The organism is Musicola keenii (genome assembly GCF_014855505.1).
GTDB lineage: Bacteria > Pseudomonadota > Gammaproteobacteria > Enterobacterales > Enterobacteriaceae > Musicola > Musicola paradisiaca.
Map to the genome: position 1 here is coordinate 1 of NZ_JAAWVW010000012.1, position 115,343 is coordinate 115,343.

At 54.8% G+C, this 115,343-nt stretch carries 97 protein-coding genes and 1 tRNA gene (1 of these 98 running past the window's edge); 55 read left to right on the forward strand and 43 right to left on the reverse strand.

What is annotated here, in order from left to right; translation table 11 throughout:
* Nucleotides 1-386: 386 nt before the first annotated feature.
* On the reverse strand, nt 387-908 hold the full coding sequence (mobB, locus tag HEP82_RS13245) for a molybdopterin-guanine dinucleotide biosynthesis protein MobB (protein WP_192458517.1): 522 nt from the start codon (nt 906-908) through the stop codon (nt 387-389).
* Nucleotides 901-1,479 (reverse strand): molybdenum cofactor guanylyltransferase MobA, encoded by a 579-nt coding sequence (gene mobA, locus HEP82_RS13250; RefSeq protein WP_192458518.1) that lies wholly within the window; start codon nt 1,477-1,479, stop codon nt 901-903. The genes mobB and mobA overlap by 8 nt, the downstream gene beginning before the upstream one ends.
* A 110-nt stretch (nt 1,480-1,589) precedes the next feature.
* Here mobA and HEP82_RS13255 point away from each other — a divergent pair, with 110 nt between their 5' ends.
* The 4 genes from HEP82_RS13255 (at nt 1,590) to polA (ending at nt 6,718) form a co-directional block, all read left to right on the forward strand.
* Complete coding sequence (locus HEP82_RS13255) at nt 1,590-1,859, forward strand: YihD family protein (RefSeq protein WP_015855615.1); 270 nt, start codon at nt 1,590-1,592, stop codon at nt 1,857-1,859.
* 53 nt (nt 1,860-1,912) lie between these two features.
* A complete protein-coding gene (locus HEP82_RS13260; protein WP_192458601.1) occupies nt 1,913-2,899 on the forward strand; it encodes a serine/threonine protein kinase in 987 nt (328 codons plus the stop codon).
* A 21-nt stretch (nt 2,900-2,920) separates the two neighbouring features.
* Nucleotides 2,921-3,544, forward strand: a complete 624-nt coding sequence (gene dsbA, locus HEP82_RS13265; protein ID WP_192458519.1) for a thiol:disulfide interchange protein DsbA — start codon at nt 2,921-2,923, stop codon at nt 3,542-3,544.
* 378 nt (nt 3,545-3,922) lie between these two features.
* Entirely contained in the window at nt 3,923-6,718 is a 2,796-nt protein-coding gene (polA, locus tag HEP82_RS13270; RefSeq protein ID WP_192458520.1) for a DNA polymerase I, read from the forward strand.
* Between the two features lie 497 nt (nt 6,719-7,215).
* Here polA and yihA read toward each other — a convergent pair whose 3' ends face one another.
* On the reverse strand, nt 7,216-7,878 hold the full coding sequence (gene yihA / locus HEP82_RS13275) for a ribosome biogenesis GTP-binding protein YihA/YsxC (RefSeq protein WP_192458521.1): 663 nt from the start codon (nt 7,876-7,878) through the stop codon (nt 7,216-7,218).
* 191 nt (nt 7,879-8,069) lie between these two features.
* Here yihA and yihI point away from each other — a divergent pair, with 191 nt between their 5' ends.
* Both yihI and hemN read left to right on the forward strand, forming a co-directional pair.
* Nucleotides 8,070-8,600 carry a Der GTPase-activating protein YihI gene (gene yihI, locus HEP82_RS13280; protein WP_192458602.1) on the forward strand — a complete coding sequence of 177 codons (531 nt, stop codon included), beginning with the start codon at nt 8,070-8,072 and terminating at the stop codon, nt 8,598-8,600.
* Nucleotides 8,601-8,781: 181 nt separating this feature from the next.
* A complete protein-coding gene (gene hemN / locus HEP82_RS13285) occupies nt 8,782-10,155 on the forward strand; it encodes an oxygen-independent coproporphyrinogen III oxidase (RefSeq protein ID WP_192458522.1) in 1,374 nt (457 codons plus the stop codon).
* Nucleotides 10,156-10,232: 77 nt separating this feature from the next.
* On the opposite strand, the gene HEP82_RS13290 is transcribed toward hemN, so the two are convergent.
* The 4 genes from HEP82_RS13290 to glnA all read right to left on the reverse strand — a co-directional run bounded on the left by HEP82_RS13290 (nt 10,233) and on the right by glnA (nt 14,586).
* Nucleotides 10,233-10,355, reverse strand: a complete 123-nt coding sequence (locus tag HEP82_RS13290) for a YshB family small membrane protein (protein WP_015855608.1) — start codon at nt 10,353-10,355, stop codon at nt 10,233-10,235.
* A 147-nt stretch (nt 10,356-10,502) separates the two neighbouring features.
* The gene (gene glnG / locus HEP82_RS13295; RefSeq protein ID WP_015855607.1) at nt 10,503-11,915 is read right to left on the reverse strand and encodes a nitrogen regulation protein NR(I); all 1,413 of its coding nucleotides are present in this window, start codon (nt 11,913-11,915) and stop codon (nt 10,503-10,505) included.
* A gap of 8 nt (nt 11,916-11,923) precedes the next feature.
* Nucleotides 11,924-12,973, reverse strand: coding sequence for a nitrogen regulation protein NR(II) (gene glnL, locus HEP82_RS13300; protein WP_015855606.1), 1,050 nt, complete (start codon nt 12,971-12,973; stop codon nt 11,924-11,926).
* Between the two features lie 203 nt (nt 12,974-13,176).
* Nucleotides 13,177-14,586 carry a glutamate--ammonia ligase gene (gene glnA / locus HEP82_RS13305; protein WP_015855604.1) on the reverse strand — a complete coding sequence of 470 codons (1,410 nt, stop codon included), beginning with the start codon at nt 14,584-14,586 and terminating at the stop codon, nt 13,177-13,179.
* A gap of 381 nt (nt 14,587-14,967) precedes the next feature.
* On the opposite strand from glnA, the gene typA reads away from it, so the two are divergent.
* From typA to fabY, 4 genes are all read left to right on the forward strand, one after another.
* The gene (typA, locus tag HEP82_RS13310; RefSeq protein WP_192458523.1) at nt 14,968-16,791 is read left to right on the forward strand and encodes a ribosome-dependent GTPase TypA; all 1,824 of its coding nucleotides are present in this window, start codon (nt 14,968-14,970) and stop codon (nt 16,789-16,791) included.
* 181 nt (nt 16,792-16,972) lie between these two features.
* On the forward strand, nt 16,973-17,569 hold the full coding sequence (gene yihX, locus HEP82_RS13315) for a glucose-1-phosphatase (RefSeq protein WP_192458524.1): 597 nt from the start codon (nt 16,973-16,975) through the stop codon (nt 17,567-17,569).
* 22 nt (nt 17,570-17,591) lie between these two features.
* A complete protein-coding gene (gene dtd / locus HEP82_RS13320) occupies nt 17,592-18,029 on the forward strand; it encodes a D-aminoacyl-tRNA deacylase (protein WP_192458525.1) in 438 nt (145 codons plus the stop codon).
* A gap of 32 nt (nt 18,030-18,061) precedes the next feature.
* Nucleotides 18,062-19,003, forward strand: coding sequence for a fatty acid biosynthesis protein FabY (fabY, locus tag HEP82_RS13325; protein WP_192458526.1), 942 nt, complete (start codon nt 18,062-18,064; stop codon nt 19,001-19,003).
* A 106-nt stretch (nt 19,004-19,109) separates the two neighbouring features.
* On the opposite strand, the gene HEP82_RS13330 is transcribed toward fabY, so the two are convergent.
* The 7 genes from HEP82_RS13330 to gmk form a co-directional block, all read right to left on the reverse strand.
* Nucleotides 19,110-20,846 carry an AsmA family protein gene (locus HEP82_RS13330; RefSeq protein WP_192458527.1) on the reverse strand — a complete coding sequence of 579 codons (1,737 nt, stop codon included), beginning with the start codon at nt 20,844-20,846 and terminating at the stop codon, nt 19,110-19,112.
* Between the two features lie 157 nt (nt 20,847-21,003).
* Complete coding sequence (locus HEP82_RS13335; RefSeq protein ID WP_192458528.1) at nt 21,004-22,392, reverse strand: nucleobase:cation symporter-2 family protein; 1,389 nt, start codon at nt 22,390-22,392, stop codon at nt 21,004-21,006.
* Between the two features lie 318 nt (nt 22,393-22,710).
* Nucleotides 22,711-24,792, reverse strand: coding sequence for an ATP-dependent DNA helicase RecG (gene recG, locus HEP82_RS13340; RefSeq protein ID WP_192458603.1), 2,082 nt, complete (start codon nt 24,790-24,792; stop codon nt 22,711-22,713).
* Nucleotides 24,792-25,484 carry a tRNA (guanosine(18)-2'-O)-methyltransferase TrmH gene (gene trmH, locus HEP82_RS13345; protein WP_192458529.1) on the reverse strand — a complete coding sequence of 231 codons (693 nt, stop codon included), beginning with the start codon at nt 25,482-25,484 and terminating at the stop codon, nt 24,792-24,794. The genes recG and trmH overlap by 1 nt, the downstream gene beginning before the upstream one ends.
* 6 nt (nt 25,485-25,490) lie before the next feature.
* Nucleotides 25,491-27,593, reverse strand: a complete 2,103-nt coding sequence (gene spoT / locus HEP82_RS13350) for a bifunctional GTP diphosphokinase/guanosine-3',5'-bis pyrophosphate 3'-pyrophosphohydrolase (RefSeq protein WP_192458530.1) — start codon at nt 27,591-27,593, stop codon at nt 25,491-25,493.
* A gap of 18 nt (nt 27,594-27,611) precedes the next feature.
* On the reverse strand, nt 27,612-27,887 hold the full coding sequence (gene rpoZ / locus HEP82_RS13355; protein ID WP_015855594.1) for a DNA-directed RNA polymerase subunit omega: 276 nt from the start codon (nt 27,885-27,887) through the stop codon (nt 27,612-27,614).
* Between the two features lie 55 nt (nt 27,888-27,942).
* Nucleotides 27,943-28,566, reverse strand: a complete 624-nt coding sequence (gene gmk, locus HEP82_RS13360) for a guanylate kinase (protein ID WP_015855593.1) — start codon at nt 28,564-28,566, stop codon at nt 27,943-27,945.
* A 290-nt stretch (nt 28,567-28,856) separates the two neighbouring features.
* Between gmk and ligB the strand changes: the two genes are divergently transcribed.
* Together ligB and HEP82_RS13370 are read left to right on the forward strand one after the other, a co-directional pair.
* Nucleotides 28,857-30,584, forward strand: coding sequence for an NAD-dependent DNA ligase LigB (gene ligB, locus HEP82_RS13365; protein ID WP_192458531.1), 1,728 nt, complete (start codon nt 28,857-28,859; stop codon nt 30,582-30,584).
* Nucleotides 30,585-30,787: 203 nt separating this feature from the next.
* A tRNA-Pro gene (locus HEP82_RS13370) sits at nt 30,788-30,864 on the forward strand.
* Between the two features lies 1 nt (nt 30,865).
* Here HEP82_RS13370 and HEP82_RS13375 read toward each other — a convergent pair.
* The 6 genes from HEP82_RS13375 to HEP82_RS13400 form a co-directional block, all read right to left on the reverse strand.
* On the reverse strand, nt 30,866-31,117 hold the full coding sequence (locus HEP82_RS13375; protein ID WP_192458532.1) for a hypothetical protein: 252 nt from the start codon (nt 31,115-31,117) through the stop codon (nt 30,866-30,868).
* Between the two features lie 112 nt (nt 31,118-31,229).
* A complete protein-coding gene (locus HEP82_RS13380; RefSeq protein ID WP_192458533.1) occupies nt 31,230-31,865 on the reverse strand; it encodes a tetratricopeptide repeat protein in 636 nt (211 codons plus the stop codon).
* Between the two features lie 9 nt (nt 31,866-31,874).
* Nucleotides 31,875-32,669, reverse strand: coding sequence for an SDR family oxidoreductase (locus HEP82_RS13385; protein WP_192458534.1), 795 nt, complete (start codon nt 32,667-32,669; stop codon nt 31,875-31,877).
* A gap of 2 nt (nt 32,670-32,671) precedes the next feature.
* Complete coding sequence (locus HEP82_RS13390; RefSeq protein WP_192458535.1) at nt 32,672-33,322, reverse strand: TenA family transcriptional regulator; 651 nt, start codon at nt 33,320-33,322, stop codon at nt 32,672-32,674.
* Nucleotides 33,323-33,325: 3 nt separating this feature from the next.
* On the reverse strand, nt 33,326-34,753 hold the full coding sequence (locus tag HEP82_RS13395; RefSeq protein WP_192458536.1) for an AMP-binding protein: 1,428 nt from the start codon (nt 34,751-34,753) through the stop codon (nt 33,326-33,328).
* Nucleotides 34,731-35,384, reverse strand: a complete 654-nt coding sequence (locus HEP82_RS13400; protein ID WP_192458537.1) for a thermostable hemolysin — start codon at nt 35,382-35,384, stop codon at nt 34,731-34,733. The genes HEP82_RS13395 and HEP82_RS13400 overlap by 23 nt, the downstream gene beginning before the upstream one ends.
* A gap of 313 nt (nt 35,385-35,697) precedes the next feature.
* Between HEP82_RS13400 and HEP82_RS13405 the strand changes: the two genes are divergently transcribed.
* The 3 genes from HEP82_RS13405 to HEP82_RS13415 all read left to right on the forward strand — a co-directional run bounded on the left by HEP82_RS13405 (nt 35,698) and on the right by HEP82_RS13415 (nt 39,082).
* Nucleotides 35,698-36,876 carry an MFS transporter gene (locus tag HEP82_RS13405; protein ID WP_225622466.1) on the forward strand — a complete coding sequence of 393 codons (1,179 nt, stop codon included), beginning with the start codon at nt 35,698-35,700 and terminating at the stop codon, nt 36,874-36,876.
* 12 nt (nt 36,877-36,888) lie between these two features.
* Complete coding sequence (locus HEP82_RS13410) at nt 36,889-37,776, forward strand: LysR family transcriptional regulator (RefSeq protein ID WP_192458538.1); 888 nt, start codon at nt 36,889-36,891, stop codon at nt 37,774-37,776.
* A 133-nt stretch (nt 37,777-37,909) separates the two neighbouring features.
* The gene (locus HEP82_RS13415; protein ID WP_192458539.1) at nt 37,910-39,082 is read left to right on the forward strand and encodes an MFS transporter; all 1,173 of its coding nucleotides are present in this window, start codon (nt 37,910-37,912) and stop codon (nt 39,080-39,082) included.
* Nucleotides 39,083-39,142: 60 nt separating this feature from the next.
* Here HEP82_RS13415 and HEP82_RS13420 read toward each other — a convergent pair whose 3' ends face one another.
* Nucleotides 39,143-40,420: a histidine-type phosphatase gene (locus HEP82_RS13420; RefSeq protein ID WP_192458540.1), complete on the reverse strand. Its 1,278-nt coding sequence runs from the start codon at nt 40,418-40,420 to the stop codon at nt 39,143-39,145.
* Nucleotides 40,421-40,692: 272 nt separating this feature from the next.
* Here HEP82_RS13420 and HEP82_RS13425 point away from each other — a divergent pair, with 272 nt between their 5' ends.
* Together HEP82_RS13425 and HEP82_RS13430 are read left to right on the forward strand one after the other, a co-directional pair.
* Nucleotides 40,693-41,664 (forward strand): bile acid:sodium symporter, encoded by a 972-nt coding sequence (locus tag HEP82_RS13425; RefSeq protein ID WP_192458541.1) that lies wholly within the window; start codon nt 40,693-40,695, stop codon nt 41,662-41,664.
* Nucleotides 41,665-41,686: 22 nt separating this feature from the next.
* The gene (locus HEP82_RS13430) at nt 41,687-42,739 is read left to right on the forward strand and encodes a zinc ribbon domain-containing protein (protein ID WP_192458542.1); all 1,053 of its coding nucleotides are present in this window, start codon (nt 41,687-41,689) and stop codon (nt 42,737-42,739) included.
* Nucleotides 42,740-42,829: 90 nt separating this feature from the next.
* Here HEP82_RS13430 and HEP82_RS13435 read toward each other — a convergent pair whose 3' ends face one another.
* A complete protein-coding gene (locus tag HEP82_RS13435; protein WP_192458543.1) occupies nt 42,830-43,306 on the reverse strand; it encodes a GNAT family N-acetyltransferase in 477 nt (158 codons plus the stop codon).
* A 2-nt stretch (nt 43,307-43,308) separates the two neighbouring features.
* Nucleotides 43,309-44,664, reverse strand: a complete 1,356-nt coding sequence (gene dsdA / locus HEP82_RS13440; protein ID WP_192458544.1) for a D-serine ammonia-lyase — start codon at nt 44,662-44,664, stop codon at nt 43,309-43,311.
* Between the two features lie 864 nt (nt 44,665-45,528).
* On the opposite strand from dsdA, the gene HEP82_RS19995 reads away from it, so the two are divergent.
* Nucleotides 45,529-45,741, forward strand: coding sequence for a hypothetical protein (locus HEP82_RS19995; protein WP_225622467.1), 213 nt, complete (start codon nt 45,529-45,531; stop codon nt 45,739-45,741).
* A 290-nt stretch (nt 45,742-46,031) separates the two neighbouring features.
* Nucleotides 46,032-48,617, forward strand: a complete 2,586-nt coding sequence (dosP, locus tag HEP82_RS13445; RefSeq protein WP_192458545.1) for an oxygen-sensing cyclic-di-GMP phosphodiesterase DosP — start codon at nt 46,032-46,034, stop codon at nt 48,615-48,617.
* Here dosP and HEP82_RS13450 read toward each other — a convergent pair.
* A complete protein-coding gene (locus HEP82_RS13450) occupies nt 48,614-49,831 on the reverse strand; it encodes a BaiN/RdsA family NAD(P)/FAD-dependent oxidoreductase (RefSeq protein ID WP_192458546.1) in 1,218 nt (405 codons plus the stop codon). The two genes, dosP and HEP82_RS13450, sit on opposite strands and share 4 nt — an antisense overlap.
* Nucleotides 49,832-50,149: 318 nt before the next feature.
* Here HEP82_RS13450 and pitA point away from each other — a divergent pair, with 318 nt between their 5' ends.
* On the forward strand, nt 50,150-51,664 hold the full coding sequence (gene pitA, locus HEP82_RS13455; protein ID WP_192458547.1) for an inorganic phosphate transporter PitA: 1,515 nt from the start codon (nt 50,150-50,152) through the stop codon (nt 51,662-51,664).
* A 130-nt stretch (nt 51,665-51,794) separates the two neighbouring features.
* Here the strand turns inward: pitA and uspB are convergent, their stop codons facing one another.
* A complete protein-coding gene (uspB, locus tag HEP82_RS13460; RefSeq protein WP_023638531.1) occupies nt 51,795-52,130 on the reverse strand; it encodes a universal stress protein UspB in 336 nt (111 codons plus the stop codon).
* Nucleotides 52,131-52,766: 636 nt separating this feature from the next.
* Here uspB and uspA point away from each other — a divergent pair.
* A complete protein-coding gene (gene uspA / locus HEP82_RS13465) occupies nt 52,767-53,201 on the forward strand; it encodes a universal stress protein UspA (RefSeq protein WP_015855572.1) in 435 nt (144 codons plus the stop codon).
* Between the two features lie 163 nt (nt 53,202-53,364).
* Here uspA and HEP82_RS13470 read toward each other — a convergent pair whose 3' ends face one another.
* On the reverse strand, nt 53,365-55,362 hold the full coding sequence (locus tag HEP82_RS13470; protein ID WP_192458548.1) for a methyl-accepting chemotaxis protein: 1,998 nt from the start codon (nt 55,360-55,362) through the stop codon (nt 53,365-53,367).
* 231 nt (nt 55,363-55,593) lie between these two features.
* Here HEP82_RS13470 and yidA point away from each other — a divergent pair, with 231 nt between their 5' ends.
* Nucleotides 55,594-56,412 (forward strand): sugar-phosphatase, encoded by an 819-nt coding sequence (gene yidA / locus HEP82_RS13475; RefSeq protein WP_192458549.1) that lies wholly within the window; start codon nt 55,594-55,596, stop codon nt 56,410-56,412.
* Nucleotides 56,413-56,565: 153 nt separating this feature from the next.
* Here the strand turns inward: yidA and bhsA are convergent, their stop codons facing one another.
* Complete coding sequence (gene bhsA, locus HEP82_RS13480) at nt 56,566-56,823, reverse strand: multiple stress resistance protein BhsA (RefSeq protein ID WP_015855569.1); 258 nt, start codon at nt 56,821-56,823, stop codon at nt 56,566-56,568.
* A gap of 238 nt (nt 56,824-57,061) precedes the next feature.
* On the opposite strand from bhsA, the gene HEP82_RS13485 reads away from it, so the two are divergent.
* The gene (locus HEP82_RS13485; RefSeq protein WP_192458550.1) at nt 57,062-58,345 is read left to right on the forward strand and encodes a DUF3748 domain-containing protein; all 1,284 of its coding nucleotides are present in this window, start codon (nt 57,062-57,064) and stop codon (nt 58,343-58,345) included.
* Between the two features lie 29 nt (nt 58,346-58,374).
* Here the strand turns inward: HEP82_RS13485 and HEP82_RS20135 are convergent, their stop codons facing one another.
* On the reverse strand, nt 58,375-58,503 hold the full coding sequence (locus HEP82_RS20135) for a hypothetical protein (RefSeq protein WP_269150428.1): 129 nt from the start codon (nt 58,501-58,503) through the stop codon (nt 58,375-58,377).
* A 91-nt stretch (nt 58,504-58,594) separates the two neighbouring features.
* Between HEP82_RS20135 and HEP82_RS13490 the strand changes: the two genes are divergently transcribed.
* The 6 genes from HEP82_RS13490 to HEP82_RS13515 all read left to right on the forward strand — a co-directional run bounded on the left by HEP82_RS13490 (nt 58,595) and on the right by HEP82_RS13515 (nt 66,495).
* Nucleotides 58,595-60,181 (forward strand): FGGY-family carbohydrate kinase, encoded by a 1,587-nt coding sequence (locus HEP82_RS13490; RefSeq protein WP_192458551.1) that lies wholly within the window; start codon nt 58,595-58,597, stop codon nt 60,179-60,181.
* Nucleotides 60,182-60,229: 48 nt separating this feature from the next.
* The gene (locus tag HEP82_RS13495; protein ID WP_192458552.1) at nt 60,230-61,882 is read left to right on the forward strand and encodes a signal transduction protein; all 1,653 of its coding nucleotides are present in this window, start codon (nt 60,230-60,232) and stop codon (nt 61,880-61,882) included.
* Between the two features lie 3 nt (nt 61,883-61,885).
* The gene (locus HEP82_RS13500; RefSeq protein ID WP_192458553.1) at nt 61,886-62,830 is read left to right on the forward strand and encodes a dihydrodipicolinate synthase family protein; all 945 of its coding nucleotides are present in this window, start codon (nt 61,886-61,888) and stop codon (nt 62,828-62,830) included.
* A 12-nt stretch (nt 62,831-62,842) separates the two neighbouring features.
* On the forward strand, nt 62,843-63,895 hold the full coding sequence (locus HEP82_RS13505) for a sialidase family protein (protein ID WP_192458554.1): 1,053 nt from the start codon (nt 62,843-62,845) through the stop codon (nt 63,893-63,895).
* 154 nt (nt 63,896-64,049) lie between these two features.
* Nucleotides 64,050-65,390, forward strand: coding sequence for an MFS transporter (locus HEP82_RS13510; protein ID WP_192458555.1), 1,341 nt, complete (start codon nt 64,050-64,052; stop codon nt 65,388-65,390).
* Between the two features lie 100 nt (nt 65,391-65,490).
* Complete coding sequence (locus tag HEP82_RS13515) at nt 65,491-66,495, forward strand: LacI family DNA-binding transcriptional regulator (RefSeq protein WP_192458556.1); 1,005 nt, start codon at nt 65,491-65,493, stop codon at nt 66,493-66,495.
* On the opposite strand, the gene HEP82_RS13520 is transcribed toward HEP82_RS13515, so the two are convergent.
* Complete coding sequence (locus HEP82_RS13520) at nt 66,489-66,860, reverse strand: YceK/YidQ family lipoprotein (protein WP_192458557.1); 372 nt, start codon at nt 66,858-66,860, stop codon at nt 66,489-66,491. The two genes, HEP82_RS13515 and HEP82_RS13520, sit on opposite strands and share 7 nt — an antisense overlap.
* A gap of 270 nt (nt 66,861-67,130) precedes the next feature.
* Between HEP82_RS13520 and ibpA the strand changes: the two genes are divergently transcribed.
* Together ibpA and ibpB are read left to right on the forward strand one after the other, a co-directional pair.
* A complete protein-coding gene (gene ibpA / locus HEP82_RS13525; protein WP_192458558.1) occupies nt 67,131-67,544 on the forward strand; it encodes a small heat shock chaperone IbpA in 414 nt (137 codons plus the stop codon).
* 110 nt (nt 67,545-67,654) lie between these two features.
* Nucleotides 67,655-68,104 (forward strand): small heat shock chaperone IbpB, encoded by a 450-nt coding sequence (ibpB, locus tag HEP82_RS13530; RefSeq protein ID WP_192458559.1) that lies wholly within the window; start codon nt 67,655-67,657, stop codon nt 68,102-68,104.
* Between the two features lie 90 nt (nt 68,105-68,194).
* Here the strand turns inward: ibpB and HEP82_RS13535 are convergent, their stop codons facing one another.
* On the reverse strand, nt 68,195-69,646 hold the full coding sequence (locus HEP82_RS13535; RefSeq protein WP_192458560.1) for an anion permease: 1,452 nt from the start codon (nt 69,644-69,646) through the stop codon (nt 68,195-68,197).
* 627 nt (nt 69,647-70,273) lie between these two features.
* Between HEP82_RS13535 and HEP82_RS13540 the strand changes: the two genes are divergently transcribed.
* Entirely contained in the window at nt 70,274-71,887 is a 1,614-nt protein-coding gene (locus tag HEP82_RS13540) for a sensor histidine kinase (RefSeq protein WP_192458561.1), read from the forward strand.
* Nucleotides 71,880-72,602 (forward strand): two-component system response regulator DcuR, encoded by a 723-nt coding sequence (gene dcuR, locus HEP82_RS13545; protein ID WP_192458562.1) that lies wholly within the window; start codon nt 71,880-71,882, stop codon nt 72,600-72,602. The genes HEP82_RS13540 and dcuR overlap by 8 nt, the downstream gene beginning before the upstream one ends.
* Nucleotides 72,603-73,059: 457 nt before the next feature.
* Here dcuR and HEP82_RS13550 read toward each other — a convergent pair whose 3' ends face one another.
* Nucleotides 73,060-74,364: a 2-hydroxycarboxylate transporter family protein gene (locus HEP82_RS13550; protein ID WP_407938290.1), complete on the reverse strand. Its 1,305-nt coding sequence runs from the start codon at nt 74,362-74,364 to the stop codon at nt 73,060-73,062.
* Between the two features lie 1,393 nt (nt 74,365-75,757).
* Here HEP82_RS13550 and dppA point away from each other — a divergent pair.
* The 5 genes from dppA to dppF all read left to right on the forward strand — a co-directional run bounded on the left by dppA (nt 75,758) and on the right by dppF (nt 81,557).
* Complete coding sequence (dppA, locus tag HEP82_RS13555; protein ID WP_192458564.1) at nt 75,758-77,365, forward strand: dipeptide ABC transporter periplasmic-binding protein DppA; 1,608 nt, start codon at nt 75,758-75,760, stop codon at nt 77,363-77,365.
* A gap of 248 nt (nt 77,366-77,613) precedes the next feature.
* Entirely contained in the window at nt 77,614-78,633 is a 1,020-nt protein-coding gene (gene dppB, locus HEP82_RS13560; protein WP_192458565.1) for a dipeptide ABC transporter permease DppB, read from the forward strand.
* Between the two features lie 14 nt (nt 78,634-78,647).
* A complete protein-coding gene (gene dppC / locus HEP82_RS13565) occupies nt 78,648-79,547 on the forward strand; it encodes a dipeptide ABC transporter permease DppC (RefSeq protein ID WP_192458566.1) in 900 nt (299 codons plus the stop codon).
* Nucleotides 79,548-79,560: 13 nt separating this feature from the next.
* Nucleotides 79,561-80,541 carry a dipeptide ABC transporter ATP-binding protein gene (gene dppD / locus HEP82_RS13570; RefSeq protein WP_192458567.1) on the forward strand — a complete coding sequence of 327 codons (981 nt, stop codon included), beginning with the start codon at nt 79,561-79,563 and terminating at the stop codon, nt 80,539-80,541.
* A gap of 8 nt (nt 80,542-80,549) precedes the next feature.
* A complete protein-coding gene (gene dppF, locus HEP82_RS13575; protein ID WP_192458605.1) occupies nt 80,550-81,557 on the forward strand; it encodes a dipeptide ABC transporter ATP-binding subunit DppF in 1,008 nt (335 codons plus the stop codon).
* 159 nt (nt 81,558-81,716) lie between these two features.
* Here dppF and HEP82_RS13580 read toward each other — a convergent pair whose 3' ends face one another.
* The 3 genes from HEP82_RS13580 to HEP82_RS13590 all read right to left on the reverse strand — a co-directional run bounded on the left by HEP82_RS13580 (nt 81,717) and on the right by HEP82_RS13590 (nt 84,415).
* The gene (locus HEP82_RS13580) at nt 81,717-83,120 is read right to left on the reverse strand and encodes an aminotransferase-like domain-containing protein (protein ID WP_192458568.1); all 1,404 of its coding nucleotides are present in this window, start codon (nt 83,118-83,120) and stop codon (nt 81,717-81,719) included.
* Between the two features lie 117 nt (nt 83,121-83,237).
* On the reverse strand, nt 83,238-83,606 hold the full coding sequence (locus HEP82_RS13585) for a VOC family protein (protein ID WP_192458569.1): 369 nt from the start codon (nt 83,604-83,606) through the stop codon (nt 83,238-83,240).
* Between the two features lie 116 nt (nt 83,607-83,722).
* Nucleotides 83,723-84,415 (reverse strand): helix-turn-helix transcriptional regulator, encoded by a 693-nt coding sequence (locus HEP82_RS13590; protein ID WP_192458570.1) that lies wholly within the window; start codon nt 84,413-84,415, stop codon nt 83,723-83,725.
* Between the two features lie 204 nt (nt 84,416-84,619).
* Here HEP82_RS13590 and HEP82_RS13595 point away from each other — a divergent pair, with 204 nt between their 5' ends.
* From HEP82_RS13595 to HEP82_RS13640, 10 genes are all read left to right on the forward strand, one after another.
* On the forward strand, nt 84,620-85,522 hold the full coding sequence (locus tag HEP82_RS13595; protein WP_192458571.1) for an EamA family transporter: 903 nt from the start codon (nt 84,620-84,622) through the stop codon (nt 85,520-85,522).
* Between the two features lie 431 nt (nt 85,523-85,953).
* Nucleotides 85,954-86,562: a cellulose biosynthesis protein BcsO gene (gene bcsO / locus HEP82_RS13600; RefSeq protein WP_192458572.1), complete on the forward strand. Its 609-nt coding sequence runs from the start codon at nt 85,954-85,956 to the stop codon at nt 86,560-86,562.
* Nucleotides 86,553-87,350: a cellulose biosynthesis protein BcsQ gene (gene bcsQ / locus HEP82_RS13605; protein ID WP_192458573.1), complete on the forward strand. Its 798-nt coding sequence runs from the start codon at nt 86,553-86,555 to the stop codon at nt 87,348-87,350. The genes bcsO and bcsQ overlap by 10 nt, the downstream gene beginning before the upstream one ends.
* Before the next feature lie 88 nt (nt 87,351-87,438).
* Nucleotides 87,439-89,547: a UDP-forming cellulose synthase catalytic subunit gene (bcsA, locus tag HEP82_RS13610; protein ID WP_192458574.1), complete on the forward strand. Its 2,109-nt coding sequence runs from the start codon at nt 87,439-87,441 to the stop codon at nt 89,545-89,547.
* The gene (bcsB, locus tag HEP82_RS13615; RefSeq protein WP_192458575.1) at nt 89,544-92,099 is read left to right on the forward strand and encodes a cellulose biosynthesis cyclic di-GMP-binding regulatory protein BcsB; all 2,556 of its coding nucleotides are present in this window, start codon (nt 89,544-89,546) and stop codon (nt 92,097-92,099) included. Before bcsA ends, bcsB begins: the two co-directional genes overlap by 4 nt.
* 11 nt (nt 92,100-92,110) lie before the next feature.
* Nucleotides 92,111-96,112, forward strand: coding sequence for a cellulose biosynthesis protein BcsC (locus tag HEP82_RS13620; protein ID WP_192458576.1), 4,002 nt, complete (start codon nt 92,111-92,113; stop codon nt 96,110-96,112).
* 2 nt (nt 96,113-96,114) lie between these two features.
* Nucleotides 96,115-96,600, forward strand: a complete 486-nt coding sequence (gene bcsD, locus HEP82_RS13625) for a cellulose biosynthesis protein BcsD (RefSeq protein WP_192458577.1) — start codon at nt 96,115-96,117, stop codon at nt 96,598-96,600.
* Nucleotides 96,597-97,595 (forward strand): glycosyl hydrolase family 8, encoded by a 999-nt coding sequence (locus HEP82_RS13630; RefSeq protein ID WP_192458578.1) that lies wholly within the window; start codon nt 96,597-96,599, stop codon nt 97,593-97,595. The genes bcsD and HEP82_RS13630 overlap by 4 nt, the downstream gene beginning before the upstream one ends.
* A 499-nt stretch (nt 97,596-98,094) precedes the next feature.
* Complete coding sequence (locus tag HEP82_RS13635) at nt 98,095-99,387, forward strand: dicarboxylate/amino acid:cation symporter (protein ID WP_192458579.1); 1,293 nt, start codon at nt 98,095-98,097, stop codon at nt 99,385-99,387.
* A gap of 272 nt (nt 99,388-99,659) precedes the next feature.
* Entirely contained in the window at nt 99,660-101,141 is a 1,482-nt protein-coding gene (locus HEP82_RS13640) for a M16 family metallopeptidase (RefSeq protein WP_192458580.1), read from the forward strand.
* Nucleotides 101,142-101,338: 197 nt separating this feature from the next.
* Here the strand turns inward: HEP82_RS13640 and HEP82_RS13645 are convergent, their stop codons facing one another.
* The 3 genes from HEP82_RS13645 to yhjD form a co-directional block, all read right to left on the reverse strand.
* Nucleotides 101,339-102,076, reverse strand: a complete 738-nt coding sequence (locus tag HEP82_RS13645; protein WP_192458581.1) for an alanine--tRNA ligase-related protein — start codon at nt 102,074-102,076, stop codon at nt 101,339-101,341.
* Between the two features lie 480 nt (nt 102,077-102,556).
* A complete protein-coding gene (gene kdgK / locus HEP82_RS13650; protein ID WP_192458582.1) occupies nt 102,557-103,489 on the reverse strand; it encodes a 2-dehydro-3-deoxygluconokinase in 933 nt (310 codons plus the stop codon).
* 184 nt (nt 103,490-103,673) lie between these two features.
* On the reverse strand, nt 103,674-104,672 hold the full coding sequence (yhjD, locus tag HEP82_RS13655; RefSeq protein WP_192458583.1) for an inner membrane protein YhjD: 999 nt from the start codon (nt 104,670-104,672) through the stop codon (nt 103,674-103,676).
* 262 nt (nt 104,673-104,934) lie between these two features.
* Here yhjD and HEP82_RS13660 point away from each other — a divergent pair, with 262 nt between their 5' ends.
* Complete coding sequence (locus HEP82_RS13660; RefSeq protein ID WP_192458584.1) at nt 104,935-106,143, forward strand: MFS transporter; 1,209 nt, start codon at nt 104,935-104,937, stop codon at nt 106,141-106,143.
* A gap of 68 nt (nt 106,144-106,211) precedes the next feature.
* Here HEP82_RS13660 and HEP82_RS13665 read toward each other — a convergent pair whose 3' ends face one another.
* Nucleotides 106,212-106,784 (reverse strand): DcrB family lipoprotein, encoded by a 573-nt coding sequence (locus tag HEP82_RS13665; protein WP_192458585.1) that lies wholly within the window; start codon nt 106,782-106,784, stop codon nt 106,212-106,214.
* A 191-nt stretch (nt 106,785-106,975) separates the two neighbouring features.
* Nucleotides 106,976-107,647 carry a 7-cyano-7-deazaguanine/7-aminomethyl-7-deazaguanine transporter gene (locus HEP82_RS13670; protein WP_015855528.1) on the reverse strand — a complete coding sequence of 224 codons (672 nt, stop codon included), beginning with the start codon at nt 107,645-107,647 and terminating at the stop codon, nt 106,976-106,978.
* Between the two features lie 263 nt (nt 107,648-107,910).
* Here HEP82_RS13670 and tusA point away from each other — a divergent pair, with 263 nt between their 5' ends.
* Nucleotides 107,911-108,156: a sulfurtransferase TusA gene (gene tusA / locus HEP82_RS13675; RefSeq protein ID WP_015855527.1), complete on the forward strand. Its 246-nt coding sequence runs from the start codon at nt 107,911-107,913 to the stop codon at nt 108,154-108,156.
* A gap of 56 nt (nt 108,157-108,212) precedes the next feature.
* Here tusA and HEP82_RS13680 read toward each other — a convergent pair whose 3' ends face one another.
* Complete coding sequence (locus HEP82_RS13680; RefSeq protein ID WP_192458586.1) at nt 108,213-108,842, reverse strand: lysoplasmalogenase; 630 nt, start codon at nt 108,840-108,842, stop codon at nt 108,213-108,215.
* A gap of 146 nt (nt 108,843-108,988) precedes the next feature.
* Between HEP82_RS13680 and HEP82_RS13685 the strand changes: the two genes are divergently transcribed.
* Nucleotides 108,989-109,315: a DUF1820 family protein gene (locus HEP82_RS13685; RefSeq protein ID WP_192458587.1), complete on the forward strand. Its 327-nt coding sequence runs from the start codon at nt 108,989-108,991 to the stop codon at nt 109,313-109,315.
* 50 nt (nt 109,316-109,365) lie between these two features.
* On the opposite strand, the gene HEP82_RS13690 is transcribed toward HEP82_RS13685, so the two are convergent.
* The 3 genes from HEP82_RS13690 to HEP82_RS13700 form a co-directional block, all read right to left on the reverse strand.
* The gene (locus tag HEP82_RS13690; RefSeq protein ID WP_015855524.1) at nt 109,366-109,656 is read right to left on the reverse strand and encodes a DUF1145 family protein; all 291 of its coding nucleotides are present in this window, start codon (nt 109,654-109,656) and stop codon (nt 109,366-109,368) included.
* Entirely contained in the window at nt 109,656-110,255 is a 600-nt protein-coding gene (gene rsmD / locus HEP82_RS13695) for a 16S rRNA (guanine(966)-N(2))-methyltransferase (RefSeq protein WP_192458588.1), read from the reverse strand. Before rsmD ends, HEP82_RS13690 begins: the two co-directional genes overlap by 1 nt.
* 195 nt (nt 110,256-110,450) lie before the next feature.
* Entirely contained in the window at nt 110,451-111,383 is a 933-nt protein-coding gene (locus HEP82_RS13700) for a sensor domain-containing diguanylate cyclase (protein WP_192458589.1), read from the reverse strand.
* 438 nt (nt 111,384-111,821) lie between these two features.
* Between HEP82_RS13700 and ftsY the strand changes: the two genes are divergently transcribed.
* The 4 genes from ftsY to rpoH all read left to right on the forward strand — a co-directional run.
* Nucleotides 111,822-113,120, forward strand: a complete 1,299-nt coding sequence (gene ftsY, locus HEP82_RS13705; RefSeq protein ID WP_192458590.1) for a signal recognition particle-docking protein FtsY — start codon at nt 111,822-111,824, stop codon at nt 113,118-113,120.
* A 5-nt stretch (nt 113,121-113,125) separates the two neighbouring features.
* Nucleotides 113,126-113,797, forward strand: coding sequence for a cell division ATP-binding protein FtsE (gene ftsE, locus HEP82_RS13710; RefSeq protein WP_192458591.1), 672 nt, complete (start codon nt 113,126-113,128; stop codon nt 113,795-113,797).
* Nucleotides 113,784-114,755 carry a permease-like cell division protein FtsX gene (gene ftsX / locus HEP82_RS13715; RefSeq protein ID WP_192458606.1) on the forward strand — a complete coding sequence of 324 codons (972 nt, stop codon included), beginning with the start codon at nt 113,784-113,786 and terminating at the stop codon, nt 114,753-114,755. Before ftsE ends, ftsX begins: the two co-directional genes overlap by 14 nt.
* Nucleotides 114,756-115,056: 301 nt before the next feature.
* Nucleotides 115,057-115,343 carry the beginning of an RNA polymerase sigma factor RpoH gene (rpoH, locus tag HEP82_RS13720; RefSeq protein ID WP_015855519.1) on the forward strand. The gene runs 571 nt beyond the window's last position, so 287 of the gene's 858 nt are visible here — the first part of the coding sequence; the start codon lies at nt 115,057-115,059; its stop codon lies off the right edge, out of view.

Genomic DNA, 115,343 nt, shown 5'->3' on the forward strand with positions numbered 1-115,343 from the left:
CCCGTTAATGCCTGACCAGACTGGAGGGCTTTAAGCGCTTTATCGAAATCGAAGGGCTGGGACATATGTCATTCCTTTTTGATTATATACTACTGGAATGACACAGAATTTCTAACACTCCCGTGTCGAGGCGTACCGACTAGCATGGACTCGTTCCTGACTTAAATCTGGAGAACGTGATGATGACTGAGTTCAAATGCACCGAACATGATTACCCTAATCCTTTAGTGCATTGCACGGGTTATTACCTACTCCCTCCACATATCCTTTTAGTTTTTCAGCGAACAGACCTCGCTGTCCCGGGAAGGGTTCTGTGTTGCTGCCGGCACTGACATTGCGCACGGCCTCCTGCTTCTGGCTTTGTTACTGCATCAGAACTTCTGGTATTACCTCGTGACGAGGCTTTCAAGCCATTGTTGAATGAATGAACATATTTCGTCGGGACTATTGATATCTAACAGGGGGACTTCAACCTGTAGAGGTGTATCACTGGCGACTGCCAGAGTGAAACGATCAATCTGTTTTTCTGTGAAAGATGGGCCGTATCCCTGTCGAATCAGAACAATTTTGGCTATTTTTTCGTACTTAAAACCTTCAACGAGAATGAGATCCAACGTGGAGGCGTCCATTCTGCCAGCCAAAAACTGTAGGTTTGGTTCTTGTTTGTCTGGTGTTTCCGTCATTAGTGCCCATCGTGTATTACTGGCCACCAGCGTTTGATCGGCACCGGATTTACGCAATTCATAACTATCTTTTCCTGGTTTATCAACATCCATATCATGATGCGTGTGTTTGATAACCCCGACCCGTATTCCCATGTTCTTCAATCGGGGAATAATTTGCTTCAGCAACGTGGTTTTCCCCGTACCACTATGAGCGGCAATGGCCAGTAATGGAATATCAGGCATGGTGGATATCCTCGCGCCATGATTGCAGATCTTCCGGTGTATTGAGATTCCTGAATGCCTGGGGTTGGTCAGAGAAATCAACCGGCACCGCCCCGATGTTATTCAGAAACAGCATTAACTTGCGATCACCGTTTTGCAGATATATCTCGAGCGGTTTTATTTGGCTGGTATGTATCAGCAGCAATGTTGGATGCGGGCGTTTGCCGTCAGTAGCATATGCCGCTGGGCTTTTATCTACTGATAGCCGGAGTTTGGCGACTAAATTATTGGGCAATGCAGGTACGTCGCACGGAGCAAATACGGCCCAGTCAGAATGAACGGACTTTAGCCCGGTAAATATACCCGCCAGAGGGCCGGCAAAGTCCCGGTTAATATCACCGATTACCGGATAACCGCTTTGTTGATAGCGCTCTAGGTGCCGGTTAGCATTGATCAGTATCTCGTCGACCTGAGGTCGTAATCGCTCAAGCACATACTGGTAGATGGGTTTTCCCTTCAACTCAATCAAGCCCTTATCATTGCCACCCATACGGGAGGATTTGCCTCCGGCTAAAATAATTCCGGTAATCATAGTGTTCAAATCCATCATTATTTGATGCGTTATTGTCGGAAAACTGTAGCGCGACGCCAAGCGCTTTCCTCATACTAGCAATATGGTTATTGATCTATGAGGAAACGATTATGAAATGTCATCGTCTGAATGAATTGATTGAGTTGTTGCAACCTGCCTGGCAGAAAGAGCCGGATCTGAATCTAGTGCAATTTTTACAAAAACTTGCACAGGAGGCCGGGTTTGAGGGGGCGCTTAGTGATTTGACTGATGATATCCTTATCTACCATTTGAAGATGCGTGACTCCGATAGAGCGCAGCCGATACCTGGCTTGCAGAAAGATTATGAAGAAGATTTCAAAACAGCGCTGTTGCGAGCCCGAGGGGTCATCAAAGACTGAAATCAGCGCACAAGTAATGTGTCTGACTTACCGAAAAGTTGGGGTGAGCCGTGGTGTGTGATGCTGTATTTAATTTTCATACGCTCTCTCCTGACGTCATTATGGATGCTCTTTGGTCTACGGGTATTCGGGTGGATTCTGGGTTAACGGCGCTCAACAGTTACGAAAACCGGGTCTATCAGTTCAGCGACGAAGATCGTAAACGATATGTTGCGAAGTTCTATCGGCCTCAACGTTGGAGTGCGGAACAAATCGCTGAAGAGCATGCTTTTGCCTGCGAGCTGTCTGAAGATGAGGTTCCTGTCGTTGCACCATTGGTTCTGCAGGAGAAAACCCTTCATGAGTATGATGGGTTTTTCTTTGCTGTTTTCCCTAGTGCAGGGGGGCGGCAGTTTGAGATGGATAACGATGAACAGCTTGAGGGTGTTGGCCGTTATCTGGGGCGTATTCATCAAACTGGTAGTAAGCGTCTGTTTGTGTCTCGTCCGACGATAGGCGTGGTTGCTTATCTGGACGAGTCTTTTACGACGTTATCTCAATGTGAGTTGATACCTGTTGGATCTCGGGATGCATTTCTGCAAGCCGTCGACCATCTGAGTCATGAAGTGAAACTCATGTGGCATCAACAATGCGCTATGCGACGTCTGCATGGCGATTGCCATCCAGGTAATATTTTGTGGCGTGACGGGCCTTTGTTCGTCGATTTGGATGATGCTCGTAATGGCCCTGCTGTTCAGGATCTCTGGATGCTGCTGCATGGTGAACGTCATGAACAGCGTATTCAATTGGATATATTGCTAGAAGCCTACAGCGAATTTTCTTCATTTGATGAATCGGAACTCGTACTGATTGAACCGCTCAGGGCTATGCGCATGGTTCATTATTTGGCCTGGGTGGTTCGACGCTGGGAAGATCCTGCTTTTCCCCGTAGTTTTCCATGGGTGCAGGATGCAGATTTTTGGATAAAACAGATAGTGATCTTTACTGAGCAGGCGAAGTTGTTGCAGGAACCACCTTTGACGCTAACGCCAATGTATTGATGTTAATGGAGATATAGTGCTATGAAGAAAATATGGCTTGCGCTGGTCGGTATGGTGTTGGCGTTTAGCGCGTCAGCAGCTGACTTTTCCAACGGTAAGCAGTTTGTCACGCTGGATAAACCTGCTCAGCAGGAACCTCAGGTTCTGGAATTCTTTTCCTTCTATTGTCCGCATTGCTATCAGTTTTCTCAGGTTTTTCATGTTACTGACGCTATCGAGAAGTCTCTGCCAGCCGGAACGAAACTGACTAAATATCATGTTGATTTTCTTGGGCCATTAGGGGCTGAATTAACCAAAGCATGGGCTGTGGCGATCGCTTTGGGCGTTGAAGATAAAGTTAGCCCTCTGATGTTTGATGCAGTGCAGAAAACGCAGACTGTTCAACGGGTTGAAGATATTCGCAACGTCTTTGTGGCAGCAGGGGTTAAGCCTGAAGATTATGATAATGCGTTGAACAGTTTTGTGGTGAAATCGCTGGTTGCGCAGCAGGAAAAGGCGGCCGCCGATCTACAACTGCGTGGTGTGCCTGCCGTCTTTGTTAATGGCAAATATATGGTGAAAAGTGACGGCCTGGATACCAGTTCTATGGATGCCTATGTCAAGCAGTACACTGACGTTGTGAACTTCCTGCTGTCCCAAAAGTAATCTTGCATCATCATATGACCCCACATATTGCAATGTATGTGGGGTTTTTTGTTTTGAATCAATTCTATTACTTAATGATATTTTCATGCTTTTCGGTTTTCTTGATATTACACCTATCCACATTATCCTCGGCGTAACAGCGTTACTGATAAGCTTGGTGTTTTTTTATAATGAAATGATTTTTATTGATTTTTAATTAAAGCTCATACTGATTTTCTTATGATGGAACCTCGCTTGTTTTTTTGTTCACAAAGTTATCCACAGACTGTTTTGCGTGGCGTTATGCAAAAAGCGGTATGACCGCGCGTTAGCATTCGTCTCTTCCAACCAGCTATGGCATGCTGTCCCTATTGTTGAAAACAACGATCGCGAAAAATTATGGTTCAAATTGCAGATAATCCTCTTATTTTGGTCGACGGTTCCTCTTACCTGTACCGTGCCTACCACGCATTTCCACCATTAACGAACAGCGTCGGTGAGCCCACCGGTGCGATGTATGGTGTGCTTAACATGCTGCGCAGTCTGATTCTTCAGTATCACCCCAGCCATGTCGCCGTGGTGTTCGACGCGAAGGGCAAAACGTTTCGTGATGAATTGTTTGAAGATTACAAGTCACATCGGCCCCCGATGCCGGATGATTTGCGTGCGCAGATCGAGCCTTTGCACAATATGGTTAAAGCGATGGGTTTCCCGTTGTTGGTTGTGCCGGGGGTAGAAGCTGACGATGTGATTGGCACGTTGGCGCAGCAGGCCGCAAGCGAAGGAAAGCCGGTGTTGATCAGTACCGGTGATAAGGATATGGCGCAGTTGGTGACGCCGGATATCACCCTGATCAATACCATGAATAACACCATTCTTGGCCCGGATGAAGTCTGCGCTAAATATGGTATTCCGCCCGAACTGATTATCGATTTTCTGGCGTTGATGGGTGACTCTTCGGATAACATTCCCGGCGTGCCGGGTGTCGGGGAAAAAACAGCTCAGGCCTTATTACAAGGGCTGGGCGGCTTGGATGTTCTTTTTGCCAACCTCGACAAAATTGCCGGGTTGAGCTTCCGTGGCGCCAAGACAATGGCCGCCAAACTGGAGCAGCATAAGGATGTAGCCTACCTCTCTTATAAACTGGCGACGATAAAAACGGACGTTGAACTGGTGCTGAACAGCGAACAACTGACGCTTATTGAACCGGATACAGATGTCCTGAAGGAGATGTTTACCCGTTATGAATTCAAGCGATGGCTGGCGGATGTGGAGTCGGGGCAATGGTTAAACGGCTCGGGACGTAAGCATGTGCAGCCAGCGCAACCCTTTGTTAAGCCAAGGGTTGATGATGAGCCTAAAGTTGCAGCCAGTGTGTTGTCTCAGGAAGGGTATATCACCATTCTTGATGAACAAACGCTGATAGCATGGCTCGATCGCATCAAAACTAAAGGTATTTTTGCATTCGATACCGAGACCGACAGTCTGGATACCATCAGTACAACGTTGGTCGGGATATCTTTTGCTATCAATGCGGGCGAAGCAGCCTATTTGCCGTTAGGACATGATTATCTGGATGCGCCTGAACAGCTTGATCGCGATAAGGTGCTGGCTCTGCTGAAGCCTGTACTGGAAGATGCCAGTGTGTTGAAAATCGGGCAAAACCTGAAATTCGATAAAGGAGTGATGGCGCGATATGGCATCACGCTACGGGGGATTGCCTTTGATACCATGCTCGAATCCTACGTGCTTGATAGCGTCGCCGGCCGGCATGATATGGATAGTTTGTCAGAGCGTTATCTGAATCATAAGACCATTACATTCGAGGAAATTGCTGGCAAAGGTAAGAGTCAACTGACGTTCAACCAGATACCACTGGAACAAGCGGCTGTTTATGCTGCCGAAGACGCGGATGTTACGCTTCGTCTGCATCAGGCACTCTCGGAAAAATTGAATAAAGAACCATCGCTGTTCCAGGTTTTCCGGGATATTGATATGCCGTTGGTGCCGATTTTGTCTCGTATGGAACGCCAGGGTGTACTGATCGATACCGCTATTCTGGCGGAGCATTCTAAAGAGTTGACGCAGCGGCTGGCGGAGTTGGAAGTTCGGGCACATGAGCTGGCCGGTGAAGTTTTCAATCTTTCGTCCACTAAGCAGTTGCAAGCCATCCTGTATGAAAAACTGCAGTTGCCTGTTACCAAGAAAACGCCAAAGGGCGCACCGTCTACCAATGAGGAAGTGTTGGCTGAACTGGCGCTGGATTACCCGCTACCGAAGGTGATTCTGGAGTACCGGGGGTTGGCAAAGCTGAAATCGACGTATACCGATAAGCTACCGATGATGATTAACCCGTTGACTAAACGGGTGCATACCTCCTATCACCAGGCGGTAACGGCTACAGGTCGTCTCTCTTCCAGTGATCCCAACCTGCAGAATATTCCTGTGCGTAATGAAGAAGGTCGGCGTATCCGCCAGGCATTCATTGCTCCTGAAGGATATTGCATTGTTGCTGCTGACTATTCGCAGATTGAATTGCGCATTATGGCGCATTTATCCTGTGACGCTGGTTTGCTGAAAGCGTTTTCCGATGGTTTGGATATTCACCGAGCTACCGCCGCAGAGGTTTTTGGCCTGCCGATCGATAAAGTGACAGCCGAGCAGCGGCGCAGCGCGAAAGCGATCAACTTTGGTTTGATTTATGGGATGAGCGCCTTTGGTCTGTCGCGGCAGTTGGGAATTGGACGTAATGAAGCGCAGAAATACATGAATCTGTACTTTGAGCGCTATCCCGGGGTTCAGCATTATATGGAGCAAACCCGCCAACAGGCCGCCGAAAAAGGCTATGTGGCTACGCTGGATGGTCGTCGTCTCTATTTACCGGATATCCATTCTCGTAACGCCATTAGCCGTAAGGCTGCCGAGCGTGCGGCAATTAACGCGCCGATGCAGGGAACAGCGGCGGATATTATTAAGAAAGCTATGGCATCTATCGATGCTTGGCTGCTGTCTCAGGAAGAACCACTAATCAACATGATTATGCAGGTTCATGATGAACTGGTCTTCGAGGTTCATGAATCGGTGCTGGAAGGAGCCAAAGCAAAAATCAAGGCGCTGATGGAAGGTTGTATGCAGTTGAATGTGCCGCTTCAGGTTGATGTGGGGTCAGGAAAGAACTGGGATGAGGCGCATTGATTCCAGTTGTTGATAGCGTGCATGGTCGGTGAGTCATGATTGGAAAAGTTTTGTTTTTGATGATTTCCTTGTTTTTCTAACTACATCTGAGAATTTCTGTAATTAAGCTACAGTATTTTGTGACCTAGTTTGGCTTTGTTTAATTGCTCACCAGTTTTTATGAAATTAAACAACAAAAAATCCTTTTTTCCAGAAAAGAAATAGAGTAGAGTTAAACACGTAGGGTACAGAGGTAAGATGTTCTATCTTTCAGACCTTTTACTTCACGTAATCGGATTTGGCTTAATATTAGCCGCCCCGGTCAGTTTTCTGACCGGGGCGTTTTTTATTGTATTGATTGAGATTATCGTCATTACGTTTAAAACAGGCGTGGAACACACATCGTTGTGGGGATGCCGGAAATGTTGCTGAGTTTGTGAGTTAAATCAGTAATAGGTGAAATCGGGTAATGGACGTGACGGGAATGCCCATTACTCCGTAGATAAAGAGAATCGGCGTTATTCCGGATGATCTTCAGACATCTCCGGCGGCATGCTGAACCAGGTATCCAGTTTTTGACGTAATTTATCTACACCGGTTTTTTTTAACGATGAGAACGTCTCGACCTGTATGTCACCCATAAAAGGCAATACTGCTTCACGCACCATATTCAATTGTGCTTTGCGGGCGCCTTGAGCCAATTTATCCGCTTTAGTGAGCAGTACCAGCACCGGTAGCCCAACGTCCACTGACCATTCCAGCATTTGCTGATCCAAATCTTTCAGCGGGTGGCGAATATCCATCAGGATAACCAGTCCTTTGAGGCAGTGACGTTTTTGTAAATATTCCCCCAGCGCTTTCTGCCATTTGCGCTTCATTTCTTCAGGAACCTCGGCATAGCCGTAACCGGGAAGGTCGACCAGACGTATACCCTCAGTAACCTCGAACAAGTTAATAAGCTGGGTTCGTCCCGGTGTCTTACTGGTGCGGGCAAGGCTTTTCTGATTAGTTAATGTATTGAGTGCGCTTGATTTTCCAGCATTTGAGCGACCAGCAAAAGCGACTTCAATACCGCTGTCGGCAGGAAGATGACGAATATCCGGAGCGCTGGTGACAAAATGGGTCACATGATAGTTGTATTGATAGGTCACAATATGGTCTCTGTTTGGATCATAATTCATCGCACGATTATACCTGTAACTGACCAAATACGGTGCTTTATCTGTCTGCGGAAGCTGATCCAATTGGGTCACAGCCGGAAAGAAATAAAAGCTTGCCGGGGTCGGTGGAGCACTTTTTTATTGGGGCGCTTTCTGCTAGATTCCGCCGCAATTCTCCCTACATTCGTATGCAAGAATCAGAGATTGATACCATGAAACAACCTATCAAAGGGAAGGGAGGCAACGCCTCCAAACCCAGAGTCAAAAAGAAGAGCCGTGAAGAGCTGGATCTTGAAGCTCGCGCGCGGAAACGTCAGAAAAAACATCGAGGCAATGTAGCTGGAAGCCGCATGCAGCCAAGCGGCGACGGTAAACAGAATACATCGGAGGCCAAAACGAAAGATCCACGAATTGGCAGCAAAAAGCCGGTTCTTCTGGTATCTGACAACGCATCGGCGATAAAACCGGTAGCGGTTCAACAGAACAACATGTATCGGATGTCTCCTGAAGAAGAGTTGGAGATGCTGGAAAACGATCCACGTCTGGACGAACTGCTGGATCGGCTGGAAAGAGGCGAGGCTTTGCCGGCAAAAGATCAATCATGGGTTGATGAAAAGCTGGATCGCATTGATATGCTTATGGAGCAACTCGGTATCGCACTGGATGACGATGAGGATGAAGATAAGCCGGAAGAGGATATGCTTCAGTTGCTTAAACGAAATAATCCCAAAGACGGTTACTAATGATAAAAGCGGCGGTTCTGCTGATAGGAATTTTAGGTGCCTGTTTTTTGCTAAGTCTGCTGATTAAATTGCGACGTATATCGAAGCGAAAGGAAAAATTGCAGCGTGTCGCCTTTTCCCATCAGCGGTCGTTTCCATTTGGGCGGGCGACCAATAAACGTTACCGGAAGGAGTGAGCGGTATGTCGGATCAAGATATAGACTGGGACCTGGCCCTGATACAGAAATACAACTATTCTGGGCCACGTTACACGTCCTATCCCACTGCACTCGAATTTAGCGACAGTTATGATCAGACAGCTTTCCTGCAAGCCGTTGCTCGTTATCCTGAACGACCGCTCTCTCTTTATCTTCATATCCCTTTCTGTCACCGATTGTGCTATTTCTGCGGCTGCAACAAGCTGGTGACACGTCAGCTACATAAGGCTGACGAGTATCTGGATGTTCTTGAACAGGAGATTCGTCAGCGAGCGCCTCTGTTTGCAGGGCGCCTCGTGACGCAAATGCATTGGGGCGGTGGAACGCCAACGTTCCTTGATGCCAGTCAAATCAGCCGGTTGATGGCTATTCTGCGTGAGAATTTCAATCTGTCTCCTTCGGCGGAAATGTCTCTGGAAATCGACCCCAGAGAGATTGAGCTGGATATTCTGGATCATCTGCGTGCTGAAGGATTCAATCGTCTGAGCATGGGAGTGCAAGATTTCAATAAGGAAGTTCAGCGGTTGGTTAACCGTGAACAGGATGAGTCTTTTATCTTTGCATTGATTGCACGGGCTAAAGCGCTGGGATTCGCTTCAACCAATATCGATTTGATTTATGGTTTGCCGAAGCAAACACCGGAAAGCTTCGCGTTTACGCTGCAACGTGTTGCGGAGCTACAGCCGCATCGGTTGAGCGTGTTTAATTATGCGCATTTGCCAAACTTGTTCGCTGCGCAGCGTAAAATCAGGCAGGAAGATTTACCGAGCGCGGATCAGAAGCTGAATATTTTACAGCAGACTATCCAGATGCTGACTCAGGCTGGTTATCAGTTTATTGGTATGGATCATTTTGCCCGGCCGGATGATGAATTGGCGATAGCACAGCGTCATGGCGCATTACACCGCAATTTCCAGGGGTATACCACTCAGGGAAATACGGATCTCTTGGGCATGGGCGTTTCGGCGATTAGCATGATTGGCGACAGTTATGCCCAGAATCAGAAGGAATTGAAACAATATTATGCTGCAGTGAAAGCGCATGGGCATGCACTGTGGCGAGGTCTAAGTTTGACGCTTGACGATTGTATTCGGCGTGACGTCATTAAGATGCTGATTTGTCATTTCCGGCTGGATTATGCGGCGATTGAAGAAGCATATGACATCCGCTTTAGCGCGTATTTTCAGGAAGATCTGGCGATGCTTGCGCCGATGGCGGAAGACGGGCTGGTAGTTGTTGATACAAACGCTATTCGCGTGACGCCCAAAGGCCGTTTGCTGATTCGCAATATTTGTATGTGCTTCGACGTCTATCTGCGTAACAAAATGCGGGAGCGGCAGTTTTCTCGGGTTATTTGACGTGAGCCTCACTGTGAAAAAGACAACGGCCAGTCATATATTGACTGGCCGTTTGTTATTTCTGTTCGCTAAGTGTGTTAGCTGAAGAAATTGATCAATGCAGCACACAACACCGCGGCGATGGCAGTCTGCGATGTGTGTCCCACCGCATTACTGAGTTCCGCGCCGTGTGTCACTGCGGAAATAAGTGATTCCAGCATGATTACCCTCTTAAGTCAGCGACATGATCATACTGCTGGCGTCGATCATGTAAAGTATAAAATTGCGACAATTCTGTGCTCCATATTGTACTTTTTATCGCCAGTCTGAAACCTGCGGTACGTTATCGAATATGGTGACGAGAGTCGTTATTCCATACCCAGCTCCTTGAGCTTGCGCGTGAGCGTATTGCGGCCCCATCCCAGTAAACGTGCGGCTTCTTGCTTATGTCCCTGCGTGTGCCGCAAGGCCGTGGTCAATAAAGTACGCTCCATCTCTGGTTGTGCTTCGGCCAGCAGGTTCTGATGACCGGAACGCAGCGCGCGATCGGCCCACTGAGCCAGCAAGGTAGCCCAACTGTCCGGCATGACGTGAACCGTAGCGTCTGGCGCCGTGGTTTCGAACAGCTCAGGCGGTAAATCCTGAATCAGAACTTCCTGGCCGGCTGCCATCACCGTGAGCCAGCGACAGGTATTTTCCAATTGGCGCACGTTGCCCGGCCACGGTAAACGGGTCAACGCCGCTTCAGTTTCCGGATGCAGGTTCTTGGGTTCAACGCCCAGCTCTTTAGCCGTGGCTTGCAGGAAATACCTGGCCAGACGAGGAATGTCTTCCCGGCGCTCGCGTAGTGGCGGCAGATGAACTCGAATCACATTCAGACGATGGAACAGGTCTTCGCGAAACTTACCTTCCTGCACCCGCAGTTCCAGGTTCTGGTGGGTGGCGGCGATGATGCGCACGTCCACTTTCACTGCCGCATAGCCGCCGACGCGATAGAACTGGCCGTCAGCCAGCACACGCAACAGGCGGGTCTGCACATCCAGCGGCATATCCCCGATTTCATCTAAAAACAGAGTGCCGCCGTCAGCCTGTTCGAAACGACCCTGACGAATCTGGTTAGCGCCGGTAAATGCGCCTTTTTCATGGCCGAACAGTTCTGATTCAATCAGATCCTTGGGAATAGCCGCCATATTCAGCGCAATAAACGGCGCCTTGGCGCGCGGGCTATGGCGATGCAGCGCATGGGCCACCAGTTCTTTCCCGGTACCTGATTCACCGTTGATCAGGACGCTGATGGATGAGCGGGACAACCGGCCGATTATCCGGAACACGTCCTGCATGGCGGGCGCTTCACCGATAATGTCCGTAGTCGGCCCGCTGATGGGCTGGCTGCGGACCGGTTGTTGTTGTTCCATATAGTGGCTGATGGCACGCTCGACCAACGCGACGGCTTCATCAATATCAAACGGTTTTGGCAGGTAATCAAACGCGCCCTGTTGATAAGCGCTGACGGCTGCGTCCAAATCGGAATGCGCTGTCATAATGATGACCGGCAGCATCGGATGGCGTTGTTTGATCTGTTGCAGTAATGCCAACCCATCCATACCAGGCATACGGATATCGGATAACAGAACGTCTGGCGTTTGTGTCGCCAGTGCATTCAGCGCCTGGGTTCCGTTATCAAAAGTTGCACAGGTTAAACCCGCCCCTGTAAGTGCGCGTTCAAGCACCCAACGGATGGAGCTATCGTCGTCGACAATCCAGACTATCCCTCGTTGCATTATGAACCTCACTGGCGAATGGGCAGATAAACCGAAAATTCGGTATGACCTGGCCAACTATTAAATTCAATTTTTCCAGAGTGCTGATCGATAAGGTTTCGGGCTATCGACAAGCCCAGCCCGGTTCCTCCTTCGCGACCACTCACCATCGGGTAGAACAGCGTATCCTGCAAATGAGCGGGAACGCCGGGGCCATCGTCTTCGATATCGATACGGGCGACCAGCCGATAGCGCACGCCATGCAGCGTCAGCTGAAAAGCGGTACGAGTTCGTATCGTGATGGTGCCGCCTTCTGCCCCTAGAGCCTGCAGAGCATTGCGGGTGATATTCAGCAGAACTTGCTCTATCTGATCCGGGTCATGCATGAGTTCCGGCAGGCTGGGGTCATAGTCCCGAACCAGAGTAACGTTATCGGCCTTTTCCAGCGAAACCAGCTGGAAAACCCGTTCCGCCACCTGATGAATGCTTTGCGTAACGTGCAAACCGGGTTGTTGCGGGCCGAGTAACCTGTCGACCAGATTGCGCAGGCGATCGGCCTGCTCAATGATGACCTTGGTGTATTCCATCAGCGCGGGATCGGGCAGCGCTTTGGAGAGCAATTGCGCCGCGCCGCGCAGTCCGCCCAGAGGATTTTTGATTTCGTGCGCCAACCCGCGTACCAAATCCCGGGCTGCTTGCTGTTGGGCATGTTGCAGTTGTTCCTGGCTGAGCCGACGCTGGTTATCCATTGGCGCCATTTCCATCAGGATGAAGTCATTCTGTATACGCTGAGCGGTGATGGACATGATATGCGCCTTGCCGTCCACCACGAGGGTGACTTCGTTATCGGTAAAGCCTTGCCCTGAGTCGAGGCTTTCTCGCATCAGATCCAGATTCAGCGAAAAATAGCCCAGCAGTTCCGGTAGCGGTGTTCCTGACAGCTTGCGCGAGCTTTGCGCCAGAAGTTGCTGCGCCGCCGGGTTGGAGTAGTGAATAGCCAGATCTTTATCCAGTAATAAAATACTGTTTATTAAAGAATTTAGGATCTGCCCAGCATCGGGCAGCGTGCCTGTTGCCATAACGCAGACTCCCGCACCATTGTAGTGCACACTATTCTGGATTGTAGTTTAAGTAGCAACCGTAAGATGTTGAGTGGAGAAAAAAGCCCATCCGAAGATGGGCTGAAAAGTTTCCACGGCAACAAAAATAAACATAAAGAAAAAACGTTTTGCGGACGGCAGCATTGGCATCATTTTCTTTTCCTGCCGTCCAGGCGCGGGTGTTACACGCTGTAGTACAGTTCGAACTCAACCGGGTGCGGAGTCATGCGAACACGGTCGTTTTCAGCGCGACGCAGTTCGATGTAAGCATCGATAGTATCGTCGGTGAATACGCCGCCGCGGGTCAGGAACTCGCGGTCTGCATCCAGCGCATTCAGCGCTTCTTCCAGAGAGCCGGCAACCTGCGGGATTGCGCTGGCTTCTTCAGCCGGCAGATCGTACAGGTTCTTGTCCATGGCATCGCCCGGGTGGATTTTGTTGATGATGCCGTCCAAACCAGCCATCAGCAGTGCAGAGAAGCACAGGTACGGGTTGGCAGCCGGATCCGGGAAACGCACTTCGATGCGGCGCGCTTTCGGACTTGCAACCACTGGAATACGGATGGAGGCAGAACGGTTACGGGCGGAGTAAGCCAGCATAACCGGTGCTTCGTAACCCGGAACCAGACGCTTGTAAGAGTTGGTGGTCGGGTTGGCCAGTGCGTTGATGGCTTTAGCATGTTTGATAACGCCGCCGATGTAGTACAGCGCCGTTTCGGACAAGCCGCCGTATTTGTCGCCGGAGAACAGGTTAGCGCCGTCTTTAGCCAGAGACATATGGCAGTGCATACCGGAACCGTTATCGCCGAACATTGGTTTCGGCATAAATGTCGCAGTCTTACCGAATGCATGGGCAACGTTGTGCACGACATACTTGTAGATCTGAATTTCGTCGGCTTTTTTGGTCAACGTGTTGAAGCGGGTAGCCACTTCGTTCTGACCGGCAGTCGCCACTTCGTGGTGGTGAGCTTCGACGACCAGGCCCATCTGTTCCATGGTCAGACACATGGTGGAACGCAGATCCTGTGACGAATCTACCGGCGGAACCGGGAAGTAGCCGCCTTTTACTGCCGGACGGTGGCCTTTGTTGCCGCCTTCGTATTTGGTGCTGGAGTTCCAGGCGCCTTCGATGTCGTCGATAGCAACGTGAGAACCGGAGATGCTGCTGCCGAAACGCACGTCGTCAAACAGGAAGAATTCTGGTTCAGGCCCAAACAGTACGGTGTCTGCGATGCCGGAAGAACGCAGGAAATCTTCAGCACGCTTGGCGATGGAACGCGGGTCGCGATCATAGCCCTGCATGGTGCCTGGTTCCAGGATGTCACAACGGATGATCAGAGTAGATTCTTCGTAGAACGGATCCAGAACAGCAGTAGTGGCGTCTGGCATTAACACCATGTCGGATTCGTTGATGCCTTTCCAGCCGCCAATCGAGGAGCCATCAAACATTTTGCCGTCTTCGAAGAAGTCAGCGTCAACTTGATGAGCTGGAATAGTGACGTGCTGCTCCTTACCTTTGGTGTCCGTGAAGCGAAGATCGACGAACTTCACCTCATGTTCTTTCAGCATCGTCAAAACGTGTTCTACTGACATACTTAAGCTCTCCCGATTGTGTCATTTATATCGTCGTGGAACGAATATCGTTGCGGAATGAATGATGTTGTTACCGTGATTAAGTTATAGCTAAAACTGTGCCAACTTTGTCTATATACCGCTGAAGTGCGTTCCTGCTGGTTTTTGTGTCATCGATAGCTGCACCATGAAAACTATAAGCACCAAAATGGTGCTCCGTTTTGGTGTTATTGATTCATTTTGGTGCATTAAGGTAAGCCGGGTGCACGATTTTTGCACCGTGAAGGGGATCACAGCGCAGAGGGTTGCAGGTTGTTTTGGATAGATGATTGTGATCTTGTTCTGTCGCTCGATTAATACGTGTACAATAGCGCGCTATTTCTAAATGCCTGAGGCAAAGCTGTGATCGAAAATTTGCGTAACATCGCTATTATTGCGCACGTTGACCATGGAAAAACCACCCTGGTTGACAAACTGCTGCAACAATCCGGAACGCTGGGTGAGCGTACAGAACTTACCGAACGTGTGATGGACTCCAATGACCTTGAGAAAGAACGCGGGATTACCATCCTCGCGAAAAACACCGCCATTAACTGGAATGGCTATCGCATCAATATCGTAGACACCCCAGGACACGCCGACTTTGGCGGTGAGGTGGAGCGTGTGATGTCCATGGTGGATTCCGTATTACTGCTGGTGGATGCGATGGACGGCCCGATGCCGCAGACGCGCTTCGTGACCCAGAAAGCCTTTGCCTACGGATTGAAGCCCATCGTGGTCATCAACAAGGTTGACCGCCCCGGCGCCCGCCCGGACTGGGTTGTGGATCAGGTTTTCGACTTGTTCGTCAATCTGGGCGCCACCGACGAGCAACTGGACTTCCCGATTGTTTACGCTTCCGCATTGAACGGTATTGCCGGTCTGGATCATAACGACATGGCGGAAGACATGACGCCGCTGTTTGAAGCGATCGTAAAACATGTTGAAGCGCCAAATGTGGATCTCAACGGCCCATTCCAGATGCAGATCTCCCAGTTGGATTACAACAACTACGTGGGTGTCATCGGTATTGGTCGTATCAAGCGCGGCGTGGTGAAGCCGAATCAGCAGGTCAGCATCATCGACAGCACTGGTAAAGTGCGTAATGGCAAAGTCGGCCAAGTGCTGGGCCATCTGGGGCTGCAACGTATCGAGAGCGACAAGGCGGAAGCAGGCGACATCATTGCGCTTACCGGCCTTGGCGATCTGAACATCTCCGATACCGTGTGCGACACCGCGAATGTGGAAGCGCTGCCGGCTCTGTCTGTGGATGAACCGACAGTAACCATGTTCTTCTGCGTTAATACCTCGCCTTTCTGCGGTAAAGAAGGCAAGTTCGTGACTTCTCGCCAGATTCTGGATCGTTTGCGTAAGGAATTGGTGCATAACGTCGCACTGCGCGTAGAAGAAACCGAAGACCCGGATGCTTTCCGTGTGTCCGGTCGTGGTGAGCTGCACCTGTCTGTTCTGATTGAAAACATGCGTCGTGAAGGTTTCGAACTGGCGGTTTCCCGACCGAAAGTTATCTTCCGTACCATCGACGGTCGCCGCCAGGAACCGTTTGAACAAGTTACTGTTGATATCGAAGAACAGCACCAGGGTTCCGTCATGGAAGCGCTGGGTCTGCGTAAAGGCGAAATGCGCGACATGATCCCGGATGGCAAGGGACGTGTTCGCTTGGATTACGTCATCCCGAGCCGTGGTTTGATCGGCTTCCGTACCGATTTTATGACCATGACGTCCGGTACCGGTCTGCTGTATTCCACGTTCAGTCACTACGATGACATCCGTCCAGGTGAAATCGGCCAGCGTCAGAACGGCGTACTGATCTCCAACGGTCAGGGTAAAGCAGTCGCCTATGCGCTGTTCAGCCTGCAGGATCGCGGCAAACTGTTCCTGGGTCACGGCGCCGAAGTGTATGAAGGCCAAATTATTGGTATCCATACTCGTTCCAACGACCTGACGGTAAACTGCCTGACCGGTAAAAAGCTGACCAACATGCGTGCCTCCGGTACGGATGAGGCCACCGTGCTGGTTCCGCCGGTGAAAATGTCGCTGGAGCAGGCGCTGGAGTTTATTGACGATGACGAGCTGGTGGAAGTTACCCCTCAGTCGATTCGTCTGCGCAAGCGCCACCTGACGGAAAACGATCGCCGTCGCGCCAATCGTTCCAGCAAGGAAGAGTGATTTTTTTCGCTGAACTGAAATAAGGCCCCATTTTGGGGCCTTTTGCTTTTTATACCGGCTTAAGCCGGAGAACGTCCGTAAACTGCACTATTTTAGCGCCTGTTATTATCCTTTCTCCTCCCTATCCAGTATGGTTTTTTCCCGTTACAGTGAAACTCCGGGGCGAATCTCAGGAGGCCGCATGTTGTATATCTTTGATTTGGGCAATGTGGTGATTGATATTGATTTCAATCGCGTATTGGGCGTCTGGAGCACTCTGAGCGGTGCGCCGTTGGCGACTCTGCGTGAGCGCTTTGTTATGGGGCCAACGTTTCAACAGCACGAACGCGGCGAAATCAGCGATGAAACATTTGCCTCGCAGCTTTGCCATGAAATGGGGATTACGCTCAGTTATGAACAGTTTGCCATGGGATGGCAGGCTATCTTTATCGGCTTACGCCGGGAAGTTGTGGACATTATGCACCGCCTGCGGCATGACGGGCATCGGGTGGTCATTCTCTCCAATACCAATCGTTTGCACTGTGACTTCTGGCCTACGGAATACCCGGAGGTTGTTGCGGCTGCCGACCGGATGTACTTGTCGCAGGATCTCGGGTTGCGTAAGCCCGAGGCGGATATCTATCGCCATGTACTGCGGGAAGAAGGGGTGAGCGCGGGTGAGGTGTTGTTCTTCGACGATAATGAAGCGAACGTCGTCGCGGCACGGGCACTCGGCATTCAGGCTGTTCAGGTTCATGATCGACAGGTTGTGCCTGATTTTTTTGCCCGACAGGAATGAAGGCTGGAGGTATATCCTTTTTATGATTGCATTGATTCAACGGGTGTCCGGCGCCAGCGTGACAGTGGATGGCGATGTGGTTGGTGAAATCGGCGCCGGGTTGCTGGTTTTGCTGGGAGTGGAACAGGGTGACGACGAACAGAAAGCATCCCGGTTATGTGAGCGAGTGACGGGGTATCGGATTTTCAGCGATGAGCACGGCAAAATGAACCTGAATGTTCAGCAGGCTGGCGGTAGCCTGTTGGTGGTATCGCAGTTTACTCTGGCGGCGGATACACAGAAGGGTATGCGCCCTAGTTTTTCCCGCGGAGCCGCGCCGGATGAGGCCGAACGTTTATATCAGTATTTCATTGGTCAATGCCGTGAGCGCGGCCTGACGACGGAAACCGGTCGTTTCGCCGCAGATATGAAAGTGGCGTTGGTGAATGACGGGCCGGTGACTTTCTGGTTGCAGGTTTGAATCCCCTGAATGATGTGTTGAGTGAGGCGAGTATGTACTACCTGAAAGTACCGGAAAGCGCGGAAGATTTGGATGCCTACTATTACTTTCGTTGGGAAATGCTGCGTAAACCCTTGCATCAGCCATTAGGGTCGGAACGAGATGCCTACGATGCGTTGGCGCATCATCAGACGCTGGTCGATGAACAGGGGAATCTGATGGCAGTAGGGCGTCTTTCTATCAATGCCGACAATGAAGCATCCATCCGTTTTCTGGCTGTACGCCCTGATGTGAGGCGCAAAGGATTAGGGGCCATGATTGCCATGGCGCTGGAGTCCGTGGCGCGTCAGGAGGGGGTGAAGCGCGTAGTATGTAGCGCCCGCGAGGATGCGGTGGATTTCTTCGCCCGACTGGGTTTTGTCAATCAAGGGGAAATCACCACGCCGTTGACTACGCCGGTGCGCCATTTCCTGATGATAAAACCGGTTGCCTCGCTGGATGACATTTTGCACCGGCCTGAGTGGTGCGCTCAACTGCAGCAAGCCTGGCACAATCATATTCCCCTCAGCGACAAGATGGGGGTTCGCATCAGCCAGTACACGGGGCAAAAATTCATCACCACCATGCCGGAAGCTGGAAATCAGAATCCGCATCACACGCTGTTCGCTGGCAGTCTGTTTTCGCTGGCAACGCTGACGGGGTGGGGGCTTATCTGGTTATCGTTACGTGAAAAGCAGCTGGACGGAACCATTATTCTGGCGGATGCGAATATTCGTTACATTGCGCCAGTGGCTGGTCGGCCCAGCGCGGTAGCGGATCTCGGATCGATAAACGACGATTTGGCACGTCTGGCCAGAGGGCGAAAAGCCCGCATTCGGCTACAGGTGGAACTGTTTGGCGACGAGAAGAGCGGGGCGCTGTTTGAAGGGGTGTATCTGGTATTGCCGCTGGCGTCGGATGATGTAAAGCCTTCCGACGAATTTACCATTCGTTAATTGTTCGGCCCGCAGAGCGCCGATCATACTGCCATAACCCATCGCCACAGTTATGTGGCGATTTTTATTCTGGGATCAGGGTTTTCAACGGCGAGGCACTACGCCGTTACGACGGGTTGACGGGCGACGATGGTGCCGGTGGCGCGGCAGGCGTGCTTTCAACGACGTTACCCTGACGTATTTGCTGATTAATACTGTGCCCCGCGCTGTCGATACCCTGCAATGACCCATTAAGGCTGGGTTTCAACGGGGATGATGCATCCAGTCGACCGGTTAGGTGCAGTTGTATGTTGGTGTTCCCGGTCGGCGCGGTCGCTGATGTTGTTGGCCAGCCCCAGCGGATGAAATTATCGAAGGTGACAGCTTTTCCGTTGAGTTCCAGAGAGAATGCACGGGTCGGCTGTTGGTCGATAACCGCTTTGGCTTCCAGCAGGCCGGTTTTGGTGAAAGCGCTCAATTCGGTAATGTTGATTTGCTGATCGCCGGCGTTCAATACCAGCGAAGGCCGCCGGACATCAACCTTGTTGAATGTGGCGTCACTGGCGTTAAGCGTCAGCGCACCCTGCCAAATACCCCATTGATGATTTTTGGCCAGCAGCAAATTGGCACCGACGCCGTCCAGCGCAGTGAGCTGGAACGGGAAATCAGGTGTGATATCAATCAGCAGGTTATGATTGGCGGCAAACTTCTTCAGCATCACTTCCGCCAGCCAGTCCGGCAGCGTTTGCAGCCAACGCTGCCGCCAGTCGCCAGGTAATGTATATTCCAGGCCGGCCACCACGACATCATCCAGCGTCAGGCGGTGCGTATCCCGACGCCAGTTACCGCTGGTACGTAACAGACCGCCTTCCCAGCGCGTCGAAAACTGCTTGATGTCGACCCCTTGTTTGGACAAATTCAGCGTTACGATCGGATCGACGAAGTGCATGGGGCCGTTAACGATATCGGTCGCGTTGAACGACAGCGAGCCGTCTTCGCTTTGCCAGTCGTCCTGTTTGAAGGTGACATTTTGCAGCGTGACGTCCAGATCGCTAAATGCCCAGTCCGGCCCTTCGATACGCGCATCGATCAGGTCAAAACGATTAATGGTGACGGAAGGGATATGCGTAACGGGCTTGAGAAAGTCAGCCATCGTCTGCTTGGTCTGCAACCGGACATTGCTCAGCCGTAGCGTGTTGACGAGCCAACTGCCGTCTTTCGAACGTACTGCATTTCCGGTTAATTCCCCGCGAGCCACATCCGCGCCGAAATTCTCCAGTGTTAGCTGTTTGTTGTCGAACGTCCCTTGGATCAGCACCTTGCTGGCAGGCAACTCATTGAGCTGCAAAGCACTGGCGCTAAGCTGGAATGCGGCTTTCCTGCCGAGCAGGTACCCGGTTTCCGGTTTCCAGGGGGTAATGCCGCCGGTGACTTGTTGCCCCTGCAAACGCCAGTCGCCGTCCTGGGCCTGTAGCGCCATATTTTTCAATTGCAGGATATCGGCGTCGAGCGGCAGGGTGAACCCGGTTTGTTCGAGATTCAACGCGCCGCCTTCTAACTCAATGCTGGCAAAATGGCGCGGGGTGGTGAACTGACGGAAGCTGAAACCCAGATCGATCTGTCTGGCGGATAAAGTGACCGGCTGGTCTCTATGACCGAAAGTGACGTCCTGCAATTGCAGATGGCTGGGTGTGGACCAGTCATGGGCTACTTTGTTGAGCGACAAACGGTATTCGGTGTGTTGATTCACCCAATCGCTGATCCGGCCGGCGCCCCATGCAGTTTGCAGCAGGACGTAGAGAATCACCAACGTTAGCAACATTAGCAAAAATAGGGTGAGAAGAACTTTCCCGATAAATTTCATTGTGTGAATCCGCGCCAGTCGTCAGGGATAACCGTTTTATGCCGTAATTAGCCTGTTGTCTCAACAGGTAATCATGTTACAGACAATAAATAAGGGCCGATGTTACACCATCGGCCCTTAATTTCACGTCAGACGAAAATTTTCTGGAAGCGGTCGCTTATTCTTTCTCGTGGGGGAACACCAGATTTAACACGATAGCTGTGATGCCGCCCGCAGCAATACCGGAAGAGAGCAGGGTTTTCAGCCAATCGGGCGCAAACTGCAGAATTAGCGGTTGCTGTGAGACACCCAGACCAACGGCCAGCGACAGCGCGATAATCATGATGGCGCGGCGGTTCAGCGGTTCGCGGGAGACGATGCGCACACCGGAGGCGGCGATGGTGCCGAACATCACGATGGTCGCACCGCCCAACACCGGCTCGGGAATATGCTGCACAAACCCGCTCACCGCCGGAAAGAGCCCCAGCACAATCAGCATCAGCGCTACCACAAAGCCCACATAGCGGCTGGCGACGCCGGTCAGCTGGATGACGCCGTTATTCTGGCCGAAGCAGGAGTTCGGGAAAGTGTTGAAGATGGCGGATACGCAGGAGTTCAGGCCGTTGGCCAGCACTCCGCCTTTCAGCCGCTTCATGTACAGCGGCCCACTGACAGGCTGCTCGGAAACATCGGAGGTGGCGGTGATGTCGCCGATGGTTTCCAACGATGTCACCATGAAAACCAGCATCAACGGCACCAGCAGATTCCAATCGAAGCCAAGGCCGTAATACATCGGCGTCGGCACCATCATCAGGGCCGAGGCCGATGACGGAGCGTTACCCGGCAGCATGCCCATCAGCCAGGCCGCCAGATAGCCTACCGCCATGGCGATCACCAGCGACGCCACGCGCAGGTAAGGGTTGCGCTGACGATTCAGGAGAATGATGACGGCCAGCACGATCCCGGCCAGCAACAGGTTTTTCGGCGCGCCGAAGGTGTGGTTGCCCATGGCAGCGAAACCGCCGCCGATAGAGGTCAACCCGACCTGAATCAGCGACAGGCCGATGATCATTACCACAATACCGGATACCAGCGGAGTGATGATGCGGCGCGCCAGATGCAGCACGCGGGACAGCAACATTTCGGTGCAGGAGGCGACCATCAGGGTGCCGAACAGCGCCGCCATCATGGTGGGAACATCGGCGCCACCGTTTTTCAGCGCCATACCGCCCATGATCAACGGCGTCACGAAGTTGAAGCTGGTGCCTTGAATCGAAAGCAGGCCAGACCCGACCGGCCCCCAAGTTTTGATTTGCAGAATAGACGCCACGCCGGAGGCGAACAACGACATGCTGATGATGTGCTGGGTATCCTGCGCCGGCAGGCCGAGCGCCTGGCAAATCAGCAACGCCGGGGTAATCACGGCGACAAACATCGCCAGCAAATGCTGGCAGGCGGCAAATAGGGTTTGTGGTAGTGGAGGCCTGTCCTCCAGACGGTAAATCAGTTCGCTGCGCGCCGTGGTTTCGGGGCTGGACTGAGGTATCTCGGTGGCGGAAATACTCATGGTGGTTGGCACTCCTGAATAAAAATGCGCATTTTAATCTTCTGCTTTGTAAAAGCAATCGGTTGCGGTAAGCGATTGCAGACGCTGCTGTCGACGGTGAGGAATTAAAGGTGAGAAATGTGCGTCGGTGAGGTGTGTCCGGCAATGACTCTGTCGTCGATGCTAACTTAACGCCGTGATGAGGGTGTCGCTAATGCTTTGAATAGCCGCGCCCTGAAGAGATGGCGGTTTTTGGGCTGCATCGTCGGGTTACGTGGCCCCGCAGTCATATGAACGGGCCGCCGACCGTCGTTTCAATCATTGTGGGATGTCGCCCGGTTAAGCGTTGGTATAACGGGCGCTTTCCGGCAGCCAGCGTTCGATCAGCGCTCGGGCATGCTCGGGATAGTGCGCGTGGATATGGCGGGCAACCCGTTGCACTTGCGGGATAAGCGCCTGATCGCGCAGCAGGTCGGCCACTTTGAATTCGGCGTTGCCGGTTTGGCGGGTGCCGAGCAGTTCACCGGGGCCGCGAATTTCCAGATCGCGTTGTGCGATCACAAAGCCGTCGTTACTGTCCCGCAGTACCTGCAATCGCATCTGGGCGGTCTTGCTGAGCGGCGATTTATACAACAGCACGCAATGGGAAGCCACCGCGCCTCGGCCGACACGCCCGCGCAACTGGTGCAACTGCGCCAGCCCCAGGCGTTCCGGGTTTTCGATAATCATCAGGCTGGCATTGGGAACATCGACGCCCACTTCAATCACCGTGGTCGCTACCAGCAAATGCAGTCGGCCGGTTTTGAACGCCTCCATGACTGTCTGTTTTTCCTGGGTTTTCATGCGGCCATGCACCAGCCCAATCGTTAAATCCGACAACGCGGCCTGCAGTTCTTGCAACGTGGCTTCGGCGGCCTGCGCCTCCAGCAGATCGGATTCTTCGATCAAGGTGCAGACCCAGTAAGCCTGCCGTTCTTCTTGCAGACAAGCATGCCTGACGCGCTGGATAACATCGGCGCGCCGGGTGTCGGGAATGGCGACGGTGGTGACTGGCGTTCTGCCGGGCGGCAGTTCGTCAATCACCGAGGTATCCAGATCGGCGTAGGCGGTCATCGCCAGCGTGCGCGGAATCGGCGTGGCGGTCATGATCAGCTGGTGAGGATGGAAGCCCTGTTCTTCCCCTTTTTCCCACAGCGCCAGCCGCTGGTGGACGCCAAACCGGTGCTGCTCGTCGATAATCACCAGCGCCAGACCGTTGAACTGTACCTGTTGCTGAAAAATGGCGTGCGTTCCCACCACCATGGAAACTGCGCCGCTGGCAATCGCATCCTGCTGAGCCTGTCTGGCTTTCCCTTTCTGTTTCCCGGCCAGCCAGCCAACGTTGATTCCCAGCGGTGCGAACCAGTTGCGGAAGTTGATGGCGTGTTGCTCGGCCAGCAGTTCGGTCGGCGCCATCAGCGCGACCTGCTTGCCGTGCGTGATCGCGCGCAGTGCAGCCAGCGCCGCCACCAGCGTTTTCCCCGATCCGACATCCCCTTGCACCAGCCGCATCATCGGAAACGGCTGGCTCATATCCTGTTCGATTTCCGCCACCACCCGCTGCTGGGCGGCGGTGGGAGAAAACGGCAAGGCGGCCAGCAGACGCTGTTTCAGTCGTTCGTCCGGGGCCAGCGGCTGAGCGTGATAACGCTGTGCGCCTGCGCGAACCGCCAGCATGCTGAGGTTGTGCGCCAGCAGTTCCTCCATAATCAGCCGCTGTTGCGCCGGATGTTTACCCTGTTCCAACTCTTCCAGCCTGACGTCCGGCGGTGGCCGGTGCAGGGTGCGCAGTGCGTCCGGCAGACTGATCAACCCGTGGCGCATCTCCTGCGGCAGTAGTTCGTCGATAGGATGGGTATCGAGCAATTGCAGCGCCTGGTCGGTCAGTTTGCGCAGGGTCGCCTGGCGGATGCCTTCGGTGGTCGGATAAACCGGCGTCAGCGTTTCCTGTAGTTCAAGTGGCGCGGTTTCTCCCTGTAGGCGGTATTCCGGGTGGATGATTTCCGCACCGAGCTTGCCGCGCCGGATTTCGCCATATGCCAATATCCGCTGGCCGGGCGACAGGCTGTTTTTCATCCCGGCATTGAAATTGAAAAATCTCAGCGTCAGCATGCCGCTGCCGTCGCTAATCTGGCAGGTCAGCATACGGCGGCGGCCAAAAGAGATATCGCTACGCAGCACTTCGCCTTCGACGGTGGCGTAGATGCCCGGCAGTAAATCGTTGATCGGGTAGAGGTGGGTTCGGTCTTCATAACGCAATGGCAGATGCAGCAGCAAATCTTCCACGGTTTCCAGGCCGATGCGGGCAAGTTTGGTCGCCTGGCTGGCCCCCACGCCGGCAAGGGTGCTCAACGGTTGGGTATTCAGCAGGCGGCCTTGCATCATTGCTCCGTGGATTGCATGGCGGCCCACCAGGGCGCGTCGGCAATGACCTGCCCGGCATGATCGATGACGGGACGCGACAGGCCCTTACGTTTAGCGACGCGGGCAAGCACCGGGTAGCCGCCTTCAAACAGCAGGCGCTGTTGTTCTTCTTCATCCAGTGGACTGATTTCCCGCTGGTACATACCCGCAAGCTGACGTTGGCGTTGCGCTTCGTACAGAATCAGCGCCGATGCCACCGAGACATTCAGTGATTGCACCATGCCTATCATCGGAATAATGATGTCCTGATCCGCCAGTGCCAACGCTTCGGCGGAGATGCCGGTTTTTTCTTGCCCCAGCAGGATGCAAGTGGGACGGGTGTAATCCACGTCGCGGAAATCCACCGCACTGGCGGACAGATTGGTCGCCAGAACCTGCATCCCCTGGGATTTCAGATGGCTGACCGCGTCGTGGATCGAACGATGGGTTTTGACCTGTACCCAGCTGTTGCTGCCTGCGGCGGTGGAAACCAGTGTTTTCATCCGGTTAGTCGGCCAGACGGCGTGCACCTGATGGACGCCGACAGCATCTGCTGTACGGATAACGGCGGAAACGTTGTGGGGTTTGTGCACCTGTTCCATGCATACCGTCAGATCCGGTTGGCGGTTGTTGAGCATGTCGCGGATGCGGGCATAACGTTGTGGGGTCATAACAGGTCAGTTTCGATTACGGTTAACTTTAATCACATCCGGCATCACGCGGATTTTACGCATAATGTTCGCCAGGTGAACACGATCGCGCGTGGTGAGGCGGATAAAGGCGCTGTATACCCTGCCGTCCTTTTCCTCGGTATTGATGCTCTGAATATTGGAGTTGGATGCGCTGATCGCCGCCGTCAGATTGGCCAGCGCGCCCTGATGGTTGAGCATATCCACCTTGATTTCAGCGATGAATTCCTGTTCGGTAACTTCATCCCATTCTACCGCCATGAATTTTTCAGGTTCTTTCTGATAGCCGCGAATATTGCGACAGGATTCATGATGGATAACCAGCCCTTTGCCTGGGCTGACGTGGGCGATAATCGGATCGCCGGGAATCGGACGGCAGCACTTGGCGAAAGTAATCAGTACGCCATCGGCACCCTTGATAGGCAATTTGCGGATACCGGCATCGGTGAGTTCGGTATTTTCTTCCAACAGATTGCGAGCCACGACGACGCTCATGGCGTTGCCAAGACCGATTTCCGCCAGTAAATCGTCCAGCGCCGGCAGTTTCATGCGCTCCAGCTCGCGCTGAATATTCTTCTCGGGGATATCGGACAGCTTGCGCCCGTTGCCCAACGCATGGTTCAGCAGACGGCGCCCCAGGCTGACGGAATCGTCACGCTTGAGGTTTTTCAACATCTGGCGAATTTTGGCGCGAGCCCTGGAACTGACGACAAAATTGAGCCAGGCTGCGTTTGGACGAGCGCCTGGAGCCGTGATGATCTCCACGGTCTGACCGCTGGAAAGCGCCTGCGATAATGGATAAGGCTGCCTGTCGACACGAGCGCCGACGCAAGCATGGCCGATATCGGTATGCACGGCATAGGCGAAGTCCACCGGCGTGGCGCCGGCCGGCAACTGTACGATACGGCCTTCCGGGGTAAACACGTAAATCTCGTCCGGAAACAGATCGGATTTCACGCTTTCGATAAATTCGAAGGAACTGCCCGCACTCTGTTGCAGTTCCAGCAGGCTTTGCATCCAACGCTGGGCGCGAACCTGCGCCGTAGTGCTGCTGCTTTCGCCTTCTTTATAGGCCCAGTGCGCCGCCACGCCCATTTCCGCCATCTGATCCATGTCTTCGGTACGGATTTGCACTTCGACCGGCACGCCATGCGGCCCGATCAACGAGGTATGCAGCGACTGATAACCGTTGGCTTTGGGGATGGCGATGTAATCTTTTACCCGGGCCGGGCGAGGTTTGTACAGGCTATGTACCTGGCCCAGCACCCGGTAGCAGGTATCCACTTCCTTGACGATCACCCGAAATGCGTAGATATCCATGATGGAGTGAAAACGCTGTTCTTTCAGGTGCATTTTGCAGTAGATGGAGTAGAGGTGTTTTTCCCGACCGCTGACACGACAGGAAATCCCGGCTTCTTTTAATCGTCCCTCTATTTCGGAGAGGATTTTCTGGATCATCTCTTTGCGGTTGCCGCGGGCAGCTTTCACCACTTCTTTGATGACACGATAACGATTGGGATAGAGTGCTTCGAAGCCCAGTTCTTCCAGCTCGGTTTTCAGATGGTGAATACCGAGGCGATGTGCCAGCGGGCTATAGATTTCCAGTGTTTCACGGGCGATACGACGGCGTTTGTCCGGTCGTAGCGACCCGAGGGTGCGCATGTTGTGGGTACGATCCGCCAGTTTGATCAGGATGACGCGGATGTCCTGCACCATCGCCATGATCATCTTGCGGAAGTTCTCTGCCTGCGCCTCTTTCTTGTCGCGAAATTTCAGCTTGTCGAGTTTGGATACGCCTTCCACCAGCTCGGCTACGCTTTTGCCGAACAAGCGCTCGATATCTTGGTAGGTTGCCGGCGTATCTTCAATAACATCATGCAGCAACGCCGCCATTAGCGTTTCATAGTCGAGACGCATTTCCGCCAGAATACAGGCGACGGCGACCGGGTGCGTGATGTAGGGCTCGCCGCTGGAGCGTGCCTGCCCCTCGTGGGCATCACGTGCAACGATATAGGCCTGCTTGAGACACTGTATCTGGTCTTCCGGCAGATACCGCTGAATCAGCAGATTGAGGCTTTCAAACAGATACAAGGGGGACTCGTGACCTGATTAACGACGACCTTCGGCAATGGCAGTCACCGCTTGAATTTCCGCGGCTTCCTGCTCCTGTTGTTCCTGACGTTCACGCACGTCCAGAATCTGGCCGTTGATCAGGTTTTCTTCAATTTCGCGCAGCGCGATAACGGTGTACTTATCGTTTTCTTCCGGCACCAGCGGCTCTTTTCCGCCAACCTGCATCTGGCGGGCGCGACGGGCAGCGACCAATACCAGGTCAAAACGGTTACCAATTTTCTCTACAGCGTCCTGAACAGTTACGCGTGCCATAGTGTGCTACTCCAGTGGGGAAATAAAATGACTGGGCATCATACTGAAAGTGCCGTCAGTCTGCCAATAGTTTGGTGATTAAAGCGTCATGTCGAATCTTCTGGCGGCTGAGGCGCAGACGTTCGGCGCGAATAATGGTTTTCAGATCGTGTAATGCCAAATCGAAATCGTCATTCACGATCAGGTAATCGTATTCGGCATAGTGGCTCATTTCAGCTACGGCCTGCGTCATCCTGCGGGCGATAACCTCTTCACTGTCCTGTCCGCGACCGCGCAGACGACGCCCCAGTTCTTCTTTTGAAGGCGGAAGAATGAAGATGCTGCGGGCCAGGGGCATTTTTTCTCGAATCTGGCGCGCGCCCTGCCAGTCGATATCCAGAAAGACATCCACGCCGGTCGCCAATACCTGTTCGATGGTGGCGCGTGACGTACCGTAATAATTGCCGAAGACCTCAGCGTATTCCAAAAAATCATCCTCGTCGATCATGCGTTTAAACTCGTCGACGGAAACGAAGAAATAATGTTCGCCATGAACTTCGCCCGGCCTGACGACACGGGTAGTGTGTGAAACTGACACTTGGGTGTCATACAGCGGTTGGGTTTTCAGCAGCGCCTGAATCAGGCTGGATTTCCCGGCCCCGCTGGGAGCGGAAACAATATATAACGTGCCTTGAGCCATAGTGATTTCTGAAGTTGACAATGATTGGAACGGGATGCGGCGGGACGCCTGTATATGTTGCGCATTATACACATCGTTGTATGGTCAGTCGCTGGAGATATGCCCGGTCTATTGCGGCATAGAGGACGCCTTGGTTCGGATTCGCTGCGGGAGGTGCCGCAATAGCAATTGATGACGACAGCCATTGCGTCGATTCCCTGCATGCGGCTTCGCATTCTGTGGCGATAGCGCTCGTTTTTCCTGCAGAGCCGCGTTTTACTGACGACGTTTTTACGCAGGGAGAGGCGGGAATGCGTCAGGGATATTTGCCGATAGCGATATGGTCGATTGCACTTTGGGCCGGTTGTACCGGGGCTTCCATCTCTTGTCCGTCGTGGCCGGCACCGCGGGCGGAGCAGGAAATGGAACGGCTTGGGCATCAATTGGCAGTATGGGATAGGGCTTATTACGGCGCGGGTGAAAGCCAGATCGATGACCACACTTACGATCAACTGAGAAAACGGCTGGAGACATGGCAAGCCTGTTTTCACGCCGATCAAACCGCTTTTCCCATACAGTTGCCGGAAGAGGGAAAAACGCCGCATCCGGTGGCGCATACCGGGCTGAGAAAACTGTCGGAGGCTGGCGAGTTACGGCGTTGGATCGCGCAGCATCGCGGTCTCTGGGTTCAACCCAAAATTGACGGCGTCGCCGTTACGCTGGTGTATGAGCTGGGCAAACTGGTCTCCGCCGTCAGCCGGGGAAATGGGTATCAGGGTGAGGACTGGACGGAAAAAGTGCGCCGGATGCCGCAAGTGCCGCAACAATTGCCGACGGCACCCGATCGGTTGGTGTTGCAAGGGGAGCTTTATCTCAGTATGCCCGGTCATCGCCAGCAGCAGGATGGCGGCGCGAATGCCCGAGCAAGGGTGGCCGGCGAAATGCGCCGTAGCCAGCCCTCATCGCTGGCATCCCGCATTGGCGTTTTTGTCTGGGAGTGGCCTGATGGGCCGCAAAGCATGCCGGAACGTTTATCCCAACTGCGGAATCTGGGGTTTGAAATGACGGAGCGCTATACCCAGCCTATCGCCACGCTGGAAGACGCTGCCCGCTGGCGCGAACGCTGGTACCGGGAACCACTGCCGTTTGCGACGGACGGCGTAGTGCTGCGACAGGCACAGGAGCCTTCGTCGCGCTATTGGCAGAATAAACCGGCGGAATGGGCGGTGGCCTGGAAGTATCCGTTAACCCGTCTGGTGACGGAAGTGGAGGGCGTTGAGATCGCGGTCGGGCGCACCGGTAAAATGACCGTGGTACTGACGTTGCAGCCGCTGACGCTGGACGACAAAACGATTCGACGGGTCAATGTCGGGTCAATATCCCGCTGGCGGCAGTGGGATGTCCTGCCCGGCGATCAGGTCAGCATCGGTTTGGCGGGGCAAGGTATTCCCCGATTAGACGCCGTCGTGTGGCGTACCTCGGTGCGTGAACCGATGTCGGTGCCTGAAAACGTCGGTTTCAGTGAATTCACCTGCCTGACATGGCGTGAAGGCTGTCGGTCGCAGTTTATTGCCCGGCTGGTCTGGCTGAGCGGGAAGCGCGGGCTGGGGCTGACAGGTGTCGGGGAAGGGGTTTGGCAACGTCTGGTTTTGCGCGGAATGTTACCTGATGTGGTGTCGTGGCTGGCGTTGACGCCGGCACAGCTGATCGGTCTCGGCGGGTTGGGGGCAACGCAGGGTGAAAAAGTGTATCAGCAGTTTCAACGGGCGCGGCGGCAGCCACTTTCCCGATGGTTGATGGCGTTGGGGATCCCCGTTCCCCGTGCTGCGCAGGGCGCCTTGCATGGGGTGTCTTTGACGGTTCTGCAGCAGCGTTCACTGGCGGAGTGGCGGCAATTTTCGGGCATCGGCGTCGCCCGGGCTGGGAATATTCGCGATTTTTTGCATCAGCCGGAGATTGCCACACTGTTGCAGTGGCTGGTACGGCAAGGTATTGGCGCTGGCACTCTGGATGAAGAGACGTTTCGTCAGGTGGATTAAGAAGGATTTCGGCAAGTGTAAAACGAAAGATGAACACTGCCAGGTCTGCGAGGGAAACCACGCGAATTTCACGGCGGATTGGCTGATGTGGTGCAGTCTGGCGTGCTTTATCGGCATTCCGGGCGCTTTGTCGCCAATCCGCGGGCTTTTGTGAAAAAGGGATTGACGCTGTTTCAGGGGCGCAGTAATATGCGCCCCGCATTCGGTGAGTGGCGCAGCCTGGTAGCGCACTTCGTTCGGGACGAAGGGGTCGGAGGTTCGAATCCTCTCTCACCGACCATTTAAAAAAGCTCGATTTTATTATGAACTCGCACCTTACGGCTGCGGGTTTTTTTGTTTTTGAACCATCGATACTGCTGGTTTTTGAACGACGAGCCCTGGAATACGGTGAAAGCCGGTTTTTTCTTTGCTTTTGTGGGCGTATGCTCTTCTGCTTCTGCTTCTGCTTCTGCTTCTGCTTCTGCTTCTGCTTCTGCTTCTGCTTCTGCTTCTGCTTCTGCTTCTGCTTCTGCTTCTGCTTTCTTTTCTTTCAATATTTGTCGCGTCGCTGCGTTATTCCCGCTCGGGCGAATGACAGTAAGCAGTGGCTGGACGAAGGCTGAAAGCAGGATGGGACAACGTCTTAAACCCCATCCCGAAAGCGAATCATTTGAGCTGCGATAACGCCTTTTCAACCGCAGAGCGTCGTCCTTGATCGGCAATTTCGCCGCCAGGGCGCGGGGCGGCCGCTAATGCGATGTTCAGAAACCGTTTGGCTTCATCTTTACGCCCTTCTTTGAGTAAATAATCGCCGTAGAAATAGTTGGGATCGATCCCCTGGGGATTAATCGTCAGCGCAGTCTTTAGGTATTGTTCCGCTTTTGTGTTGTCGCCAAAACCAATCGGCCACCCAGGTACCTGGTAATAGAGTGCACCAAGCGTTGTGTAAGCGGAACCTTCCAGCGCTTTCGGGTTAATGGCGATGGCCTTTTCCAGCGTAGCCTTGGCCTGTTTGACCAGATCCAGCGCGCCTAATCCGCCTTTGGCGCCGGCCAGGCTACTGTTGGCGATGGCTTCCCAGATCAGGTATTCCGCTTGTGTCGGGTTAGCGGCGGCCAGTGCGTGGGTTTTCTGGCTCAGCGCGGTGAAGCACGGCTCTTTTTTGGCGGTTAGCGTTTGATATTCGCAGATTGACCATTGTTTCTGAATATCCATCAGGTTGCTGTCAAAGCCGGTACTGGCATTGGCGGCAACGCTTGTCGCCAGACTGGCGACAAGCAGCATGTTTACGGCGTATTTCATCACGGGTTCCTATTTTTGCTGGTCACGGGCGTAACGCTGAATAACGGAAAGCTGGCGACGGATAATGTTGTCCACCAGCGCCGGCAGTAAGGCATTAATCCGGACGAACAGTTTTTCCGGCCAGCCCAGCCACCGCCGGGTAGATTCTTGCTGTAACGCAGTCACAACTTGTTCCGCCACCCATTCCGGGCGATCGCTCTTGTTGCCCAGCGCCTTGTTCATGTCATTGACCGCGGCTGAATTCAGCGTGGTGTCCGTGGCGCGGGGCGCAAGATACAGCACTTTAATTCCCTGAGATGACAATTCGCGGTTCAGGGCTTCACTAAAACCGCGTAACGCAAATTTGGTAGCGCAATATACGCTGTATCCCGGATAGCCGATGCCACCGAAGGTGGAGCCGATATTCATAATGATGCCGGGATTGTTCATGCACTCCAGCATAGACTGCGTTAGCAGGATCGGTGCTTCGGTATTGAGCGCCAGCAATTGGCGGATATTGTCGTGGTTGTGATTCTCGAACAGGTTAAACGTGGACGTGCCGGCGTTATTGATCAAAATATCGAGCCGGGCGGTTTCCGGAAAACACTCCGCCAGCGCGTTGCGATCCTGTTCGTCACACAAGTCTGCCAGCAGAATATTGTGGTGGTTGGGATCCGGCAGTCGACGCAGTAGCGAAAGTAATTCGCGCTCGTTACGGCCCACCAAATACAGTCGGGCCTCTCTGGCGGCCAGCTCCATCGCCAGCGCCTTGCCGATGCCGCCACTGGCACCGGTCAGCATAATACGTTTGCCTTTGAGGTCCATAATCAGTGCTCCGTCAGGCTGCGCAGCATATCGCCGTACAGTCGGTAAACTACATGGGCTGAATGGATGATGGCGGAGCGATCGTCGCGATCTTCTACCTTGTCCATCAGCGAGGCGAAAAATTTCAGGTGTTCCTGATCCAGCGAACCGTGCGAATGCAGGTAGCTCATGGCGCTGGCGGGCAATCCCAGATTTTTTTCCAGCAACTCGGCCACACGGGTGGCGATGTTGACGCTGGTACCCTCCAATACATGCACCATGCCGAAAAGACTCATGGGGTTGCCGCGATTGATGCAGTTGTACAAAAACGCAAGCATCAGTTCGACAGACATGTGCGGCTTACTGTGACGAACGGCTTCGGCGTCTCCGCCGCAAGCCTGGATATCGTTGAGAATCCACTCCTGATGGCCGTATTCCTCTTCGATATATTCCGCGATCGCTTCGCGTACCCATTCATGACTCATAGGTAAACGGCTGCCGGCCGCCATCAATAGGGGAACGGTATGGCTGACGTGGTGGTAGGCCTGCGTCAGAAATGCGAGATAGATTTCCCGCGTAATATCGCCCTGAAGACTGGCGGCGATAACGGGTGCAGCCATCATATGACGCTGTGATGACGCGGTATCCGATTGCAGTTGTTGGTAGAAACCCATGTCTTACTCCTGAACGGCTTGCAGTATTTGTTGTTGGTATTGTTGATAGATGTCTGCCCGGCGCGGTCGACCATTGCTGGTTATCAGTGCGGGATCCATCAGATTGGTGATGATGATGCGATGAATTCTGGCGTAATCCGGCAGATGCTGGTTCAACTGAGCGATTTGTGACGCCAGTTCCCGCTCTCTGCCGGGGAACGGGTGTATTAGCGCCACATTGACAGGCAAACCGTCACCGAAGATCACCAGTCTGGCGATGGCCGGGTAGAGCGTGGCTTCGGTTTCGACCCATTCGGGGGAAAAATTGCGGCCAAATGCCGTGATCTGGACGTTTTTCAAACGGCCGTCCACATACAGAAAACCCTCATCGTCCAGATGCCCGATGTCGCCGGTAGCGATCATCTGAGCAGGAGCCTGGCTGCCGAGATAGCCCAACATCGCGGTGCCGGACACCATAATTTCATGTTGCTCCGACAAGCTGACCTGGCAGTGCGGCAGTGGGCGTCCTGCGCTGCCAGGGCGATCATTGCCCGGCGTATTCAGCGATACCACGGAACCGCATTCCGACAGGCCATAGCCTTCATAAACCGGCAAACCATACTGGCGAGCCTGCAATAGCAGGCCGTGCGCCACCTTGCCGCCGCCCACCGCCACGAAACGGAGCGTATTTATACTGGCGGGATGGTGTTGCGCCTGAGCCGTCAATAACCTGAGCAATTCCGGCACCAGCACCAGACTGTGCGGGTGCCAGAAGGTAAGCGTTTGCACCAGCGCAGTCAGATTGAACTGGCTAGAGCCGGTAAAGCCCACCTGTTTTAGCGGCAGTATGACGCTCTCCGTTCCCAGCATCAGGGGGACATAGAGCCCGGTGATATTCTCCAGCAGCGTCGCCAGCGGCAACAGTGTGAGATGGCGAGCCAGACCCAGCGACGACACCTGTTCGGCCAAGGCTTCGCTGGTGCGTTCCATACCGCGTAGACTCAGGCAGACGCCTTTGGGCTGGCCGGTGGTGCCGGAGGTATAGGTAATTTTGGCGGTGCCGTCCGGGAGCGCGGGTCGCTGCGGTGGGGTACGTCGATAAAGCGGTAGTGAGCCGATCGGCGTAGGGCACCAACCTGGGCGCGCCGGGCCGATCAGCGCATCGGCGCCGCTGCTTTCCAGTACCCATTCTTGTTGTTCGGCACTGAAGAACAGTGGCATCGGAATCAGGACAATGCCCGCTTTCAGGCAAGCCAGATCGATCAGCGCCCAATCAATACAGTTGTCTAATTGCAGCACCAGACGGGAGATGTTCTGTTCTATCAATGTGCTGGCCAATTGACGGATACGTTCATGCAATTGACGATAAGTCAGTTGCTGAGTGCCGTTATTCAGGGCGATGCGCGTCGGATTGATGCGGGCCTGACGTTCAATAGCGGTAAATAGCATCATGTTTCAGTTCCTTAAATCGAAAGGGAAATGAAGGAATCGAAGCAAACAGTGAAAGCAACAAACTGCTTTTGCTGAGCCTATCGTATCCGTGCGCCAAATCGCCCAGCATGATCCGGGGTTGCTGGGTGTAGTAACTCCCCCAGTTCTCGGCCTCACTGCCGAGCGCGTCCGGGTATGCATCGGCCAGAGGCACGGTGTCCAGGTTTAATCGGGCGAAAATATTGCGTAATTTCCGGGTGCCGGTGAACGCAATATGTTTGAACCGGTTGTGGTTCATCACCAGACAAATCGCGGCGAACATGATGCGGGCGCTGGCGCCGTCTGCGGCCGCAAAGTTGCCGATTTCCGCCAATTGATGCCGTTCGAGGGCAAGCCCTTGCCGGCTGGCAAGCTGCTCAACCGGCGCGTCCAGATAATTCTCCAGATACAGGCGCCCTTCGGTCGCCGGCATAACGCCGCAGGCGGCGACCAGGGAACCGTCATTCGCCGTCATGCCCAATTGGTAGGGCAAATAATGTGGAATGACGGCGTTGAACTCACGCTGATACGCCTGCTGCATGAAACGGCGACAGCATGCCTGCCTGTCGGACGTATCAGCCCAAAACAGATGGTACGGCACGTTGACATTCATGACGGTGTCCTACTGGATTCAATGAATGACATGCTATCCAGTCAGGATTAAGAGAGACTTAAGAGTGATAAAAAACATCAGCATCGTTGTGGCATCGGTCTCTTCAGGGGGGGAATGCGGTTGTCGGGCGTGTGGTCGGCGTTGATTGCCGCCCGGATAAAACACATGGCGGATGCGTATGAGGTGCGCTGAAATCGGGCAAGGGCCGTGGCGATCGGCTATAGTGCCAGGCTTTGTCTCTTTTGCTGGAGACGCTATTGGGATTGAACTTTGCGTTCCGCCGTGCGGCGGGTCGCCTGACGGAGAAGGTGTCATGCTCGTTGGTCGCAGTACCCCATTGATGGCAATCCTGGCTGTCATGATCAGTGCCTCGCTGGTCGGCTTGGCGCAGGGGTACTCGATTCCGCTGGTTTCCCTGAAGCTGACCGCGTTGGGATACGGTTCCGCGTTGATTGGCGTGGTCGCCGCATTGCCTGCCGTCGGAGTGTTTGTTTCTTCGCTGGCGGCGGCGCGGGTGGCGATGTGTATTCCGATTGGCCGTTTGCTGATGATATCGACGCTGGGCATGGGGTGCTGTCTGGGGCTGTCGTTTTGGCTGGATAATGTGTGGTTGTTACTGGCGCCGCGTTTTCTGATGGGTTTTTTCTGCGGGCTGATCATCGTTATCGGCGAGTCCTGGGTGAGCGGTTGTACGGAAGAGCGCCATCGCGGCGTGTTGGTGGGGCTGTACGCCACGGCGTTTACCGGGTTGCAGCTGTTGGGGCCGTTGCTGATCGCGCTTGGCGGGCCGGGCGATGCGCACGGCATGTTGCTGATTCTCGCGCTGCATGGAGTCTGTCTGGTTATCACGGCGTTGGCGTCGTTTTCCGGTGTGGCGCAGCCTGAGCAGCGACGCAGTAATCTGTTTTCTCTGGCGTTGGCGGCGCCTGCACTGGTTGTCGCGGTATTTGCGTTCGCGTTTTTTGATGGCGCCGTGCTTGCCATGTTGCCTCTGTATGGCATGGCGCATGGCTATGAGGAACGGCTGGCGGTGCTGCTGGTGACGGTGCTGTTTGTCGGCGATGCGCTGTTGCAGGCGCCGCTGGGTTGGCTATCCGACAGGCTTGGCACGGTGCGAGTGCATGTGTGCTGCGGCGGGCTGTTTGTCCTGATGCTTATTGCGCTGCCGCTCAGTTATGGTACGGGATGGGTCTGGGCTAACGTGTTTTTGTTGGGCGCGGTGGCGGGCAGTATTTATACCCTATCGTTGGTACGGGCGGGCAAGCGGTTCCAGGGCATCGATCTGGTGGCGATGAATGCGCTGTTCGGCCTGCTGTGGGGGGCGGGCAGTTTTAGCGGGCCGCTGGTGAGCGGTGCGCTGATGCAGGGGTATGGCAACGATGGGCTGATCGCGGGGCTGGTACTGCTGGGGGGGCTGTTTCTGCTGTCGAATGCGTTGCCTGGGTTACGGCGGGAACGGCTGGAGAATACGGCATACGCCGAGGGCGATTAAGCGGAGGGGGAGATGGATCGTCTGGGAGCGCTGGAAACTTTTGTCTGCGTGTATGAATGCGGTTCATTTTCAGCGGCAGCGCGCCGCATGGGTATCGGGCAGCCGGCCGTCTCCAAGGCGGTGATGCAGCTAGAACAGCAACTGGCGACCAAGCTGCTGTTGCGCTCGACCCGAGGGCTGACGCCGACCGAGGCGGGCCAACGACTGTACGAGCGGATTGCCCCGGCCTTGACCGAGATCCGTGACGCACAGGACAGCATCGTCGGCGGTAATCCGTTGTCCGGTCGGCTGCGCGTATCGGCGCCTGTCACCTTTGCCCGGTTACATATCTTCCCCCGTTTACACCAATTTATGGCGCTTCATCCCGAACTGAAGGTCGACATGCTGCTGGACGATCGCCCGGTCGACCTGATTGCTGAGGGTATCGATGTTGCGCTGCGCCTAGGGGATTTGCATGATTCGGGGCTGACGGCCCGACGTATCGCCGAGTCGCCGATGAAATTGTTGGCGACTCCCGGCTGGTTTGCCGCGCATGGCGTTCCCACCGCGCCGCCGGAGATCGAACAGCAGGACGCGATCGTGTATTTGCAATCGTCTACGCCGGAGAACTGGCTGTTCAGCCGCGGAGCCCAACAATGTCGGGTCACGCTGTCCGGACGTATTCGTACCTCCGCCGCCGAAGGGATGCGGGAAGCGGTGCTGGCGGGGAATGGCCTGGCGATTGCGTCGGCGTGGATGTTCGCGCCCGAACTGGCCGATGGCCGGGTTGTCACTGTGTTGGATGACTGGCAGATCGGCACCATGACGCTGTGGGCGGTCTATCCCGGCGGCCGCCTGACCTCAGCCCGGGCGCGGGCCTTCACCGAGTTCGTCGCTGGCTGTTTATCGCCCATCGTCTGAATTTCATCAGCTATTCCAATCTGGCATAAATCTTATGGTGTTTCCCTCTCTACAGCGCGGGAGTGAGGATGCCTATGCTGTGCCGTATTACACCGCCGGGTGGTTCGACGGCCTGCCAGTAAGGGGATTGAAAATGAGTGCGATAACGAACGATGTTGAAACCAGAGTGGGGAAACCGCTGATTTTTGCCATGGCGACCGCCAGCGGCGTCGCGGTGGCCAATATTTACTATAACCAACCGATGCTGGGGTTGATGACCGCCAGCTTTCCCGGCAGCGATGCGGCGGCGTTGATACCGACGGCGACCCAGCTAGGCTACGCCGCCGGATTGTTGCTGCTGGTGCCGCTGGGCGACAAGTATGAACGTCGCCGGTTGATTACCGGGCAGTTTCTGTTGCTGGCGCTGGCGTTGGTGATGTCGGCGCTGGCTCCCTCGGCGGCGACGCTGCTGGTGGCCTCGGTATTAACCGGCATCGGAGCGACGGTTGCCCAGCAGATTGTGCCGGTGGCGGCGGCGCTGGCATCGCCGGGGCAACGCGGCGCCGTGGTCGGTACCGTGATGAGCGGATTGTTGAGCGGTATTCTGTTGAGCCGGACGCTCGCCGGGTTGGTGGCGGACGTTGCGGGTTGGCGCGCCATGTTCTGGCTGGGTGCTCCGTTGGCGCTGGCTGGCGCGGCGCTGATGGGGGGGATGTTGCCGCGTTTGCCGGCGTCGTCCTCGCTTTCTTATCGGTCGTTGATGTCGTCGCTGCTGACGTTATGGCGTGAAGAGGCGGCGCTGCGGCGCGCCACTTTAGTACAAGGGGCCTTGTTTGCCGCATTCAGCGTGTTCTGGAGCATACTGGCGCTCTATCTCGCCAGCGGCGATCGCCCGTTGGGTGCGGCGGCGGCCGGTCTGTTTGGGGTGATCGGCGTGGCGGGGATCATGGCGGCGCCGATGGCCGGACGGTTGGCGGATCGCCTGGGGGATCGGCCGGTGATTTTGGCGGGCGTCGCGTTGACGCTGCTGTCCTGGGGCGTGTTCGGCTTGTGGCCGTCGCGGGTCGGGTTGATCGTCGGCGTGGTGTTGCTGGATTTGGGGGTGCAAAGCGCGTTGATTGCCCATCAACATGTCATTTACGGCTTGCGGGACGTAGCCAGGGGGCGCATCAACACCCTGTTTATGGGGGGGATGTTTGCCGGCGGCGCGCTGGGTTCCTCCGGCGCCATGATGGCCTGGCGGTTGGGTGGATGGCCGGCGGTGGTGCTGTTTGCGCTGGCGTTGTCGCTGGTGGCGCTGGTCGCCGCCGGACGTAACGGACGTTAAAAAAACACCCCCGCAGGGCATCGCTGCGGGGGGGGCGTTGCCAGGTTGCAGCCTGTTTTCTTAGCGACTATAGCTTACCGGCAGCAACGCGGTGCGATCGATGGCGTCATTAAGACGTTGCAGGGCCGCGTCGTATGGGCACAGCGTCCCCACTTCGGTTTGCTGACATCCATCGGTGGTGAATTCGCTGCGTAACGGCGGGTTGCCGCTGTCCAGCGGTGTCAACGCCCGGATCTGATCCAGCGATTGCGCCTGGAAGTAGATGCGCAGAAAACGCTCGCCAGACTGATTGTTGCGCCAACGCTCGAAAATCAGGCTGCCCGCCGGCGGAATATTGCCGCGCGGATATTCCGCCTGTTTCCAGGTGAACCCCAACAGGGTGCGCAACTGGGCGATATTGGTGTCGTGCGCCACAAACAGCAGCCATTTGGCGGCGGGTGGGGCGTCCGGCTGCGGTTGTGTCGACAGTGAGAGCGCGATCTGGTTCAGCAGATTGGAGGCGCCGCGACGGGCGACATAGGGCAGATCGTTGGTGAAATCATAATTGACGGTCAGCAGCGACATCAGCGCGCCGACGTCGGCCGCACTGCGGGCATTGCCGAAAGCCACCTGGCTGAGCGGCGCGTTGTTGCTGTACGCCAGACGGATGGTCTCCGCCATGTTGGCCAATGCCGCCGGGCCGCTCAGTACCGGATAACCTTTCTTGCCGTCTTTGACTTCCCACTGGGCGCTAAAAGCCGGGCAGGGTTTATTGTCGGTCTGGCAAACTGCGCGTTGTAGGCGTTCGATATCCGGTTTGAAACCGGTCTGAAGCTGGGCTGCGGTTTTGTTCTGCATCGCTTTTTGCAAATCGGCGCGAACCTGCTCGGCATCCAGCGTGACGCCGGCGTCGTCGGCGTGGAACAACGTGTCCTGCTCTTCGCTTGCCGCACCGCGGATAGTGATGCCGCAGCCGGGGAAGACGCCATCCATCAGCGCCATGGCCGTTTCCTGCGTGCGTTGCAACGGGCTGGCCCAGACAAATACTTCGCCGGAGGCTGGGCAAGCGCCGGTCAGCAGCGCGTTTTCGCGCAGATAACTGCCTTCATACTGGCCTTTCAGCACTGCGGCAGCGTAGCCGTGACCGGTCAATTCGCCATAGCGGGTTAGCCAGGTCGGCCATTCCCGACCGGTACCTTCCTGAATGGTTTTGATATTGCCTTCCGTCGGCGGGCGTACACCGTGGCGGCTGATTTCCACCACTTTTTCCAGGCTCCATGAAGTGGAGGCAGCCTGGGGGGCCAGTAGCGGCAACGAGGCCAGCAGCAGACCGGTTAATACTTTGCGCGTAAGTGACATAGTGGATCCTCAGTCAACAAATTCAGTGTTGCTATAAAAGTAAGCGAGCTCGAATCGTAGATGAATGTTTTTTCTGTATAAGAGGCGCGGGATGTTTTTCATTCTGTAAGCAATATGGCGCCGGGGCCAAGCATGACGTGGATGTTTTACGTCCGTCAATGAAAAAACAAGATATTCGTCAATGGCGAGACGGGGCGCCTGATGCCGTCGGTGGTGCGCGGTCGGGATTGATGGCATAGTCGGGAGTATTTCTCACATTCAGTTAACCTCGGATGCCGATATTACCGACTTCTGCGTGGAGTGGCTGGCTGGATCGCCGGCAAATCGCCCTTTATTTGTCTTCTATGATCGCCGCCGCGCTGTTGGCCTGGGTCTGGCCGCCTCCAGACGGGCTGGCTCAGGCCATCAATCCCGCGCTGGCGCTGATGCTGTTTGCAACTTTTCTGCCATTGCCGTTGTCCCGACTGCGACAAGCGTTGAGGCATCGCCGTTTTTTGCTGGCGCTGTGCGTCGCCAATTTCATTGCCGTACCGTTGCTGGTGGCTGGATTATTGCACTGGGTGGCGTTGACGCCGGTGGTCGCGATCGGCGTGGCGATGGTGCTGCTGTGCCCCTGTGTGGATTACGTGGTGACTTTTTCCGGGCTGGGCGGCGCGGATTCGCGTCTGCTATTGGCCGCTACGCCGTTGCTGCTGTTGTTGCAAATGCTGTTGCTGCCGGTATGGCTGACCCTGCTGTTTCATGATGCGGCGATCGCCGTCAGCGGCGCGCCGTTTCTGGCGGCGTTTCTGACGCTGATTGCGTTGCCCCTGGGGTTGGCCGGGTTGTGCCAGCGCTGGGGCAACCGTTCGCCGACCGGCGCGCGCATCAACATCTGGCTCGGTATACTGCCGGTGCCCGCCACGGCCGTCGTGCTGGTACTGGTGACGGCGTTTGTGACACCGCAGTTGGCGATGGCGGGGCAAACCGTGCGACAGGTTCTGCCGGTCTATCTGTTGTTTGCCATGGCGATGCCGGCGGTAGGATGGATGGTGGCGCGGGGGTTCGGCCTAGATGCGCCCGCCGCTCGTGCGATAGTGTTCAGCGTATCGACCCGCAATGCGCTGGTGATTTTGCCGTTGGCGTTGACGGTGCCGGGGGCGATGCCGCTGATGCCTGCGGTGGTTGTGACGCAAACGCTGGTCGAGTTGCTGGCGCAGCTGGTGTATATCCGCTGGACGCCGCGGATGCGTTTTGAACGATAAAAACTGATTGGTGAGAATAACCATGCGAGCATTTAAACCGTTACGCGGGCCGGAGCGCCTGATCCGATTGGGACAATGGGGAGTAGCGCTGCTGTTTGCCTATTTCCTGATCATGATTAGCTCCGGCGTGCTGGAAGATTTGCCGTCGCTGAACGATGAGCCGGTGCGCAGCAGCTTTGTCGATCAGGCGGCGGTTGATGTGCAGAATCAGCGGATGGCGCCGTTGCAGGAGGCACGTCAGAAGCTGGATGCTGCGCTGTCGGAAAAACAGGACGAGCGTGAAACGGCCGGCAATGATTATGCCAAGGCCCGCGCCAGTTTTGACAACTGGCGTGTGACGCGCAGCAGCACTGAGCTGACCGACCAGAACCCTGAGGTGATCAAGCGTACCCGTGAGCTTGATCGGCTGTTGGCGTTGCAAAAACAGCTTGATGGGCAGCTTAGCGATTTACAGAAACAGAAACGGCAATTGCAGGCGCAAATCAGCCCCGTGACTCAGGCGCTGGCTCAACTGCAGCAGGACGCGGACGCCCGTTATATCCAGGCGATAGATCGCGCTGCATTGCAGGCCTTTTTTATTCGGCTGGCGTTTGTCGGCCCGCTGCTGGCGGTGGCGATCCTACTGTTCCGCCGTTATCGCCGCAGCAATCAATGGCCGTTTGTCTGGGGGTTCATGCTGTTTGCGCTGTTCGGCTTTTTCGTCGAACTGGTACCTTATTTGCCCAGCTTTGGCGGCTATATCCGCTATGGCGTCGGCGTCGTGCTGACGTTTTTCGGCGGCCGGGCGTTGTTGCACCGGTTGCAGCTTTATCTGGAGCAGAAACGGCAGGAGCAGACGGCCTCGCAGGAGGAGCGCAAGGAGTCCATCCATTACGAGGCTGCGTTGTCGGCGCTGGCACGCAATCAGTGCCCCGGCTGCGATCGCCCGCTGATTTTACAGAACGGCAATACGCCGACGTTTTGTATGCATTGCGGTTTGCAGTTGTTGTCGCAATGTACCGGCTGCGGTTTGAAAAAGAATGCGTTTTTCCACTTCTGCCCGGATTGCGGCACGCCGGCGAACACGGACGCTTAGCCCCGCGAGGCCGACAGACGCCACGCACGTTGCGCGTTTGCGCATGGACGGATTCGATTCGGCGGACGATGGCGCTCAGCCAGCCCGGGCTTAGAGCGTCAAGCGCATTCTGGCCAGTTCCAGCGGATGTCCGTCGAACTGCCGGGTGGCTTGTTCGAGCATGTAGGTTTTAAACCCCAGCGAGCGGTAGCAATGCAGTGCGGCGTGGTTGTGGGTGAACACCGCCAGAGAAATGACGCGGGCACCGAAACGCTGCTCGGCCTGGCGGATCGCTTCCTGCAACATGACGCGGGCCAGACCGTGACCGCGGTGCGCCCGGTCGATGAAGACCCGGCAGAGCCGACAGTGTCTGGGCTCGACCCGGCTGATTTCGATAAAACCGGCTATTTGTCTGCGATGCTTGAACAGGTAGGGGACAAACTGCGGGTTGGCCAGATGCGCTGCGATCTGCGCTTCCGTCAGAGGGAAATCATAAGTCGGCCCACCCCACAGCATGTTGAGCTCGGGAGTGTCTATCCAGCGCGGCAGCCGGTAATAATCCTGGGGCGTGAAGGCCAGCAGAGGCATGATTATTTCCCGTAACAGGCAGCGCCGGCCGCCAGATAAGCCGCCATTTCTTCCGCTGGCACCATGCCGCCGCCGGTCGCCCAAATCACATGCGTCCCCTGCTGACAGCACTGCGGGGTTAACGGTGATCGTTGCCGGTATCCCTGCGTTTCCTGCAGTAGCCGCACAAATCCCGGCGCGCCGGCTAGCGCCGAGGGTTCCAGCCGGATACCCTGCGTGATGTCCATCAGATGCAGCAGCGCATACATCTCTTCATCCGTCAGCGTGTAATAGCCATCGATCAAGTGTTGCATGGTTCGGCCGACAAAGCCGGACGGCCGACCGACCGCCAGCCCATCCGCAGCGGTGTGGTTGCCGATGCCGAAATCCTGTACCGACAGCTGGTCGTGCTGCCCGGTGTAGACGCCCAGTAACATGCAGGGCGACTCGGTGGGTTCAGCGAAAATACAGTGCACATGGTCGCCGAATGCCAGCTTCAGGCCGAACGTGATACCACCGGGCGCGCCGCCCACGCCGCAAGGCAGATAAACGAACAACGGGTGCTCTTCGTCCACAACCCGTCCTTGCGCGTCAAACTGGGCTTTCAATCGCTCACCTGCGACGGCATAGCCGAGGAACAATGCAGTGGAGTTTTCATCGTCCACGAAATAGCAGGTAGGGTCGCTATCGGCTTCATGGCGCCCCTGCGCGACGGCCTGGCCGTAGTCGCCGGCGTATTCCATAACGCGCACGCCGTGGGCGCGCAGGCGATCCTTTTTCCATTGTCGGGCATCGGCGGACATATGTACGGTGGTGTCAAAGCCGAGACGCGCACTGGCGATACCGATTGATAACCCCAGATTGCCGGTTGAACCAACCGCGACCCGGTGGCGACGAAACAGTTGCTGGCAGTCGGCGTCCAGCAGGCGGCGATAGTCGTCGCTTTCGCGCAGTAAACCTTGTTGCATCGCCAGCCGCTCGGCATGGAACAGTACCTCGTAGATACCGCCGCGGGCTTTGACCGAACCGGAAACCGGCAGATGACTGTCTTTTTTCAGTAAAACGTCAGGCGGTGTCAGCCCGTATTGCCCGGCGAGCGCATAGGCAAATTCCGGAATCGGTATCAGTTCGGATTCGATAATACCCTGGCTTGCTTCCAGCTCTGGGAACGCCTGCATGAGAAAAGGCGCAAAACGTTGCAGCCGTCGACTGGCATCGGCCACATCTGCGGCGCTTAGCGGCATATCGTGCAATGCAACGTTCAGACGGTGCGTGGCCGGATTGAACCAATTCACCGGTTGTTTATTGATAAGGTCGGTCAGCAACGGGAAATCGGTTTTCCACTGCGTCAGCGTTTTGCCATGAATGGTGTGGGACATGATATGCATCTCGTTGTTTTTACAGATTTCGTTTTCTGATGGATGAGCTGTTCGGCGCCAGTGTTTCATCATGCCAGCGTCGCTGGTTTTTTGCCTATAGGCGGTTGTATTGTTCGAAGAACTTTCAGTCGATTGGTGAGTCTTTTTAATCTAATTAAATCAATGAATTAATTTTTTTATGGTGTGACTTTGCCAATGGATATGAAAATTTTATGTCTGCAATGGTTAATTTAACGATGGGTTTAGGGGGTGTAATGGAAGTGAGGTAGCTGAAAATTTTTCCGCATCAGCAATTAGCGCGAGTTAAAAATATTCTTGGTTAGAATTTGATTTATTACTGCTTCTCGTTAATTATTCCTTTTCTATAGGTTATACCGATCGATAAGAATTTATTGTTCAATTAAGACGATTATTTTTTAGCAATAATTACGGGTATCCTGTTTGGAATATAAAGATAACTCCTGTTTTATGGGTTTATTTTTGCGGCAGTGCCGATGGCCGGTTAAGTGCGATGAATAAATATCTGCAAACAAGAATTCGTCGCCGTCTGGTACAAGGGGTTTTGTCGATTATCATGATTGTCATATCGGTTATATCCGGCAAGTCGATGTACTGACCAGGCTGCATTCCCACTGATATAGAGGGCGCTTTTGGGGGGAATAACAGTACACTTTTCATGGTCGTTCGATCTTGCCGTTTTCTTATCGTCACTCATCACCGTCGTATTCCCGACAGATTTTCCACCATAGTTGTATGAATGCGGTGAACGTGATTGAGCGTCGTTTTCCCAGCCTGGCGTCACAAGTTGTTTTCCCTTGGTTTGTAGTAAAAATAATGTTAAGGAAAACATGTTGTTAATGTGAAATGTCAAACAAAATAAGCAGAGGAAACGGTATTATCCTATGTTTTGGCGTCAAATTGGGTGGTGACGTAGTGCTTGTTTTTACAGCGATGATCTTCGGTGGAGATAAGAGAGATATTCCGGCATTATTTCCAATTTCCAGCTCTCGGGATAAGCGGGCGATGTCGGATGTGGAGTTTTCTTATTTCGGCAGTGAACAGATTATCGATAAATGATTTTGCCTACATGGTATTTTTATAAAACACAAATAAATATTACTGATTATTAGCTATTGTTCTTATTCGGTAAACATCATGACAAAAGCGTGATAAGTATCCAAGAAAAGAAATGAGATCTTATTTAATCGGCCGCTACGTGGATGTATTTATCAGAATGATGGCGAATTAAACGTCTTTAGCTCAATATTGTTCATTTTTTTTTATGTTTCTAAGAGATTTTCAGACGTTAAGAGCCACAATCTATTGTGAAATAAGGATCTCACTATTAGTGGAGTGGAGGCGAAAGAATGGAATACTTAACGATTCCTGATAGTGAGCAGGTGTTACTGTCAGCGCTGGAACAGTCGATAATCGCCGTTGTCCTTATTAATGATGCTGGCTGCGTATTGCTGTTTAATCGTGCTGCGGAAATCCTCTGGGGGTACGAACGTCAGGAAATGCTGGGCCGTCCCGTGGTGTCTTTGCTGGCACCGGTTTGTCGTCCGGCCTACCTAGATGCTATCCATGGTAATCAGGATGCTTCGACGGCTGGGGCGAAGACGAAGTGTGAATGGTTGCTTGAGCGCAAAGACGGCGGCCAGTTCTGGGGCAGGCTACCGCTGTCGAAGGTCGAGGTTAATGGCCGGGCGTATTGTATGCTGATGGCCTGGGATGTTTCCCTGGATGTGGAAGCGCGTTGGCAAAATCGCCTGACGATGTTGGCGATCGATAATGCTGAACGTCCGGTGATGCTTTTGGACAACGCCTGCCGGGTGATCAGAGTCAATTATTCGTTCAGCAGGTTGTACGGTTACGCGCTTGAAGACATCGTCGGTAAAACGTTGGACAGCATCATGTCATATTCCCTGGATAATCAGGATAGTGCCGGGAAAAAGATGTCTGTCATGTGGGGGCGCTCAAGGGGGCAGGCCGAAGTGGCGATCCGCTGTCGGGATGGCCGGGAGGCTTTTGGGCGAATGGCGAGCTCGCCGTTGATCGACGACGAAAACGACGAATTCTACGGGTATTCGATCAACGTTATCTCCGATATCACCGAGGAACAGCAGTTCCGCAGTCTGGAGCGCGATATTCTTGGTGCGCTGGTGAGCAGCCTGTCGTTTGCCGAACTGGGCGATTACATCTGTCAGCAGGTATCGGAGATTGTGCCGGATGTCATACCGTCCATCATGACTGTCGATCATCGCGGCATACTACGGCATTGGTCGGCTCCGCAATTGCCCGATGCTTACAACCAGCAGGTTTCCGGCATGGCGATCGGCGATGGTGTCGGCAGTTGCGGTACGGCCGCTTGGCGCGGTGAACCGGTCGTGGCCGCCGATATCGAGCATGATGCGAGTTGGACGATGTTTTCCCAGATACCGCTGGCGTATGGTTTACGCGCCTGTTGGTCCTATCCGATACGGCGGCGCGACCGCAGCGTGGCGGGAACGGTTGCATTCTATTCCCGCGAACTGCGGCAGCCGACGTTGTTTCATGAACGCATCATTGATGCCTGCACGCACCTGTGCTCGCTGGCGATAGAGCAGGAAGAGAATCGACAGCGTATGGTTCAACTGGTGCAATACGACCCGCTGACCGGCCTGCCCAATCAATACCATCTGCAACGTTATCTCGATGACATCCTTTCCCAGCAGCCAACAAGAGAAGTCACCCTGTTTTCCGTCGGTCTTGATCGGTTCAAGGATATCAATGAAGCCTTTGGTCATGCAGCCGGTGATAGGGTGCTGGTGGCGGTAACGCATCGTCTGCAGGCTTTTTTGCGTGCAGGCGAGTGGCTGAGCCGGCCGGAAGGCGATCGTTTCGTGATCGTGGCGCCGGACTGTTCAGCGCATCGGGCATCGCTGATGACGGAGCAGTTACGTGAAACCATCAACCAGCCGGTCGAATTGGATGGGCACCGGTTGAGCCTGTCGGCCAGCGTGGGGATCAGCCACTATCCGGAGGGCGGTAGTAATCGTGAGACGTTGCTGGATAACGCGAAAGTTGCGATGTATCGCGCCAAAGAAGCCGGCGGTGGTTATCAGTTTTTCAGCGCCGACATGAATGTGGCTGCCAGCGAGCGGCTGCTATTGGGCGGTGCGCTTAAACGCGCCATCAATAATGGCGAGCTGGAGCTTTATTATCAGCCCCAGATTCGGTTGGACAGTGGCGAGTTGTACGGTATGGAGGCGCTAGCCCGCTGGTACGACCCCGTCTTCGGCAATGTCCCGACCAGTAAATTTATTGCGCTGGCGGAAGATATCGGCGAGATCGAAGCCCTGAGTTATTGGGCGTTGTGCGAGGCGTGTCGTCAGCTGTCGTTGTGGGATCTCGCTGGGGCGAGAGTGCCGGTGGTCTCGGTGAATTTTTCTCCGCTCTGTTTTCATCGCGATCTGCCGGAGACGATCACCTCAATCCTGCAAAATTTTTCCCTGACCGGCGAGCGCCTTACTATCGAGATTACCGAGAGCGCCGCGATGGCGCTGACGCCGGATATGCTGGCTGTGGTGCATCGTATCCGCGCCAACGGCATTGGTGTTTCGATTGATGACTTCGGTACCGGTTTTTCCAATCTCTCTAATCTGGTGAACCTGCCGGTGACTGAAGTCAAAATCGACCGTAGTTTTATCGACAAGTGTGAGTCCGAAGAGCGTCTCCAGGCGTTGGTTGAAGCGGTGGTCGGCATTGGCCGCAGCCTGAAACTGGAGGTAGTGGCGGAAGGGGTGGAAACCGAAGGACAAAGCGCGTTGATCGGCAAACTGGGCGGTCGTATTGCACAAGGTTATCTGTTCGCCCGCCCGATGAAAGCGTCGGATGTGCCGGGGTGGCTGCAGGAATATCAGGCGGGAAAACATCGTCTGGGTACCGTGCAACCCCCTGATGCGGATGCTTAAGAACCGTGGGCCGGTGGATATTTATCTTGCGGTATCAATGCTTGCGCGCATGCCCAGGCAGAGCTCCAGGCCCACTGAAAGTTGTAGCCGCCGAGCCAGCCAGTGACATCCACCACTTCACCAATAAAGTAGAGGCCTGGTACGTTGTTGACTTCCATGGTTTTTGACGACAACTCGCGAGTATCCACGCCGCCCAGCGTCACTTCCGCCGTCCGGTAGCCCTCGGTGCCATTGGGTTGGAGCTGCCACTGTTGCAGCGTAGTTTCCACCTGAGTCAATTGCGGTTTGTTGAGCTGTTTCAATGTGATATCCGGTAGTTGCTCCAGTGCTTGCAGGCTTTCCACTAGCCGTTTGGGCAACCACTGCGCCAGGGTGTTTTTCAGGCTCTGGTTGGGATGTGCCTGGCGTTCCGCGTCCAGCAGGGCGGCCAGATCCTGGCCGGGCAACAGGTTAAGGGTGATGAACTCGCCCGGCTGCCAGTAACTGGAAATTTGTAAAATGGCTGGGCCAGACAGCCCGCGATGTGTGAACAGCAGATTTTCACGGAATGTTGTGCCGTCTTCGGCGCTCGCCACGGTAGGTACGGACACGCCGGAAAGCGCCTGAAGCTGTTGCAGCAACGGTTTGTGCAGGGTCAACGGCACCAGCGCGGCGCGGGTTGGCAGGACATTCAATCCAAACTGCGCCGCCAACTGATAACCGAATGGCGATGCGCCCAGCCCTGGCATAGAAAGCCCACCAGTAGCGACAACCAGTGACGGCGCCGCGACTTGTCCGCCGTTCAGCCCGATAAGAAATTGATCGGTTTTTTCCACCGACAGCACGTCGCTGCGCATGCGTAGCGTCACCTTGCCGACTTCGCACTCCTTTATCAACATATCGACAATGTGCTGCGCGGAGTCGTCGCAAAACAGCTGACCGAGGGTTTTTTCGTGGTAAGCAATACCGTGCCGATTCACCAGATCGATAAAATCCCACTGGGTGTAACGCGCCAACGCGGATTTGCAAAAATGCGGATTCTGCGACAGATAGGCGGCGGGTTCCGTATAGAGGTTGGTGAAGTTGCAGCGCCCGCCGCCGGACATCAGGATTTTGCGGCCCGGTTTTTTACCGTTGTCGACCAGCAGTACCCGCAAACCGCGCTGGCCCGCTTGCGCTGCACAGAAAAGCCCGGCTGCGCCCGCGCCGATGACGACGACGTCGAACTGTTCCACTTCACTTCTCCCATTGACTGATTTTTGGCTGAACCCCGCGGTCGGCGGTCGGCCATTATAGGCGCTGTTGCGGCATTATGCGCAGCCAAACACGCTGGGAAGCGGGCGACGCCGCGTTATGGCGCAGGCATCGGCGCGTGGTTACAAAATGCAGGATTTGGTAATAAAGAATAATGCGTTGATTTTCATTAAGTAACGAAAAGGCGTTCGCGAAAATGACGCAAATTAAGTCAAAATAATGTCATATTTTGCTTTTCCAGACCCCCGCTTGTCGCGGATAATGCGCCGCGTTCATGACCACTAACTGGCCTAACACTTATGCTACATTTATTTGCCGGACTTGATTTCCACACCGGCCTGATGTTGATCCTTGCCTTGCTGTTCGTGCTGTTCTACGAAGCGATTAATGGTTTCCACGACACCGCCAACGCGGTGGCGACCGTCATTTATACCCGAGCTATGCGTGCTCAATTGGCGGTTGTCATGGCGGGGCTGTTTAATTTTCTGGGCGTATTGCTGGGTGGGCTAAGCGTTGCTTACGCCATTGTCCATCTGCTCCCCACCGATCTGCTGCTGAATGTCAGCTCCGCACATGGACTGGCGATGGTGTTTTCCATGCTGCTGGCGGCGATCCTCTGGAATCTCGGTACCTGGTATTGCGGGCTACCGGCATCCAGTTCCCACACGTTGATCGGCGCCATTATCGGCATCGGTCTGACCAACGCGCTGGTTAACCACACCTCGGTGGTGGATGCGCTCAATATTCCCAAAATGGTGAGCATTTTCCTGTCGCTGATTATTTCACCGATTGTCGGGATGATCCTGGCCGGATTGATGGTGTTTGTGTTGCGCCGTTACTGGAGTAATACCAGGAAGCGTCAGCGTATTCACCTGACGCCGGAAGAGCGTGAGAAGCAAGATGGCAAACGTAAACCGCCGTTCTGGACACGTACCGGGCTGATCCTGTCGGCGGTGGGGGTCAGTTTTTCCCACGGCGCGAATGATGGTCAGAAAGGTATCGGCCTTATCATGCTGGTGTTGATTGGTGTGGCGCCGGCTGGGTTTGCCCTGAATATGAGTGCTTCCGGCTATGACATCAGCCGTACTCGCGATGCCGTGATCAACCTGCAAGAGTATTATCAGGCGCATGGGCAGGCGTTATCGCATGTTATCGACTTGTCTGCGCCCGTAGCGCCGGGAACGGCCACGGTGGCTGGCGCGATGCCGGTTGTCGGCACGCCGGATTTCCATTGTGATAGCTCCCGCGTCATGATTGCCATTGAACGCACAATGGGCCTGCTGGGCGGCATCAAAAGCTATGACGATCTTTCCGGCGACGACCGTGCGCGCTCCCGCCGCCTGTTGATGTGTATTTCTGATAGCGTTGATAAAATCGCCAAACTGCCGGAAACCAAAACGGACGACAAACGTCTGCTGAAAAACCTGCGCGACGATTTACTCAATACGGTGGAATACGCGCCACTATGGATTATCGTGGCTGTGGCGCTGGCTCTGTCGTTGGGCACTATGGTGGGCTGGAAACGTGTCGCCATCACCATCGGCGAGAAGATCGGCAAGAAAGGCATGACCTATGCACAGGGCGGTGCCGCTCAGGTAACGGCGGCGCTGTCCATCGGTATTGCCAGTTATACCGGTATGCCGGTATCCACAACTCACGTACTCTCCTCTGCGGTAGCCGGCACCATGATTGTTGATGGCGGTGGCGTGCAAGGGAAAACCGTAAAAAGCATTCTGCTGGCGTGGGTATTTACGCTGCCGGTTTCCATGGTGCTTTCCGGGGTACTGTACTGGATGGCGTTGAAGCTGATCTGACGTATGTTGTGCTGTAGCGAACAAAGAAGAAAAGGCGACCTTGCGGTCGCCTTTGGCGTTTTTACAGTTATCTACGATAGAAAGCTAATGAAGGGAATCACGCCTGAATTCTGACGTCGAAGCCGTGCCATCAGTGCCAGATCGCCATCGCGATGAGACTGATAACAATCAACCCGCAAAGGGCTGAGGTCAGAATGAACTGACCGCGTACCCGTTCGCAACGGCGGATGAACTCCGGGTCGTGATGGTCAAGGTAACGTTGTGTGTAGATGTACCGCACCAGTCGAAGCTGTTTGCTGGGTTGACCGTGAGAGGTAAAGAAGCCACCACCATCGACATACTGGTACAACAGTGGGTCACAGTCTCGCAGCACCGTGAGCAGTACGCGCAACGAAGAGTAATATCGCGCCATGTTGATGACACAGACGACACATAAGGCCCAGAAAAGCGCAAATGTATTAATCATCATGCTCCCCTCCCGGTTTTTATCCATTAGGCACATGGATGTGTCGGATCCCGTTGACAATATGCCTGTGGATATTTATGCCACACGTTGTTTACGCGATGTTATCCGGCTGTCGCCTCACGAAGGGCGAGGACGCATGCCTTATTCTCTTACCTGCATCTTCCCTTTTCCTGAAGCGTTCTGCCGGTAACGGCAGGGAAGCGCCTCAATCTTCATTGTAGAAGAGCCACTCGCCTTTTTTCCATTCAATCATCAAGGTTCGTGCAGAACTCGTTGCCTGAAGCCGGGGACGTCCTTATGCCGCATTGCCGAACTGGCGTCCCGTATTTTTCAACTACACTAATAAGACTCGCATCCGGCAATGACGGTTTCATCGAGTGATTGCGGGAGTGCGGTCTTCAGGCGGAGAATCCGTGTCGATAATGTTTTTATCGGCGCAGTATGACGGTAACTTAAGGTTGTTGACGGCGGATACCGACGCCTTCCGGGCCAATCGCGAATATGTGCGGCGTTGTGATCTGCTGAACATAACCCTGAATTTCATGGGTGTTATGATAATTCCACCATTCGGTGTCAGATTGGCAATATGAATATCTGCTGACCCTACCAGTTAGTCGTTACAGAAGGAGCTTAACTATGGCTTACAAACACATCCTTATTGCGGTTGATCTGTCGCCGGAAAGTAAGGTGTTGGTTGAGAAGGCGGTCTCCCTGGCGCGGCCATATGATGCAAAAATCTCTTTAATTCACGTGGACGTGAATTATTCGGATCTTTATACCGGGCTGATCGATGTCAATTTGGGCGATATGCAGCAACGTATTTCCGAGGAAACGCATAATGCCCTGAAAGAGCTTTCCGACAATGCCGGCTATCCGATAGCGGAAACGCTGAGTGGCAGCGGTGATTTGGGGCAGGTTCTGGTAGACGCGATCCGCAAGTATGGCGTCGATTTGGTGCTATGCGGTCATCATCAGGATTTCTGGAGCAAGCTGATGTCTTCCGCCCGCCAGCTCATCAACACCGTACATGTTGATATGCTGATCGTTCCGTTGCGGGATGATGAGGAATAACGCTCTCAAATTGTAGACGCAGTCTCAATAATTAAAAAAGCATGGCGTAAGTCATGCTTTTTTATTGTCAGCCTTAAACCACCTCCTCGGGTGGTGGTGATTGCTGATGCCGCCAGGCGATGGTGGCGAGCCGCCGCGCGAATACCAACGCGGCGGCTTTCTCTCATGACAGCCGAAAAACCTGCACTAACCGGGTCAACTGCCCGGCCTGATCTTCCAGCGAGGCGGCGGCGGCAGTGGCTTCCTGTACTAGCGCGGCGTTCTGCTGGGTCACGCCGTCCATTTCGTGAACCGCTTGCGTAACCTGGCTGATGCCACGGGATTGTTCGTCGGACGCCGCTACGATCTCTTCCATAATGTCTTTAACCGATGTCACTGCCGCGAGCATGTCGCGCATAGTGACGCCAGCATTTTCCACCAGACCGACGCCTTGCTCGACGCGCGATGCCGATTCGCTGATCAGCGTCGTGATGTCTTTCACCGCATTGGCGCTACGCTGCGCCAGATTGCGGACTTCGCCGGCGACTACCGCAAAACCGCGCCCCTGTTCGCCGGCGCGGGCGGCTTCCACGGCAGCGTTCAGCGCCAGAATATTGGTTTGGAACGCGATACTGCTGATGATGCCGGTGATTTCACTGATTTTCCGCGAGCTTTCGTTGATACCGCCCATGATGTTGACCACTTGTGAGACGATTTCATCGCCGCGCTGGGCAATTTGCTCTGCGTTATGGGTCAAACGGGTGGCGTTGTGCGCGTTGTCGGCATTTTGTTTTACCGTGGCAGTGATTTGTTCCATGCTGGCGGCGGTCTCTTCCAGCGCGGCTGCCTGCTGCTCCGTCCGGGCGGCGAGATCGACGTTACCGGCGGAAATCTCCGCCGCGCCGTGGCTGACCGATTCACTGGAGTTAAGCAACTGCCCGGCAATCTCCTGCAACTGCTGCTGCATTACCGCCATAGCATAGAAAATGCTGTGTGTATCGCCGGGTTGTACCGGGATGGCGTGGGTCAGATCACCTTGGGATACTCTTAGCGCGATTTCCGCTGCCAGCACCGGTTCTCCTCCCACAGGGCGCAGCACTTTGCGGGTAAAAACGAGGGAAATGACCAGCGATACCGCCACAATGCTCAGCACTGCCATGATCAACGCAATATTGCGCTGTTTGATGGCGTTCGCCATCACGACATCCACCGGTACGGTAATTCCCAGCATCCAGGGCGTTCCGGTATTGCCGATATTGACCGGGCTGTAAGCGTTCATCATCCAGGTGTTGGTGAACGAGTTGAAGTGCTCGCTGTTATAGGTTTTGCCCGACGTAATGCTATCCATCAGCGGCTGATTGCCTTCCAGTTTTTTGGTGATCCGGGTTTTGTCCGGGTGGGACAAATATGCGCCGGAAGGGGAGAACAGGGTGGCGTAGCCCGTACCGTTAAACGGTTTGAAACTGCCGACCATCTGTTGCAGCGTTTCCAGCGAGAAATCGGCGGTAGCGGAACCGTAGAATTTGCCGTTAATCATGATCGGCACCGCGATAGAGGTCAGCAGCACGTTAACGCCGTTGTAAGGATAGCTGTATGGCTCAAGTACCACTTCTTTTTGCAGCTTGCGCGGCAACAGATAGTAATCGCCGCTGCCTGGGGTTTCGTAGTCGGTCAGATTGTGGATTGCGATGTTTCCCGCGTTGTCGCGGTCGACATATTTAACGAACCGGCCTTTGGGGTCTTGATCCGGCTGTGCGGCGTATTGCTGGTCTTTACCATCAAATGCATCGGGTTCCCATGCGAGTGACATCGATAGCAGTGATGGATTATTTTTGAGCGCATTTTTCAGCAAATTCTCGGCGGTAGCGCGGTCTGGCGATCCTTCGCTGCGTAAAGTCGTCACACTTTGAACCAGGTTGCGAGCAGTGAACAAGGCGACGTCGATTTGGCCCTGTACCGCATACGCATTGGTTGTTGACATTTGTTCCAACAGTTGTTGGGCGCTGGCTTTTTGCTGCTGGCTGCTCTGCCAAATGAGAAAACCAAGCACCACGGCGAAACCGCACACGATAGTGAATATTGTGGTAATCAGCACCAGCGCTCGGGTCGAAAGCTTGTTCCTGTTGGCGGCAGATATCGGCGCGGGCGCGTCGGCAGAGTAGTGGGTTAAGGCATTGGACATAAATACACTCCCGTAAGGAAGACGATTCAAATAAAGCGGCGAGTTGCGATGTAATATAAAGATGTTTTATTGAAGTAATTTTTATATGTGAAATAAATCACACTTTAAGGCATCGGCATTTTGAGGGGTTTCTTTAACCAATAACTGAAATTGGTTAATCGGGTTTTTTATGGAGTTCGGCGGCGAAACTGCGCTAGCATGCGGTAAATTCATCGGGGAGTGGTAAAAACGATGGCAATAAAACTGATTGCAATTGATATGGACGGTACCTTACTCACACCGCAGAATCAGATATCGCCGGCGGTGAAGCACGCGATTACTGCTGCCAGGGAAAAAGGGGTGTACGTCGCGTTGGCGACTGGTCGCCCTTTCATCGGGGTTAAGCGCTACCTGAGCGAACTGGCGCTGAGACAAGACGGGCATTATTGCATCACCAATAACGGCGCGCTGGTTCAGCGTACGCTGAACGGCGACTGCATCGCGCAGACCACCCTCAGCTTTAACGACTATCTCTATTTTGAAGCCATGTCCCGCGAGTTGAACATCCATTTCCATGCGCTGGATTTCGATTACGTTTACACCGCCAACAAAGATATCAGCGCTTATACCGTATACGAATCACACCTGACCGGCATGCCGCTGAAATACCGGGCCGTTGAGGAAATGAACCCTGGCCTGCGTTTTCCCAAAGTGATGATGATTGATGAGCCCGAGCGGCTGGATGCTGCCATCGCCCGCATTCCACAGCAGGCATTCGAACGCTATACCATCATGAAAAGCGCCGCCTATTACCTGGAGATTCTCGATAAACGGGTCAACAAAGGGGAAGGCGTCAAAATGTTGGCGGAGCACCTGAACCTGAACCGTGACGAGGTTATGACACTGGGCGATCAGGAAAATGATCTGGCGATGATTGAGTATGCCGGGTTGGGGGTTGCGATGGGGAATGCCATCGAATCGGTCAAGGCGGCCAGTCAGTTTGTGACCCGTTCCAACAGTGAAGACGGCGTAGCCTATGCGATTGAGAAGTTCGTATTGAATGCGGTGTAACCTGCTGTGCCTTTCTTCTTTGCGATAGCTCGCCGTTAGCTGGCAGACCGTGGGGGTTCATACCTCCCGTCGCCACGCTTCACATCATACAGAAATAAAAAACCCCGGTTTCGGACACAGGAAAACCGGGGTGAGGGTTGAAGCACCGGGCGATTATTTGTAGATCACCGCATTGCCGTGCAGGGTGTCGTCGCCGCCGGCATAGGTGATGCTGTAGGCGGAGGCGCCGGCTTCGGTGGCTTTGCTGGCCAGCTTCGTTTCCAGTGAGCTCAGATCGTGAGCGGTTGCTGAAACGGCGCCGATTTTCTGTAATTGCTCAGCTTGTTCATAATTTACGGATTTCGCTGCGAATGATCCGAATGAAACGGTAGCGAGTACAGCGGCGATAGCGATGGTGTTTGCAGTTTTCATGTTGTCTTTCCTCATAACCGGGTTGTCGGGTGAAAGGCGTTTGTCCTTTCGATGACGCAAAGATTACGCCTGACTGGCCTTCGTGGAAAACGGAGGTTGTTGAGGCTATCTTTCTATTTTTTTGAATGAAAATACAGTCAGGTTTTGTAAACAACTTAATGATTTTTATTGTTTTTATCTTTTTTTGAGCGTTTTTTTATGATGTGCCAATTAATAACGTCATATTTGGGAATCTGTTATGAATAAAGAACGACAGTTAACGTTTGATACCGTTTCACATCAGTTAACCAATATTAATATCTGGACAACTGACGGTAACTGGGTGATTTACGATGTAAGGCCGCATGGATCTTTGTTTACAGGTTTGACCATTGAAAAAATCCATGTAGAGACGGGTCAGCAAACGGTTATCTATCGTGCTGGACAGGGGGCACATGTGGGAGTGGCGACCGGTAGCCCGATACTGCCGCAGCGTTATGTATTTATTCATGGGCCGGAGCATCCTGATGAACACTGGCAGTACGATTTTCACCATCGCCGCGGCGTTATTGTACAGGAAGAGACACCTGAGCAGGCTGTGACGCTGGATGCCTGCGTGATCACCCCGCCTTATCCGGCCGGCGCATTGCGCGGAGGAACCCATGTACATGTTTTCAGCCCGGACGGCAGCCGGTTGAGTTTTACTTACAACGATCACGTCTTGCACGAGCGCGACCCGGCGCTGGATTTGCGCAACGTCGGCGTTGCGGTGCCGCTGCGGCCGGTTGCCGCCCCCGGACGGCATCCTCGCGAGCATGACGGTAGCCATTACTGCGTACTGGTCAGTCGGACGACGCCTAATCCATCCCCCGGCAGCGACGACATCAACCGCGCGTATGAAGAGGGCTGGGTGGGCGTGCATGGCTATCTGCGACCGGATGGCATGCGTCAGCGCTGGGCGCTGGCATTTATCGGCGACACACTGTCCGCCGACGGCGAGAAAGTACCGGAGGTGTTTATCGTCGATCTGCCGGAAAATCTGGATGATTATGCCATCGCCGGCGAACAACCGCTGGGCGGCACGGAAACCGCATTGCCCGCGCCGCCGGCTGGTGTGTGTCAGCGACGCCTGACGTTCAGCGCCGGGCGCCGTTATCCCGGCGTAGTCAATCAGCCGCGCCACTGGTTGCGCGCAGCGCCGGACGGCAGTGCGATCGCGTTTCTGATGCGGGATGACGACGGTATTGTGCAACTGTGGACGATTTCGCCGAATGGCGGGGAACCCCGTCAGGTGACGCAGAGCGCTTGGCCGGTGCAATCTGCTTTCAGCTGGCATCCCGGCGGTGAATATGTGGCGTTTGTCGGCGATAACAGCATCATGGTGTGTGAAATGGCAAGCGGTCGTGTGATCCGGCAGACGCCGCGCAGCGATATCCCGCCGGTTAGCGATGCCGTCGTATTTTCTCCGGATGGTTCCCGTATCGCCTATTTGCGGGATATTGACGGCTGCAACCAGATTTTTGTGGTGGAAGTAGCGTGGTAATGTTTTTATTTTTATGAAAAATCAATGTGTTATTTTTTGATCGCCAGCATCAGAGCAGACGATCTATCCAGATTATGTCCCTGATCCGAGAGCCTGTATTCTCCTCGGATCAGCGCGAAATAAACCCCTTCTGTTTCAATCGATTGTTTTTTATTCACCGATCATCCTCACAGTTCACATCAAAAAACATTGTCACCTTAATCATGGTTTGAATACATTGCTAACTCGAATTAGCAAAGAGGTTTGATCATGAATGACGATTGCTTCATCGGCGTGGATGTCGGGTCGGCTAGTGTCAGAGCCGGCATTTTTGACGGCAGCGGTCGGCGTCTGGCGTTCGCGGTGCGGCCGATAGAACAGTTTCATCCCCGTACCCATGTGGTGGAGCAATCTTCTACGGATATCTGGCGAGCGGTAGGCGAATGTGTGCGGGAAGCGTTGCGTTGTGCCGACATCGCGCCAGCTCGGGTGCGTTCCATCGGGTTTGACGCGACCTGCTCGCTGGTGGCGGTAGGCGCTGACGGCCAGCCGGTCTCTGTTGCGGAACAGGACGACGCCGAGCGGGACATCATCATGTGGATGGATCATCGCGCCGGCGTCGAAACCGCCGACATCAACGCCACCGGCGATGACGCGCTGCGCTATGTGGGCGGCGAGGTCAGCATTGAAATGGAGTTGCCCAAGATCCTGTGGCTGAAGCGCCATTTCCCGGCGCGTTACCAGCAAGTGCGGCGCTTTTTCGATCTGGCGGATTATCTGGTGTGGCGCGCCACCGGTACGGATGCGGCCAGTGTCTGCACCCTGACCTGCAAATGGAACTATCTGGCGCACGAAGCGCGCTTCAGCGACAGCCTGTTGCAGGCTATCGGCCTGACGGATCTGCGGGAAAAGATCCCATCCCGCATTTTGCCGCTGGGGGCATGCGCCGGCACGTTGGCGGAATCGGTCGCCCGCGATTGGGGATTGCCGGAAAACGTCGCGGTCGCCAGCGGCATCATCGATGCGCACGCCGGCGGGCTAGCGCTGGTGGGCAGCCAGCCGGAAGGCAGCCTGGCCATCATCAGCGGTACCTCCAATTGCCACATGCTGGTCAGCCGGGAAGCGGTGGACGTGCCCGGCGTGTGGGGGCCGTACTGGGGCGCGATGCTGCCGCAGTGGTGGTTGAACGAAGGCGGTCAAAGCGCGGCCGGCGCGCTGGTGGAGTGGACGCTGCGCCAGCATGCGCAGTGGCCGGAACTGACGGCGTTGGCTGAACGGCAACGGCGCAGCCCGTATGAGGTGCTGAATGCGTGGGTGGCGGCGCTGGAACAGCGCGAACCGCAACCGACCCGTCATCTGCATGTACTCGCCGATCATCACGGCAACCGTTCACCGCGGGCTAATCCCCACGCCCGCGGCATGGTAATGGGGCTGACGTTGGAACAAGGGCCGGATGCGCTGGCGCGGTTGTATCTGGCGACGCTGCAAGGGATCGCCTACGGCACCCGACACATTATCGATGCCTTGAATCAGGCCGGGCACCGCATTTCCCGGCTGGTGATGTGCGGCGGCGCTACCAAAAATCCGCTATGGCTGCGGGAGTACGCCGCCATCACCGGCTGCGATATCCAATTGGTGGGAGAGGAGGATGCGGTGACGCTGGGGGCGGCGTTACTCGGCGCGGTGGCCTGCGGCGCCTACGCCTCACTGCCGGACGCGGCGGCGGCGCTGGTGCGGCCCGGCGAACGCATTCTCGCTGATCGCACCATGCAACAGTTTCATGACGACAAGTACCGGATTTATTTGCAGATGTATGACTATCAGCAGTCGGCCTTACAGCTGATGGGGCGTAGCTGATAGCCGAATTTCCTCCGGCGCGGCCGGAACGGACACCAGGAGTAAACGATGTTGACACTGAATCTACCCGCTTCTCCCTGCAGGCTGAGCGCGGATACGCACGAGGTATTGCTGGTTACTAATGCGGATCTGCGGGAATCCGCCAATGTGACCTGTTGGCCGACCCAGCAGACATTCGAAAGCCGCTTGCAGAGTGCGCTGGAACAGTTGGGATACCGCATGAAACGCGCCCATCCGGTGCACGCCGAGCGGGGACACGGTTTCATCAGCAGCCAGAAAGAGGGCAGCGCCGTATTCGCCGCCATCGATCCGGATGCGCCGGTGATCGTGCTGTTGACCGCCTGGCAATATTCCCACCATTTGGCGCCGTCGCTGGTACATCACCGCGGGCCGGTTCTGTTGCTGGCTAATTTCGACGGTACCTGGCCGGGGTTGGTGGGCATGCTGTGTATGGCCGGTTGCTTGACCAGTCTGGGCCGTCACTACTCTCGGTTATGGTCGGAGACCTTTGAGGACGACACGTTTCGTCAGGGGCTTGCCACCTGGCTACGGGATGGCGCCGTCAACCATAAAACCGGCTATCTCCGCCCGGTGTCATCGGCTCATCCGGTGCTGGCAACGCCGGCCGGGCAGGTCGGCCGCGAGGTGGGGGAATATATTCTGCGCCACAAAGCGATCGTCGGGCTGTTCGATACCTTCTGTATGGGCATGATTAACGGTGTGTTTCCGCAGCAGGCGATGGTCGCTATCGGGATGCCGATCGAGTCTCTGTCGCAGTCGGCGCTGTTGGTTGAAATGGCGAAAGTGCCGAACGAACTGCGCGAGCGTTGCCTGCAGTGGTATGAAGAGCGCGGTATGCATTTTGAATTTGGCGTCGACGGCAGCCGTCAGTTAACCCGCGATCAGGTACTGGAACAGTGCGCAATGATGATCGCCATGGCGCGTTTTAGCGAGCGTTTCGGGTTGTCGGCGGTCGGCGTGCAGTATCAACAGGGCTTGAAGGATAGCTGTGCTGCGTCTGATTTCGCCGAAGGCGCCATCGGCAATGCGGAGCGTTTCCCGCTGCCGGACGAACAGGGCAACCCGATTCGTCCCGGCGTGGCGATCCCGTGCATCAATGAAGTGGACATGGGCAGTGCCATTCCGCAGGTGATGCTGTGGCAGTTGCTGCAAGGGCTGGGGTTGCCGGCGGAGACCACCCTGCACGATATCCGCTGGGGCAGCGAGTACCAGGGCGTTTTCTACTGGGATCTGGAGATCTCCGGCGCGGTGCCTTTCGCACATCTGAAAGGGGGTATCGCGGGTGCCACCGGTTATCGTCAGCCGCCGATGTTCTTCCCGTATGGCGGCTCCACCATTGCCGGCCAGGGCAAAGCCGGGCGCTTTATCTGGGCGCGGGCGCATTACGAAGGCACGCAGGTGGTGATGCATATCGGCACCGGTACGGCGGTGGAATTGCCGGAGGCCGAGTTTGAGCGCCGCCGTCGTGCCACTAACTATGAGTGGCCGTTGCTTAACGCGCAGCTGGACGGCGTAAACCGGGACGATCTGATGGCGGGCCATCAGAGTAATCACCTGACGGTGGCCTACGTTGCACAAGACATGCTGGCGGAGGTGCTGAAAGCGTTTGTCGCCCAGGCGTTGACGCAGGGCATCAAGGTCTGGACGGCGGGTGCCGCTCATCAACTGCTAGCGGAGTAAATCATGAGCTATGACAACCGTGAAGATAAATACACCGGCATCTGGCCGGTGATGCTGACCCCGTTCGACGATCGCGGTGAAATCGATTATCCGTCGCTGTCGCGGCTGGTGGAGTGGTATCTGAAGGCGGGCGTACACGGGCTGTTCGCCGCCTGTCAGTCCAGCGAAATGTTTTTCTTAAGCGATGCGGAAACTCGCCAACTGGTGCGTTTTATCGTCGAGCAGGTGGATGGCCGGGTGCCGGTCGTCGCCTCCGGCCATACCGCCAGCGCCGCCAGCCAGCAGGTGGATCAGCTGGGCGGGGTGGCGGAAACCGGCGTAGACGGCGTGATCCTGATCAGCAACCGGTTGGCGTTGGCCGGAGAGTCTGACGGCAAGGCGCTCGAACGCCTGCAGGCGCTGACGGCGCAGCTGCCCGCGCAGGTGGATTTGGGTATTTACGAATGCCCTTACCCTTACAAACGGCTGTTGTCGGATGAAACCGTGTCATGGTGTGCCGCCAGCAGACGCTACACCTTTATCAAGGACACCTGTTGCGATCTGCCCACGCTGCAACGTCGCGTCGCGTTGACCCAAGGGTCGCGGCTGAATCTGGCCAACGCCAACAGCCAGACGCTGCTGGCGTCTTTGCAGGCCGGGGTCAAGGCGTACAGCGGTGTGATGGCGAACTTCCATCCGCAGTTGTACGTCTGGCTGTACGAGCACTGGCGCGAACAACCGGAATTAGCCCAACGGTTGGCGGATTATCTGGGAACGGCGGCGCTGGCGGAGTTTCTTGATTATCCGGCCTGCGCCAAGCACTTCCAGCAGCAATGTGGTAACTTCACGACCCACTTTTGCCGGGTGCGCAACAGCGCGGCCTATCGTGACGGCTTCTTTCCGGAAGCGATCCGCAGCATGGTTCGGCTCGGCCAGTCGATGGAAAACGCGCTCCCTCTGTCATCGTAAGGACGGTTTTTTATGATGCTGACAACCGTAAAACAGCAATTTGTACTGCCGGCGGATCACCGTTATTTCGGCAATTGTCATGCCTCGACAATCGCCGCGCTGCCCGATGGGCGGCTGCGGGCGGCCTGGTTCGCCGGCGAAAAAGAAGGTAGCGGCGATACCGCTATTTGGCTGGCGAATTATGAGCAAGGACAGTGGCACACGCCGGTTCGCATCGCCTGGGAGGACGCTTTACCGCACTGGAATCCGGTGTTGCATCGGCAGGACGGGGCGCTGTGGCTGTTTTACAAAGTCGGAGTGGACGTACACCACTGGCAAACCCGGGTGATGGTCTCCAGCGACGACGGTGCAAGCTGGGCCGCACCCCGGATGCTGGTGCCCGGCGACAGCGCGCCGCGCGGGCCGGTAAAGAACAAATTGCTGGTGATGTCCAACGGCGAGTGGCTGGCGCCCGGCTCCGTCGAGGACGCCAGCCACTGGGATGCCTTCGTGGATATCAGTGGCGACCGAGGCGAACACTGGCAGGCGACGCCGATCCCGCTGGCCCATCAGGTGCCCGGCGATGGACAGCACGATGCGCTCTGGCAGGGGCTGGAACAAGCCGCCCTGTGGGAAAACGACCTGACGCGCGTTTTTCAGTGGGACGGCGTTATCCAACCCTCGGCCTGGGAGTCTGCGCCTGGGCGGATACATGTGCTGATGCGCAGTACCCGTGGGGCGATTTACCGCAGCGATTCACCAGACTATGGGCGCCGCTGGTGTGACGCCTATGCCACTGCGCTGCCCAACAACAACAGCGGTATCGATGTGGTTCATCTCGGCGCGGGGCGTCTGGTGCTGGTCTATAACCCAGTCACCGGCAACTGGCGTAGCCGTTATCCGTTGACGGCGGCTTATTCCGCCGACAACGGTGAGCATTGGGAAAACCTTATCGATCTTGAACAGGAGCCCGGAGAATTTTCTTACCCCGCCATCATTGCCGATGGCGACACCTTGCATGTGACCTACACCTGGAATCGAAAAAATATCGTTTACTGTGCGCTGAAATTCGGCAAACAGTCGTGATAACCCGGTAATAACCCGTGCTGCGTCGCACCCTAAGGCATTCCGTCTGGCGCAGCCCGAAAAAAACTGTACCCTACACCCTCCGCCAGCCTTGAGCCGGCGGCGTCCGGATGGTTTTGCCTGAAGGACGGTAAATTATAAAGCGAGGAATATCATGTCGATTTCCGTTGAATTATCCCGCCATCAGGCGCTTCACGATAAATCTAATATTCGCCGTGTGGTGATTTCGAGTTGGATAGGCAACACCATCGAGTTTTACGACTTTCTGCTCTACGGCCTCGCCAGCGCGCTGGTGTTCGGCAAACTGTTTTTCCCGACGGTCAGTCCAATGACGGCGATGCTGGCGTCGTTCGCCACCTTTGGCGTGGGCTTTGTGGCGCGTCCGCTGGGAGGGATTTTCTTCGGCCATATGGGGGATACCCTCGGACGTAAATTGACGCTGTTGATCACCCTTGGCGGCATGGGGATGGCGACGTTCCTGATTGGTTGTCTGCCGACCTATCACCAGATTGGCGTCTGGGCGCCGATCCTGCTGGTGGTGCTGCGTTTTGTTCAGGGCTTCCTGGTGGGCGGCGAATGGGGCGGCGCGATGCTGATGGTGGTGGAAAGCGCGCCGGCCAATCGGCGCGGCTTGCTGGGCTCCATCCCGCAGACCGGCGGTTTCTCCGGACAGTTGCTGGCGACCGCCGTGTTCGCCGCGGTGTCGGTGCTGCCGGAAGATCAGCTGATGTCCTGGGGATGGCGCGTGCCGTTCATGCTCAGTGTGGCGCTGGTGCTGGTGGGCCTGTATATGCGCCGCAAGGTGGATGAAACGCCGGTGTTCCAGCAGGTTCAGCAGCAACAGGCGAAAAGCGCCGAGCCGGAGCGTCGGCAAAGCCCGGTGGTGGAAGTCTTGCGTACCCAGTGGCGCAGCGTCTGCCTGATCATGGTGTTGCGTTTCGCCGAAAGCGTGCCGTTCTTCCTGGCAACCGTGTTCGCCGTTTCCTATGCCACCGGCCAGCTCGGGGTGCCGAAGCAGACCATGCTCAATGTGATTATGGCGACCTGCGTACTGGCGTTTCCGATGCACGCGCTGTTCGGGGCGTTGTCTGACCGGGTCGGCCGTCGTCCCATCTACATCTTTGGCGCGCTGTGCGCCGCCGCGATGGCATTCCCGTTCTTCTATCTGCTGGAAAGCGGTTCCTTCTGGTTGATGGTGTTGGGGTATGTCCTGCTGATTAACATCGCGCACAACTCGATCAATTCGGTACAGCCGGCGTTCTTTACCGAGCTGTTCGGCCCGAAAGTGCGCTATAGCGGCGCGTCTATCGGGGCTCAACTGGGCGCTATCGTGGCCGGGGGCTTCACGCCGTTCATCGCCAAGGGGCTGACTTCGCTGGATAACGAATCCTGGACGCTGGTGGCCACATACGTCACCGTCGCCGCGCTGGTGGCCGCTTTCGCCGCCTGGAAAGCGCCGGAAACCTCGCAGCGCGATATGACCAAAGACCTGTGATTTATTGATCGCGGCCAGGGAACGGCCTGCTTAAGCTGCGTCGAGTTAGTTAATCAGCTACACTGGAAATCTTTCAGTTTCCTTATGGATATCCTGTTTCATGGCGAAAACAGTTGAACAGATTGCCAGTGAGCTCAACCTCTCCATCACCACCGTTCGTCTGGTACTTAATGGAAAAGCTGAACGGTACCGCATCAGCGCCAAAACCCAGCAACGTATTCACCAGTATGTGACCGAACACGGTTACACCGTTAACCATGTGGCACGCAGCCTGAAGTTGAACAAGACCGATACGCTGGGGCTGATTGTTCCCCGTCTTTCCAACCTGTTTTTTTCCACGCTGGCGGAAAAGCTGGAAACCCGCTGCCGTGAAGTGGGCTATCAATTGATGATCAGCTGTTCCTACAGCGATCCGCTGTATGAGAACAAACTGGTGGAGGCGTTGCTGCAGCGTAATGTGGACGGGCTGTTCGTCGTGCCGTCATCCCTGCAATCGGTGCAGCACCATACGCGGGTCGTGAAGCGTCCGCTGGTGCTGATGGATCGCGATTTCGGCATCGAACACCTGCCGCTGGTGATGAGCGATAACCTGCAGGGTGGCGCGCAGCTCACGCAGGCGATGCTGGCGGAGCAACCCGCCGCACCGCTGTTTTTTATGGCGGGCGATGCGCGGCAACCGGCGATCCGCGACCGTTTGCTGGGCTATCAGCAGTCGGTGCAGACGGCGGGGTTGACGCCTCAGGTGCTGGAAGCAAGCCACAACCGCCGTGAAGACGGCATGCAGATGATGGAACAGTTTCTGCAGCAGCATGACGTGCCGCCGCCCGCGTTTATTGCGTCGTCGCTGCCGGTATTGGAAGGGATGCTGAGCGTGGTGCGGGAGCGCTATGGCTATATTCCGGCGCACATCAATATCGGCACCTTTGACGAGCATGCCATGCTGGGGTTCCTGTCGAATAAAATCTGGTCGATGCGGCAGAACGAGGACGCCTGGGCAGAGCAGGCTTTCGCGGCGATGCAGCAGGCATTGAACGGCGAGATGTCACCGCATAAAGCGGTTATTCCCATGACGCTGATCCACCGCCAGCAGGCGCAGCATCACTGACGACGGACGTTCTGCGTATCCGGCGGCGTGGAGTGGGGGGCATTGGTGGCCTGGCGCTGACGTTCGTACTCATCCAGACGATCCCGCGCGGACGTGGTGTGTTGTTCCCGGTTGGTACGGTAGTAATCGTAAGGCAGTAGCATGGTGTCCAGCATCGCGGAGAAGGGCAGGTCAACCGCCAGTGCCGGTTTCATCACCCAGCCGGTGGCGTCGTCTTCCAGCATGGTCATGCTGGCCCGGGTGCCGGAGTAATAACCGTGTTCACCGCCAGTGTGGGTCATTACGCTGGAACAACCGCTGCACGCGATGAAAATGACGCTGAACAGTACGAACAACAGTGACACACGTTTCAGTATGGCCATCATGTTACCCTGAGAAGAGACGTGGCCGGTTATCTCCCGGCTATTTTGCAAAAAATGCTCTGCGTTCAGTGTATGTGATTATTGTCGCATTGGGGATAGCGACTGTCAGGAATCGTGCATTTTTATTTCTGGATATTGAAAGTCGGAAATACGACGCCATTTTGATTATCAGGCCGACAAAGAGATATGCCGCATGCGGGTATTTCTTCCGGCTGAGGGCCTGTCCCGATGGAAGGCTGTAATGACAACCTCGCTGATGTTCAGGAGATGTGTATGCGTAACCCCGATTTTTCCCCGCTGTATCGTTCCGCCATTGGTTTCGACCGTCTGTTTAACCTGCTGGAAACGGGTCAGAACCAGAGTAACGGCGGTTATCCTCCGTATAACGTCGAGCTGGTCGACGAAAATCTGTACCGCATCGCCATTGCCGTCGCCGGTTTCGCCGAGAGCGAGCTGGAGATCATCGCGCATGACAACATGTTGACGATCAAAGGTGCCCACAGCGGTGACGCCACGCCACGCAATTATCTTTATCAGGGCATCGCCGAGCGTAATTTCGAACGTAAATTCCAATTGGCAGAACACATTCATATCAAAGGCGCCAATCTGGAAAACGGACTGCTGTATATCGATTTGGAGCGCGTGGTGCCGGAAACGCTGAAACCGCGCCGTATTGCAATCAAATAATGGTTTTGCGCGGCCGACGGCTGCGCGACATGTAAACACGTTCGCCTAACGGGGACGGCCCGGCCATGCGCGTCGGGATGCTATCTCGCTTCCAAGAAGGAGTCATGATCATGCGTAATTACGATTTATCCCCGCTGCTGCGTCAGTGGATTGGCTTTGAAAAATTGGCCGGCACCATGGGTAGCCAGGACGCGGTGGAATTCCCGCCGTACAACATCGAAAAGCTCGACGACAATCACTATCGCATTACGTTGGCGTTGGCCGGTTTCCGCCAGTCCGAACTGGATATCGAAGTGGAAGGCCAGCGGCTGACGATCAAGGGCAACCCGATCCTGCCGGAGAAGAAGGTGCAGTATCTGCATCAGGGGTTGGTGTTCAAGCCGTTTACGCTGGGCTTTACGTTGGCGGAGCATCTGCATGTCGCCGAAGCGCAGTTCCAGAATGGGTTGCTGCATATTGATCTGGTACGGGAAGTGCCACAGGCGTTACAGCCGCAGCGTATCGCTATCGGTAGCCGTTCACCCGAACGGGAAACGGTGGTGGATGCCGGACAGGCATAACCGCTGAAACGAAAAACGGGTAGCGACTGCGCTACCCGTTTTTTATTGCCTTGCGGCCGGAGCCGCTTTAGCCGATGAGAGTATCACCGGTTAGAACATCATCAGCATCCACGGATAACCGATAACAATCAGCAGTACCAGGAACAAGGTTCCGAAGATGCCGCCAAGGCGCCAGTAGTCTTTGGCCGGCAGGTAGCCGCTACCGTAGTAGATCGGGCTTGGGCCGGTGCCGTAAGGGGTGATGATCCCCATCACGCCCAAAGATGTCAGCAACATCATGCAGAAGACGGTCATGTTCATGCCGGGGATCGCGGAACCGATGGCCAGCATGGCGGGCAGCAGCGCCGTGGTGTGCGCCGTGGTGCTGGCGAACAGATAGTGCATAGCGTAGAACGCGATCAGCAGCGCGATGGTCGCGACGCTTGGGCTGATGCCGCCCAGCAGGGACGCGCCCAGTTTGCCCAGCCAAGCGATGAAGCCGACGTCGGTCAGACCGGCGGCCAGCGCAACCAGCGTGGCGAACCATACGAAGGTGTTCCAGGCTGCTTTGTTGCCGGTGATGTCTTTCCATTCCAGCACGCCGGTGAACAACATCAGCGTGATGACCAGCAGCGCCGCCATTGCTGGTTCAATCCAGGCGGTAGCAAAGATCCACAGCACCAGTGCCAGGCAGACGAAAGCCAGCAGCAGGATTTCGTTGCGGGAAAGCTTGCCCAGTTTTTCCAGTTCGCTCTGCGCCCAACGCGGTACTTCATCGTTGACTTTGACTTCAGGCGGATAGAGCCAGTAGGCCAGTAACGGTACAGTCAGAATCAGTAATACGCCCAGCGGCAGGAAAGCGATGAACCAGTTGGTCCAGGAGATGTTCATGCCGATGGAGCTTTTCACCAGCGCCAGCGCCAGCAGGTTCGGCGCCAGTGCGGACAGGAACATGGAACTGGTCACGCAAGTCGCGGTGATGGCGACCCACATCAGGTAGGAACCGATCTTGCGTGCGCTGGGGTCGTTCGGCTTGGAGCCATACAGCGGCGGCAGGTTGGAGATGATCGGGTAGATGGTGCCGCCACTACGTGCGGTGTTGGACGGTGTAAACGGTGCCAGCAGCAGGTCGGCGAAGGTAATCGCGTAGCCCAGCGTCAGTGTCCGGCGGCCGAGGTATTTCACCAGAATCAGCGCCAGACGACGACCGAACTGGGTTTTTTCGTAACCGGCGGCAAACATGAAGGCACCGAAGATCAGCCATACGGTGGAGTTGCTAAAACCGGCAACAGCCCATTTGAATGATTGCGACGCCATCTGGAATTTAGGTGAAGCCACCTGTTCAGGGCTGAAGAGTACCCATGGGCTGAACAGAGAGATGATAACCACCGAGGCGATACCGATAACGGCGCCAGGCAGCGGTTCCAGAATTAACCCCACTATCGCGCCGACAAAGATGGCAAAGAATCGCCAGGCGTGTGGTGCCAGACCTTCTGGCGTGGGAATCAATAACAGGATAACTGCCACGATGATGGGCAGCAGTAGAGATATCCCGCGTTTCATATTGCCTCCTGATGAACGAGTCCAAAATCAGTGAAAGATTTTTGCCTTAAGATCCTGTCTCTGATTCAGATGAAACAAGTATGGACGATGTTATTCTCGATACGGAATGGTGGTTGGATGTCCTCTATTTGCATCGTTTCCGCCGTCTGAGAATAAATAATTCATAATTAATTCAATTGAATCAAAAAATTAACTAACGAATTGGTTTTTATTTCCAGAAAATCGAATAAACCAACCGTATTTATTAATTACTTTTTAGTTTTTTAAGTTAAAAAACATTCCAGAGCATTTTTCGGTTTAATCAGTATTATTTTACTGTTATCTCTCGATATTTCCGACGTATTACTCCTTTTAGGTCATTATGATGCTATTTTCCCGTCGGATACCGTTGATCTCGATCAAGGAAGCCCCAACGAGCCGTGATGAGTTATTTAAAAATGGAGATGATTCGTCATTTATTGGATAACGGATGAGCGGGTACTGATAATAGTTCATCGTTCGTATCCATCGGCTTGATATTGCCGTCGGTTTTTTTATAAACGATGACGGGATTGTGGTTAATCTCAGCGAACCGGACGAATGAAAAGGTTAATATAGCGGGATAATAATACTATTCCGGAGCGCAACATGGGTAAGAAGAAGGTACCGCTGAAACTGGGTACTTCGATTATTCTGATGGTATCGGCCGTGATCGGCTCGGTTCTGCTGGTGGTTTACGCCCTGCTGTTTTTCCGTATCAGTGAACTGACGGAAACCCATCTCAAAGCCCGTGCTTTCGCCATTGCCCGCACAGTGGCGATGGCGCCCGTGGTGATCAATGACCTGAAGGATATCGGCGACCCGATGCGGGTTCAGCGGTTTTCGGAAGAGGTGCGGCGTCGCAACCATCTGCTGTTTGTCATCGTCACGGATATGGATGGGATCCGGCATTCTCATCCCGAACCGGATTTGATCGGGCGTCATTTTATTGGCGACGATCTTTATCCCGCCTTGCTGGGGCTGGAGAATACGGCGGTGAACCGTGGCGTGCTGGATCCGGCGTTGCGCGTGTTCACACCGGTGTTGGATGAGAACGGCAAACAAATCGGCGTGGTTGCTGTGGGGATTTCGTTGTCCAGTGTGCAATCGGTGATTGATGAAAACCGCTGGATCATCCCCTGGACTATCCTGTTCGGCGCGCTGGTCGGTCTGTTGGGCACCTATTTTCTGGTTAAAGCGCTCAAGCGCATCATGCTGGGGTTCGAGCCGTTTGAAATTTCGAATTTGTTTGAGCAGCGCAATGCCATGCTCAAGCAAATCAAGGAAGGGGTGGTGGCGGTGGATACCGATTTACGCATCACCATCATCAATGATGAGGCCAAACGGCTATTTAATCAGCATGATGGCGGAGAACGACTGGCGATAGGCAAAGATATCAGTCACTGGCCGGCGTTGATGAATCTGGAAAAAGTGGTGAAAGCCGGCAACCCGCAGCAAGATGAAGAGATCAATTTCAATGGCAATTTACTGCTGACCAACACCGTACCGGTGGTGGTTAATGGGGATATTATCGGCGCTATCGCCACCTTCCGCGATAAAACCGAGGTGGGGCAGTTAATACAACGCCTGACCGGCATTTCCTATTATGCGGACGCGCTGCGGGCGCAGTCCCATGAGTTCATGAATAAGTTGCATGTGATACTTGGCATGCTGCATTTAAAATATTACCCGCAGTTGGAAGAATATATTCTGAAAACCGCCAATAATTATCAGACGGAAATCGGTTCAATCATTCGCAAAGTGAAATCCCCGGTGATTGCGGGCTTTCTGTTAGGTAAAATCAACCGCGCCAGGGATCTGGGTATTACGTTGTCCATCAGTGAGGATAGCCTGCTGCCCGATACGGATGACGCGCAGGTGACGAATGAATTAATTACCGTACTGGGCAATCTGATCGAGAATGCGATGGATGCCATGGCTGGCCTGGAAAATCGGGAAATCGTCGTGACATTCCACCATCGCAATAATTGTCTGCATTGTTCGGTTAGCGATGATGGCCCCGGCATTCCATTGGATGTACAGCAGCATATTTATCAGGAAGGTTTTTCGACCAAAGGCAGCGGACGCGGTATCGGCCTGCATCTGACCAAGCAGAGTCTGGAGAAAATAGGCGGTACCATTGATTTTGAATCCGAACCGGATGTTTATACTCAGTTTTTCGTAATTATTCCTTATCAGGCAAGGCAGTTTGACCATGATTAATGTACTGATCGTAGACGATGACGCTATGGTGGCGGAGTTGAACAAGTGTTACCTGAGCCAGGTCTCGGGGTTTAGCTGCTATGCGACGGTGCCCACGCTGCAGCAGGCGCGGAATCTGCTGATGCAGCCGGATTGCGAGATAGACCTGGTTCTGCTGGATATTTATATGCAGCAGGACAACGGTCTGGATCTGTTGCCGACCATCCGTGAGTTCAGCGAACACACGGATGTGATCATCATTTCGTCGGCCAGCGATGTGTACACCATCAAAAAAGCGCTGCATTACGGCGTGGTGGATTATCTGATCAAGCCTTTCCAGTTCGCCCGTTTTGAGCAGGCGCTGACCGCTTACCGCGAAGAAGCTAATCTGTTCAAACACCGGGACTTCGTGGCGCAGGCGGATATCGATAACCTGATCCGCCGCACCAGCGGCAGCCCGGTCGCGGAGCGCAAGAAATTACCCAAAGGGCTGACCAGCCTGACGTTGCGCACGGTATGCGAGTGGATCGAGAGCAACGAGAACACCGAGTTTTCGACCGAAATGCTGGCCAATGCGATCGGCATTTCTCGCGTATCCTGCCGTAAGTATCTGATCTATCTGGCTGAAACCGGTGTTTTGGCAACCAACATTCTTTACGGTTCCACCGGTCGTCCGGTTTATCTCTACCGGTTGCTGCCGGAAAAACAGGATGCGTTGCGCCAGTATTGCGAATAATCACGGGGCCACTCGCAGTGGCCCTAAAACCGTGGTTTATCCCTTCCCTGATGTCATCACCGGCGGTTACGCTGTGTTATCCGAACGCCCGTTCGGCCTGGCTTTCTCGCATCTGAAGATGCGCATCCGTGTGAAACCGAAACATGGGCATCCCGGTGTTTTTCTGTCTCATTGGCGTATGCGTCCGGCATTAAAAGCCCATCCCAATAGGTTGTTTGCGTTGTCGGCACCCTGAATCTCCCACACGGTGTGTACGCTCCGGCTTTCGCGTGGTTCGCGTCCATCCGACGGCTCAATGGTGCTTAGGGGGCCGGCTCTGAGAGCAAGAACGATAACCAATATAAATGGTTACAGTGCGGTGGTGCGGTGTGTCGACAAGCGATGTGCGGAATGACGGTATGAAGGGCGAGAAAGAGAGGAACGTTGACGGCGGCGGGCGCCGTCAACGGACGCGGAATCAGCGCATGATCCAGCTCATCAGCAGGGTGGCGCAGATAACGGTGGATGCACCGCCGATGCGAGTTGCGATTTGTGCAAACGGCATCAGGGACATGCGGTTGGACGCGGACAAAATCGCGACGTCGCCGGTGCCGCCCAGACCGCTGTGGCAGCTGGTCACGATAGAGGCTTCAATCGGGTACATCTTCAGATAGGGTGCGATAAAGAAGCTAATCAGCGCCATGGACATCACGACGGACGCGCAAACTACCACATAGCCGACGGAGAACACGGCCACCACACTTTCCAGCGGTACGTAAAGCATGCCGAGGCCAATCATCAGCGGCCACACCAGTGAGCTGGAAACGAATTTGTAGAAGCTGTTGGCGCCGGTTTCCATACTTTCCGGAATCACACGACCGTATTTGCACATGACCGCGATCAGGATCATCAGAACCGGGCCGGGGATGTGCACAACCTTCTCGAACAAGCCGCCGACGATGAAGAAGGTGCAGATCAACAGCAGGCCGCCGCCCATCAGGTGGAAATCGATGACTTTAGGCGCTTCTTTCACGGAGAAAATGGCGTTATCGTCGGCGTTGCGCACCAGATTGCCGTTACCGTTCAGGTCGCGGCGTACCGTACCGAGGCGAGCCAGTACGCCCGCGCAGATGATGGCGAAAATATTACCCACAACCGCAGCCGGCGCTAGCTGGGCCACGTACACATCCGGCGTCTGGCCGAGAATGGACGAGTAAGCCAGCGAAAGCGGCAGAATGCCTTCGCCGATGCCGCCGCCGATGATCGGAACGATGATGAAGAAGAAGGTGTGGTAGAAGGTATAGCCGAACACTTTACCGACCAGCAAGCCGGTGACGACGGCGGTAAAGGTGCCGATGACCAACGGAATGAACATACGCACCATACCCTGAATCAGGATGACGCGATTCATACCGAGAATACTGCCCACGACCAGACTGGCGATGACGAAATACAGGAAATTGGCATCCTTCATCAGTAGCTTAACCGTATCCAGCGTATTCGCATTGAACATATGGAAATAAACCAGCACGGAAGGAACCATCAGACAAAGAATAGCGGGGCCGCCAACATCTTTAAGTACGGGAATTAGCCGGCCGATATGAGCCAGTAAAAAACCCATCGTCATAATCACGGCAAATCCACCGATCATATTTTTAGGCAGATATCCGGCATAGGCGGCAATAAACACAATGACGCCGATAGCCAGAAAAAGAATAAACGGTACAGACCCAATCTGGATCTTATTTAGGCTAAAGCCTGTTGGTGCGGAAGCGGCGAGCATATTTTCGCTCATCATTTCAGCTTTTGCATTTTTCATTATATTCACCCTGTTGTAGCGGCATGGTACAGAGAAAAGCGATCGTCCCGGCAAGCCGTTTCATCGCGTTTACGAGCGCATAGCACAAGCAATAGAAACACAACCAATAATGAGGAATTATTTATTTTTCTATATAAAATCCATGGGTAATCTAACATGATCAAATGTTAAAAATAATAGTCATAGAATACATGAATGAGAGATTTGTGAACCCGTCGGCAATTCGTTTTTAAATAACTTAATTGCCTTTTTTCTAATTAAAGTTAATTGATTGCTTCGATGGAGGGTTATTTAAATAAAAGAGGTATCCTGAAAGTGAGTAAGCAATACCTTAGCAAGGTAATTATCCAAATTAATTGAAACTTAAAAAACTTAATTAAATATTTTACTTGTTGTTGCTCCCTATTTTTATTCTTATTTTCTCCAAATCGTTTATACCCGTCATACCTCAAGTCGCAGGTGCGTTGGCTGCCCTTGCTCACCCCAGTCACTTAGTTGAGTAAGCTCCTGGGGATTCACTCGGTTGCCGTCTTCCTGCAACTCGAATGGTTTTGGGTATATACCCCGAATAATTCGAATTGCGGGACAACACGGCTGGTGTTGACCCATTAAGACCGGGCTCATTAAGCGCCTTGTCACGCGGCAAGTGAGAACACCCCGATACGCTTACTCCACGAGTGGTTTGTGGGTGTTAACGTACCCCACCCATTCGCCCGGTTGTTTGTTAATCCGATAACATACAGTGATAAGGATTCACTTCATCAGCAGACCCTGGCTACGGGAATGTCTTGCTGCCATCAACTATCGGGTTTTTTTATGATGCGTAAATAGTGAGGAGGGTGTGACAGGCATGATAGAAATACATCATGGAAAAACCAATTTTGTCAGTATTTTCACTCGTTTTTAACCTTTTTAACAATAAATAATGCTCATTAAATAACCATTCAAGACAATTTTCGTATGGTTTTTTTAAGGGAAATAATCGTAATTTTTAGGTTATTTTTGGTTTTTTATATCAATGAAATTTATTTTCATGGCTTTTAATTTCAACTTAATGTGTTTTTTTTGCCTGATTTTTCTTCTGTTTTTTTGTGATTTAGGTTTGTAAATCCTAACATGTAATATTGACGGATTTGTGATCTGTTGACACATTGATGGCGTTTACAGGGAGGAGATTGGCGGAGTACCTAGGGTGAAAACGATTACCCAGGGGCAAGGCGGCGGTCTTTTTCCACGTTGCTGCGTGTCATTCCCTCTTTCGTTATTCGCGCCTTCGGGACGATATAAGTACAGGCCGCCTCGATAAGAACAATAGGTCTGACTAAAACACACAACATCCACAATGGAGCTAACGTAGATGGCTAACTCCCTGATTAAATCAAGGGTATTGAAATTCAGCCTTGGTCTGCTGGCGCTGTCCGTAGCCGCTGGCGTACAGGCGAAAACACTGGTGTATTGCTCGGAAGGTTCGCCGGAAGGGTTTAATCCACAGTTGTTTACTTCCGGCACCACGTTTGATGCCAGCTCGATTCCCATTTACAACCGTCTGGTGGAATTCAAAAGCGGCACCACGGAGATTGAACCGGGTCTGGCTGAGAAGTGGGACATCAGTGCAGATGGCAAAACCTATACTTTTCACCTGCGTAAAGGTGTGAAGTGGCAGGACGGCAAAGAATTTAAACCGAGCCGCACGCTTAATGCGGACGATGTACTGTTCTCCTTCCAGCGTCAGCTGGACGCCAACCACCCGTATCACAAGGTATCCGGCGGCAGTTACGAATACTTTGAAGGCATGGGGATGCCGGAGCTGATCAGCAAGATCGAAAAAGTGGACGATTACACGGTTCGCTTCCAGCTGACCCGCGCTGAAGCGCCATTCCTGGCCGATTTGGCGATGGACTTCGCTTCCGTTATGTCCGCAGAGTACGCCGACAAGATGCTCAAAGCCGGCACGCCGGAAAAAATCGACCTGGATCCGATCGGTACTGGCCCGTTCCAGTTGCAGCAGTACCAGAAAGATTCCCGTATCCTCTACAAGCGTTTCGACGATTTCTGGGGCACCAAACCGGGTATCGATCGTCTGGTTTTCTCCATCACACCTGATGCCTCTGTGCGTTATGCCAAGTTGCAGAAAAACGAATGTCAGATCATGCCGTATCCGAACCCGGCGGATCTGGCCAGTATGAAGCAGGAAAAAAACATCAACTTGCTGCAGAAACCGGGGTTGAACGTCGGTTATCTGTCCTACAACGTCGAGAAGAAACCGCTGGACAACGTGAAAGTGCGTCAAGCGCTGACTTACGCGGTCAACAAGCAGGCGATCATCGACGCGGTGTATCAGGGCGCCGGCCAGGCGGCCAAGAACCTGATTCCGCCGACGATGTGGGGCTATAACGACGATGTGAAGGACTACGTTTACGATCCGGTCAAGGCCAAAGCGTTACTGAAGGAAGCCGGTCTGGAAAACGGTTTCGAGATTGACCTGTGGGCGATGCCGGTACAACGTCCGTACAACCCGAACGCCCGTCGTATGGCAGAGATGATTCAGGCTGACTGGGCGAAAGTCGGCGTGAAAGCCAAAATCGTCACCTACGAATGGGGTGAGTACCTGAAACGCGCCAAAGCCGGTGAACACCAGACTGTGCTGATGGGCTGGACTGGCGATAACGGGGATCCGGATAACTTCCTGGCCACCCTGTTCAGTTGCGACGCGGCGAAGAAAGGTTCCAACTACTCCAAATGGTGCTACAAGCCGTTTGAGGATTTGATTCAACCGGCGCGCGCAACTTCCGATCAGGCTAAACGTATCGAGCTGTACAAACAGGCTCAGATGGTGATGCACGATCAGGCGCCTGCGCTGATTGTGGCCCACTCCACCGTGTACGAACCGATCCGTCAAAACGTGAAAGGCTATGTCATTGAGCCGCGCGGCGTGCATAGCTTCAACCACGTATCATTAGATTAATCATCCGTCACGTTACGTTCATGGGTGATAGCCGTTGTGCTATCGCCCCTGTTGCTTCCTGAGAGCTTCGGTTTTCAGCCAATCAATGGGGGCGGTTCCTTCGCCCGATTAAGCCTTGTTTCGCAACAGCGTCCATGCAGGTAAAGACCTGCGGGCGTCGAGAAAGCGCCGAACCAGGCTTGCCATGATGAGCAATGACAAGCCCGATGGTGTATGCCATCGGGCGTTTTATACAGAGAGTTCGGGATATGTTGCAGTTCATACTCCGACGTTTGGGGTTGGTTATCCCAACGTTTATCGGCATCACCTTGCTGACTTTCGCTTTCGTGCATCTGATCCCCGGCGACCCGGTGATGATCATGGCAGGGGAGCGCGGAATTTCGCCTGAGCGTCACGCCCAATTAATGGCGGAGCTGGGCCTGGATAAACCGCTGTGGGAACAGTATCTCCATTACATCAATGGCGTACTGCACGGCGATTTGGGGATGTCGCTCAAAAGCCGCATTCCGGTATGGGACGAGTTTGTGCCACGTTTCAAAGCCACGTTGGAACTGGGCGTCTGCGCCATGATTTTCGCGGTGATCGTCGGGATTCCGGTCGGTGTGCTGGCGGCGGTCAAGCGTGGTTCCATTTTCGATCATACTGCGGTCAGCGTGGCGCTGACCGGCTACTCCATGCCGATTTTCTGGTGGGGCATGATGCTGATCATGCTGATGTCGGTGCACTTCAACCTGACGCCGGTGTCTGGCCGTATGGGCGATACCGTGTTTTTGGACGACGCCTTGCCGCTGACCGGTTTTGCGCTGATTGATACCCTGATCTGGGGGGCCGAGGGCGACTTCAAGGACGCCATCATGCACATGATTTTGCCGGCGATAGTGTTGGGCACCATTCCACTGGCGGTGATCGTGCGTATGACCCGTTCCGCCATGCTGGAAGTGCTGGGGGAAGACTACATTCGTACCGCCCGCGCCAAAGGGTTGAGCCGCCTGAGGGTGATCGTGGTTCATGCGTTGCGCAATGCCATGCTGCCGGTTGTCACGGTGATCGGCCTGCAGGTCGGCACCATGCTGGCGGGCGCTATTCTGACCGAAACCATTTTCTCCTGGCCGGGCCTGGGGCGCTGGCTGATCGACGCGCTGCAACGCCGTGATTACCCGGTGGTGCAAGGCGGGGTGCTGCTGGTCGCCACCATGATCATCATGGTGAACCTGCTGGTCGACCTGCTGTACGGCGTGGTCAACCCGCGCATCCGGCACAAGAAATAAGGGGAGAGACGGAAATGAGTCAAGTTACAGAGCCGGTGGTCAATGCTCCGGCGCCGATGACCCCATTGCAGGAATTCTGGCACTACTTTAAACGCAACAAAGGCGCGGTAGTCGGTCTGGTTTATGTGGCGATCATGCTGGTTTTGGCACTGGGCGCCGGCGTGCTGGCGCCGCATTCCCCGGCCGAGCAGTTCCGTGACGCTTTGCTGCACCCGCCGGTATGGCAGGACGGCGGCAGCTGGCAGTTTATTCTGGGAACCGACGATGTCGGACGCGATATTCTGTCGCGCCTGATGTATGGCGCGCGCCTGTCGCTGTTGGTCGGTTGCCTGGTGGTGGTGATGTCGTTGATCCTCGGTATCGTCTTCGGGCTGGTGGCCGGTTACTTCGGCGGTGCCGTTGACGCGGCCATTATGCGTCTGGTGGATATCATGCTGGCGTTGCCCAGCCTGTTGTTGGCGCTGGTGCTGGTGGCGATTTTCGGGCCGTCCATCGTCAATGCCTCGCTGGCGTTGACCTTTGTCTCTTTGCCGCATTATGTGCGCCTGACGCGCGCGGCGGTGCTGGTGGAGGTCAATCGCGATTATGTGGTGGCATCCCGTGTGGCGGGCGCCGGCGCATTGCGCCAGATGTTCGTCAACATTTTCCCTAACTGCCTGGCGCCGCTGATCGTGCAGGCATCAATGGGTTTTTCCAACGCCATTCTCGACATGGCTGCGCTTGGGTTCCTCGGCATGGGCGCACAGCCGCCCACACCGGAATGGGGCACCATGCTCTCCGACGTGCTGCAGTTTGCGCAGAGCGCCTGGTGGGTGGTGACGTTCCCCGGTCTGGCGATTCTGCTGACGGTATTGGCATTTAACCTGATGGGGGACGGCCTGCGTGATGCTCTCGACCCCAAACTCAAGCAGTAACAGAGGTAGAGAGATGGCGTTACTCAACGTAGAGAAACTGTCCGTTCACTTTGGCGACGAGGGGCTGCCGTTTCGTGCGGTAGACCGTATCAGCTATCAGGTGGAACAAGGGCAGGTGGTCGGCATCGTCGGCGAGTCCGGTTCCGGCAAATCCGTCAGTTCGCTGGCGATCATGGGGCTGATTGATTTCCCCGGCAAGGTGATGGCCGACCGGTTGGAATTCAACCAGCGCGATTTGCAGACGCTGTCTGAAAAAGAGCGGCGTCAATTGGTCGGGTCGGAAGTGGCGATGATTTTCCAGGATCCGATGACCAGCCTTAATCCGTGTTACACCGTGGGTTTCCAGATTATGGAAGCCATCAAGGTGCATCAGGGCGGCAACCGTAAAACCCGCCGTCAACGGGCTATCGATCTGTTGAATCAGGTGGGTATCCCCGACCCGGAAGCGCGGCTGGATGTGTTTCCGCATCAGCTGTCCGGTGGGATGAGCCAGCGCGTGATGATCGCCATGGCGATCGCCTGCCGGCCGAAGCTATTGATCGCCGACGAGCCGACGACGGCACTGGACGTGACCATTCAGGCGCAGATCATCGAACTGCTGCTGGACTTGCAGCAGAAAGAGAACATGGCGCTGATCTTGATTACCCACGATCTGGCGCTGGTGGCGGAAGCGGCGCAACACATCATCGTGATGTATGCCGGGCAGGTGGTGGAATCGGGCCGGGCGGAGGATATTTTCCATGCGCCGCGTCACCCTTACACCCAGGCGTTATTGCGCGCGCTGCCGGAGTTTGCGGTGGATAAATCCCGTCTGGCGTCGTTGCCGGGCGTGGTGCCGGGCAAGTATGACCGGCCGAACGGCTGCCTGCTGAATCCACGCTGCCCGTATGCCAGCGATCGTTGCCGTCAGGAAGAACCGGCGTTGCGGGATATCCCCGGCCGCCAGGTGAAATGTCACACACCGCTGGATGATGCGGGGAGGCCAACCGTATGAGCCAGACCATGAATGCCGCCGGGCAGCCGTACCTGCTCGAAGCGATTGATTTGAAAAAATACTACCCAGTTAAAAAGGGGATGTTCGCCCCGGAACGGCTGGTGAAAGCGCTGGACGGCGTGTCTTTCACGCTGGAACGCGGCAAAACGCTGGCGGTGGTGGGGGAATCCGGTTGCGGTAAATCGACGCTTGGCCGTCTGTTGACCATGATCGAAACCCCGACGCACGGCGAGCTGTACTACAAGGGTCAGGATCTGCTGATACCGGATCCGGCGGCGCAGAAGCTGCGGCGGCAGAAGATCCAGATCGTGTTCCAGAACCCGTATGCGTCGCTCAATCCACGCAAGAAGGTCGGGCAGATTCTGGAAGAACCGCTGGTGATCAATACCGATCTCAGCAGGGCGGAACGTCGTGAAAAAGCGCTGACGATGATGGCGAAAGTCGGTTTGAAAACCGAACACTACGATCGCTACCCGCACATGTTCTCCGGCGGCCAGCGTCAGCGTATTGCCATCGCTCGCGGCCTGATGCTTGAGCCGGATGTGGTGATTGCCGACGAGCCGGTGTCGGCGTTGGACGTCTCGGTGCGTGCGCAGGTGCTGAACCTGATGATGGATTTGCAGCAGGAGATGGGGCTGTCCTATGTGTTCATTTCCCATGACCTGTCGGTAGTGGAGCATATCGCCGACGAAGTGATGGTGATGTACCTCGGCCGTTGCGTGGAGAAAGGCAGCAAGGCGCAGATTTTCGACAATCCGCGCCATCCCTATACGCAGGCGCTGTTGTCGGCGACGCCACGCCTGAACCCGGCGGCCCGCCGTGAGCGCATCAAGCTGACCGGCGAGTTGCCGAGCCCGCTGAATCCGCCGCCGGGATGCGCGTTCAGCGCCCGCTGCCAGCACCGTTTCGGCACCTGCACCCAGTTGCAGCCGCCGCTGAAAAGCTACGGCGAACAACGGGTGGCCTGCTTTGCGGTTGAGCAGGAAGAAGAACGGAACGCGGCGCCGGTCGAATAATCCCCGCCTGAAATCTTGTCTGGCGGCCGGGCTTGGTCACGCAAGCCCGGCCGCGCGGGAACCGTGGGGATGTCTTATTTCCGCCGTCGCCCGCCGACACAAAGATGACGCCGGTCGGGCGGTTGTCGTGCATTTCCCTCGTCGAATCCACCCGCCGTGTTAGCGCTCGCTTACCCACTGTGCCAGCAGCCTGATGGCCTGATGCACTTCTTCGTTCCAGCCGAAACCGGCATTCAAGCGTAAGCACCGCGCATAGCGATTGTCGCTGGCGAAAATATGCCCCGGCGCAATACCGATGCCTGCCTGGCGCGCCCGGGAGAAGAGTTCGCGCGATGAGGCCGAACCGGGTGGTAACGTCACCCAGATGACATAACCGCCTTCCGGCTGCGAGACGACGGTGCCGGCCGGGAAATAACGTAAAACGGCGTGGCGTAAATGGGCAATCTGGCGCTCCAGTTCGCGCCGCAACCGACGCAGATGCGCATCGTAACCGCCGTTGCGCAGCAGTTCCGCCAGCGCGACCTGCGGTGTCAGGGAGGTGCCCATGGTGGAAGTGAATTTCAGTGCGGCGATGTTGCGCTGCCAGCGCGCGCTGCTGACCCAACCGATGCGGATGCCGGGGCCGACGGTTTTGGAAAACCCGTTGCACAGCAGCACATTCTGGCTGTAGGCCCGCAGCGGAAACGGACGCCGATCGCCGAAGGCGGTATCGGCAAAGGTATCGTCTTCAATCAGCGCGATATCATGGCGGTCCGCGGCGGCGGCGATACGGCGTTTTTTCTCTTCCGGCAGGCTGGTGCCGAGCGGATTGTTGATATTGGTCAGGGAGATAAACGCACTGACCTGCCGTGTGGCGAACAGCGATTCCAACTGTTCCACGTCCACATGGCCGTCGACGTCCGGGCCGACTTCGACCACCCGCAGCGCCAGATTGCGTAGCATCTGCAGCAGTACGAAATAGCACGGCGATTGTACGGCGACGGCGTCGCCCGCCTGAGTGACCGCCCGCAGCGAGAGCGACAGCGCTTCGATACAACCGTTGGTGATCAGCATGTCTTCCGGCGCCAGATGGCAGCCGTAGTCGAGCGCCCGGCGAGCAATTTCTATTTTTAGCGGCAGATAGCCGCTACCTTTGACGTCATTGCCCAGCAACATTGGATCCGCGTAGCTGATCTGGCGGATAAGCCGTCCCATTCTTTTCAATGGGTAGAGCGCGTTATCGCCGTTGGCGAGATCGAGACGTACCCGGCATTCCGTACCTACCAGCGAGAGATGCAACGCCATCTGTTCGTCCAGCGCCGGTAACGCTACCGGCTGCGGCGGTGTCGTTATACAAAGAGCGCTGGTGGTTGCCGCGACAAAAAATCCGGATTTGGGACGGGCGACGGCGAAATGTTCGTCCTCCAGCGTTCGTAACACCTTCATGGCGGTGGTGGCACTGGTCCCGTGCTGTTGCGCCAGCGCCCTAACCGACGGTAGGCGGTGGTTGGCGGGCAATGTGCCTGAACGGATGGCCTGAATGAAATGATCGGCTATTTGTCGATAACGGGGCATAGCGGACATGAAAACAACCTAAAGGCAGCGGCATTGAGGTGGACAGAGTACGTTGAACATCGCACCGCGTGCAATGCCGTCTGCCGACGGGGCGACCCGCCGGCAAGGTATTGGCATCAGCCGGGTTTATTCCAGATAAGTGAATACGCGCAACCGGTGGCCGTCCGGATCCTGCGCGGTGAAGGTATAACCGAAATCCATCTCTAGCGGTGTTTGGATAATGGTCACTGTCTGCTCGATCCAACGGGCGTAGCAGGCATCGACATCGGCCCGGTTTTTCAGGCGAAACGCCAGCTCGCCGGAGAAACCCTCCTGCCGGGGTGCGGGCTGAACGGTGTGTTTTGACCACAGTCCGAGCAGGATGTCTGTTTTAAGGGCGAACAGGGCGAAGGTGGGGGATTGCTCCAACGGCGGTTGTTCCAGTAATTGGCGGTAAAAGTGAGCGCTGTGAGCCGGATTATCAACATAGAGCAGTATGTAGTGAGCATCGGTCATGGTGAACTCCTTGAGCGTTGAGGAATGTGTCGCGCCCAAACCTTAGCCTGAAGTGCTGACAGTTTTTGTCAGCAGTGTCGGGAATTGTCTGTATTGAGGTAGAGGGGATCACCAGGTTAGAACGGCAGGCGGATCCCCTCCTGTTCGCTCCATTGTTTGAGCAAACGACGCCGGGGTACCGGGTAAGTCTGTTCTTCCACCCGTAGTGTAAGGATGCTGTCGGTGCGGAAATGGCGGAAAGCCTGGCGTGTTTCGCACCAGGCGCCGACCAGGCGTACCTGTTCAAAATAGCCGAGCACAAAGGGCCAGATGCAACGTTCCGACTCTTGTCCCTGACGATCCCGGTAGCGTACCGTGACTTTGCGTCCGCGGCGGATGGCGCGGCGTAACAACGGGATATCGACGGTATCCGGAGTATTTTCGCGCGGCGTGGCGACCAGCAAGGCGGTGGCGTCCAGCGTTTCCCGCAGCGTATCCGGCAAGATGGCGGCTATCTTCATCAATGCGCTGCGGGCGCCTTCCTGCAAACGGGGATCCGCCTGTCTGGCGACCCAGCGCGAACCCAGCACCAGCGCTTCGATCTCCTCTTCGCTGAACATCAACGGCGGCAGGGTAAAACCGGGCAACAACACATAACCCAGGCCGGCCTCGCCGACGATGGTGGCGCCCTGCTCCTGCAATGTGGCGATATCGCGATAAAGCGTGCGCAAACTGACGCCCAGTTGCTCCGCCAACTGCGGGCCGGGGACGGCAAACCGGTGGTTTCGCAGCAGTTGAACCAGAGTCAGTAGTCGCTGGGTTCGGGACATAGGCGCCTCATCGTCGCATCGTTATGGCTGGAGCACTCATTCTATACCGGTCATACGTCACGTAGCAGGGGCGAGGCGTAATCCATGCGCTCGTCTGTATTACCTGTGATTTCCTGCGTCTGTGTCTGTCGGCCGGCCTGTTTTATCAGTAACGTTGTTAAAACGCGGCGTGGGTGAGCGCTTCATGAAGAGCAGGAAAAGACGATGACGATAAAAGACAGGTTGCTGGCGCTTTGCGTGGTGGTGATATGGGGCGTGAATTTTGTGGTGATAAAAGTCGGGTTACAGCATATGCCGCCATTGTTGCTGGCGGGGCTGCGTTTTTTACTGGTGGCATTCCCGGCCATTTTGCTGGTGCCCCGTCCCCGCTTGCCTGTGCGCTGGCTGGCTGCCTATGGTATGACCATCAGTTTTGGCCAATTTGCCTTTTTATTCAGTGCGATAAAATTAGGTATGCCGGTGGGGCTCGCCTCGCTGATTCTGCAGGCTCAGGCGTTTTTCACACTTCTGATTGGCGGTTTATGCTTTGGCGAATCGTTACGCTGGAATCAGTATGTCGGCATGGCTGCCGCCGCCGGAGGGATTCTGGTACTGGCGGAGGGCAGCACGATTTCGGTGTCCGGCATTACGCTGACCGCGTTGTTGCTGACGCTGGCGGCTGCATTTTCCTGGGCCTGCGGCAACCATTGCAACCGGCAGATTATGCAGCGGTATGCGGTAAACGCCATGTCGCTGGTGATTTGGAGTGCGTTGATTCCAGCCGGGTTGTTTTTACTGTGTTCATGGTGGTTTGAAAGCGGAGAACGGGTAATAGCAAGTTTGGCAACCATCAGCCTGTCTACAGTGCTGGCGTTGATGTATCTGTCTTTTCTGTCAACCATCATTGGGTATGGGCTGTGGGGGCGATTGCTGGCACGTTATGACACTTGGCGCGTGGCGCCGCTGTCGTTGCTGGTGCCGATCGTCGGGCTGTTGAGCGCCATGTTGTTGTTGGGCGAGACGTTATCCTGGGTGCAACTGGCCGGTATTTTGTTGGTGATGCTGGGATTGTTGATCAATCTGTTCGGGTCGCGGCTTATTTTTTTGAAGCGAGTTCGATATTCATAATAAATTCATATTCTCGCTAGCAGCGTCTCCTTCTGTTTCAGAAGGAGATTTTTTTATGGGATTTATAGCACTATTTAAGTTTATTTATGTGTCATAACTAAGAGTTTTTTATTTGTATTATTGCTTTTATTAGAGCATTCAACAAATTGTTGAGAGGGTGGTAAACAAGTTCTCATGAAAAAAAAGAATATTCATTAGAATATGACGCGGTATTTCATGGATGGTATATATCATTTTTTATTATTAAATTGTTGTTTATGTAATTTTCAATACTGAAAAATGAATTTGATGTTGCTGGGTTTTGTTTTTTATCAAAAGGTAATTTACCTCATGTCTAAATATGGGTATAAATAATAGACTCATGGCCTGTATTTCGCCCAGTGATCCAGTGCTTCATTCGTCAATTATCCTTCTGAGGATATTTCAATAACATGAAAAATTATGATGATATGCAGCGCTTTAAGGACAAAGCCCGTATAAAAGATATCACGTTCAGGGATATGTCCGGTCCGATATCGCAGCCGGAAACGGCGGTCTGGCCGGTTGTCAGGTCATTGTTAAAAATCCAAGAACATCAAGATGTTACACTGGGTGGTGAACCCGCCAATGTCGCACATGCGGAGCGAGTCAGGTTTGAGCACCTTGCTACGCCGATGATGCCGGCCAGGGTGAGTGATGCGGCTGTCAGGACGTCCGGCGCCGTTGAGTCCTCCCGCTCGTTGATCGGCGAGATTGATGCTTTGCTGGTATCGCATGATGCGCCCTTGCCTGAACCGGAAAGGATCGTGAGCGCGGTTTTGCCGTTGGTTGACCCCGCGCCCGTGATACCGGCAAGCCCTCCATTAATGTCGACTGCGCCGGCTCCTACGCCCGTTTCTTTGCCGGAACAGCCGCTATTCCAAAACGCGCGCCATGACGTACCGCCAGAACCCCCCCGTTTTCGGAGTCTGTTCAGCGCCTATAATAAGCCAACAAGTTCGGTGGTATCGAAAGATATGCCGCTGGAACCACTACTGAAGAAGATCGCATCATGCCGTTGATTTGTATTTGTTCCCCTAAAGGTGGCGTTGGTAAGACGACTGTCGCAGCCAATCTGGCTTATACGCTGGCGCGTAGCGGTAGCAAAGTGTTGGCGATTGATTTTGATCCGCAAAACGCGCTGCGGCTACATTTCGGCGTCGCGCTGACCGATACCCGCGGCTATGTCGCCAAATCGGGCGATGTGGCGGACTGGAGTCAATCGATCCTGACGACGGACGAGAATATTTTCCTGCTGCCATACGGCGACGTGACGGAAGAACAGCGTCTGGCGTTTGAACACAGCCTGGAAACCGATCCGCTATTTCTGCAACGAGGGCTCAGCACGGTGATGAATTATCCGGGGCTGGTGGTGGTGGCGGATTTTCCTCCTGGCCCAGGCCCCGCGCTGAAGGCGATGACGAATCTGGCCGACCTGCATCTGGTGGTCATGCTGGCGGATACTGCCTCGCTCTCGGTATTTCCGCACATTGAAGGGAATAAACTCACCGGTGAAGAGTTGAACCACAAAAAAGGCTATTACCTGTTGTTGAATCAGACAGATAACCGTCGTTCGGTCAGCAGTCAGGTGACGTCGTTCGTGCAACAGCGGATGGCGGACAAGCTGATTGGTTGCGTGCATCGGGATGAAAGCGTCGCAGAGGCCAACGCATCACAACGATCTATTTTCGATTTCAATCCGGTATCGGCGGCGGCATTCGATATTGAGCTGATCGGTAAACGGGTTGCGTCCGTGCTGGATATTAAAATAGGTAATGGCGAAGTCCACGCCGATTTTAAAACCGGCTAAAAAGTCGAATTAACGACCTTTTCTTTGATTTTATTATAAATACCTGTTTTAACAGACTTTTTTCATTAAATCTCTGTCAGGATAATCTATGAAAAAGATCCTGTTTTATGTGCTGTTGTTGGTACTTTTGCCTGCAGCGATCGTGATTGTCATTACGCCGATGGATAGCCAGAAACAATATATTTTTGGTCTGGTCAGTATGGCGATCATGTTTTTGTTGGGGTTCAGCAAGCGCCGTGAAATTTCGGTTGTGCTGGTTATTTTGTCGGTGCTGATGTCCACCCGCTATATTTATTGGCGCGCCACCGAAACCCTGCATTTCAATTCTGAAATCGAAGCGTTGCTTGGCATTGGGCTGTTTGCCGCCGAACTGTATGTCTGGGTGGTATTGATACTTGGCTTCCTGCAGACCACCTGGCCGCTGGAGCGCACGATCGAGCCGTTGCCGGAAGATTCCAGCCTGTGGCCGACGGTAGACGTCTATATTCCCACCTATAACGAAAGTCTGGACGTGGTGAGAGACACGGTACTGGCCGCCCAGTGTATCGACTACCCGCGCGACAAAATGAAGGTTTATCTGCTGGACGACGGCAAGCGTGACGAGTTCGCGGTATTCGCCGCGCAGGCGGGGGTGGGGTATATCACCCGCAACAACAACGCTCATGCCAAGGCGGGTAATCTCAACCATGCGATGACGCTGACTCAGGGCGAGTTGATTTGCGTGTTTGATTGTGACCACGTCGCGAAGCGCATTTTCCTACAGGCGACGGTCGGCCCGTTCCTGTCGGATCCCAAGTTGGCGTTGCTGCAAACGCCGCACTATTTCTATTCGCCGGATCCGTTTGAGCGCAACCTGCGTCTGGCGAGCAATATGCCGAACGAGGGCTCGCTGTTCTACGGCCCGGTACAACAGGGCAACGATACCTGGAACGCCACCTTCTTCTGTGGCTCCTGCGCAGTGATTCGCCGCGCGGCGCTGGATGAAATCGGCGGTTTTGCGGTGGAAACCGTGACGGAAGATGCCCATACCGCCATGAAGTTACAGCGCCGCGGTTGGAAATCCGCCTTCTTATCCATCCCGCTGGCGGCCGGTCTGGCGACCGAGCGTCTGGTGTTGCACGTGATCCAGCGTACCCGCTGGGCGCGCGGCATGACGCAGATTTTCCGTATGGATAACCCGTTGCTGGGGCGCGGTCTGACTTGGCAGCAGCGCCTGTGTTATCTCAACGCGATGCTCCATTTCCTGTTCGGCTTGCCGCGTGTGGTGTTTTTGACGGCGCCGTTGGCGTACCTGCTCTTCAATCTCAACATCATCCATTCATCGGCAGAAATGATTTTTGCCTATGTTTTACCGCATCTGGTGATGTCCATTTATGTCAACTCCCGCATGAATGGCCGTTATCGCTACAGCTTCTGGGGCGAAATCTATGAAGCGGTGATGTCGTTCCATCTGGTCATTCCCACCTTGGTTACACTGATTTCGCCGAAGCACGGCAAGTTTAACGTGACCGACAAAGGCGGCCTGCTGGATGAAGGGTTCTTTGACTTCCGTATCGTGCGGCCTCACATCATCACCGCTTTCCTGCTGGTGGCTGGGCTGGCGGCAGGGATTACGCGCATGTTCGCCCACGAATATTTCAATGTTGACCCGTATGTCGTGGCGTTGAATATGGGATGGGCGGCGTTCTGCTTGCTGATTCTGCTGGCGGCCATCGCCGTAGCGCGTGAAACCAAACAGGTACGCAAAACCATCCGTATCGATGTGGATATGCCGGTCATTATCCATTACGCCAGCGGTATCGCTTCCCGTTCCAAAACCATCAACCTGTCAATGGGCGGCGCGCAGATTAAAGCGCCGGATCTGCGCCACAAGCATGACGAGATCGAAGCCATCGAACTGTTGGTGCAGTCCAGCGAGATTTGTATCCCGGTGCAATCCGTGGCGACGGATGACGAAATCATCCGCCTGCGGTTTGACGATATTCCGCTGAGCCATCGTCGGGCACTGGTGCGTGTGGTGTTGTCGCGTGCCGATGCGTGGATGAACACGCCGTGGCCGAAGGATAACCCGTTGCGCTCGTTGTGGGCGATTGTGTGTACCGTTTACGACTTTTTCGGCGCATTGCTGACTTTCCGGCGGAAAAAAGCCGCTTCCGAGAAGGCATCGGTGGCTAATGAGGGAGATATGCCGGTATGAGACCACGTATTCTCAACACCCTATTGTCAGTGTGCGTCGGCAGCGTATTGACGCTGGCGACCGGTTGGGCGCTGGCGGCGGGCGAAGGCGATGCGCAGGAACGGTTGCCGGAGATGCTAAGCCCAGGCGGCGACAGCGCCCACGGTTCGGCGGCCACCTCTGCCGCTGTGCCGACTACCACTACGCCGACGAACACGCCCGCGGCTTCATCCTTGCCGACTATGCCGTCGAACACGTCGTCTGTTTCATCCTTGCCAGCGATGCCGGTACCGGCACCGATAGCGGCGTCAACACCGGCACCCGCCGCCGCCGAGGCTACGCCAGCGACGACCACGCCGCCGGTCACTGTCCCTTGGCTGGCGTTACAGAGCAGCGGAGCAGGCGCTTACCAACCACTGGCCAGTGCGATTACCGTTGCGCAGATGGGGCAACTGGACGGGATTACGCTGGCGGGCGGACAAGCGCAGGCTGGGATCGTCTTTACGCTTCCGGCTGATCAGGTCATCACTAACGCCCGGCTGGATCTTTCCCTGCGTGTTTCTCCCGAGCTGGCGGCGCTGAATACCTCCATGCAGATGATGCTGAACGGGCAACCGCTGGGCACCATTCCTCTCAATAGCGCCAGCGGCGGCGAAACCGCCAATTACCAGCTGGATATCCCGGCGGCGATGGTGGTCTCCAGCAATAACCTCAGTTTTCGCGTTAATGACGCCGAGCGCCTGCTGTGCGAACGCGACAGCGCCGCCCGCTATAACGTGACCATTCTGCCGACGACATCGTTGCAGCTGGAAGGCCAGCAATTGAACATCGGTACCCGGCTGGCGAATTTCCCTCGTCCGTTTATCGATAACATGCAGATGACGCCGGCCATTGTACCGATGGTGTTCCCGGCGAATGTCTCGCCGGCGCAGGTCAGCGCGGCGATGCTGGTGGCGTCCTGGATGGGGATTCAGCGCGATGGATATGGCGTTTCCTTCCCGGCGTTGCACGATGCTTTACCGGAGAAGAACGGTATCGTTTTCGGGATGCCGGGGCAGAAAATCGGCAGTCTGACGCTGCCGGATGCCGCCGGGCCGACGCTCAAGTTGATCGATAATCCGGACAACCCGGTCTACAAGCTGATGCTGGTGCTGGGACGTGATGAGGGGCAATTGCGTCAGGCCGCGTACCGTTTGGTTAGCCAACCGCTGGATCTGGATGATTCCACGTTGGCGGTAGCACCGCAGACCATTCCGTTTCGCAAGGCTTATGACGCACCGACCTGGATTACCACCGATCGTCCGGTTCGCCTGAGCGAGTTGTTACGCAAAGACCAAAGCATGACCACCAGCGGCATCTGGCATGACCCGTTGCGTATTAACTTCCGCGCGGCGCCGGATCTGTTCTTGTGGGACGGGGGAACGGTGCCGGTGCAGATTGATTACCGTTTTCCTGCAGAAAACTGGATTGATGAAGACCGCTCGCAGTTGAACGTGACCCTGAACGGCACTTTTTTGCGCAATCTGACGGTGAATAAGATCGGGGCTTTGCAGCATCTGTGGCGTCAGATTGGCGGCGACAGCCGTCAGGAAAGTTATCTGCTGAAGGTCGAGCCGTACCTGATTTACGGTTATAACCAGTTTCAGCTCTATTTCGATATTCGTGCCCGCGAAGATGCGCCCTGCAACGTGTTGCTCAACAACAATATCAAAAGCCAGATTAAGGACAGCGCATCCATCGATCTGACCGATACGCGGCATTTCACGCTGTTGCCGAATCTGTCCTATTTCGTGGGGGCGGCGTTCCCGTTCTCCCGGTTGGCGGACTACGCCCAGACAGTGATCATGCTGCCGGAGAAACCCTCCGATGCGGAAATCAGTCTGGCGCTGGATCTGGCGGGGCGCGCCGGGGACAGCACCGGCGTTACCCTGAACCATAATCGCGTTATCTTCGGTTTGCCCAATTCGGATGCGGATCGCGAGAAACTGCGCAACAGCGATGTGCTGGTGGTGTCCTCGTTGCAGCAGTCGGGCTTCCCCCAATCGCTGCTGGATGGTTCGCCGTTTCGTATCAGCGGGCACACGCTGGGCGCTAATACGCTGGGCGCCTGGCCGAAATTACTGGCCTTGTTGACGGGGGATTGGGAGCGTTCACCGATGGATGCCGACCGTTATTTTTCCTCCAATGAAGCCTGGCGTGGTTTTATCAGTTATCGCTCGCCGTGGAGCTCGGATCGCGTGGTGGTGATGGCGACGGCCAGCAATGACGAGCAATTGTTGCGTCTGCACAGCGATTTGAACGTCAGTGCGTTGAATGCCGGCATCCGCGGCGACGCGGCCATCATTACCGATGAGAATGGCGTGCACAGTTTCCGGGTTGGGCCGCAGTTCCCACGCGGTGAAATGCCCTGGTACATGATGCTGGTCTGGTACGCCAATCAGCATGCGGTACTGCTGGCGCTGTCTGCATTGGCGCTGGCGTTGGTTTTAGGGTTGGGGTTGGCTGGCGTATTGAAGCGTCAGATTCATCGTCGGTTGAATACCCGGCAGCGGTATTCGGGGTCGGAAAAATAAGCGAATCTCCTATGAAAATCACAACATTCAATACCAGGGTTCGACGGTTGGGGTATTTGACCAGTGTGATGGTGTCCGGCGCGTTGGCTCTGCCTGCGCTGGCGGCCGACCCCAATCCGGCGGTACAGGCGCTGTTCGACCAGGCTGACTATTGGCATCAGCGCTCGCATGACGAGCTGGCGCGGGATGCATTGCAGAAAATCCTGATGGTGGACGCCAATAACCCGCAGGCGCTGTACCTGATGGCGCTATACGCCCAGAACGCGGGTAATAACGCGGAGGCGACGAAGTGGCGCGATCGTTTAAGCAAAGTATCGCCGCAAGATCCCCGGCTGACGGCACTGGATAACGCCAAACAGGCGGCGACGATTCCTCAGGCGCAGTTAACGCTGGCGCGTCAGCAGGCGCGCAGCGGCAATATTACGGCGTCGTTGCAGACCTGGCGTAATCTGTTTGTCGGCAATCAACCGCCCGCCAGCGTGGCGGCGGAATACTACCTGACCATGGCGGGCGACCGGACATTGCTGCCGCAAGCGATCGACCATCTGCGGGAGTTTTCGGCGTCTCACCCGCAGGATACCAACGCCACGCTGGCGTTGGGCAAAGCGCTAACCTATCAGGAGCCGACGCGACGCGAGGGCCTGCAAATCCTCAGCGGGTTGGCATCAGGCAATGACGAAGCGGATCGCGCCATGCGGCAAGCGTTGCTGTGGCTCGGGCCGAAATCGGAAGACGCTTCGCTGTATCAGGTCTATCAACAGCGTCATCCACAGGATTCAGCGGTGATGGATTATTACCGCAAGAACATCGGCGGTAACGAGAAAGACAAAGGGTTTACCGCACTCAATAACGGCGACCTGCAAACCGCACAGGAGGCGTTCAGTCAGGCGTTGAAGTCCAACCCCGACGACGCCGATGCGCTGGCGGGGATGGGGTATGTCTCCCAGCGTCGCGGTGACTTTAAGGCCTCGGCGGATTATCTGGCTCGCGCCGCCCGTCAGGGTGGGCAGAGCAGCACTCAACGCCAACAGCAGGCTGACGATGCCCGTTTTTATTCTCAGTTGAATAGCGCACAACAGGCGATGAAATCCGGTGATGCCGCGCAGGCATTGACGATCAGCGAACCATTGGCGCAGGAGTCCGGCGAGAAGGGCATTTCGGCGAAGTTGTTCCGTGCCGACGTATTGCGGCGCAGCAACCGGTTTACCGAAGCGGAAGAGATGTACCGCAGCGTGCTGCAAAGCGATGCGGAAAACCGCAATGCCAAAGAAGGGTTGTATTACGTGCTGCGCCAGCAAAACCGTAGCGCGGAGGCCAATGCCTATCTGGCGGCGCTGCCGGCAAGCGTGCGTCAAAGCGTGACGCCGAAGCCGGTGGAAGTCAGCGATCCGCTGCGTGCGCAGGCGAAACAGGAACTGGCGGCGGGGAATACGGCCCGGGCAATCGGTTTACTCCAGCAGGGAATGCAGCGTTTTCCGAACGATGGTTGGGTGCGGCTCGATCTGGCGCGTATTTATCGGCAACAGGGAGATACCGCGTCGGCTGCGACGCTGATGCAACCCTTACAGCGCCCCAATGCGACCCCGGACGATCTGTATGCCGCCGCGCTGTTCGCCAGCGAGAGCGAAGCCTGGCAGCAGTCCAGTTCCCTATTGACGCGCATTCCGCCGCGTAATCAGAACCAGGCGGTGCGCGATTTGTCGCAGCGGGTCAATTTCAATTTGCAGATGGCGACGGCGCAGGTTTATCTGTCCCGCGGCGAAAATGCCGCGGCCGCCAACACACTGCGGGCGTTGACGGTTGCGCCACCGGAAAACCCGGTGGATGCCGGTAAGCTGGCGCAGGCGCTGGCGGCGGCCGGTGAAACCGGCGCGGCGATTTCGGTGGTGCGTGGCAACATGCAACGTGGGGTGCAGGGCGGCGCGGGTGAATATGCCGCGCAGATCGGCGTGCTGAATCAGGCCGGGTTGGTGAATGAAGCGCAAGCGTGGCTGAACAAGCCGGAGCTGATAGCGCGCAGTACGCCGACGCAGCTGGAAGGTTTGCGCAATGGCAATGTTATCCGCGAGGCGGATCGTCTGCGTGAGGATCAACAGTACGCAGCGGCTTACGATATGCTGGCGCGCGCGTTGCAGCGTGATCCGAAGAATACTGATCTGATGTTCGCGATGGCGCGTCTCTACCAGTCCGGCAAGATGACGAAAGAGGCGGGAGAGGTTTATAGCTATCTGATGGCGAATGATACGCCGACCCAGGATGCACGCATCGGCGCCATCAACGTGGCGCTGGCACAGAATGATACGCAGCGGGCCCGTTCGTTGACGAATGGCCTGCAGGGCGAACAGACGCCGGAACGCTTGTTGCTGTTAGCGCGGGTGGCCGACGCCGAAGGCGATAAAGACAAAGCGATGTCCTATCTGCGTACCGCCAGAGCGAAGGCGGTCGGGCTGGATAATGCGGCGGTATCGGGCAACGGCAGCGGGGCGACGATTGGCGGCTTGGCGGTGGCGGACAACCCCTTTATTTATCGATCATCGTCGGAAAGCAGCCGTGCTGCGGCCACCGCCGCCAGCCGGACACCGACGACGTCGTCCTATGGCAATGTGATGCCGTGGCAGCGCTCCAGCGGCGTGGCGACAGGGGATACTCAACTGGCCTCCACCTCCGTATCGTCCCAGCAGGAAGAGACGCTGAACCAGATCACCCGCATGATGGACGATATCGATCGCGATACCGGCGGTTGGGCGCAGGCCGGGGTGCAGATGCGCAGCCGCGACGGCGAATCCGGCCTGAGCCGGTTGAATGAAATCAAAGCGCCGTTGACCTGGTCGAGCGGTACTTTCGGCGATGCGCGCATCAACTTTACCGCGACGCCGATGACCATGAGTTCGGGCAACGCCAGTGGGGACGCTTACCGGCGTTATGGCGCGGGCGCCGGAGCAGTTGCGGTACAGAACATGGTTGATACCATCAATGGATTGCAGACGACGAATGCGACGTTGTATCAAAACATTCTTAGCACTCTTGGGCTGTCCAGCGTCAGTTTCAATGACTTGAATCCGCTTACCGCCAGCGGGCGTAACAATATTAATTCGATAGTCGGCTCGTTGTCGTCCGCCACTAAACCTGATGTGAATACGGCGACCACCAGTTCGACGGACTCCCAGAAAGTGACCGGGACGGAGCTGAACTTCGCGCTGATCGGCAAGAACTACAAGCTGGACTTGGGCAGTACGCCGTTGGGGCAGGAGTTGACCACGATTGTCGGCGGCGTGCAGTGGTCGCCCAAGCTGTCGGACTTCCTGACCTTGGTGTTGACGGGGGAGCGTCGGGCCGTTACCGACAGCCTGCTTTCCTATGTCGGTCAGAAAGAGGCGTTTACCGGCCGGTATTGGGGGCAGGTCACTAAAAACGGCGGCAATGCGTTGCTGAGTTATGACAATGGCGATGCGGGTTTCTACGGCGGTGTCGGCGCCTATAGCTATCTGGGCGAGAATGTGAAAAGTAACCGTGCGTTGATGGCCAATGCCGGCGCCTATGTTCGCCCGGTGCATGAGCGCGATCGCGAGCTGAAAACCGGGATCAGCCTGAGCTGGATGGATTTCGATAAAAACCTGAGTTACTACAGCTATGGTCAGGGCGGTTATTTCAGCCCGCAGAACTATGTGTCGGTCTCGTTCCCGATTGAGTGGAGCCAGCGATATGACAACCTGAACCTCAAAGCGGGTGTTTCGGTGGGGTATCAGTCCTATACCCGCGATAAGAGCGATTACTTCCCCAATAATCCGGAATGGCAGACGTTCCTTGACGACGCGGTGACTAACGGTTTCGCCAAGGAATCTCATTATGCCGGCGACAGCAAGAGTGGCATTGGCTACAACGTGCATCTCGGTGCCGACTATCGTGTCACCAAAGACGTTACTGTCGGCGGGCAGCTGGGTTATGACACGTTCGGCAATTACAACGAAACATCGGCTCTGCTTTATTTCCGTTACGGGCTTGGGGGTAAATAAGCATGAGTGAGTTACAGGTGCATGCCATGAACTACTATCTCCAACAGCAGCGTCAGGCGGGATGGACCGATCTGTTTGACATTATCGTTAACGGCATGATGGCGAATGCCGGCGAGCAGGAGAGCCAGCTGTTTTTGTCCCAAATGGGGGCGCAGTTGGCGGAGCGTTACCCTCTGCCTATTGTGGAAACCGTTGCCGAGCTGGAGCAAGCCATCAACAGCGTACTGGCGGAATTCCACTGGGGGTGCGTGGATCTTCGTCCGTATGATAACCGGTTGGAGATTATCCATATCGCGTTGCCTGCCGCCGGACAATCGTCCAGCGGCAACCACTGGCGTCTGGCGATGGGCGCAGTGCTGCAAGGGATGTATTCCCGTTGGTTACGCTTGCAGGGGGGAGGCGAACAGGTTCCAATGGCTTACCAGGAAGCGGAGGACGGCGCCGTTCTGCTGTTTCGTTATCAAAATCGGATAAGAGGCGAGTCATGATCAAGCCGGTATGGCGTGTTGGCATGGTGTTACTGATGATGTGGTTCAGTATGGCAGCGTCAGCGGCAAGCGGGTGGGACAGCTACAAAAGTCGTTTTATGACTCAGGACGGCCGGATTTTGGATACCGGCAACAAGAATATCAGTCACACGGAAGGGCAAGGGTTCGCCATGCTCATGGCGGTGTATTTTAATGATCGGAGTGCGTTTGACGGCCTGTGGACTTGGACGCAAACACATTTGCAGGATAACAAGAGCGGTCTGTTTTATTGGCGTTACAATCCGATGGAGAGTAATCCGGTGATGGATCGGAACAATGCTGCGGATGGTGACGTATTGATTGCCTGGGCTTTACTGAAAGCCGGGGAGAAGTGGCAGGAGAACCGTTATCTGCTGGCCTCGGATGTCATTCAGAAAGCGATCCTGGCCCGCAACGTGGTGCAATTTGCCGGGCGTACCGTGATGTTGCCGGGTGCCAGCGGTTTTAACAAGAACAGCTATGTCATTCTCAATCCATCCTATTTTTTGTTCCCGGCCTGGCAGGATTTCGCGCGCCACAGCCATCTTCAGGCCTGGCGTCAGCTGATTGACGATGGGCTGGCGTTGTTGGGCGAAATGCGTTTCGGCAAGGTGGAACTGCCGGTGGACTGGGTGGCGCTGAATGCGGATGGCACCATGGCGCCCGCAACCAACTGGCCGCCCCGTTTCAGCTACGATGCCATTCGCATCCCCCTCTATCTGTATTGGTATGACGCCAAAACGTTGGCGTTGGTGCCGTTTCAGCTTTACTGGCGTAATTACTCCCGGCTGAATACGCCGGCATGGATTGATGTACTCAATAACAATACCGCGCCTTACAGCATGCGGGATGGGTTGTTGGCGATCCGCGATCTGACCATGGGCAGCCCCGGCGATATTCCGGCCAGCCTGAATGCGTCGGAGGATTATTACTCATCCAGTCTGCACCTGTTGGCCTATATCGCCAGCGGCCGATAATGTTTCCTTTCGCGATGGGAGCGCGCGCCCATCGCCTATTGATAGCCTGCTTCCCCTTTGCGTCGGGTTGGCGACATTCGTCAGAATGCCGGCGTGCTTCCTTGTGTGTGCATTTAACCGATGCGTACATTTAAACAAAATCGCGATGTGCGTGATTGGTGTCACTGGCTCGGCGTTACTTATTGTTAACCTGATTTTTACCTGTGATCCGGTTCACGAAAATATCCCTGTTTTATGTCCAAACTTGATATGTCATAAGGGGTTGCCGGTGTTTCTGAAAGAGAAACATGATGGGTGTTGTTATTGAATAATTAACGCAATGTTTTAACGCCTTTGCCGGCTGATGTGATTCAGTTCTTGTTTTTAACCGGATGTTTACAAACTAAAGTTATAAAAGTATCCAGCTTGTTACCTGGGTGTTATTTTCCGGCGCAAGCGCAGGTGGCATCTTTCCTCCGTTCTTTGTCCACTCGTGTCTTTCCATCCAAAGGACGTCACTATGAAAATATCAATATTTAAAAGTCTCTACTTTCAAGTTCTTACCGCTATTACTATCGGGGTGTTGTTGGGGCATTTCTACCCGGCGCTAGGGCAGCAAATGCAGCCTTTGGGCGATGGATTCGTCAAACTGATCAAGATGATTATTGCCCCCGTCATTTTCTGTACGGTTGTCACCGGTATTGCCGGGATGGAGAGTATGAAGGCCGTTGGGCGTACCGGCGCGGTGGCCTTACTTTATTTTGAGATTGTCAGTACGCTGGCGTTGATTATCGGTCTGATCGTGGTGAATGTGCTGCAACCTGGTGTCGGTATGAACGTTGATCCCGCCGCGCTGGATGCAAAAGCTGTGGCTACCTATGCCAGTAAAGCCCAGGAACAAGGGATTGTCCCCTTTTTGATGGATGTGATCCCTTCCAGCGTGATTGGCGCGTTTGCCAGCGGCAACATTCTGCAGGTGCTGTTGTTTGCGGTGATGTTTGGGTTTGCGTTGCACCGTCTGGGCGATAAAGGAACGCTGATTTTCGACGTGATCGACAGCTTCTCCCGCGTGATTTTCGGCATCATCAACATGATTATGCGTCTGGCGCCGTTGGGGGCGTTCGGTGCTATGGCGTTCACGATCGGTAAATACGGGGTGGGGACGCTGGTGCAATTGGGACAGCTGATCATCTGTTTCTACATCACCTGTATTGTGTTCGTGGTGCTGGTGTTGGGTTCTATCGCCAGAGCGACCGGTTTTAGCATCTTCAAGTTCATTCGCTATATCCGAGAGGAGCTGCTGATTGTACTGGGGACGTCTTCTTCAGAGTCCGCCTTGCCGCGTATGCTGGAGAAAATGGAAAAACTGGGTTGTAAAAAATCCGTGGTGGGTCTGGTCATCCCGACCGGTTACTCCTTCAATCTGGACGGTACCTCTATCTATCTGACTATGGCTGCCGTATTTATTGCACAGGCGACCAACAGCCATATGGATATCTGGCACCAGATCACCCTGCTGGTGGTGTTGCTGCTGTCTTCTAAGGGTGCGGCGGGTGTTACCGGTAGCGGCTTCATCGTCTTGGCGGCGACGATCTCCGCCGTGGGACATTTGCCGGTAGCGGGGCTGGCGCTGATTCTGGGTATCGACCGTTTCATGTCGGAAGCCCGTGCGCTGACCAACCTGGTGGGCAACGGCGTGGCGACGGTGGTGGTTGCTAAATGGTGTAAGCAGCTTGATGCCAAACAGCTGAACGATGTGTTATCCGGCCGTGACGTTGAACCTGGCCCAGGAGCGGCGTCCCGTCCTTCCTGATGCGGTGACAACTCGAACGTCCTGCCAGATTACCCACGGCCTGCTGACAGACCGTGGGTAAATACTTTCCAATCTGTGTTAAATTTGCGCGCCTTCAATTTTTTCACCATTATTTCACTCTGTTGGGTGACATACACGAAAGCATGCGGTCTAACGGAGTGGTACACTTCGCCCCCTCTTTCTTTGTGAGGCGAACGATACGTGCGGCGGCAGGAGAAACGTCGCCGGTATTCACAAAACACATATTGGATAGTTATTAAGTAGGGGTTCACATGCAGGGCACCAGAACAGGTCTTTTCGTTGGTGGAATGTTGCTGACGGTTGTCGGCAGCAACGTGCAGGCTGAAGCGCTACAACCTGATCCAGCCTGGCAGCAGGGAAAGTTGGATAACGGCTTTAGCTGGCAGCTTCTTGCCACCCCCCAGCGCCCCAGCGATCGTATTGAATTACGCCTGATGGTGAATACCGGGTCGCTGGCTGAATCAGTACAGCAGACCGGCTTCGCCCACTTTATTTCCCGCCTTGCGTTACTGCCTCGGGATACTTTTTCTGCCGGCCAGCTCCCCTCTATCTGGCAGCAATCCGAAAGTGAAACCCGGCCGTTGCCCCCGGTGACGACGTCCTATGATTTCACCTCCTACAACCTGAGCTTGCCGAATAACCGTCCGGATTTGTTGAAGGATGCATTGAAGTGGCTGGCGGAGACCGCCGGGCAGCTGCAAATCAACGATATGCGCATCGAAACTGCGATGAAGATCAATGATCCGGTAGCGACGGCGCCGACGAATCCACAAGATCCTGGCTGGCGTTACCGGCTGAAAGGTTCGCCGTTGCTGGCGAACGATCCGGGACAAGCCGTCAAAGCGCCAGTGAGCGCTGAGCAGTTGGCGAAATTCTACAAGACTTGGTATACCCCAGATGCGATGACGCTGTATGTGGTCGGAAATGTCGACAGCCGCGCTATCGCCGATCAGATCGATAAATCGTTTTCCCGGTTGGAGGGCAAACGTGGGACGCCTTCGCCTATGCCGACGTTGGCTGCCATGCGGCCCGAGCCGATTAGCCTGAGGGATAATACGCTCAGGCAGGATAGCCTGTCGCTGGTCTGGGATATGCCGTGGAAACCGATTCGTGATTCGCAGGCGCTGGCTCGTTACTGGCACGGCGATCTGGCGCGCGAAGCGCTGTTCTGGCATATGCAGCAGGCGCTCACCGGCAGTAAAAATGCAGCGTTGAAAGAAGCGGGCATCCGTTTTGACTGTAATGTGGTGTATGGCCGTGCTCAATGTGCTGTCCATCTGGATAATGTCAGTACCGATGCGTTGGACAACGGTATCAGCTTTCTGAGTAAGGAGCTGTTGGCGCTGCGCGACAAGGGGCTGTCGCAGGCTGAGTTCGATGTGCTAATGGCGCGTAAGACGGACGAATTGAGCAAGCTGTTTGCGACTTATGCTCGCACCAGTACGGACATCCTGATAGATCAGCGGCTGCGCTCGCAGAAAAACGGCGTTGTGGATATTGCTCCCGAGCAGTATCAGAAATTGCGTCAGGTCTATCTGGCGTCGGTGACGCTAGAGGCGCTCAATCAGGAACTTCATCAACAGCTTTCCCAGACTGCGACGCTGATATTGTTACAACCCCAGGGCGAGCCGGAAGCCAATATGAAAGGTTTGCAGGAAACTTATCTGCGGATCATGGTGCCGGAAGGTGGTGCAGAGGCTGCGCCTGCGCCGGATGCGGTCAAAGCACCGTAGCAACATCATGAGGGAGCACGGTTGTGCTCCCTTGTTGGTTTTACCGCAATTAATGTTGTCAGCCGATTTATTCGTTATGGCGCCCTGGCTGAACGATTATTTGTAAGGCCTCCGTTCAGCATGATTCGTTGTTTATGAAAACCGCCTACCCGTTTCCGGACAACAGATATGGGCGGAGGCATGCAACGATATTGGGTTCAACGATGTAGCTTGATATAGAGTTTCGTTTTATTTTTGCCGCCGGACTTTTTCCCAATGTAAAAAGGAGCATCAATTTCTCGTGTTGACGCAATATGAGTGCCTCCACAAGGGATAACCATATCGTTAGCCGTCCAGTAGAATATTTCGTCTGTTGTTTCTTCCGGATACATATGTATTGTGATGTCGTGATTGAATGCATGTTCAACCGCTGCTTTTATCTGTTCAAATTGCTCTTCAGAAATAGCATTGTTTAATGAGAACGTCGCTTTCTCTTCGTCAATGGCACATCCTTTTAAGAACATATCGAAATTATTTTCTTTAAAAAAGTTATCGATGGCATGGAAAAGAAAATGTGAAAGGGTGTGGTGTTTCATAATGTTATATCGCCGCTCCCAGTTTATTTTCATATCCACAACATCACCGATATGAAAACTGACCGGTTCAGCAAAAGTATGAATAATTCGCGTATTTATTTTTACGGTGGGAACAGGAATGTTTTTATTTTTTACTGAATGAAATTCACCTAATTTTTTTTGCACATCGATAACAACATTGTCACCAATCCATCCACGGTCGCTAACCTGTCCGCCAGACTCCGCATAGAAAATAGTTCTATCAAATATTGCTATATTCTCCTCGACATAGAGAACTGTTGCCGTGGTTTCTTGTGCATAAGGAGTTTGGTTATATAAACGAATAGTCGGTGGTAGATGAGCAATAGATTGAATATCCATATCATAAATCTCGTTACCTATGATTAATACAGTATCAATATATTATACCCTTTATATTTCAAGTGATAGATACTCTGGCTCACTCCATTCACACGGAGTGTTTATTGATGCCATTTCCTGGAATTTAACGGGCTTTTATTTCTCTGTAACTCGAATTGGTTAGGGTGACAGACTATGCCATCCACTACTTTCATGTATTTAAATGCCATGCGGTTTGATTTGATTATTATGTCCATGCCAGGTGGTTCATTATTTTCAATGAAAAAGGAAAATGTCTCTTTCAGCGTGTTTATTTAACAAATGAAATGCTTGAGATATAACGGTATGCCATAAAACTCGTTACGCCATAGCTATTATGGACGCCACGATGTTTACATCGTCATTTGCAATAAAATATCAGCAAGAAAAAACGCCGGTTCGCATTTTGTGGAACCGGCGTGTTGAGATGAATGCCATCTGGCGCGGCATTTGTATCGGGCGTTAGGCCGGCATAGCGGATTGCGGAATAATAGCGCCGCGATACTGGATCACAGTGCTGGCGGTCAGGTGGCCGCGTTTGGCCGCCTCTTCCGCGCTACCGCCATTCAGGCGTACCGCCAGATAGCCGGCGCCGAAGGAGTCGCCCGCCGCAGTGGTATCCACCACTTTTTCTTTCGGCAACTTGATGGCTGGGATGTCATACAAGGGTTCGCCGGTGATGGAAACCAGGCAGGAATCGGCGCCGCGTTTGACCACCACTTCTGTGACGCCGAACTGGTGAGTACGGGCCAGAACATCGTCTACCGGCAGCGCGCCCCACAGCATGTCTTCGTCATCCAGCGTCAGGAATGCGAGATCCGTGCAGGCGAGAATGTCGCTATATGCCTGGCGGGTCTCTTCCTGGCTCTGCCACAGACGCGGTCGATAGTTGTTGTCAAAAATCACCTTACCGCCGTTGGCGCGGCAGGCGCGTAGCACGGTCAGCAAGCGTGCGCGGCTGTTGGCGTTCAAGATCGCTAGGCTGATGCCGCTCAAGTAGATGTAATCAAAATGCGTCAGTTTCTGGCTCACGGCTTCCGCTTCCGGTGTTTCCAGCCAATAGCGGGCGGCGGCATCGTTGCGCCAGTAATAGAAGGAGCGCTCACCGGTGTCATCGGTTTCGATGAAGTACAGGCCGGGGAGTTTGTTATCCAGACGCTGGATCAGGTCAGTTTTCACGCTTTCGTTCTGCCAGGCTGCGATCATTTCATTGCTGAACGTGTCTTTGCCAAGGGCGGTGACGTAGTGCACTGCGAGTGCATCAGCTTTGACCTGACGCGCAGTATAAACCGCAGTGTTAAGCGTATCGCCACCAAAACCGCGGTTGATATCCGCGCCTTTCTGTGACAGTTCGATCATGCATTCGCCAATGATGGCAATGTTCTTAGTAGTCATACACGGCTCGTTGAAAAGAGAGATGAGATTGGGATTCTGGAAGAAATTAGCGCCAGTCTCAACGGAACACCGTACGGAGTCAATAGCGTGAAACAATGTTTTAATTTTTTTATGATTTAGGTCGATTAAATGGCGCTATCCGCTGTTTAACCGGGCTTGCGCGTGCTTAACGGTGCATCCCGAATCAGGCCTGCGGCGGTGAAATATCGGCCGGTGGCAGGGGGTTGGGCGGATCACCCGCTTTTTTGTCGTTTTTCTTTTCTGCCGTAGCAATCCAGGCGGCACAGAACAGGGTGAGCAGGGCAAAAAAGTAGAAAAACGTCATCAGTCCAATCACTGAGCCGAAAGCTGCGCCGGAAGGCGATGTAGCAAGCTGTGGAAGCACCATCGTCATGGCGAATTTGAGTATTTCGAAGCCTACTGCCGCCATTAGCGTTCCGCGCAGCAACGCGGCGCGTTGCGGTTTATGCCCTGGCAGCACCCATAAGATCCACAGGAACAATAGGTAGTTGGCGAAGATGGAAATAAATAACGTAATCAGCGTCATGGCGGGGCGCAGCCATTTGATGCCTGATAATCCCAGAGCGTTGACGATGGCGGCCTGGGCGCTGCCGGCGATGGATGTCAGGAACAGGGTCAGCACCAGTGCGATCAGCAGGCCGATCAGCGACATAAAATCCCGCAGATAGCGGTAATAAATTTTCTGTTCTTCGTGCGGGCTGCGTTCCCAGACATCACGCGACAAGGCGCGAATAGCTTCCCGTAAATTGCCTATCCAGTTCACTCCGGAATAGAGGGCGATGAGCAAACCGGTCAACCCGACGCTGGTGCGCTGTCTGACGGCGGTATGGACGGTGTTTTTCAACATGCGGGCCAGATTAGGATCGCTAATGCTGTTGACAATGCGTTCGAGCAAGCGGGTCAACATATCGGGGTTGGAGGCCAGCACAAAGCCCACGGCGGCGAATGTCACCATCAGGATGGGGATCAATGACAGGAAGGAAAAATAGGTGATGGCGGCGCTAAACTGGCTTCCCATACGATCGTTGAAGCGGACGCTCGCCCGCACAAGATGGGCAATCGCCGGTACGGCATGAATGCGCTGTATACAGCGAACCGCCGCATGATGTTTTCCGTCGGTTTTTTCCGGGCCGGCCGGCGGCAGTTCTGGCGTGACAGGCATTCGCGTTCTCCCGCGTGTGTTATCGGGTTGATTATAACTGACATCCGTCTAACGGCGCGCAGGCGGTCGCGCAGGATTATCTGCGGATGAGCGCAATTTCTGAAAAAGGGTATGCCGACTGATCGGGTGTGAAAAGTGAAAAGCACACTATTGCATCAATGAGCGCTGAAAGCAGTCAATAGCTTGTTTATACTGCAATCTTCATCCGTGAACATTCGCCAGCCGCCGCAAGGCCGGCCCAGGGTAAGTGAGTCAATTTTCCATGCCAGTATCATCGTCGGAATCAGCCCCAGGCGGTTTACGTCTTAGTCTGCGTATTCTGTCCATCGTGATGTTTAACTTTGCCAGCTATCTGAATATCGGGCTGCCGCTGGCGGTACTTCCGGGATATGTGCACGAGCATTTGGGCTTTAGCGCATTTTGGGCCGGTTTGGTGATCAGCCTGCAATATTTTTCTACCCTGCTCAGTCGTCCGCAGGCAGGACGATTCGCCGATGAAAAAGGGCCGAAACGCGCCGTTCTACTGGGTTTGCTGGGGGTGTTGCTGAGCGGTGTATTTTATGTGGGCGCGGCCTGGAATGACGCTTCGCCGGCGATGGCGCTGCTGTTGCTGTGCATCGGGCGCTTGATTTTGGGCATCGGGCAAAGTTTTGTCGGTACCGGTTCCATCATGTGGGGCGCGGGTACTGTTGGGGCGCTGCATATTGGACGGGTGATTTCGCTTAACGGTGTGGCAACTTACGGCGCATTGGCTATCGGTGCGCCGCTGGGCGTATGGATCAGCCATCTTGGCGGGTTGCGCCTGTTATCCATCGTCATCATTGTGGTTGCGGCGCTGGCGACGTTGCTGGCATTGCCACGCGCCACAGTGAAGACGACACCGGGTAAAAAACTGCCTTTTCGCGAAGTCCTCGGCAAAGTCTGGTTGTATGGCGCGATTCTGTCGCTGGCTTCGGCGGGGTTCGGCGTTATTTCCACCTTTATCACACTGTTGTATGCCAGTAAAAACTGGGATGGCGCGGCGCTGACGCTGAGTTTGTTCAGCTGTGCTTTTGTGGGCGCACGCCTGCTGTTTCCCAATGCTATCAATCGGTTTGGCGGGTTGCGGGTGGCGCTGGTCTGCTTTGCCGTTGAAGGTGTCGGCCTGCTGCTGGTATGGGCGGCGCATTATCCCTGGGTCGCGGAAGCGGGGGCGTTTCTGGCTGGAGCCGGTTTTTCATTGGTTTTCCCTGCGCTTGGCGTCGTGGTGGTGCAGGCGGTATCGCCGCAGAACCGAGGGAGCGCGCTGGCCACCTATACCATTTTTCTGGATCTGCCGTTGGGCGTCGTGGGGCCGGTTGCTGGTGTGATGATGGCGTATACGGCGGTCGACAATATCTATCTGGCGGCTGCGGTACTGACATTGGTAGGTATCGGCATCATTATCCGACTTTACCGGCGTGGGCTAGCGGCCGTGGAGACCGGGGAATAATAACGCCGGACGGAGCCGCCCGGCGTTTGTTGTCAGCCCGAAACCACCGCCTTGAGAGGCGTTTGTTGTCAGTTGATTTTCAACGAGCTGAGGATGTTACCGGCGTCGGTCTGCGATTGTGGCAGGTTATCGGCTGGCAGTGTGATTTGCAGTGTAACCAAGCGGTTATCCACTTTGGTGAGCACGATGGACGAGTAAGACTTCTGTCCGCTGGTCGTGATGACGCTTTCCAGTTGCTGGGCCGCATGGCCGTGGATGTCGATCGCTTTGTTGCTCAGAACCTGCAGATTCGCATCGCGTGCATGCTGCTGGTTTTCAAGATTCTTACCGATTGTTGGCAGATCCAGCGGTGAATCTTCGCCCTCAATAACGATGATTGCCTGCTTGCCGCTCGGGTCTGCATACAGGTGCGTGTTGTTTTTCTGGTTGCCCAGCTTGTCCGTCTGATCGCTCAGACCTGTGGGCAGCGTGAACGACAGTTTGCCCGCCAGCAGAGAAACTGAAACGGGTTTCGTCGCGGCGGCGGTTGCGGCCGGTGCCGATGCAGGCGCGTTAACGCTGCCTTTGCCACTGTTGCCGTCACAGGCCGCCAGCGTAGCTGCCAGCAGCCCGATTCCGAAATATTTCACTAACTTCGGCATGGGTATCCTTTCTTTATTTTGGTCAGGTAAAACAGTGGCGTTATGGCACCTGATCCGGGCGGTAAAAACAAGCGTTTTATCGTTACAAACCTGTCTTTACCCCCCGAAAACAGAGGGGGCGGGCAACTTTCCGGTTATTCCTAGACTGTGCTTGCGGATGTCGAGTCGGCGCCGCTGCAGTCTGGTGTCTGTTAGGCGGTTTGATCCTGATACGCCGCCTTGGCGGCCCGCTGGCTCAGACGGCGTAGCAGCATGTTGAGGGCGACACCGTACATCGGCAGGAAAAAAATCAGATTAATCGATATCTTGAAGAAATAATCCACGGTTGCGATTTCCGTCCAATGGCTGGCCATGAAGGCATCCGGGCTGCGGTAAAAGGCAATGAAGAAGAAGGCGACGGTATCGCTCAGATTGCCCAGTACGGCGGATGCTGCTGGTGCGACCCACCATGCTTTCAACTGACGCAGCCGATTGAAGACATGTACGTCCAGAATCTGCCCCAGCACATAGGCCATAAAGCTTGCCGTCGCGATGCGAGCGACCACGATGTTCAACTGACTCAGCGCGCTGAACCCCTGCCAGCCGCCCTGATAAAACAGCACGGATACCAGATAGGAAATCAGCAACGCCGGAATCATGACCGTCAGAATGATACGGCGGGCCAGCGGTGCGCCAAAAATACGCACAGTCAAGTCGGTGGCCAGAAAGATAAACGGGAAGGTGAACGCACCCCAGGTGGTATGGAAGCCAAACAGAATAATCGGCAGCTGCACCAGATAGTTACTGGATGTGATAATTAAAATATGGAATAGAGACAGCCAGCACAACGCTGTCAGCCGCTGTTGAGCAGTAAATTGGAACATGGTGTGACCTTTTTGGTTATTGGGGTGAGGGAACCCAGATAAATTGCCCCGTTCTCGCCGTCCCTTATTGACGATAACGTGGCGGAATCATACCCAATTGACCTATCTTTGCAATGGTTAATTTTTGTGCAAAACAGTAGCGTCGCTACAGTGGTTTGCGCCTGATAATGTGTGGCGTAAACTAGGCGCGGCCGCGTTGTTTAAATGATGACGGCGTGGTGAAATCCACCGTTTTACTTCAAAGAATAACGACGGAAGTGTTCATGAGCGATATTTTTGCCAATCCGGATAGGACACTGGATGCACAAGGGTTGCGCTGTCCGGAGCCGGTGATGATGGTTCGTAAGGCCGTGCGCCAGATGGAAACCGGGCAGACGTTGCTGATCATCGCCGATGATCCCGCGACGACCCGCGATATTCCCGGGTTTTGCCGTTATATGGAGCATGAGTTGTTGGCGCAGACCATTGATAGCCTGCCGTATCGCTATCTATTGCGCAAAGGGGTGTAGCCGGTGCGATATCTGGGTTGTACAGGCCGCTTCGGCGGCCTGTCTACGGGATCTGTTTAGATATAAAGCGCGCGGACTATCAGGAAGTGTCCGCCGAAGTAGCACATGGCCAGCAGCGCCTGATGGGCGCGGAACGGTAAGCGAAAATGGTGTATCAACCAGACGGCGTGCCCGATAAACAGCAAGGCGGCCCCTGCGATTAGCGCGAAGTTGGCATCCGAACCGAGCGAAAAATAATGCTCCCCTGCTACCCAGACCATCAGCGCCGTCATGATGACCAGCGCGGTAACTGACCAACGCTCCTCTTTTAGCCGTGAGCCCAGCAGTACCAGCAACAAGGTCGTTACGACAACCAACGCCACAGGTAGGGGCCAGAAAAAACTGAACGACAGTTGTGAGACGAAGAAGCTGACGCAGTAGAGCAAATGACTGACGAAGTAAGCTGCGACGGCGAAGCGTATTTTCTGGTTCGGCAGTAGCAAGAGTGCATCGCCCGCCAGCGTAGCGGCCAGAGCCAGGATGACCAGATAGCCCTGCAGGCCCAGCGTCGGTGTCTGCCAGACCATCAGCATCATCAGCAGCAGCGTAACCGGTTTGAACAGCCAGCGTTGCCAGGCCGGGCCACGGTAGCTGGCATCAACGTACAGCCAGCCGGAAAGGAATACAGCAATAAAAGACCAGAGCATAAGTCATCCTTATTTAAGGGAAAACGCCGTCGGATAAGAGGGTAAGGCTCGCCTGATGCGGGTAGCGGGGGTTCATGTTATGTTAACGCCCAGTTTTGTGACGAGATGATGATACCCGGCTCATGGTCGGAGGAGAAGGTTGTTTAATGAGCAATGAACCCGTGCTGTACCGCATTCAGTTTATGAATAACGGCAAAAACTATCAGCTTTACGTGCGGGAACTGGTGCAGAGCAATCTGTTCGGATTTATTGAGATCGCTGACTTTGTGTTCGACAGTCAGTCCGCAGTGCTGGTTGATCCGACGACGGAAAAGCTGAAAACCGAGTTTTCCGGCGTCGGCCGCAGTTATATTCCCATACAGGCGGTGATTCGCATTGATGCCGTGACCGAACGTGAACGGGGCAGCGCCCGGATTTCGGAACTGGGCGACAATGTGTCCCACTTTCCTTTCCTGCCCGGCAAAAAAACCTGACTACGCAGCCTTCCTGATTTCGGCGCACTGATGTGCGCCTGTCTACTGATTCAGCGGCGATGCTTCGGCGATATTGGCGGTTGTTTGCGCTGCCACGCCAGCAATTCAAATACGCCGAACAGAAAGAAACGCAATTGTAGGCCCCGACTGAGCGGCGGCGCATCCTTAGGTTGGCTGGCTTTGAGCAGCAGAAACTGCACGCCGTGCATCAACAGCATGAAGACCGTGGCCAATACCATGAAGATATTCAATGGCCGGGGAAATGGGTGAACCAGATTGGTGATCAGAATGCTCCACACGCCCAGCATCACCAGCCGGCCGAGGTTAATCCATACGATCATCATTGCTCCTTGCTGCGTTCGGCAGCGTGGCGGATATAGAGGCGATAAGCGACTTGACCTGCGGTTTTTTCACGGTGCAGAGCCCAATTAGCAGGCAGGGCGAGCGCATGATTTTCCGCTTCTGTTTCTATATAGATCCAGGCTTCCTCCGCTAACCAGCCGTTTGCTTCCAGCAACATGAGTGTGTCATCCAGCAGCCCACGCCGAAAAGGCGGGTCGAGAAAAACCACGTCATAAGGCGAACCTTCACCGGCTAGCCACTGCAAGCTGTCGGTATGGACGACGCTGGCGTTTTCCGCCTTGAGTACCGCCAGGTTTTGCGTTAGCTGACGGGCGACATTGCGTTCTGCCTCGAGCAGCGTGGCATGAGCAGCGTAGCGCGACAGCGCTTCTAAACCGAGGGCGCCGCTGCCGGCAAAGCAGTCCAGACAGCGGGATTGCTGGATGACCGGCGCCAGCCAGTTGAATAGCGTTTCGCGCACGCGATCGGTGGTGGGACGCAGGCCGGGGCTATCTGGTACAGGAAGTTTTCTGCCGCGCCACTGACCGCCAATAATGCGGATTTGACCGGGAACGGATGTCGAATGATGTTTTGCCATAACCTGATGTTTCACTGAGCGTCGCAAGTATTGGCGACATATCGGAGTTGTTGGGCCGCTATTCTAATTAATTGTTAAGAAGAATGGATCACCTGGGAACAATTTTGGCCGCAGAGTGTGATTTAACGGACAAACCGGCGAACAACTCTCCGCGTTAATGGGGTTCAATGGGCATTGGGGCGTCTATATTAAACGTCAATGCATGATGTATATCTGGTTTCTGCCCCGGCGCTTGGCTTCATAGAGCGCGTTGTCCGCCTGTTGCAGCAGGCGCAGTTTTACCATGTCGGCGCTGGTGCCATCGGGAAGAGCGTCCGTACCGAATATGCCGATGCTCAGCGTGACGAAGCCGTATGGGCTGCCCCGGTGCTCCATACCCAACCCTTGTACCTTGCAACGGAGCCGGTGGCAGATCGTTTCTGCCTGTTCACTCTGGAAATGTGGGAACACCAGAATAAACTCATCGCCGCCGAAGCGGGCGGCAAAGGCGCCGTGGTGGTCGATTGCCTCGCCAATTTTGCCGGCGACGGCCTCAATACAGGCGTCGCCCAGAATATGTCCGTACATATCGTTGTATTGTTTGAAATAATCTATATCGATGATGGCAATGGAAAGCGGAAACGATGTTTGCGGTGGGGCACTAACCAATCGGGCGAGATAGTTATCCAGCCCCCGACGATTTTTCAGTAATGTCAGCGGATCGGTTTCTGAATCGATCATGATTTTCCGATTTATCCTGTCGAGTTCCCGGTTTTTCAGTTCCAGCTGTTTTTCTATTTCTTTCTGTCGGGTAATGTCGGTAAGGGAAACGGATATGGCTATTACCTGGTCATCGGTTCTGATTGGGCTGATGGCGACGAACAGAATTTTGTCGCCGAATGTTATCTCGTGGTCATTAGGTTTTAACCCGTTATCCAGTAACATAAAATCCATTGTTACATTATCGGCGTATTCGCGTTTTATAACGTCGAGCATTTTTTTACCGACAATCTCGGACAGATCTTTTCCCAGCAATTCAGCATATTTCTTGTTGGCGGCAATATATCTCTGCTCTCTGTCAATCAAACAAGAGGCAACCGGGAGCGACATGTAAATCTGTTTGATGTCATTTTGGGTAAGGTCGAGCATTTTATTTTCTCTGAATTTTACGAAAAAAATGGTCTGTATTCTGTTTCTGTGATTGCTCCCGCGGCCTTTATTTCCGGAATAATAAACTAACCTAATAATAGAATAGCGCTTTCGATATCTATTCATTGTGATTGCGCTGCTGTTTTTTTGCTATCGGAAATGCGGACTTTTCTCCTACCCCTACATTTTCGGATTTTAGGCGACGTCACCTGTCAGCGTTTGGCGTGGAAAAGGATAACGATGCTCATGGCGGAGGAAAAGGAATCAGCGATCACGAATGGCGGCAACGGCGGGCGCGACACACCTGGTTACGGAGATTGTCCATGACCATAGTGGCGTCGCGCGTGTTGCTGACTGCGGGAAAGTGTTAAACTTGCGGCTTTATTGATTTCATTGGCTATAGAGCAACCGCATTGGTGGCAGGAGCGCAAGAACACGATGGCGAAAGAGAAAAAGCGCGGATTTTTTTCCTGGTTGGGATTGGGGCGTCAGGAAGAGACTAACCCGGAAGAGGTAACGGCGGAGCCCGCGCCTGCTGAGTCCGGTGAAACAGCGGATTCTGTGTCAGAGACCGTCGCTGTCGAGGATGTTTCCGTACTTCGGGATATGGCCGAACCTGAGGTTGGCACAGCGATATCCGAAACGGTGTCGCCAGCGGAGCCGGAAGTGTTGGCCGCATCGGATGAGGAACGTCCGGTTGTGCACGATGAGGCTGTCGTCGTCGCGGAAGCGGCGATAGCTGATGAGCCGCCGAGCGCACCGCTGGCTGCGCCGGTAGCGATATCGACGGCGCCTCAGGAGCAGGAACGCCCGACAAAAGAAGGGTTCTTCGCTCGCCTGAAGCGCAGCCTGGTCAAAACCCGGCAGAACCTGGGTTCCGGATTTGTCGGATTGTTCCGCGGCAAGAAAATCGATGACGATTTGTTTGATGAGCTGGAAGAACAGCTGCTTATTGCGGATGTGGGTGTGGAAACCACGCGCAAAATCATCGCGCGATTGACGGAACACGCCGACCGTAAGCAGTTGAAAGATGCAGATGCGTTGCTGAGCCTGCTGAAAACGGAGATGAGCGGCATTCTGGCGAAAGCGGACGAGCCGTTGGTGATTGAAGGCAAAATGCCGTTTGTCATCCTGATGGTTGGCGTCAACGGCGTGGGAAAAACCACCACTATCGGCAAGCTGGCGCGTCAGTATCAGGCCGAGGGGAAATCCGTCATGTTGGCGGCGGGCGATACCTTCCGCGCGGCGGCGGTAGAGCAACTGCAGGTTTGGGGCCAGCGTAATAACGTTGCGGTCGTGGCGCAGCATACCGGCGCGGATTCCGCATCGGTGATTTTTGACGCTATCCAGGCGGCCAAAGCGCGTGGCGTCGACGTGTTGATTGCCGATACGGCCGGTCGTTTGCAGAACAAGTCCCACCTCATGGAAGAACTGAAGAAAATCGTGCGGGTGATGAAGAAATTGGACGACGATGCGCCGCACGAAGTCATGCTGACGCTGGATGCCAGCACCGGACAGAATGCAGTGAGTCAGGCCAGGTTGTTTGATGAGGCGGTAGGCTTGACGGGGATCGCCCTGACCAAACTGGACGGTACCGCCAAGGGCGGCGTGATTTTTGCGATTGCCGACCAGTTTGGTATTCCGATTCGATACATCGGTGTCGGTGAAGGCATTGATGATTTGCGGCCCTTCAAGGCCGACGACTTTATTGAGGCACTGTTTGCCCGCGAGGATTAAAACGGATGATTCGTTTTGAACAGGTCAGCAAAGCCTATCTTGGCGGCCGCCAGGCGTTACAGGGGGTCGATTTTCATATCCACCCGGCCGAGATGGTGTTTCTGACCGGTCACTCCGGTGCAGGGAAAAGCACCCTGCTGAAGTTGATCTGTGGTATCGAAAGGCCGAGCGCCGGTCACATCCTGTTCGGCGGCCACGATATCAGCCGGTTGAAGAAGCGGGAAGTTCCGTTTTTGCGCCGCCAGATCGGCATGATCTTTCAGGATCACCATTTACTGATGGATCGCACGGTATACGAAAATGTGGCAATGCCGCTGGTGATCGCCGGCGCCAGCCCAGAGGATATTCGTCGTCGTACCTCCGCGGCGTTGGACAAGGTGGGGTTGTTGGATAAGGCCCGCAGTTACCCTATTCAGCTGTCCGGCGGCGAGCAGCAACGGGTGGGCATTGCCCGGGCAGTCGTCAATAAGCCGGTGGTGCTGTTGGCGGACGAACCGACCGGCAACCTTGACGATGCATTGTCGGAAGGCATTTTGCGTCTGTTCGAGGAATTCAACCGTGTGGGTGTCACGGTGCTGATGGCGACTCACGATACCAGGTTGATTTCCCGTCGCAATTATCGGGTGTTGACGCTGTCTCAGGGGCGCATGCTGGGAGGCCATGATGGTGAAGAATAAGCCGCGTAAAGAGAAGCGCGCCGCCGTCGGTGCTCGATCGCTGAGTGGCGGCTGGCAGGAACAGTGGCGCTATGCCTGGGCTAATACGCTAAGAGATATGCTGCGCCAGCCGTTGGCGACGTTGTTGACCGTTATGGTGATCGCCATTTCGCTAACCTTGCCCAGTATCTGCTATCTGGTATGGAAAAATGCCAGTCAGGCCGCTGCCCAGTGGTATCCCTCGCCGCAACTGACGGTCTATTTGGATAAATCGCTCGACGACAATGCCGCAGAGGCAGTGATCGCCAAAATCCGGGCGGAAGAGGGTGTTGATAAAGTCAATTATCTGACCCGCGACGAAGCGATGGGGGAATTTCGCAATTGGTCCGGTTTCGGCGGCGCGCTGGATATGTTGGAAGAGAACCCGCTGCCTGCTGTAGCGGTAGTAACGCCTCGGCTGGCGTTCCAGAATAATCAGGTACTGACTACTTTGCGTGATCGCATCGCCGCCATTCAGGGTGTGGGTGAAGTGCGCATGGACGACAGTTGGTTCTCTCGTTTGATGGCGCTGACTGGGTTGGTCGGCCAGGTTGCCGCAGTCATCGGTATGCTGATGGTCGCCGCGGTATTTTTGGTGATCGGCAACAGCGTGCGGCTGAATATTTTCAGCCGACGCGAGACCATCAATGTGATGAAGCTAATTGGCGCGACAGACGGTTTTATCCTGCGCCCCTTCCTCAATGGCGGCGTATTGCTGGGAGGCTGCGGCGCCTTGCTGTCGTTGATATTGTCGCAGATGTTGGTCTGGCGGCTTGCGTCCGCAGCGTCGCAAGTGGCGACGGTATTCGGTACGACGTTTAATGTACATGGTCTGGGATGGGATGAAGCGCTGCTGCTGATCCTGATTTCCGCCATGATCGGCTGGCTGGCGGCCTGGCTTGCCACCGTACAACATTTACGCCGCTTTACACCGGAGTAAGTGTTTTTTGGTATACTCTTCCCTTGTGGTCAACGATGGCACACAAGGGAAAAATCCTTTTCCATCTGATTTTTTGTATGCATTTTTCCCTTGTTATCGCGGCCCGTATCGCCGGTTATCCGTCTTGATATGCACTTTAAGATGGATAAAATGGGTGGAACTTGTGCGATAAGTCACACTCTAACCACCAGCGAGTCGTTTTTTTTATATTGATGCCGTTTGAGGCACAAAAACTGCAATGGCCCGTCGGTATACTTTCAGTGATATACAACAGGCATGATTAATTAATGAGAGGGGTGGAATGACCAAAGATATGCAAACTTTCGCCTTAGTACCCCAGGGCAGTCTGGAAGGCTATATTCGTGCCGCCAATGCCTATCCGATGCTGACGGCGGAGGAAGAGCGGGCACTGGCTGAACGGCTGCATTATCACGGTGATCTGGATGCCGCCAAGCAGCTCATTCTGTCACACCTGAGATTTGTGATTCATGTGGCCCGCAATTATGCCGGGTATGGACTGCCGCAGGCAGATCTGATTCAGGAAGGTAACATCGGCCTGATGAAGGCGGTGCGCCGCTTCAACCCGGA

Bases quoted from the DNA above. Each gene is read 5' to 3' on its own strand.
- mobB (WP_192458517.1), bottom strand. From the start codon at position 908: ATGCCTGATATTCCATTACTGGCCATTGCCGCTCATAGTGGTACGGGG.
- mobA (WP_192458518.1), bottom strand. From the start codon at position 1,479: ATGATTACCGGAATTATTTTAGCCGGAGGCAAATCCTCCCGTATGGGT.
- HEP82_RS13255 (WP_015855615.1), top strand. From the start codon at position 1,590: ATGAAATGTCATCGTCTGAATGAATTGATTGAGTTGTTGCAACCTGCC.
- dsbA (WP_192458519.1), top strand. From the start codon at position 2,921: ATGAAGAAAATATGGCTTGCGCTGGTCGGTATGGTGTTGGCGTTTAGC.
- polA (WP_192458520.1), top strand. From the start codon at position 3,923: ATGGTTCAAATTGCAGATAATCCTCTTATTTTGGTCGACGGTTCCTCT.
- yihA (WP_192458521.1), bottom strand. From the start codon at position 7,878: ATGAATTATGATCCAAACAGAGACCATATTGTGACCTATCAATACAAC.
- yihI (WP_192458602.1), top strand. From the start codon at position 8,070: ATGAAACAACCTATCAAAGGGAAGGGAGGCAACGCCTCCAAACCCAGA.
- hemN (WP_192458522.1), top strand. From the start codon at position 8,782: ATGTCGGATCAAGATATAGACTGGGACCTGGCCCTGATACAGAAATAC.
- HEP82_RS13290 (WP_015855608.1), bottom strand. From the start codon at position 10,355: ATGCTGGAATCACTTATTTCCGCAGTGACACACGGCGCGGAACTCAGT.
- glnG (WP_015855607.1), bottom strand. From the start codon at position 11,915: ATGCAACGAGGGATAGTCTGGATTGTCGACGACGATAGCTCCATCCGT.
- glnL (WP_015855606.1), bottom strand. From the start codon at position 12,973: ATGGCAACAGGCACGCTGCCCGATGCTGGGCAGATCCTAAATTCTTTA.
- glnA (WP_015855604.1), bottom strand. From the start codon at position 14,586: ATGTCAGTAGAACACGTTTTGACGATGCTGAAAGAACATGAGGTGAAG.
- yihX (WP_192458524.1), top strand. From the start codon at position 16,973: ATGTTGTATATCTTTGATTTGGGCAATGTGGTGATTGATATTGATTTC.
- dtd (WP_192458525.1), top strand. From the start codon at position 17,592: ATGATTGCATTGATTCAACGGGTGTCCGGCGCCAGCGTGACAGTGGAT.
- fabY (WP_192458526.1), top strand. From the start codon at position 18,062: ATGTACTACCTGAAAGTACCGGAAAGCGCGGAAGATTTGGATGCCTAC.
- HEP82_RS13330 (WP_192458527.1), bottom strand. From the start codon at position 20,846: ATGAAATTTATCGGGAAAGTTCTTCTCACCCTATTTTTGCTAATGTTG.
- HEP82_RS13335 (WP_192458528.1), bottom strand. From the start codon at position 22,392: ATGAGTATTTCCGCCACCGAGATACCTCAGTCCAGCCCCGAAACCACG.
- recG (WP_192458603.1), bottom strand. From the start codon at position 24,792: ATGCAAGGCCGCCTGCTGAATACCCAACCGTTGAGCACCCTTGCCGGC.
- trmH (WP_192458529.1), bottom strand. From the start codon at position 25,484: ATGACCCCACAACGTTATGCCCGCATCCGCGACATGCTCAACAACCGC.
- rpoZ (WP_015855594.1), bottom strand. From the start codon at position 27,887: ATGGCACGCGTAACTGTTCAGGACGCTGTAGAGAAAATTGGTAACCGT.
- gmk (WP_015855593.1), bottom strand. From the start codon at position 28,566: ATGGCTCAAGGCACGTTATATATTGTTTCCGCTCCCAGCGGGGCCGGG.
- ligB (WP_192458531.1), top strand. From the start codon at position 28,857: ATGCGTCAGGGATATTTGCCGATAGCGATATGGTCGATTGCACTTTGG.
- HEP82_RS13380 (WP_192458533.1), bottom strand. From the start codon at position 31,865: ATGAAATACGCCGTAAACATGCTGCTTGTCGCCAGTCTGGCGACAAGC.
- HEP82_RS13385 (WP_192458534.1), bottom strand. From the start codon at position 32,669: ATGGACCTCAAAGGCAAACGTATTATGCTGACCGGTGCCAGTGGCGGC.
- HEP82_RS13390 (WP_192458535.1), bottom strand. From the start codon at position 33,322: ATGGGTTTCTACCAACAACTGCAATCGGATACCGCGTCATCACAGCGT.
- HEP82_RS13395 (WP_192458536.1), bottom strand. From the start codon at position 34,753: ATGATGCTATTTACCGCTATTGAACGTCAGGCCCGCATCAATCCGACG.
- HEP82_RS13400 (WP_192458537.1), bottom strand. From the start codon at position 35,384: ATGAATGTCAACGTGCCGTACCATCTGTTTTGGGCTGATACGTCCGAC.
- HEP82_RS13405 (WP_225622466.1), top strand. From the start codon at position 35,698: ATGCTCGTTGGTCGCAGTACCCCATTGATGGCAATCCTGGCTGTCATG.
- HEP82_RS13410 (WP_192458538.1), top strand. From the start codon at position 36,889: ATGGATCGTCTGGGAGCGCTGGAAACTTTTGTCTGCGTGTATGAATGC.
- HEP82_RS13415 (WP_192458539.1), top strand. From the start codon at position 37,910: ATGAGTGCGATAACGAACGATGTTGAAACCAGAGTGGGGAAACCGCTG.
- HEP82_RS13420 (WP_192458540.1), bottom strand. From the start codon at position 40,420: ATGTCACTTACGCGCAAAGTATTAACCGGTCTGCTGCTGGCCTCGTTG.
- HEP82_RS13425 (WP_192458541.1), top strand. From the start codon at position 40,693: ATGCCGATATTACCGACTTCTGCGTGGAGTGGCTGGCTGGATCGCCGG.
- HEP82_RS13430 (WP_192458542.1), top strand. From the start codon at position 41,687: ATGCGAGCATTTAAACCGTTACGCGGGCCGGAGCGCCTGATCCGATTG.
- HEP82_RS13435 (WP_192458543.1), bottom strand. From the start codon at position 43,306: ATGCCTCTGCTGGCCTTCACGCCCCAGGATTATTACCGGCTGCCGCGC.
- dsdA (WP_192458544.1), bottom strand. From the start codon at position 44,664: ATGTCCCACACCATTCATGGCAAAACGCTGACGCAGTGGAAAACCGAT.
- HEP82_RS19995 (WP_225622467.1), top strand. From the start codon at position 45,529: ATGTCAAACAAAATAAGCAGAGGAAACGGTATTATCCTATGTTTTGGC.
- dosP (WP_192458545.1), top strand. From the start codon at position 46,032: ATGGAATACTTAACGATTCCTGATAGTGAGCAGGTGTTACTGTCAGCG.
- pitA (WP_192458547.1), top strand. From the start codon at position 50,150: ATGCTACATTTATTTGCCGGACTTGATTTCCACACCGGCCTGATGTTG.
- uspB (WP_023638531.1), bottom strand. From the start codon at position 52,130: ATGATTAATACATTTGCGCTTTTCTGGGCCTTATGTGTCGTCTGTGTC.
- uspA (WP_015855572.1), top strand. From the start codon at position 52,767: ATGGCTTACAAACACATCCTTATTGCGGTTGATCTGTCGCCGGAAAGT.
- HEP82_RS13470 (WP_192458548.1), bottom strand. From the start codon at position 55,362: ATGTCCAATGCCTTAACCCACTACTCTGCCGACGCGCCCGCGCCGATA.
- yidA (WP_192458549.1), top strand. From the start codon at position 55,594: ATGGCAATAAAACTGATTGCAATTGATATGGACGGTACCTTACTCACA.
- bhsA (WP_015855569.1), bottom strand. From the start codon at position 56,823: ATGAAAACTGCAAACACCATCGCTATCGCCGCTGTACTCGCTACCGTT.
- HEP82_RS13485 (WP_192458550.1), top strand. From the start codon at position 57,062: ATGAATAAAGAACGACAGTTAACGTTTGATACCGTTTCACATCAGTTA.
- HEP82_RS13490 (WP_192458551.1), top strand. From the start codon at position 58,595: ATGAATGACGATTGCTTCATCGGCGTGGATGTCGGGTCGGCTAGTGTC.
- HEP82_RS13495 (WP_192458552.1), top strand. From the start codon at position 60,230: ATGTTGACACTGAATCTACCCGCTTCTCCCTGCAGGCTGAGCGCGGAT.
- HEP82_RS13500 (WP_192458553.1), top strand. From the start codon at position 61,886: ATGAGCTATGACAACCGTGAAGATAAATACACCGGCATCTGGCCGGTG.
- HEP82_RS13505 (WP_192458554.1), top strand. From the start codon at position 62,843: ATGATGCTGACAACCGTAAAACAGCAATTTGTACTGCCGGCGGATCAC.
- HEP82_RS13510 (WP_192458555.1), top strand. From the start codon at position 64,050: ATGTCGATTTCCGTTGAATTATCCCGCCATCAGGCGCTTCACGATAAA.
- HEP82_RS13515 (WP_192458556.1), top strand. From the start codon at position 65,491: ATGGCGAAAACAGTTGAACAGATTGCCAGTGAGCTCAACCTCTCCATC.
- HEP82_RS13520 (WP_192458557.1), bottom strand. From the start codon at position 66,860: ATGATGGCCATACTGAAACGTGTGTCACTGTTGTTCGTACTGTTCAGC.
- ibpA (WP_192458558.1), top strand. From the start codon at position 67,131: ATGCGTAACCCCGATTTTTCCCCGCTGTATCGTTCCGCCATTGGTTTC.
- ibpB (WP_192458559.1), top strand. From the start codon at position 67,655: ATGCGTAATTACGATTTATCCCCGCTGCTGCGTCAGTGGATTGGCTTT.
- HEP82_RS13535 (WP_192458560.1), bottom strand. From the start codon at position 69,646: ATGAAACGCGGGATATCTCTACTGCTGCCCATCATCGTGGCAGTTATC.
- HEP82_RS13540 (WP_192458561.1), top strand. From the start codon at position 70,274: ATGGGTAAGAAGAAGGTACCGCTGAAACTGGGTACTTCGATTATTCTG.
- dcuR (WP_192458562.1), top strand. From the start codon at position 71,880: ATGATTAATGTACTGATCGTAGACGATGACGCTATGGTGGCGGAGTTG.
- HEP82_RS13550 (WP_407938290.1), bottom strand. From the start codon at position 74,364: ATGCTCGCCGCTTCCGCACCAACAGGCTTTAGCCTAAATAAGATCCAG.
- dppA (WP_192458564.1), top strand. From the start codon at position 75,758: ATGGCTAACTCCCTGATTAAATCAAGGGTATTGAAATTCAGCCTTGGT.
- dppB (WP_192458565.1), top strand. From the start codon at position 77,614: ATGTTGCAGTTCATACTCCGACGTTTGGGGTTGGTTATCCCAACGTTT.
- dppC (WP_192458566.1), top strand. From the start codon at position 78,648: ATGAGTCAAGTTACAGAGCCGGTGGTCAATGCTCCGGCGCCGATGACC.
- dppD (WP_192458567.1), top strand. From the start codon at position 79,561: ATGGCGTTACTCAACGTAGAGAAACTGTCCGTTCACTTTGGCGACGAG.
- dppF (WP_192458605.1), top strand. From the start codon at position 80,550: ATGAATGCCGCCGGGCAGCCGTACCTGCTCGAAGCGATTGATTTGAAA.
- HEP82_RS13580 (WP_192458568.1), bottom strand. From the start codon at position 83,120: ATGTCCGCTATGCCCCGTTATCGACAAATAGCCGATCATTTCATTCAG.
- HEP82_RS13585 (WP_192458569.1), bottom strand. From the start codon at position 83,606: ATGACCGATGCTCACTACATACTGCTCTATGTTGATAATCCGGCTCAC.
- HEP82_RS13590 (WP_192458570.1), bottom strand. From the start codon at position 84,415: ATGTCCCGAACCCAGCGACTACTGACTCTGGTTCAACTGCTGCGAAAC.
- HEP82_RS13595 (WP_192458571.1), top strand. From the start codon at position 84,620: ATGACGATAAAAGACAGGTTGCTGGCGCTTTGCGTGGTGGTGATATGG.
- bcsO (WP_192458572.1), top strand. From the start codon at position 85,954: ATGAAAAATTATGATGATATGCAGCGCTTTAAGGACAAAGCCCGTATA.
- bcsQ (WP_192458573.1), top strand. From the start codon at position 86,553: ATGCCGTTGATTTGTATTTGTTCCCCTAAAGGTGGCGTTGGTAAGACG.
- bcsA (WP_192458574.1), top strand. From the start codon at position 87,439: ATGAAAAAGATCCTGTTTTATGTGCTGTTGTTGGTACTTTTGCCTGCA.
- bcsB (WP_192458575.1), top strand. From the start codon at position 89,544: ATGAGACCACGTATTCTCAACACCCTATTGTCAGTGTGCGTCGGCAGC.
- HEP82_RS13620 (WP_192458576.1), top strand. From the start codon at position 92,111: ATGAAAATCACAACATTCAATACCAGGGTTCGACGGTTGGGGTATTTG.
- bcsD (WP_192458577.1), top strand. From the start codon at position 96,115: ATGAGTGAGTTACAGGTGCATGCCATGAACTACTATCTCCAACAGCAG.
- HEP82_RS13630 (WP_192458578.1), top strand. From the start codon at position 96,597: ATGATCAAGCCGGTATGGCGTGTTGGCATGGTGTTACTGATGATGTGG.
- HEP82_RS13635 (WP_192458579.1), top strand. From the start codon at position 98,095: ATGAAAATATCAATATTTAAAAGTCTCTACTTTCAAGTTCTTACCGCT.
- HEP82_RS13640 (WP_192458580.1), top strand. From the start codon at position 99,660: ATGCAGGGCACCAGAACAGGTCTTTTCGTTGGTGGAATGTTGCTGACG.
- HEP82_RS13645 (WP_192458581.1), bottom strand. From the start codon at position 102,076: ATGGATATTCAATCTATTGCTCATCTACCACCGACTATTCGTTTATAT.
- kdgK (WP_192458582.1), bottom strand. From the start codon at position 103,489: ATGACTACTAAGAACATTGCCATCATTGGCGAATGCATGATCGAACTG.
- yhjD (WP_192458583.1), bottom strand. From the start codon at position 104,672: ATGCCTGTCACGCCAGAACTGCCGCCGGCCGGCCCGGAAAAAACCGAC.
- HEP82_RS13660 (WP_192458584.1), top strand. From the start codon at position 104,935: ATGCCAGTATCATCGTCGGAATCAGCCCCAGGCGGTTTACGTCTTAGT.
- HEP82_RS13665 (WP_192458585.1), bottom strand. From the start codon at position 106,784: ATGCCGAAGTTAGTGAAATATTTCGGAATCGGGCTGCTGGCAGCTACG.
- HEP82_RS13670 (WP_015855528.1), bottom strand. From the start codon at position 107,647: ATGTTCCAATTTACTGCTCAACAGCGGCTGACAGCGTTGTGCTGGCTG.
- tusA (WP_015855527.1), top strand. From the start codon at position 107,911: ATGAGCGATATTTTTGCCAATCCGGATAGGACACTGGATGCACAAGGG.
- HEP82_RS13680 (WP_192458586.1), bottom strand. From the start codon at position 108,842: ATGCTCTGGTCTTTTATTGCTGTATTCCTTTCCGGCTGGCTGTACGTT.
- HEP82_RS13685 (WP_192458587.1), top strand. From the start codon at position 108,989: ATGAGCAATGAACCCGTGCTGTACCGCATTCAGTTTATGAATAACGGC.
- HEP82_RS13690 (WP_015855524.1), bottom strand. From the start codon at position 109,656: ATGATCGTATGGATTAACCTCGGCCGGCTGGTGATGCTGGGCGTGTGG.
- rsmD (WP_192458588.1), bottom strand. From the start codon at position 110,255: ATGGCAAAACATCATTCGACATCCGTTCCCGGTCAAATCCGCATTATT.
- HEP82_RS13700 (WP_192458589.1), bottom strand. From the start codon at position 111,383: ATGCTCGACCTTACCCAAAATGACATCAAACAGATTTACATGTCGCTC.
- ftsY (WP_192458590.1), top strand. From the start codon at position 111,822: ATGGCGAAAGAGAAAAAGCGCGGATTTTTTTCCTGGTTGGGATTGGGG.
- ftsE (WP_192458591.1), top strand. From the start codon at position 113,126: ATGATTCGTTTTGAACAGGTCAGCAAAGCCTATCTTGGCGGCCGCCAG.
- ftsX (WP_192458606.1), top strand. From the start codon at position 113,784: ATGGTGAAGAATAAGCCGCGTAAAGAGAAGCGCGCCGCCGTCGGTGCT.